The sequence below is a fragment of the Catenuloplanes japonicus genome (assembly GCF_000717135.1).
GTDB classification, from domain to species: Bacteria; Actinomycetota; Actinomycetes; order Mycobacteriales; family Micromonosporaceae; genus Catenuloplanes; species Catenuloplanes japonicus.
On the sequence record NZ_JNXY01000028.1, the window covers coordinates 57,672 to 163,590 of the forward strand.

Genomic DNA, 105,919 nt, shown 5'->3' on the forward strand with positions numbered 1-105,919 from the left:
CGGCTGTCTGGCGAGGCCCCGGCCGGTCCGGAACCGCGGCCGCCCGACGGCGACGAAGGAAGTCCGCAAGGCCCGATCTGTCCACCTACCCATCTTCGCGCGGGCCGGGAAGGGATCACGAGTCCCTCCCCGCCGGCCGGACGAGGTGCCAGCATCGGAGCCGGTCAACCGGAGGGAACACAGTGGTCTACAGGGTCGAGGTACCGGCCGGCATGGTCGGCGGGGACGTGGACGAAGGCTACGGCGCGGTCGCCGACGCCTTCCGCGACAACTTCGCCGTACGCCGCGAGATCGGCGCCGCCTGCGTCGTCTACCACGGTGGACGGAAGGTCGTGGACCTCTGGGGCGGCTACCGGGACGGCGTCCGCCGTCTGCCGTGGGAGGCGGACACGATGGTGCCGGTCTTCTCCACCTCCAAGGGCGTGGCCGCGACCGCGATGGCGGTGCTGCACGCGCGCGGCCTGCTCGACCACGACGAGCGGGTGGCCACCTACTGGCCCGAGTTCGCCGCCGCCGGCAAGGCCGACGTCACGGTCCGCCAGCTGCTCGCGCACCAGGCCGGGCTGGCCGCGATCGACCGGCCACTCACGCTCCGTGACCTGAACGGCTCCCCCGCCCTCGCCGCGGCCCTCGCCGCGCAGCGCCCGGCCTGGGAACCCGGCACCCGGCACGGTTATCACGGCCAATCCCTCGGCTGGTACGAGAGCGAGCTCGTCAGCCGGGTCGACCCCGCCGGACGCCGGATCGGCCGGTTCTTCGCCGAAGAGATCGCGGCGCCGCTCGGCCTGGACTTCCACCTCGGCCTGCCCGCCGGCGCCGACCGCGACCGGATCGCCCGCATCCACGGATTCCGCTCCTGGGAGATGATGCTGCACCTGCGCGCGATGCCGCCGTCGTTCGTCCGCGCGTTCGCGAACCCGCGCAGCCTGTCCGCGCGCGCGTTCGGCAACCCCCCGGAGCTGGGCGCGGTGGAGAACTTCAACCGCCCGGACGTGCAGGCCGCGGAGATCCCGGCGGTGAACGGCGTCGGCCAGGTGCGGTCGATCGCCCGGCTCTACGGCGAGATGGCCACCGGCGGCGCCGCGCTCGGCCTCACCGAAGCCTCGCTGGACGCGTTGCGCAACGCCGCCGAGCCGCCGACGGGAGGGCTGTTCGACGAGGTGCTCCGCGTGGAGACACGCTTCTCCCTGGGGTACATCAAGCCGTTCCCGTCGTTCCGGTTCGGATCCGCGTCGGGCCGGGCGTTCGGCACGATGGGCCTGGGCGGCTCGTTCGCCTTCGCGGACCCGGACACCGGGACAGGCTTCGCCTACGCGATGAACCGCACGGGATTCCGGCTCTGGGACGACCCGCGCGAGGTGGCGCTGCGGGAGGCGATCTTCACGCGGATCCTGGGGGTCTCCGGGCGTGGCGCTACATCGGCTCGAGGCGGGCCAGCCGGAGGTCGCCGGCGAGGTACGGCAGCGCGACCCCGTTGAACCGCGCGACGGCGCTCCGTTCCTGGTGGCGGGCCAGCACGGCACCCGACGCCCAGCGCTCGTAGAAGACGATCTCGCCCGTGCGCGATTCATGCACCTCGTAGATCAGGCATCCGGGCTCCTCGCGTGAGGCCTCGATCAGCTCTTTCAGCGCGGCCCGCACCTCCTCGCGGCCCTTCTCGTCAATCGGCGCCGTGACCAGCAGGGTGACCGGGCCTTCGGCGCGCACGGCGTCCTCGATGCCGTACGCGAAGCTCTCGTCAGACACGTATTACTCCTATGCCGTCGTGGGACTTCGACGCTAGGTCTCCGGGGCGCTCCGGCGATCGATCATCAACGCCAGATCGTGGTATACAGGCGACATGTCCAAGGTCGGTAGCTTCTCGGTCAGCACGGAACCGGCCGATACCGGACAGCCGTCATGGGACCGGTTCCTACAGGGCTGGCAGGCCGAGATCGGCGAACGATTCGCGCTGCCGCACTTCACCCCGGAGACCGCCGACGCCTTCGCCGGCCGAGTGCGCGCCGGCCGGATCCTCGACACCGCGATGGTCGACCTACAGGCCGTGTCGCCGACACGTACCACCGGCGTGAGCGGAGAGACCGACCTCGTCCGCCTGTACGTCGTCGAACGCGGGACCTGGACCCTCGACGATCCACTCGGCCGCGGCGAGCACGCGCTGAACACCGGCGACTTCCTCCTGCACCACGTGCGGGCACAGTCGCACTTCCGTTCCCAGCCGTTCACCGCCGCACGGATCCTCATGTTCCGCGACAGCACCCTCGGGCCGCTGGTGAAACAGGGCGCCCGATTCGGCAACGGCGGCTCGCCGGAGCTACGACTGCTCGTCGCCCACGCCCACCTGATCCAGCACAGCCTGCGGGACCTCAGTGCCGCCGGCGCGCTAGCCGCCCACGCCGCACTGATCGAGCTGATCAAGGGCGTCGCCACACGGCAGCTGGACGCCGCCGAGCCCGCCTTCTCCCCGGCGCTGGTACACCAGGGCCGCCGTCTCGCCGACCGCCGGCTCACCGGCGCCGGGGTGAAGCCGGCGGACATCGCCCGGGAACTGCACGTCTCCCTGCGCACGTTGCAGCGGGCTTTCGCCGGCAGCGGCGAACCCCTGGCCGACTACATCCGCCGCAGGCGGCTCGAACAGGCACGTCTGGATCTGGCGACCGGTCCGGCCGCCTTGAGCGTGACCGAGGTGGCGGCCCGATACCACTTCGCCGACAGCACCCACTTCATCCGCGCCTTCAAACGGCGCTTCGGCATGACGCCGGCCGCATTCGTCCGCTCCCAGCGCCGACCGTAGGAGTCCCCGTCCTCCCTCCCGGGACACTCATTGAGCGCGCCGCCCGGGGCGTGCGGGGAGGGGGTGCGTGTGAGGGGTGGGAGGGCTGCGCTAGGCTGTCTTCACTGCCGCGGGGAGCAATTCCGGCGGCGGGCGGGACGTGGCGCAGTTTGGTAGCGCACTTGACTGGGGGTCAAGGGGTCGTCGGTTCAAATCCGGCCGTCCCGACGTAAAGTCGCAGGTAGAGGCCTGGTTTCTGAAGATCAGAAACTGGGCCTTGATCGTTTGACCGCCGTTTGACCGTGGACTGAGACCTCACCAGCCGCACAATCAGACATGCGTCGTCACCCGTCAGCGGGGATCTTGGCATCGTGATTCAGCTCCGCCTGCCGAGCGCACATCTCGGCGCGACACCACGAACAGTGGGCGTCAGCGGCCTGCTCATCGCGCTCGCGTGCTGGACCGCCGGCATGGCCATCATCCAGCTGTTGCACGACGCGGCCCGGACTCCCGGCGAACAGATGGCGAGCACTCGGCTGTCACGTCGCGTGTTGCTTGCCGCTGCGGGATCGGGCCTGGCCCTCGCCACGGGATTCGGGCTCTACAGCAGCGCCTACATGACCCTCTTCAGAGACACGTTCGCGTGGTGGCCGATCCTTTTCGCCCTGCCGATCGTCATCCTCACCAGCGCGGCCGGGCTGACCATCACCCGGATCACGTCCCAGAACATCCCCTTCTGGGTACGCGACTATCGCACATCCGTCATACCCGCACTCGTCTCCACCGCCGAAATCCTCATCACCGGCGCCGCCACCGAAGGGGCCATACCGGATTTCATCCGGCTCGGGCTGCGTTACGACACCTTCGCGCGCTTCGGCATGCTGGTCCTCGGCATAGGCATCGGGCTCGCCATCACACGCACCCGTCTGAGCCAACTCGTCGTCGCCACCGCGTTCGGTCTGAGCTTTGCGGTCATCTATACCCGGCGAACACTCAACCACTACTCCTGGACCTTCGCCGCGGCCATCATGTGGTGGGTCCTGACCGCCACGCTCCACACCATCCGCAGCGCCTCACCGCGGCTCAACGAACACATGCAACGAATCCTCGGGATGTGACTCACCATCGCCTACAACGATGCAAACCCAACAAATCGGTCGATACCACGGGACCTCCCGCACAACATCCGATCAGTCATTGAGCCGCAGTTTGATCCGCGGCAGTGCCCCGGGTACCCAGAGCTCCACCGCTTGACGGACCAACCAACAATCCAGCGGGCGCGGCCGCCGTTCGAGACACCTCCAGATCGTCCGTGGTGGACACAACTGTTGTCACCAGCTCTCAGCACAGTTCAGGACCACTCGCGCGTGCGAGGGGAGGAGACGGCGGATACTGTGGTCCGTGGCATCCGTTCGCGCGCATCTACGAGAATCATCTCAGCGGGAAGTCAGCCTGCCCCTCGGCGGAGCAGGTCCGCTCGGGATACCCTCGTCCGGAAAGCGTCTGACCGCCGAAGCAAAGTGAACGAAAATCCGCTAATTGATCTATAGCGCCCCAGGTCAAGAAGTCTCTTCCCCGCGCACGCGGGGGTGGTCCCATGGCCGACGGCGCGTCGGGGGCGATCGGTGACTCTTCCCCGCGCACGCGGGGGTGGTCCGCGGAGCAACGCGGCGTCGCAGCCTCCGGGGAGCTCTTCCCCGCGCACGCGGGGGTGGTCCCTTGCGCATGCGCGCCTCCTGCGGTGAGTCGGTCTCTTCCCCGCGCACGCGGGGGTGGTCCCGCGCTCGCGAACGCCTGGGCGCTCTCAATCGTCTCTTCCCCGCGCACGCGGGGGTGGTCCCGAGGCGCAGCGTAAGCCGGTCCTGTTCTCCCGCTCTTCCCCGCGCACGCGGGGGTGGTCCTCCAGCCGTGCCACCCAACCTGCTCGTGCCAGACTCTTCCCCGCGCACGCGGGGGTGGTCCCCATTCCACCGCGCTGCCGCCGAGCCCGATCCCCTCTTCCCCGCGCACGCGGGGGTGGTCCCTGGCGCGGAGGCCGCCGCGTGGACGAACGTGGCTCTTCCCCGCGCACGCGGGGGTGGTCCTGAGCGAGCGCGTGCGGCAGGTGGTTACCTGGGCTCTTCCCCGCGCACGCGGGGGTGGTCCCAAGCCGTAGGACGCGGCCAGCGCCTCAGCACCCTCTTCCCCGCGCACGCGGGGGTGGTCCCTGCCGGGACGTGTCCCGCTGAAGCCGGGCCAGCTCTTCCCCGCGCACGCGGGGGTGGTCCCTCGCTGGGCAGGCTGCCCGGCCCGGACTCCATCTCTTCCCCGCGCACGCGGGGGTGGTCCGCACGCAAAGCCGCCACCACCGACTATCTGAAGCTCTTCCCCGCGCACGCGGGGGTGGTCCCGCGGACGCACGCGCGGGCCTGGACGAGAAGACCTCTTCCCCGCGCACGCGGGGGTGGTCCCAACTCGGGACCCGTCGGGTACGGCGACACCGACTCTTCCCCGCGCACGCGGGGGTGGTCCTGTCGCGGTGGTCGGGGCGCTCGGCCAGCGGACCTCTTCCCCGCGCACGCGGGGGTGGTCCCTCAACGGGTCGAGCTCGCGCGAGGGAGGGCACCTCTTCCCCGCGCACGCGGGGGTGGTCCACCGACTGCTGGAGACCTTGCTCCCGCCACAACCTCTTCCCCGCGCACGCGGGGGTGGTCCCTCGGCCTACCCGGCGCCGAACCGCCGGACATCCTCTTCCCCGCGCACGCGGGGGTGGTCCCGAGATCGTCTCGACGAACACCTACAACCGATGCTCTTCCCCGCGCACGCGGGGGTGGTCCCTCATCGGACGCCCCGTACCGGATCGGCCCGAACTCTTCCCCGCGCACGTGGGGGTGGTCCCCCGGGCGGCGGGGCGGGCACGAAACCGGCCACCTCTTCCCCGCGCACGCGGGGGTGGTCCCGCAATGAGGCCACCCTCCGTAGAGGATGGCCTCTCTTCCCCGCGCACGCGGGGGTGGTCCGCAGTCGCTCGATCGTGATTCTGTCCGTCTGGCCTCTTCCCCGCGCACGCGGGGGTGGTCCGTCTGCCCCTGCTGCACGACAATCAGCCCCTGGCTCTTCCCCGCGCACGCGGGGGTGGTCCCTACCCTGGCTTCGTTCTGCCGTGCCGTCCGGACTCTTCCCCGCGCACGCGGGGGTGGTCCCGGCGTCCGCCAGGTCACGTACGACCCGGTGGCCTCTTCCCCGCGCACGCGGGGGTGGTCCCTTCGTGCGGCCGTACGGGCCCTCCGGCCGGTCCTCTTCCCCGCGCACGCGGGGGTGGTCCCAACGACGCGGCACAGATCGTCGTCGACCGGGCCTCTTCCCCGCGCACGCGGGGGTGGTCCCGTCGGCATCGTCTGCGACGACGACGGCCGCTCCTCTTCCCCGCGCACGCGGGGGTGATCCCGCGCTCACCGTCCTCAACCAACTCGGGACGATCTCTTCCCCGCGCACGCGGGGGTGGCCCCTCCTGGCTGTTCGACCCGGCTAAGGTCCGCGGCTCTTCCCTGCGCACGCGGGGGTGGTCCCGCTCTGCCGAACGCGCGGAGGTTCGACGGGAGCTCTTCCCCGCGCACGCGGGGGTGATCCGACCCGGATCGGGGTCTTGGTCAGCAGCCGCTGCTCTTCCCCGCGCACGTTGGGGGTGGTCCCGGGTGCGGCGGCGCCGACGGGTGGGTCTTGACCTCTTCCCCGCGCAGGCGGGGGTGGCCCGTGCGGCAAGGGCCCGTTCTCGGCCGCGCTGATCTCTTCCCCGCGCACGTGAGGGCTCCCGCTGACGTGATTACCGCCGCGTTCGGTGGCGCCCCTCCCCGCGCACGTGGGTGATTCCTGGAAGCTGGACGAGGTGCCGCGATGATCCGTTCTCCCCGACGCACGCGGGGGTCTCAAGCGCGGAGGAACCTCTTCCCCGCGCACGCGTGGGTGGTCCCATCTCGCGGATCACCACCGGTACGTCGGTGGCGTCTTCCCGCGCACGCGGGGGTGGTCCTGCCAGATCGTCGCGGCCCAGTCCCCGGCGTACCTCTTCCCCGCACGCGGGGGTGGTCCCGCGATCCCGGCGACCGGCTGGACCTCGTTGTGCTCTTCCCCGCGCACGCGGGGGTGGTCCCGGCACACCCCGCCGCAGGCACATCCGCCGCAACTCTTCCCTGCGCACGCGCGGGGGCGGTCCCTGACGCGCAAGGGCATCATGGCCACCGGGCTGCTCTTCCTTGCGCACGCGGGGGTGGTCCGACGGTCTGGTTGATGCTGTTCTGGAGCGCGATCTCTTCCCCGCCTACGCGGGGGTGCTCTGACCGTTGACGTGATACGTCGTGCCGTCCTGATCTCTTCTCCGCGAATGCAGGAGTGGTCAAAACGGCATTCAGCGAGGGCGGTGCCCGTTGGCCTCTGCCCGGTCTCGCGACTCAGGCCAGGAGCGAAGGCTGGTTGGGAGGTCGCCCTTGATCCGCGTGGGGCCGTGGGCTCCTCGCCGGCTCGCGGCCGAGCGCATCGGCGGGCACCGAGAAAATCGGCTTCTTCCACACCGATGAGTTTCGGTAGGCCGCGCGGTCTCACTCATAAAGCCGGCTACCAGGGAGCATCCGTGACGTCGATCAAGCCCATCATCAGCACCCCCGACCTGCCCCGTCTGCGCGCGTTCTACGAGACGGTGCTCGGCGCGACGCAGACTCTCCGCGAACCCGAGGAAGGCCCCGAGTTCTACGTCGAGCTACTGATCGGCGCGACCGCACTCGGGATCGTGCAGGAGAAGGACACCGAGATCGGCACACCGGTACGAATCATCTTCAGCGCCGACGTCGCAGACGTAGACGCGCTGCTCCCGACGGTCGAGACGGCCGGCGGCACGGTGCCCGGACAGGCCAACGACATGCCGTGGGGCCAACGCGTCGCACACGTCCTCGACCCCGACGGGAACATGCTCAACCTGACCACGTGGCTCCGAGGCCACGGCCCATCCTGACCACCTCCACGATCTGCCGACTGACGGATACCGATAGAACACGATTTCCGATCAAACCCCAAGAGCCTGCCGGGGTACGAAAATCAGCATTGGAGACGCCGGAAGCGCTAACCGCTGCCGGTCCGGGTGCAGGTGAGCTGTTCGTGGGGACGCTCGGGGCTGCCGTACCAGAACTCGGCCGACCGGCGCACCGCTTCCGCGCACATCCTCGGCCGAGCAACCGACGACGCTCAGAGCCCTGGGAACGAACGGGCATCAGCGCGAAGTGGTGAGCTGGTGGTTGCCGCGCGCGTCGGCGACGGCGTGTGTGGCTGCAGCGGCCGGCCCGGCGACCGGGAACGGCCCGCGTGAGTGGCGGGTGCGCAGGTTGGCGCGGCGGCCGGGCTACCTCAGCGGCAGGTCGGCGACGGCGATCGCCACCAAGCGTTCGGCCGCGCCGGATTCACCACCGCCGGTGGTGGCAGAGGGGTCGGGTGCCGGGCGGGCCGGTACGATCCCGCTCGGCCACGTCGACTTCACCACAACGGAGGTACGCGTGGGTGAGCACGCAGTCCGCGCCGGCGGGCAACCGCTCTGCGGGGTGACAGGCACCGGGTGGCGGGACGTGCCGGCCGCATGAGCGCCGCGATGATCGAGCTGCGGGACGTGGTCAAGTCCTATCCGGGGGCCGTGGCGCTCGACCGTGTGACGGTCCGCGTCGAGGCGGGTGAGCTGGCCGCGGTCGTCGGCCCGTCCGGGTCCGGGAAGTCCACGATGCTGCACCTGGCCGGCACGCTGGATCGGCCCACCAGCGGCGAGGTGCACGTCGACGGGCAGGAGGTGTCGGCGCTGTCCGACCGGCGGTTGTCCGAGCTGCGTGCCGAGCGGATCGGGTTCGTGTTTCAGCAGTTTCACCTCGCGCCCGACGTGCGCGTGCTGGACAACGTGGCGGACGGCCTGCTCTACGCGGGTGTGCCCCGGCGGCGGCGACGCGAGCGTGCGGCCGAGGCGCTGGACGGTGTGGGTCTCGGGGACCGGTTGACGCATCTGCCGCACGAGTTGTCCGGCGGCGAGCAGCAGCGGGTGGCGATCGCCCGTGCCGTCGTCGGTGAGCCGGCGCTGCTGCTGGCCGACGAGCCGACCGGGAACCTGGACCCCGCGTCCGGCGGGGAGGTGATGCGGCTGTTCCGGCGGCTGCACGAGGCCGGGACCACCGTCGTGATCATCACGCATGACCGGGAGCTGGCCGCCGCATTCCCCCGCGTGATCGCGATGCGCGACGGAAGGATAACCGCATGAGACTGTCCCCGGTGGACGCCGTCCGGGTCGGCGCGGCCGGGATCACCGCCCGGCCGCTGCGCGCGCTCCTGGCCACGGCCGGCATCGCGATCGGGGTCGCCACGATGGTGTCCGTGGTCGGTGTCTCCGCCTCCGGCCGGGCCGGCGTGGATCGGGACCTGGCCACGATCGGCACGAATCTGCTCATCGCCACACCCGGCCGGGCGGCGGGCGGGGAGCCGGCGCGGCTGCCGGCCGGGGTGGTCGAGATCGCCGGCGGGGTCGACGGCGTCACCGCCGCCTCCGCGACCGGGCAGGTGAAGGCGAACGTCTACCGCTCCGAGCAGGCCGGCGAGACCAGCGGCATCGGGGTACTGGCGGCCCGGACCGACCTGCTCGGCCCGGCCGGCGCCACGGTCAACCGCGGCTCCTGGCTGAACGAGGTGACCGGGCGCGACCCCGCGCTCGTGCTCGGCGCGGACGCCGCCCGGCGGCTCGATGTCGACCGCGTCGATCCCGAGGTGCGGCTGTGGCTCGGCGGCCGGTGGTTCGTCGTGGCCGGTGTGCTCGCGCCGGTCCCTCTCGCCCCGGAGCTGGACGCGTCCGCGCTTGTCGGCTGGGACGCCGCGCGGACGCTGCTGGACTTCGACGGCGCCGCCGGCACCGTGTACGTCCGCACGGACCTGGACCGGGTCACCGAGGTGCAGGCGCTGCTGGCCCGCGCGGTCAGCCCGGACCGGCCCGGCGAGGTTCTGGTCGGGCAGCCGCGCGAGGTGCGGCGCTTGCAGGAGCTGCGCGTCCAGGATGTCGCGGACCAGCTGATGAACCAGATGCTGCTCGTGCTCGGCGGGGTCACGCTGCTGGTCGGCGCCGCCGGCGTGGCCAACACGATGGTCGTGTCGGTGCGGGAACGCCGGTCCGAGATCGGGTTGCGGCGCACGCTCGGGGCCACCCGGGCGCAGATCCGCACCCAGTTCCTGACCGAGTCGCTGCTGCTGTCGGCGCTCGGCGGCACGGGCGGAATCGTGCTCGGGGCGGCGGTGACCGGCTGGAACGCCTGGCAGCGTGGATGGCCGCCGGTGGTGCCGGTCTGGGCACCGGTGGCCGGGCTCACGGTCACGGTGCTGATCGGCGGGCTGGCGGGGCTTTATCCGGCGGTCCGCGCCGCACGCCTGCCACCGACGGAGGCCCTGGCGGCACCGTGAGCGCGACGGCCCGGCCTGCCCGCGGCCGGCGTCACGCCGGCTGCGGCACGCAGTGCCTGTTCCGGGGTGGCTCGGCTGCGGCACAGGCCATCGGCGGAGCCGTCCCGGGCGGGATCTCCGTGGCACCCGCCGCGAGCAGGGCTGGTAGACGTCCGGAAGCTCTGCGATCAAGAGCCTCCACGACCTGCCGGCGTACGGTGTGCGGCTGAGGTAGCCGTCAGCCACGCCGTACGATGGCGGCGGTCAGCTTTTCCGGCTCGCTGCCGAGGCGGTGCGGCTGGTCGATCACGAAGCCGCCGATCTCCGGTCGCCACAGCGGGTGCCGGCCGGCGGCGGTGGAGCCCGGTGCCGGCCGGACGACCAGGAAGGGTCGCTGCCCGGGGTGCAACGGCCGCACGTCGGCACCGCCCACGTCGGTCCAGCGCAGCCGGTGGGCGTGGTGGCGGTCCGGCTGGTAGGTCAGTCCCGCGGCGTCGACGGTCAGTCTCGGGTAGGTCTTGGCGGCCGCGCTCAGCAGCGAGACCGCGGCGGCGAGCGCGGCCAGTCCGGTCACGACGGCGGCCACGCCGATCCAGAAGTAGAGCGTCCACAGCTCACCGACGAGGTCCCCGCGCGCGAGGTCGTCGCGGTTGTTGCCCGCGACCCAGACGGCGAGGGTGAGGCCGCCGGGGAATGCGGCGCAGCCGAGAAGCGCCGCCGCGATGCCCGGCAGCCGCAGCCACCAGCGGCGGCGGACGAAGCCGGTGCCGCGTGCGGGACGCCAGTCGAGCCGCCGGGCCAGCAGGACCGTCAGCAGGACGCCCCAGATCCCGGGAAACAGCAGGCTGGGCCCCACGAGTAGATGGTTGACGGCGAGCAGCGGAGACACCACCAACGGCACCGTCAGCAGTACGCCCGGCAGGCTCACGGCCCGCGCCACGTTCACCGGCGCGGGAACGGTGGGCGGGTCCGGTGCCGGCGTGGCGACGGCGGTGTCCGGGGCCTCGATCGCGGGCGTCGTTCCCGCGGGCGCGGCCTTGCCGGGCCGGGAGAGGCTGCCCAGGGCGACGACCAGTTCGGGCTGTTCGAGCACGGTCGGGGCGACGCCGAGCGACCGGTGCAGCAGGCCGGCGACGAGCGGGATGCGGGAGGAGCCGCCGACGAGGTAGATGCCGGCGAGGTCGGCCGGTTGCAGACCGGTGGCGCGCAGCGCGGCCTCGGTGGCGGCGACCGTGCGCTCGAGGAGCGGGCGGGCCAGTTGCTCGAACTGCGCCCGGCCGAGCGGGGCGTCGATGTCGAGCAGCGGCAGATGGACGAAGGTGGTGGCGCTACGGGACAGCAGCTCCTTCGCGGCGCGGATGTCGTCCCACAGGGCACGTCCGGCGCGGCGGTCCTCGGCGCTTCGCGGTGCGGCCAGCCGTGCCCACTCCTGCGGGGCGCGGTCGGCGTAGGTCGCCGCCAGCAGCGCCCAGATGGCGGCGTCGACGTCGAGGCCGCCCGCGTCCGGCAGGCCGTCCTCGGCGAGGATCTCGAAACCGTCCGGGGTGCGGCGCACCACCGACACGTCGAAGGTGCCCGCCCCGAAGTCGTACAACATCATGGGTGTGCCCTCCGGCACTCCCGTGTCACCGCGGGCGGCGAAGTAGGCCGCCGCGGCCACCGGCTCGGCGAGCAGGGCAGGTGTGCCGAGACCTGCCTGGACGGCCGCGGCGACGAGCGTCTCCCGGCGACGGGTCCCCCAGGCCGCGGGGCAGGTCAGCGTGACCGCGTCCGGAACGTCACCGGCGACCCGCACCGCCTCGTCGGCCACCCGCCGGAGCACGGCCGCGAAGAGGTCCGTCACGGGCAGTTCGGCCTCGCCGAGCAGCACGGTGCCGTCATCGACCAACCGCTTGGGGTACGGCTCGAACCCGGCCGGGTTCGTCTTCGCCGCGTGCAGCGCGTCGCGGCCCACCAGCAGCGCGCCGCCCGGCTGAGCGCACACCGCCGACGGCAGCAGCTCCGATCCGTCGAACAGCAGCGGCCGCACCGACCCGTCCGCACGGCCCAGCACCGCCACCGTGTTCGAGCTGCCGAAATCCACTCCCAGCCGCGGTCCTACCAAGCGCATGCGCCCCATCGTAGGTATTTCGCCAAGCCCGGCCGGGCACGGACTCGTCGCCGTCCAAAGACGGTGGCAGGAGAGCGCCGGCTGCGCACCCGCCCCTCATAAGGGCGGCGCGCCCTGCGACTCAGCCCAGTGCGGCCGCGAGGAGCGGCGGCACCGTCTCCAGGGCGTACCTGTAGCCCAGGACCGAGTTGCTCGCGAACGCGGAGGAGATGTCCTTGTTGTCCAGGTAGACGACGTGGCCGGCGCTGACCGACGGTACCGACTGCAGGAGTTTGTCGCCCTTCACCTCGTCGGCGGTGATACCGATCATGGTGATGGTGGTGAGGTCGGCGTCGAGCGTGTTGATCTTCTCGTCGGAGATCTGGATGGAGAAGGTGTCGCCCTTGAGCGCCTCGATCGCCGGCGAGGGGGTGAAGCCCAGTCCGGCGAGGAAGTCGACGCGGCCGCTGCCGCCCACGTACGCGCCCCAGCCCCGGACGGTCCTGGAGCCGGCCGCCACCGTCTTGCCCTTGAACTGCGGGTTCGCGGCCGCGACCGCGGCGAACTGCGCCTCCAGGCCGGACTTGAGCTCGGCGGCCTCGGCCGTCCTGCCCAGCGCCTTGCCGACCATCTCGAGCTGCTGGTCCCAGGTGGTCTTGTACGACTCGCCGCCCGGCGGGATGTCGACGACCGGGACGCCGAGCGCCGCGATCTGGTCGTAGCGGTCCTTCTTGCCGCTGGCCCGGGTGTCCAGGATCAGGTCGGGGTTGAGCGCCGCGATCTTCTCCATGTCCAGCTCCAGGGTGCCGACCATCACCGGCGGCGTCGTGTACTTCCCCTGGTTCCACGGCCCCTGGCCGTCACCGCCGAACGGGATCCAGTCGGCGTCGCCGACGGGCTGCACGCCGAGCGCGAGCGCGACCTCCGCGTCGCTCCAGCCGAGCGTCACGACCCGGGTCGGCTGCTTCTCGATCGTCACGTCGCCGAAGGCGGTGGTGATGGTGACCGGGAACCGGTCACCGGCCGCCGCGGACGAGGACGACGCCGGGTTCTCCTCGTCCGCGCCGGTCGTCGAGCAGGCACCGAGGGCTATGACGGTGGCCGCGGCGGCGACGAACAGCCGACGGCTCCGGGACGGGACAACACGCATGGCGGGCAAACTCCACAACTCGAATGAAGGGTTGCCTTACCTAACAGTCTGCCCGCGTCGCCCTTCAAGCTCGTGGGGCTCACGTCACAACACTCGGTGCGGCGCGGAACAACGCCCGGGAACATCGCCTCGATCGCAGGTGCTGCACCTTTCATGATCGATCGACCGCGCCTCTCCCTGTTGGACCGCGCCCGGACCCGCGCCGGCGAGGCCGAGTCCGAGGCGCTGCGGGGCACGGTCACCCGTGCCGTCCAGGCCGAGCGGCTCGGATACGACCGGTTCTGGGTGGCGGAACACCACGGCGTGCCCGGCGTCGCGGGCGCGGCCCCGGCGGTGCTCCTGGCCGTCATCGCCGGCGCGACGACACGCATCCGGATCGGCTCGGCCGGGGTGATGCTGCCGCACCATCAGCCGCTCGTGGTCGCCGAGCAGTTCGCCACGCTGTCCGCGTTCGCGCCGGGCCGCCTCGACCTGGGGCTCGGCCGCTCCCCCGGCTTCACCGCCCCGGTGCGCAGGGCGTTGCGGCAGACCGACGGCGACTTCCCCGCCGACCTCACCGAGCTGCGCGGCTTCCTCTCCGGCACGGCGGAGATCGCACTGCATCCACAACCCCAAGGGCCGCTCCCGCTGTACGTGCTGGCGACCGGCACCGGGCTCCGGGTCGCCGCCGAGCTGGGCCTGCCGGTGATCGTGGGCGGCCCGCTGCTCGGTGTCGGCGGCGACCCGGAGCCCGGCCTGGCCGCACTCGCCGACTACCGGCGCGCGTTCCGCCCGTCGCCGCAGCAGGCGGTGCCGTGGGTGGCGGTCAGCCTCGACGTCCTGATCGCGGACACCGCGCAGGAGGCCGCCGACCTGCTGCTGCCCGAGGCGTGGGCGATGGCGCAGGCGCGCACGACCGGCGTGTTCCCGCCGCTGGAGCCGGTGCCCACGATCCGGGCCGCCACCCGCACCGCGCGTCAGCAGCAGTATCTGGAGCAGACCGCCGCCGCGGCGATCGCCGGCACCCCCACCACGGTGGAACGCGACCTCGCCGTGCTTCTCGACCGTACCGGCGCCGCCGAACTGGTCGCCTCGAGCAGCACCTTCGACCGGGCCGCCCTGTCCGCCTCGGACACGGCACTGGCCGCCCTGTTCGGCCGGGCGGCGGTCGCGCGGGCGGACCATCGGCCGGTCCCGGCGTAGGACAGGAGAAGCGGCGCTCAGGCGCGGCGCGGCCCTGCCGATGGGAAGGTGTGGTGTCGGGAGGGAACGCGCGGGGGCAGCGGGCGGTGCACGGGGCCGTGGCCGCCGTCGGCGTGCTGGTGGCCGGTTACCTGGTCTTCTACCTCGGTGGGTGGGGGAATGAGGAGAGCCGGCGGTTCGTCACCGATCTGGTGCATATTCCGGTCGGGGTGACGTACACGCTGCTCGGCCTGCGGGTGGCGACCTGTGGCCGGTGCACGCCGCGGGTCCGGCGGGCGTGGTGGTGGATCTCGGCGGCGTTCGCCGTGCGGACGGTCTCGGTGGTGACGTGGTTCGTCGAGGACGCGGTGCTGGGGCTGTTGCGGTATCCGGCGCTCGCCGACTTCGGGTTCATCCTGTTCGTACCGCTGCTGTTCGCGGGGTTGCTGTTGATGCCGGACGCCCGGCGCTCGTGGTCCGATCGGATCAAGCTGATGCTGGACGCGCTCATCGTGAGCGCGGCCGCCGGGATGATCCTGTGGTATCTGCTGCTCGGCCCGATCGTCGTCGCCGAGGGTGTGCCCGCGCTGCAGCTCGCGGTCGCGGCCGCGCTGCCGGTCGGGGACGTGCTGCTGGTGCTGGCGCTGGCCCTGATGCTGCTGGGGCGTTCCGCAGCCTCGGACCCGGCGGTGCGCCCGCTCGCCGGAGCGGTCGTGATGTTCGTCGTCGCCGACGTCGCCTGGGGCTGGCTGCAGTTGCACGCCGGGTCGGCCGGCGGGGCGTGGCCGGGCCTGTTCTGGCTGATCGGCGACTACCTGCTGGTCCTCGCCGCGATGCGTGGCTACCGCCAGGATCCGTCGGTGGCCGCGAGGTCGGGCCGGCCCGGCCGGGTGCTGTGGCTGCCGTACGGCGCGATCGCGCTCAGCTACGGCCTGCTCGGCTATCTCGCCCGTGAGCAGGGCCTGTATCCGCTCGGCGGGATGATCGCCGGGGCGATCGCGCTGACCGGGCTGGTCGTCGCGCGGCAGATGTTCGTGCTGCGGGAGAACCAGAAGCTCGCGGTCACCGACCCGCTGACCGGGATCGGCAACCGCGCCATGATCAACAGGCGGATGGCGGAGATCAGCGCCACCCCACCGCGGGACGGCCGGTGCGCGGCGGTCATGCTCATCGACCTGGACCGGTTCAAGCCGATCAACGACGCGTACGGCCACGACGCGGGCGACGCGGTCCTGGAGGCCGTCGCGGCCGCACTGCGCTCGGTGGTCCGTGGTGACGACAACGTCGGCCGGCTCGGCGGGGACGAGTTCGCCGTCGTCCTGCGTGACCTGCCCGGCCCGGCCGACGCGGCGCGGATCGCGCAGCGCATCGCCGAGGCGCTGCGCACGCCGGTCGTGCACGGCGACCTGGTGCTCGGTATCGAGGCCAGCATCGGCGTCGCGGTCCGGGACGCCGGCAACCCGGCCGACGCGGAGCTGCTCATGCACCAGGCCGACGTGGCCATGTACGCGGCCAAGCGCGCCGGCCGGTCCCGCTGCCAGGTCTACCATCCCGCGCTCGACACCGACGCCCGCGGCGCCGAGCTGCGCCACGCGATCGACGACGGCCAGCTCGTGCTGCACTACCAGCCGGCGGTCGCGCTCGCCGGCGGCGAGATCGTCGCGGTCGAGGCCCTCGTCCGCTGGGAGCACCCGGCGCGTGGCCTGCTCATGCCCGGCACGTTCATCGGGCTGGCGGAGGAGACCGGCGCGGTCGTGCCGCTGGGTGAGTGGGTGCTGCGCGAGGCGTGCCGGCAGGCCGCGGAGTGGCGTGCCCGCATCCCGGGCACGGCCGGCATGCGGCTCAGCGTCAACCTGTCGCCTCAGCAGGTCACGCAGTCGGATCTGACCTCGGTGGTCGCCGGGATCCTGGAGGAGACCGGGTTCCCCGCCGACCGGCTGGTCCTGGAGATCACCGAGAGCGTGATGCTGGCCCCGGACGAGCGGACCGTCGCGCGCCTCGAGGCGCTCCGCGACCGCGGCATCATGATCGCGGTCGACGACTTCGGCACCGGCTACTCGGCGCTGTCCTACCTGCGGACGCTGCCGATCAGCGTGCTGAAGATCGACCGGTCCTTCATCACCGGCATCGTCGACGACGCACAGGCGCGCCAGATCGCCGACGCGGTGGTACGCCTCGGGAGCGCCTTCCGGATGCACGTGGTCGCCGAGGGCATCGAGACGGCCGCGCAGGCGACCGTGCTGGCCGAGATGGGCTGCGCGGTCGGTCAGGGCTACCACTTCCATCGCCCGCTCGCGCCGGACGCGGCCACCGAGGTGTTGCGGGCCGCGGTGCGTACCGGCTGATGGGTGTGATCCACGTGCCGGCACCGGAGGCCGCGGCACAGGCCGCGGCCTCCCCCCGTCGGTCTGGTCGATCAGTAGGCGACGCGGCCGGTGGCCCAGGTCTTGTCGAAGAGCAGGTAGAACTGGGTGTTGTCCCGGACGTCGGTGGCGGCCAGACCCCACGTGCCGGCCGCGATCGACCGCCACGCGTTGCACTGGGTGCCGCCGCTGGTGGGCAGGAAGCAGGTGCGCACCTGGACGTCCTGATCCGGGCGCACGTTGATGTCGTTGCAGTACGCCGTCGTGTATGCCGTACCCCCGTAGGGCCAGTGCCCGTTGGGGTCGAGCGGCTGAATGGGGGCCCAGTTGTCCCGGCAGGCGGGCACCGCGGCGGCGGCCGGAGAGGCCGGCGTGATCATCCAGAAGGCGGACATCGCCGCGACCGCCGTGCCGACGAGCGCGGCCCTCAGCGTCGATCGTGTTCCCATACGTTCCTCCGTATGCGTGATGGGATGGTCCACGACAGTCCACCAGCGCGCGACGTTGTCTTTCAGCCCTCAATGTGATGGACAACGGCCCACCGGATTGTCCACCGGCCCGCGCGGGCGTGGACAACTGACGAGAATCCGTCACCTCGGCTGTCATCCCCGCCCGGATCTCGGATGCTGAATCCGATCGACGGGGGTGATTCGATATGCCGCGACCGGAGCGTGCCCTGGACCCGGCCGGCGGGCCCGTGCAGGCCTTCGCCGCGGAGTTGCGGGACCTGCGGCGATCGGCGGGCAGCCCGACCTATCGCGCGATGGCCGCGAACGCCGGGTGGTCGGTCGCCGCGCTGGCCGCTGCCGCCGCCGGTCACCGGCTGCCCGGACTGCCGGTGACGCTCGGTTTCGTGCGGGCCTGCGACGGCGATCCGGTCGCCTGGGAGCAGCGGTGGCGGCAGGCGTCCGCGGAGTGGGCCGCCGTGCAGGGCAACGGCGGCCGGCCGTCGCACGCCGCGGAGAAGCCGCCGTACCTGGGCCTGGTCAGCTACGGCGTCGCCGACGCGGACTGCTTCTTCGGGCGGCGGCGCATCCTCGACCAGGTGCGGGCGATGGTCGAGACCCACCGGTTCGTCGGCGTCTTCGGCGCGTCCGGCAGCGGCAAGTCCTCGCTGCTGCGAGCGGGCCTGATCCCGGCGACGCCGCGCGCCGTGCTGTTCACCCCCGGTGCCGCGCCGCGTGAGGCGCTGCGCGCGGCCCTGGCGTCCGCGCCGTCGCTCGTGGTCGTCGATCAGTTCGAGGAGCTGTTCACGCTGTGCCCGGACCCGGCGGAGCGGGCCGCGTTCCTCACGGAACTGACCGCGCTGACCGCCCGGGTGGTGATCGGCGTGCGGGCCGACTTCTACGCCCGCTGCGCCGAGCACGGGACGCTGGCCCGGCTGCTCGCCGGCGCGAACCTGCCGGTCGGACCGCTGACCGCCGACGAGCTGCGCGAGGTCGTCGTGGAGCCGGCCCGGCGCCGCGGCCTCAGCGTCGAACGGGCGCTGGTGGCCCGGATCCTGGCCGAGGCCGAGGGCCAGCCGGGCGCGTTGCCGCTGGTGTCGCACGCGCTGCTGGAGACCTGGCGGCACCGGCGCGGGGACGTGCTCACCGTGGCGGGGTACGACGCGGCCGGCGGCATGAGCGGCGCCGTCGCCCAGACCGCGGAGTCGGTCTACCGGAGCCTCACCGAGGACGAGCGGGAGACCGCCCGCGCGGTGCTGGTCCGGCTGGTCACGCTCGGCGACGGCGTCCCGGACACCCGGCGGCGGCCGCCACGCGACGAGCTGGCCCGGCCCGGTGCCGACGCGGTGCTCGACCGGCTGGCGCAGGCCCGGCTCGTGGTGCTCGGTCCGGACACGGTCGAGATCGCGCACGAGGCGCTGATCCGCGCGTGGCCGCGGTTGCACGCCTGGCTGCACACGGACCGGGAGGAGCTGGAACTGCACCGGCGGCTCACCGAGGCCTGCCGGATCTGGCAGGCGCACGACCGCGACAGCGGCGCGCTGTACCGTGGCGCGCCGCTGTCTGCCTGGGACGGCCGGGCCCTCTGGCGGCTCAACGCGGACGAGCGCGCGTTCCTGCTGGCCGGGCGGGAACGCCGGGACCGGGCCGCGACCGCGCGGCGCCGCCGGCTCCGGGCCGTGCTGGCCGGTCTGACCGCCGGGGTCGTCGTGACCAGCCTGCTGGCAGGCCTGGCCACCGTGCAGACCCGGCGGGCGAACGAGCAGCGCGACCTGGCCCGCTCCAACCAGCTCGTGGCCGGCGCCCGCGCGCAGTTGCAGGTGGACCCGGAGGTCGCGTTGCTGCTGGCCGTGGAGGCGTTCGACACCGACGCCACCGCTGACGCGCAGGCGATCCTGCGTCAGGCGGTCGCCGACTCCCGGGTCCGGGCGACCGTCGGCGCGGCCCACGGTCAGGTCGTCGGCGTCGCGTTCAGCCCGGACGGCCGTACGCTCGCCAGCACCGGCGACGACGGCACCGTCCGGCTGTGGCAGCGGGACGGCCCGGACCGTCTGCTCGCCGGCCCGCGCGTGCTCCTCGGGCCCGCGTCGTCCGTGCAGAACCCGGTGTTCAGCCCGGACGGGCGCCGGATCGCGGTCGCCGGGTTCGACGGCCTGATCACGGTGTGGGAGCTGAGCAGCGGCGCCACGTCGGTGCTGCGCGGGCACCGGGACGCGGTGAGCACGATCGCGTTCCATCCGGACGGGCGGCACCTGGCCAGCGCCGGCAACGACGGCACGGTACGGATCTGGGACACGACCGGTCCCGGTCCCGCGCGCGAACTGCCGGTGGAGGGGCCGCCGCTGGGCGTCGCGTTCAGCCCCGACGGCCGGCGGCTCGCGATCAGCGGCCTGGGGCCGATCCGCATCGTGGACGCGGACGGGACCGGCACGCCCGCCGTCCTCACCGGTCACGAGGGCGAGGTCAGGAAGATGTCGTTCAGCCCGGACGGGGAACGGCTGGCCAGCGCCGGCGCCGACGGCACGGTCCGCGTCTGGCCCCTGCACGGCGACGGCGAGCCGGTGGTGCTGCACGGCAACGACTCCGCCGTCGAGACCGTCGTGTTCAGCCCGGACGGCAGCCGGCTGGCCAGCAGTCACAGCGGCAGCAACACGATCCGGGTCTGGAACCCGGCCGTCGAGACGGACCCGGTCGTGCTGCGCGGGCACGACGGCGCGGTGTGGAGCCTCGCGTTCAGCCCCGACGGGCAGCGCCTGGCCAGCGGCAGCGCCGACAACACGGTCCGGATCTGGGATCCGGGGTTCGCCGCAAACCCGGTCGTGCTGCCCGGTCACGAGGGCGCGGCGGCGACCGTCGCGCTCAGCGCCGACGGGCGGCGGATCGTCAGCGGCGGCGTGGACGGTGCCGTCCACCTCCGGCGGGAGCCGTGGGACACCGCCCCGGTCGTCCTGCGAGACGGCGGCGACCAGGTCCGATCGGTCTCGATCACCCCGGACGGCCGCTGGGTGGCCGCCGGCGGCGTGGACGGGACCGTGCGTGTGTGGGACGCGGCGACCGGCGCGGAACGGGCCGTGCTGCGCGGTCATGACGGCACCGTGCCCGGCGTCAGCCTCAGCCCGGACGGGCGGCTCGTGGCCAGCGCCGGCGCGGACGGCACGGTGCGGATCTGGCCGCTCGACGGGACCGAGCCCCTGGTCCTGTACGGCCACGAGGACTTCGTCCGCACCGTCGCGTTCAGCCCGGACGGGCGGACCGTGGCGAGCACCGGCGCGGACGGCACGCTGCGCCTCTGGGCCGTCGACGGGACCGGCATCCCCGTGGCCGTGCCCGAGATGCCGCCGGGCCGCGGCAGCTGGCGGGTCGCGTTCAGCCCGGACGGCACCCGCGTGGCCGTGACCGGTCAGGACGGTGTGGTGCACCTCCGGCGCGCCGACGGCCAGGGGCCACCGGTGTCGTTCCGCGGCCACCGGGACGCGGTGTGGTCCGTCGCGTTCAGCGCCGACGGCCGGCTGCTGGCCACCAGCGGCCAGGACGGCGACGGCGTGCGCATCTGGGACGTGCCGACCGGCCGGGAGATCGTCACCGTACGCGGTCACGGCGCCTCGGCCGAACAGGTGCTGTTCACCCCGGACGGGCACCTGGTCAGCGCGCACGGCGACGGTACCGTGCGCATCTGGCGCTGCCCGACCTGCGGCCCGATCTCCGAGGTCCGGGCGACGGCCGCCGCCCTGATCACCCGCACGCTGACCCCGGAGGAACGCGCTGCGTTCGCCGGCTGAAACGCCTGATCGTGGGCCACCCCCGGGGGCGGTCCACGATCAGGGACGAATCAGTTCTCGATGTCGGAGAACAGTCCCTTGAACGGCACCTGCGATCCGACGAGCGCCCCGAAGAAGGCACCGGCGGCAGGCGTGGTGACCGCGGCGGAGGCGTCCTCGTAGCTGTCGAAGTACAGGTCGAGCGTGCGGTAGGCCGGCGTCGCCGTGCCGTCCTCCTTCGGCCACACCTTGGCCGACTCGAGGCGCTGGAGCTTGGGCAGCGTCGCGGCGTCCGCCTTCACCTTCGCGTAGATCTCCTCGAACGCGGCGGTGTCCTCGGGGTTGTCGATGATCAGCGTGATCTTGGTTGCCATGGTGCTCTCCTCTGAATGAACGGAGTCAGCGAGCCGCTTGCTCGATGATCCTGGTGACGGCGTCGGGACGGCTGAGCATGACCGCGTGCGAGGCGTCGACCTCGGTGACGCGGGCGTGCGCGCGGGCGGACCTGAAGCGCTGGAACTGGGCCGGGTCGAGCAGCACCTCGGTGCCGGCCGGGACCTGGGTGGCGATCAGCGGCGGCGTGGACCGGCCGGCGAGCTCACCGGGGAGTGCTACGCGGCGGCCGGGGCGCCCTTCGCGGCGCGGCCGAGCCGGATCGCGGAGATGAGGAAGAAGATCGCGCCGGGGATGGCGTAGCCGGCGGCCTGGCCGAGGGCCGGGTTCTCGGCGGCGGCGCTGAGGACGAAGCTCGTGCCGGCCAGCACCGAGATGCCGCCGCTGAGGATCATCGGCCACTGCCCGCCCATCTTCCGGCGGGGAATGGCGACGGCCAGCTGGACCGCGCCGGCGATGATCGCCCAGGCGCCCCACACCCGCAGCATGGCCGGGACCCCGGAGAGCGCGCCGACGCCGAGACCGATGGCGGTGAGCGTGCTGATCGCGATGTTGACGTAGAGCAGGACCGGCGAGCTCGTGGTCCGCGACGCGCGCAGGTCGTAGACGGCCGCGCCCACGTCGAACAGCGGATAGAGCACGAACAGCGCCACCGCGAACGGGTTAAGCTCGGCGGCGACGGCCATGGTGAGGACGGCCCAGACGATGGCGAACCCGAACCGGACGAAGTAGAGCCGGCGCAGCCCGGCCGCGGTCTGCGCGATGCCGGGGGTGGTGGTGTCGGTGCTCATGATGACCTCTCAAGAAGGAAGGAACGTTCTGTCTTTCAAAAAAACAAACAAGCCACACCACGGGGGTACGGGGAGAGCGCCGGGCGCCCGCGGCGGAGCGGGCGCCCGTGCGGTCAGCGGCCGTAGGACTCCAGCAGCCGCAGCCAGATCTCGCTCATCGTGGGGTACGACGGCACCGCGTGCCACAGCCGGTCCAGCGGGACCTCGCCGACGATCGCGACCGTCGCCGCGTGGATCAGCTCCGCGACGTCCGGGCCGGCCAGCGTGACGCCGACGATCACCCGGCGGTCCTCGTCCACCACCATCCGGGCCTTGCCCCGGTAGCCGTCCGCATGCAGCGACGACCCCGCGACCGCGCCCAGGTCGTAGTCGACGACCCGGGTCCGCAGACCGGCCGCCTCCGCCGCGGCCGCGGTCAGCCCGACCGAGGCGATCTCCGGCTCGGTGAAGACCACCTGCGGGACCGCGCGCTCGTCCGCGGTCACCGCGTGCCGGCCCCACGGCCCGGCCTGCACCGGCTCGCCCTTGGCCCGCGCCGCGAGCGCGTCGCCGAGCGCCCGCGCCTGGTACTTGCCCTGGTGGGTCAGCAGCACCCGCCGGTTGACGTCACCGGCGGCGTACAGCCAGTCCTCGGCCCCGACGACGCGCAGCTGCTCGTCGACCTCCAGCCACTGTCCCGGCACGAGTCCGGCGTGCTGCGCGCCGATGTCCTGCGTGTTCGGCGTGCGGCCGACGGCGACCAGCACCTCGTCGGCCTCGATCCGCTCGCCGTCGGCGAGCGTGATGTGCACCGTTCCGGTGTCGTCGCGGCGCACCGACGCGGCCTCCGCGCCGAACCGCACCACGACGCCCGCCTCCCGCAGGCCGTCGGTGACCAGCTCACCGGCGAAAGGCTCCGCGGCCGGCAGCACGCGGTCGCGGGCCAGCAGCGTCACGGCGGAGCCCAGCGCGGCGTACGCGGTCGCCATCTCGGTGCCGACCACGCCGGCGCCGATCACCGCGAGCCGGCCGGGCACCGCCTTGGCCGAGGCCGCCTCGCGGCTGCTCCACGGGGCCGCGTCGCGCAGGCCCTCGATGTCCGGCAGCAGCGCGCTGGTGCCGGTCGCCACGACCACCGCGTGCCGGGCGGTCAGCGTCGTGACGACGCCGTCCTCGCCGGTCACCTCGACGACCCGCGGCGCGGCGATCCGGCCCTGACCGCGGTGCAACGCGATGCCGGCCGACTCCAGCCAGCCGACCTGACCGTCGTCCTTCCAGTCCGAGGCGAAGGAGTCGCGGCGCGCCAGCACGGCCGCCACGTCGAGCTCGCCGGTGACCGCCTCCCGGGCACCCGGCAGCCGCCGGACCGCCCGCAGCGCGGCCGTGCTGCGCAGCAGTGCCTTGGTCGGCATGCACGCCCAGTAGGAGCACTCGCCGCCGACCAGCTCCCGCTCCACGATCGCGGCGGTCAGGCCGCCCTGGACGGCACGGTCGGCGACGTTCTCCCCGACCGGGCCGGCGCCGATGACCACCACGTCGTACGTGTTGTCGCTCATGTCTGTGTTCCCTTCGCGGCCCGGGTGGGACGCTTCCATGGACAACGGACGGGCAGCGTCCCCGCTGCAAGACCGAACGTTCTGCCTCACCCACTCTGACACCTCGGGGCGCGCCGCGTCAAGACCGAACGTTCTACCTCTTTCGCGCGCGCATGGCAGACCGAACGTTCTGGCCGCTAGCCTGGGCGGATGACCACCGCAACCGACACCCGGCCCTCGGAGGCCCGGCTACGGCTCCTCGCCACCGCTACCCAGATCTTCTACGCGGAGGGCATCCACTCCGTCGGCGTCGACCGCATCATCGCCGAGGCGAAAATTACCCGGGCCACCTTCTACCGGCATTTTCCCGGCAAGGAAGACCTGGTGCGGACCTATCTGCACTCGATCCACGAGATGGAACGCACCGGCATCGACGCGGCCGTCGCGGCCCACCCGGCACCGGCCGACGCGCTGCTGGCCATCGCGCACGTCATCGCCGGCAACATCGCCTCCCCCGGGTTCCGCGGCTGCGCGTTCCTCAACGCCGCCGCCGAGTACCCCGCGCCGGACAGCCCGGTGCACCGGGAGATCACCGCCCACCGGCAGTGGTTCCTGGACACGCTCACCGCGCTGATGACGCAGACCGGCGGCAACGCCCCCGAACAGGCCGCACGGCACTTCGCCATGCTCCGCGACGGCGCCATGACCGCCGGCTGCCTCACCGACCCCGCACCGGTGGCCGCCACCTTCCTGCACGGCACCGCGGAACTGGTCCGGGCCCGGCGCTCCTGAACGGCGTCGCGCCTGGCGCAACGCCGTTCAGGTCACGCGGTCACAGGCCGTACACGGCGATCCTGCTGCCGTCGGTCAGGTAGATCCGGCCGTTCGTGATGACCGGCGCGGCCGTCACGCCGGTGAACGCGAGCGTGGCGATCGAGGTGCCGTCGACCGGGTTCAGCACGTGCACGCGGTCGCCGGGGACGGTCACGTAGAGCACGCCACCGGCGATGATCGGCTTGAGCGGCGCCGCGGAGAACGACCTCGTCCAGAACACCGGCCGAGCCGTGGTGACGTCGAACGCGCTGACGCCGTGGGTGATGCCGCTGCTCCACGCCGCGTAGGCCCGGGTCGAGGTCATCGTGACGTGCTGTGCCGCGATGTTCGACGCGAGCGGCGTCGCCGCGCCCGTGCTCGCGTCCACGATCTGCACGCCCGCGTTCCAGGCGGTGTAGAACCTGGTGCCTGTGTCGTCCGCCGCCAGGGCCGCATACTCCGGCCCGTCGACGGAGGCGACGACCGCGCCGGTGGCCAGGTCACGGACCTGGGTGCGGTGCTGCCGCGTGGAGCGCAGCAGCAGCCGGCCGTTCGCCACGACCGGCGCGGCCGTGGCGTGCGAGACGTCCTCCCAGACCTTGCCCAGGTCGCTCTGCCGCAGCACCTCCGTGAAGAATCCCCGCTGGCCGCTCCACAGCGTCAGCGCGACGAAGCCCCGGTCGACGGTGATGTCCTGGATCGCGCCGTACGAGATCGGGGCCACCTCGGCGATCTGCGCGCCGGTCGCGGCGCTCAGCGTCACCAGCGACACGTAGCTGCCGTTCGGGGCGCCGGGGATGTTGTCCCAGCCCGCGATCAGCACGTTGTCCCTGAACGCGAGCCGGACGACCGTGTTGTACGTCGGCGGGGTCGCATACGCGTACGCCCAGAGCTGCTCCCCGGTGCTCTCGCTGAACGCGAAGATGCCGCGCTGGTCCGCGGCGAAGATGCGGCCCCCGGCCAGCACCGGCGCGCCGATCTGCGTGCTGCCCGGCCGCACCGACGTCTTCTCGGTCACCCGCCCGACCGTCGAGAGCACGATCGACGTCTCGTGCTGGCTGAAACCGCTGTTGCCCGCGGTGTAGCCGGGCGTGGGCCACCAGCCCTCGGTGGCCGCCCGCGCCGCACCGGGCGTCAGCCCGACGACGGCCACACCCGCGGCCCCGGCCAGCAGCGTCCTTCTCGACACCTGCGTCATAGTCATCTCTCCCCGTGAATATGTTCGGCTCTCCGGGAGGATAGCGGCACCGTACGACTACAAAGGACCGACACCGGTGCCGACCGGCCGCGTGGTGCGGCGACGCCGGTACCGCAGCCACCAGGTCAGCATCAGCAGGCTGACCATCACGTTGAACGCGTGCAGGCCCCAGGCGGGGCCGAACGGCAGGCTGAAGACGTAGAACGAGTAGACGACGTTCCCGACGTTGCTCAGCAGCAGGTTCCCCGGGCTGTACGAGGCCAGATCCTTCGTCCTGGCCGCCTTCACGAGCATCGGCAGATTCGCCGTCACGAAAACGCCGGTCGACAACGTGCCGGCCACCACCGGCCAGTCCATGTTCATCGTGCGCCCTTTCGTCCCACCGGAATCACGCTCTGAAGACGTTCCGAGCCGTGGAAACGTGAGCCGGGAATCAGCGCGGCGCTCGTAGACACCCTGCTCATCGGTGACCGGCATGCCCCATTCGGTGTCGTAATAGCACCGCAGCAGCGGATCGACGGCTGCCCACGCGGGCCGGGCGAGCCCGTCGTCCCCGACGACAACACCCGGGTCGGCGGAGTCCCGTGTGCTCATCCGGGAAGACCGGTCATCCGCATGGTGATGTTGATCCGCCCGTGGTCGAGCCCGCACGCCTCCGGCGCGGTGCCGTCGTGGATCCTCGTCACGCCGTGGTACGCCAGCCTCGACGCGCCACCGAAGACGAACAGGTCACCGGAGGCCAGCACCACGTCGGTGTACGGCTTGCCGCGGCTCTCCGCGTTACCGAACCGGAAGGTGCAGCTGTCCCCGACGGACAGCGACACGACCGGCGCGAGCACACGCTCGTCCCGGTCCTGGTGCATCCCCATGCGCGCCGTCGCGTCGTAGAAGTTGACCAGGGCCGTGTCCGGCGCGTAGGAGCGAACCGCGTCCTCGTCGTAGCCGGTGGCCTGGAGCGCGCGCCGGCCGAGGCGGGTCATCCACTCGGGGAACGGGAGCACGCGGGCGCCGTTCACGTCCGTGGCCTCACGGGTGTACCGGTACGGCTGCCAGTGCCAGCCCAGGCACACGGTCCGCGCCGACATCTCGTGGCCGCGCACCTTCGCCGCGCGGATCGGCACGGGGCCGCCGGCCCACTCACGGAACCGGCCCACGATCCAGGCCTGCTGGGTGAGGGTCAGCCAGTCCGGGACGTGGGTGGCACCGGACGCGACGTCGCGACGCTCACGCTCCGGCGGGAACAACGTGCTCATCGTGCCTGCCCCGCCTTCCACGACCGGTACGCGCCGGCGCAGCAGACGGCGCAAGGGCGATACCCGGCGGCCACGGCGGCCGGCTCGTCGGCGAAGAAGACGCGATGGGTCGCATAGCCGCCGCGGCCGACCGCGCGCAGGGCCGCCGGGCAGTCCAGACGGCCGTAGATCCTGGTGCGGCGGTGGCCGCCCCACCGTCCCTTGACCGGGGACCGGTAGGGGCGGCCGTCGGTACCGATGAGCGTATAGCCGCTCATGCCGCCGCCTCCAGTGCGAGCAGGGCCGTCTTGGCCGGCAGACCGCCGATGTAGCCGCCGAGCGACCCGTCGGTGCGCAGCACGCGATGGCACGGGACCACGATCGGCAGCGGGTTGGTCGCGCAGGCCGTGCCGACCGCGCGGACCGCCTTGGGGTTGCCGACCAGCTCGGCGATCTCCCGGTAGCTGCGTGTCCGGCCGTAGCCGATCTCCGGCAGACGGCGCTGCACCAGCTGCCGGAACCCGCGCGACAGCGACAGGTCGAGCGGCACGTCGAAGGTCTGACGGCGGCGGCCGAAGTACTCGTCGATCTCGCGGGCGGCGACGTCCAGCCGCCTCGGGGCGCGGAGGATGCGCGGGCTGAGCTGCCCGGCGAGGCTCTCCAGCACCCGGTCGTGGTCCTCGCCGGCGTACGCCACCCGCACGAGGCCCTTCGGGGTCTGCGCGAGCAGCAGCTTCCCGACCGGGGAGTCGACGGTGGTGTAGGCGACGTCGATGAGATCGGCCTGCTCCGCGGCCTGTTCGAGACGCCGGTGGAGCCGGTCGAGGGTGCCGGCGTCCACGGGCGTCGACAGCAGGCCGGCCAGGTCGTCATTCATGCGCGTTCTCCTTCCGTGGGCGCGTCCGGATAGGTCGTCCTCAGCTTCTTCAGTCCGTCGGCGGCCGCCCGTCGCGCCGCCTCGACGGTGCCGCCGAGGATCTCCGCGATCTCGGCGTAGGCCAGCCCCGCCACGTACCGGTAGGCGATGGCCTGGCGTTGTTTGCCCGGCAGCGCGCCGACCGCCGACCACAGGTCCGGCTCGCCCGCCCCGGGCTGCCCGAAGCTCGCCGTGGCCTCCGGCAGAGCCTCCACCGGTACGGGCCGGCGTTTGGCCGCCCGCAGGACGTCGATCGCCTTGCGATGCGCGATGGTCACCAGCCAGGCCTCCACGTTCGCGGTCTCCGGGAGGCCGGGATAGGCACGCATCGCGGAGAGGAACGTCTCCGACCAGGCGTCGTCGGCATCGTGCGGGCCGAGAACGACGCGGCAGACGCGCAGCACGGTGGTGCCGTGCTGCGCGACCACTCTTTCAAAAGGCTGTTTCATGTCCGTCCACGGGAAGGCGTGTGTTGTCAGAACAGGCGGCCGGCGCCGGCATGGGCCGGCTCCTCGAGGTCCAGCAGCGCCCGCTTGCGCGTCAGCCCGCCCGCGTACCCCGTCAACGCTCCGTCCGCGCCGACGACGCGATGACACGGCACGAGGATGCACAACGGGTTCGCGCCGACCGCCTGCCCGACCCGGTACGCCAGCCTGCGGTCGCCGAGCCGCTCCGCGATCCGCCCGTAGGTCGTCGTCTCGCCGCGCGGAATGTCACCGACGATCTCCCAGACCGCCCGCTGGAACGCGTCCCCCTCCCCCGCCAGGCGAAGGTCGAACGCCGTGTGCGTGCCGGCCAGATAGTCGTGCAGCTGACGGGCGGCCTCGTCCAGGACCGGGTCGGTGGCCACCTCAGGGCCGAACGTCTCCTGCGCGGGCCGGCGGACGTGGTGCCGGAAGTACAGCCCCACCACCGCCTCACCCCTGGCCACGACGGTGATCGTCCCAAGGTCACTCTCGACCAGCATGTGCCGGGTGCTCATCCGCATCTCCTTCCGTTCTACCCGGTAGACGCCCGGCGCGCGGAAGACGTGAGACGAGCGAACGGCCGACAGTGGTGATCATCGTCTGGTCCGGTGGGTGGGCAGCGGACGGCGCTACGGTGCGCACATGCCTGATCTACCAGCTCTTCGCGCTGTAGCTGCGCCGACGGGGTCCCGCCGAAGAGGCGCCGGCCTGCCGGTGGCCGTCGTCGAAGACGGACGCCGTCGTTGAGGATCGAGCGTCGCGGCCCGGACGGGGGCGCGGGCCGCGACGCTCGATCGTTCCGGGGCGGCCGGGTCAGGCGGCCGCGAGCGGGTTGACCGTGGCCGGGTCCGTGCCGAGCGGCGTGGTGACCTCGGAGGTGCTCGCGTCGAACACGCCGTCGAAGTCGGTGTCCGTGAGCGTCAGGTCGATCTCGCCGTCCGCGTTCTCGTCGAAGCCGATCGAGTCCACGACGTCGTCGCCGTTGGTGTCGTCGATCACGGCCTCGGTGACGCCGTCGCCGTCCGCGTCGACCTCGGCGTGGTCGAGCAGGCCGTCGCCGTTGGTGTCGGTCACGGTGGTGTCGTTGAGGCCGTCGCCGTCGGTGTCGGCCCAGACGGTCTCCGCGATGCCGTCGCCGTCGGCGTCGTTGCCGGACCAGTCGACCGCGCCGTCACCGTCGCTGTCGATGTAGGTGTAGGTCGAGCCGGTGGTGTCGGTGTCGGTCAACGAGGTCTCGGCCGATTCCGGCGCCTGGAAGTAGGAGTCCAGCGTCAGGTCGTAGGGGCGGTCCGCGATGCCGTCCGCCTCCGGGTCGTCGTAGCCGCCCCCGGAGCTGCCCGCGTAACCGGCGCCCTCGTTCGGGTCGTCGTAGCCGCCGCCGGAGCTGCCCGCGTAGCCGGCGCCCTCCTGCTCGTCGACGTCGGAGATTCCGGTGAAGCCGGTGTCGTCGCCGCTCATGTCAGCATCCCTTTCCACGTACGTCGTTGTCTGCCTCCGTAAACCTGCCAGAGCGCCGTACCCGGCGGATCCCGGAAATGTGCCACACCGGACTTAGGGGTGTTCCCGCTGCAAACTGCAGGAAACCGGATTATCCGGCGCCTGATGGCGGCGGCGGTCGACTCCGTATCCTTCACCTCATGCCCTCCGACGAACCCTTCCGCCCGGCCATGCGCGGCCTGCTGACCGAGCGGATCGCGCGGCAGCTGGAGCACGACATCCGCGGGGGTGAGCTGGCCACCGGCGCGAAGCTGGCCAGCGAGCGGGAGCTGGCGCAACGCTTCGGGGCCAGTCGCAACGTGGTGCGGGAGGTGCTGCGGCGGCTGGAGGCGCAGGATCTGATCGACGTGCAGCCGGGCCGCGGGTCGTACGTGACGGCGCAGGGCGGCCGGTCCGTGTTCGGCGCCGCGCGGCCGACCGTGCGCCAGCTGATCGAGGCGCGCATGCCGGTCGAGGTCGAGATCGCGGGGCTGGCGGCGGAGCGCGCGACCGGGGCGCAGATCGCGGCGATCACCGCGGCGCACCTGCGGGTGCTCGACGCACCGGACCCGGCCGTCAAGGCCCGCGCCGACCTGGCGTTCCACGACGCGATCGCGGAGGCGAGCGGCAATCCGGTGCTCCGGGTGATGCTGGGCTCGATCGGCGAGCTGATGTTCGAGATGATGCTGCGGTCGAACTCGGATCCGGCGATCGGCGAGCCCGGCGTGCCGCACCACGCGGAGATCCTGGACGCGATCGTCGCGCACGACGTGCCGCTGGCCAGGTCGCACATGCACGAGCACCTCGCGCTCGGCCTGCGCACCTACGGCCCGGACCTGGACGAGAGCCTGGACGTGATGGCCACCCGGCATCTGGACCGCCTCCTGAAACAGGCCTGAAACAGGTCTTGTGTGCGCCGTCGGGACCTTGCTACGTTCCGACTGGTCCAACTGGTACTACCAGTTGGACCAGGACCCCGACAGCGAGGACGACGATGTCTGACATACAGCTCAACAGGCGCGCGTTCGGGCGGCTGCTGGCCGCCGGGGCGGGTGCGGCGGCGCTGTCCGCGTGCGGGAGCCGGGGCACGCCCGGCCCGGACACGCCGCTGCGCATCTCCGCGATCAACCACGTGTGGTCGCAGGCGGTCCGGCAGCGGCTGCCGGAGTTCGAGGAGACGATCGGGCGGCGGGTCAGCATGCAGCTGCTCACCGCGGACCAGCTCGCCAGCAGCTACAACGTCAAGCTGAACGCATCGGCCACCGACATCGACGTGATGATGGTGCGCGCGCTGCAGGAGCAGCTGCTCTTCGCGCGCAACGGCTGGCTCGCGGACCTGACCGGCCTGGTCGAGGGCGACGCCGCGTTCGACTGGGCGGACTTCCAGGAGGCGCCGCGGGACCGGTCGATCACCCGCGGGAAGGTGCTGAGCGTCCCGGTGGTCACCGAGCGCCCGGCGCTCTACTACCGCAAGGACCTGGTCAGCAGCCCGCCGGCCACGCTCGACGCGCTGCGCGAGGAGGCTTTCCGCCTGACAAGTCGGGATTTATTCGGTTACGTCGGGCGCGGGCAGCGCAGCGGCGCGGTCACCCAGTGGTCGAGCTTCCTCTACTCGTTCGGCGGCGACTTCACCACCGCGGACGGCGGCTCCGGGATCGGCTCGCCGGAGGCCGTCGCGGCGTACCGGTTCTACGGCGAGCTGCTGGACCGGGCCGGGCCGCCCGGCGCGACCAACATGAGCCTGGAACAGGCCATGCCGATCTTCGCGCAGGGCAAGGCCGCGTTCTACATCGACGCGGACGCGATCTACTCCAACTTCCTCGACCCCACGATCTCCACGGTACGGGAGCAGGTCGGCTTCGCGCCGTTCCCGGCCGGACCGGCCGGGTCGAAGCCGCACAACATCCCGTCGTGGAGCGTCGGCATCAACGCGTTCTCGCTGCTGCGCGACGACGCCTGGCGGTTCATCCAGTGGATCTCCGGGCCGCGGATGGTCACCGAGCTGCAGGCCGCCGGCATCCCGGGCGCCCGCGCCTCGGCCTGGGCGGACCCGGCCACGCTCGCCGCGTTCCCGGCGGAGCTGGCCGAGTCGATGCGGATCAACGCGGCGAACGGCATCGGGCACGACCGGCCCGAGGTGATCCAGGTGGGCCGCGCCCGCGACATCGTCGGACGGCCGCTGGTCGCCGGCATCATCGGCCAGGACGTGGCGCCGGTGGCCGCGGAGGCGCACGCCGAGTTCGCCGACTTCCTGGTTCGCGACAACCGTCAGCAGGAGTTCTGATGTCCGGATTCGACCGCTCCCACCGGCGGCTGCGGTGGCTGATGCTCGCGCCGGCGCTCGGCTTCGTCGGGCTGATGATCATTTTCCCGCTGCTGTTCACGCTGCACCTGTCGTTCACCGACGCGTTCGGCGCGGTGAACGCGGGCAAGGGCTACGACGGCGGGCAGAACTACCTGGACGCGCTCGGCGACGGCCGGCGCTTCTGGCCCGCGGTGTGGCGGACCGTGTACTTCACGGTCGGCGCCGTCGTGATCGAGACGATCCTCGGGCTGGCGATCGCGATGCTGCTGCGCAAGCCGTTCCGCGGCATGCGCGTGGTCCGGTCGGTCCTGATGGTGCCGCTGCTGGCCACGCCGGTCGCGATCGGCATCCTGTGGCTGCTCATCCTGGATCCGACGAACGGCATCGCCAACCATCTGCTGGGCGCGCTCGGCGTACCCCCTCAGGAGTTTCTGGGGTCTGTCAGTCAGTCGCTGCCGGTTCTGATGCTGATCGACGTGTGGCAGTGGACGCCGATGATGGCGCTGTTGCTGCTCGCCGGGCTGAGCACGCTGCCCGAGGAGCCCGAGGAGGCGGCCCGGGTGGACGGGGCCACGTCGTGGCAGCGGTTCCGGCACGTGATCCTGCCGGGGCTGTGGACCACGCTGATGACCGCGCTGGTCCTGCGTGCGGTGGACGCGCTGAAGACATTTGACATCCTCTATGCCACCAAGGGGCCGGGCGGCGGCTCGGACTTCGAGGTCGAGACGCTCAACGTGTACGCCTACGGGCTCACGTTCGACTACCAGGAGTACGGGCTGGCCGCGGCCGTGCTGGTGCTGTTCACGCTCTTCATCGTCGGGGTCGTCGTGCTGCTGCGACGCCGTTCCCGGGAGGCCTCCGCATGAACCGAACACTGTGGACGGCGCTGCGCGCGCTGGCCATCACCGTGGTCTGCCTGATCATCGCGATGCCGGTGGTCTGGATGATCGCCGCCGCGTTCAAGACGAACGTGCAGGTCACCGACCCGACCGTGGGGCTGGTCTTCTCCCCCACGCTGGAGAACTTCCGCACCGTGCTCGCGGACGGCGAGATCGTGCGGTCGCTCGGCAACTCCGCGCTGGTCGGCATCGTCTCCACCGTGCTGTCCGCGCTGATCGCGGTGCCGGCGGCCTGGGCGGTCGGACGGTTCCGGATGCACTCCACCGGTTCGCTGGTGCTGGTCGCCCGGATCGTGCCGGCCATCTCGCTGCTGGTGCCGTGGTACTACCTGTTCGCGCAGCTCGGGCTGGTCGGCTCCTACACGGTGCTGGTGCTGAGTCACATGTTCGTGTCCGTACCGCTGATTCTCTGGATCATGATCGGGTTCTTCGAGGGGCTGCCGATCGAGCTGGAGGAGGCCGGGCACGTCGACGGGCTCACCGCGTTCGGCGCGTTCCGCAGGATCGCGCTGCCGCTGGCCGCGCCGGGCACCGCCACCGCGAGCGTGCTGGCGTTCATCTTCTCCTGGAACAACTTCATGTTCGCGCTGATCCTGTCCGACGAGGACACCAAGACCATGCCGGTGACGCTGTTCAACTTCATCTCCTACGCGTCGACGGACTGGGGCGGGCTGATGGCCGCGGCCACGCTGATGACGCTGCCGGTGCTGGTCGCCGCGGTGCTCGGCCAGAAATATCTCGTCGCCGGCCTGACCGCCGGCGCCACCAAGGGTTAAAGGGGCTCTCCGCACATGAAGATCGTCGACGCTCGGGTCATCGTGACCAGCCCGGGGCGCAACTTCGTCACGTTGAAGATCACCACGGACGAGGGTGTGACCGGGCTCGGCGACGCCACGCTCAACGGCCGCGAGCTGTCCGTCGTGTCCTACCTGCGCGACCACGTCGTGCCGCTGCTGATCGGCACCGACCCGCACCGGATCGAGGACACCTGGCAGTCGCTCTACCGCGGCGCCTACTGGCGGCGCGGACCGGTGACGATGGCGGCGATCGCGGCCGTCGACGTCGCGCTCTGGGACATCAAGGCGAAGGTGTGCGGGCTGCCGCTCTACCAGCTGCTCGGCGGCGCGTCCCGGGAGCGGGTCCGCACCTACGGGCACGCGAACGGCCGGGACATCCCGGAGCTGCTCGACTCGGTGCGGGCGCGGCTGGCCGAGGGCTACAAGAGCGTCCGGGTGCAGAGCGGGATCCCCGGATTGGAGACCGTCTACGGCGTGCACTCCGGCACCGCGATCGCCGAGGTCGTCGACGGCCGGCGGGTGGACGCCCGCGTGCGGCCGGTGGTCGAGGACTGGGACACCGGCGCCTACCTGCGGCACCTGCCGACGGTGCTGGAGGCGGTGCGCCACGAGTTCGGCCCGGACCTGCCGCTGCTGCACGACGCGCACCACCGGCTCACGCCGCAGCAGGCCGCCCGGCTCGGCAAGGAGATCGAGCGGTACGACCTGTTCTGGCTGGAGGACTGCACGCCGGCCGAGGACCAGCGCGGGCTGCGGCTGGTCCGGCAGCACACGACCGTACCCCTGGCGATCGGTGAGGTGTTCAACACCGTCTTCGATTACCAGACGCTGATCGACGAGCAGCTCATCGACTACGTGCGATCGGCCGTGACGCACTTCGGCGGCGTGACGCCGATGCGGAAGCTGTTCGACTATGCCGCGACCCGGCAGATCAAGAGCGCGATCCACGGGCCGGAGGACATCTCGCCGGTCGGCATGGCCGCCGCGATCCACCTCGACCTGGCCGTGCACAACTTCGGCATCCAGGAATACTCCGGCCACACGGCGCTGACGAACCAGGTCTTCCGGCATGGGTACGCGTTCGAGGACGGCTACCTGCACCCGGGTTCGGCGCCCGGCCTCGGCGTGGAGCTGGACGAGGAGCTGGCCGCGGCACACCCCTACCAGGCCGCCTACCTGCCGGTGAACCGCCTGCACGACGGCACGGTCCACGACTGGTAGGCCGCGCGCTCACGGCCCGGCGACGTCCCGGTCGCCGGGCCGGTCCTTGCGTTGCGGCGCGCTCGAAGCCCTGACGTCGTGGCCGTGACAGTGAACGAGCAGCTGGTGGTGACGTTGGGCTCAGGGGACGCACCGCCACGCCGAGGGCGGCTATCGCGCGACGGCGTCCGCCGGTGGCAGGAACTCCGGATAGCGGTCGGCGCAGGTCCGGAGCTCCTCGGCGGCCGCGAGACGGGCGAGGTCGTCGAGGGAGGTGTCGAGGTCGTCGTGCGGCTGGTCGAGGGGCTCCACCTGGAGGCGGTCGCACCAGTACCAGCCGGCGACCTCGATCTTGTTGAGCGCGGCGACGTCGTTGATCAGGCTGCCCCGCAGCTCGTCCCAGCCCCACAGCTCGCCGTTGCCGTAGACGGACGGCGTGGAGGCGCCGTCGCGGCAGAGCTTCCAGGCCGTGACACCGTCCTGGAAGTCGTCAGCGGTCAGGTCGCCGCGGCCGGTCTGGGGGTCGGTGAGAATCCAGCGGGAACCGTCCCAGTACTCGACCACCCAGTGGTCGATCCAGCGTTGTGCGTCGAAGTAGCCTGCGAAACCGCACCGGATCCGCGCCGGTGTGCCCGTCGCGCGCAGCAGGGCACAGTGCAGCAGCGCGAAGTGATAGCAGAAGCCGAGCATTCTCTGCGCCATCGGCCGCTCGTGGTCCAGCGGCGCCGGATCGATCCCGGCCACGTTGTCCAGGATCGATGCGGCGCCGACGGTCTCCTTGTGCGACATCCGCTCGGCGGACAACCGCAGGCCCTGCACGGACGCCGTGTAGTCGTGCACCAGCAGCCCGCGCACGATCGCGCCGAGCGCCTCGGGGTCGGCCGGAAGGCCGGGCACCCGGTCGTGATGCCGCCCGAGATCGGAGGTCGGGCTCGGCTGCCGGTAGAAGCCTGCGATGTCACCCATAGGCGGAAAGGGTACAAAATTCGCGGCCGATGGCCTATGCGGTGGTGGCGATGCCGCCGTCCACGGGGATGACGGCACCGGTCAGGTAGGCGCCCGCCCTGCTGGCGAGGAAGACGGCGACACCCGCCATGTCGTCGTCGCGGCCGATGCGGCGCAGCGGGGCCGATGCGGCGATCGCGTCGCCGAGCCGGTCGAGCGTGTCGGCCATCATCGTCGACGGGAACGGGCCCGGCGCCACCGCGTTCACGGTGACGTGCTGCGGTCCGAGTTCCCTGGCGAGGTGTCTGGTGAGCTGGTGCAGTGCGGCCTTGCTGCTGGAGTACGAGTAGTTGGGCCGCGCGGGGATGTGGATGGCGGCGATGCTGCCGATGTTGATGATCCGCGCGGGGTCGTCGGCGGTGCCCGCGCTGCCCAGTGCCGGCAGCAACGCCTGGACCAGCCAGAACGGCGACTTCAGGTTCAGGTCGACGACGGTGTCCCAGGCCTCGTCCGGGAACGTCGCCAGCGGCGCGTCCCACAGCGCGCCCGCGTTGTTGACGAGGATGTCGAGCGGCTCCGCGCCGGCGGTGACGAGCCCGGACAGTCTCCGGCACTCGTCGTGGCGGGACAGGTCGGCGGGGATCGCCCGCACCTCGCCGAACGCGGACAGCTGTTCCCGCGCCCGAGCGCACGAGTCCGCGTTGCGTGAGCTGATGACCACGCGCGCGCCCGCCTGGAGGAGGCCACGCGCGATCATCATCCCGATGCCACCGGTGCCGCCGGTGACGAGCGCGCGCTTTCCACTGAGGTCGAAGCGTTCCGCATGTGTGGTGAAGTGGCTGACTACCACGTGCTGCCTTTCTCGTTGCCGTGCTGTGTCTCCGCCATGACACCCGGGATCGCGGACGGGCGGGAGCTACCGCTCTTCCGGGTAACGGCGGTACCTCCCGGCGCACCGCCGCGCGACCTACGGTGGTGTGGTGACCAACGAGGAGGTACGGGAGTTCCTCAGCACCCGTCGCGCCCGCATCACGCCCCAGCAGGCCGGGCTGCACGCCTTCGGGGCCAACCGGCGCGTGACGGGGTTGCGCCGGGAGGAGGTGGCGCTGCTGGCCGGGATGAGCATCGACTACTACATCCGCCTCGAGCGCGGGAACCTCAGCGGCGTCTCGGACACGGTGCTGGACTCGCTGTCCCGCGCGCTGCAGCTCGACGAGGCCGAGCGGGCCTACCTCTACGACCTGGCCCGCGAGGCGACTCCGTCCGCGCGCCGGCCGCCCGCGGGGACCGGGCGGATCCGGCCGGTGGTGCTGCGGATGCTCGACGCGATGACGGACCTGCCGGCGTACCTCCGTAACGGGCGGTTCGACATCCTCGCCGCCAACGCGCTCGGCCGCGCGCTCTACGCCCCGGTCTACGACTCGCCGCTGTTCGCGCAGCGCGGTCCGGTCAACACCGCGCGGTTCCTGTTCCTCGATCCCGGCTCCGCCGGTTTCTGGCCCGCGTGGGAGAAGGCCGCCAACGACTCGGTCGCCCTGCTGCGCGCCGAGACCGGCCGCTCGCCGCGGGACAGGGGCCTGACGGACCTGATCGGCGAGCTGTGCACGAAGAGCGACGATTTCGCGCGGCGCTGGGCCCGGCACGACGTGCGGTTCCACCACTCCGGCGTGAAGCGGCTGCGCCACCCGCTCGTCGGGGACCTGGCCCTGCCCTACGAAGCCCTCGATCTGCCCGTCGACCCCGGGCTCCGCATCACCGTCTACTCGCCCGAGCCCGGCTCGCCCGCCCGCCAGGCACTCGACCTGCTGGCCAGCTGGGCCGGCTCAGTCCCCGAGCACCTCGTCGATCGCCCGGTCGAAGACGGACGACAGTGACAGCGCGGCGGCGTCGCGGCTCCACACCTCCTGCGCGGACACGAAGCAGGCGAACGCGGCGGCGACGGTAGCCGGCAGGACGACGTCGTCAACGATGGGCGGGTCGCGCAGCAGCGCCGCCACCTCCCGTTGTGCCTCGTGCAGGTGTTGCAGGTATCGGCCCAGCAGGGCCGGGGTGGAGAAGATCGCCTGGTGCAGCGCGCGGGCCGCCTCGCGATCGGGCCGGTCGTCGACGTGCCGGGTCAGCGGCGCGAACGCGGCGCGCAGTGACGCGCGCACCGGTTCGCCCGGAGGCCGCGATCGCACGGTCTCCAGGAGCAGCTCGACGGAGACGGTGAACCGGCTCACGAGGATGTCGTCCTTGGCCGGGAAGTAGCGATACACCGTCCGCATCGACATGCCGCACTCGGCGGCGATGTCGTCGATCGTCGTCGCCTCGTAGCCACGGGCCAGGAACAACCGCTCCGCCGTGTCGGCGATGTCCTCCCGTACGGCGCGACGCTTGCGGTCCTGGAGCCGCCCGGCCGGTGCAGTCATCGGGCCATCATCGCACACCTTGCCAGTAGTGTCACAACGTGTCAGTCTTGGCATGTCGTGCAAGATCGCTTGGTGACGGGAAACGCGATGAAGCTTCTGATCCTCGGTGCGACGGGTGGCACCGGCGCGCTGCTCACGGCGGCGGCCCTGCGGGCGGGGCACGAGGTGACCGCGCTGGTGCGAGACCCGGGCAGGCTCGCCGGTCGGCCCGGTCTGCGGGCCGTCCGCGGTGACGTCCGGGACCCTGGCTCGCTCGCCGCCGCGGCCGACGGGGCCGAGGCGCTCGTCAGCTGCCTCGGCGTCGGCAACACCCGCGACCCGCACGACCTGATCCGCGACACCGCGCGGGCGGTCGTCGCTGCCGCCGCGCGGACCGGCCTGCGGCGCGTCGTGTTCCAGTCCGCACTGGGGGTCGGCGCCTCCTACCCCAGGACGTCCGTCCTGATGCGACTCGGATACCGGCTCGCGCCCGCGGTGTTCCGCGACAAGGCCGCCGGCGAGGATCTGCTCGCCGCCACCGGCCTGGACTGGACCGTGGTGTACCCCGGCATGCTCACCAACGGCCCCCGCACGGGCCGGGTCACCGCGACCGGCCTCGACACGGTCACCCGGCTGCCCGGCCTGCCCCGCATCTCCCGCGCGGACGTGGCCGAGTTCCTCCTCGGCACCGCCACGACCGGCACGTGGAACCGGCAGATCGCGGTCATCACGGCGAAGAGCTGATCGCCCGGCCGGCAAAATCATGCAGCTGGTCGAGCCTGGGGAACAGCGCGAACGCGTCGACGCAGGCCTCGTCGACGCCGGACTCGACGGACCGCTGCAGCCGGTCCGCGTCCGCGTCGGCGGTGGCGCCGGGCCGGAGGTTGATCCGCATCGCCTTCCGCCGCGCGGCACGCGATCGACCACAGGCGGTCGGCGTCATCGGCCAGGGTAGCCACCTGCGACCAGGCGGTCGCCGACCCAGAGCGTGTCGTAGCCGAGGCCTTCGAGTCCGCGGCAGAACGCGCTCAGGCCGATGGCGGGCCCGGCGACGGGAAGGACGACACCGAGCCTCATCGCGAGAGCCTGGCTCCGGGCGTACCGAATGAGGGTGATGGTGTTCATGGGTGTGCTCCCTTGCGACCGCTCCGACCTCACGCCCCGCGAACGGCTCCTCGCCGCCTTCGCGATGCCCGCGTCCACGCCGCTGTGCCCCTACATCGGGGCGGCGGTCGAACTGCACGACCCCGAACACCCCGCGTCCCTGTACGCACGCGAGCACAAGCTGGCCATCGCCGCGCGGCTCACCGAGACCGCACGTGAGGCCGGCGCCACCGACCCGGAGGAGCTGGGTGAGCAGCTGGCGTTGCTCCTCGACGGCGCCGCGGCCCGCACCCGCGTCCTCAACAGCGCGTCCTTCCCCACCGCCGCCGCCATCGCCGCGATCCTCATCGACAACGCCATCCCCGCGCCGATTCCCGGGTAGCCCGCCGGCGGCGACGGCCGCGCCCGCCGGACACCGATGATCGACTGGCCGTGGACACGAACGAGCCGCACCGCCGGAGAGAACTCAGCGCGATTCGACCGGAAGTCCGGGCACCACGGCCGCGCCGAGCAGCGCCGTCACCCGATCCGCGGGCGCCGGGCGGCCGTAGTGCCAGCCCTGGCCCTTGTCGCACCCGAGGTCACGCAGCATGCCGGCCTGCGCGGCGGTCTCGACGCCCTCGGCGACGGTGGCGAGCCCGAGGCTGCGGGCCATGTCCACGATCGCCTTGATCAGCGCCTGCGCCCCCGGCTCACCCGGCGCCGACCGCAGGAACGACCTGTCGATCTTGAGAATGTCGATCGGGAGGTCCCGCAGGTAGGCCAGCGAGGAGTACCCGGTCCCGAAGTCGTCGACCGCCACCCGGACACCGTCGCGGCGCAGCTCACCGAGGTGCGTGATGTCCGGACCGATCAGGACCCCCTCGGTGATCTCCAGGATCAGCGCGGCCGCGGGCAGCCCGGAGTCCAGCAGCGCCCGGCGTACGACGTCGGCGAAGTCCGGTTCGCGGAGCTGGCGCGGTGAGACGTTCACGGTGACGGACGTGCCGTGCCGCCGGTGCCACGGGGCAGCCGCGGTGCAGGCCTCCCGCAGCACCCGCTCCCCCAGCGGCACGATCAGGCCGCTGTCCTCCGCGGCCGGGACGAACGCGTCCGGCGGTATCGGGTCACCGCCCGGCGGGAACCACCTGACCAGGGCCTCCACGGCCTCGACGCGACCGGGTGACAGCGACACGATCGGCTGGTAGTGCACGGTGATCTCGTCGGTGCCGAGCGCCGCCCGCAGGCGGTTCACGGTGGTGACCCGGCGCTGCTGCGCGTCCCGGAGCGTGGCCTCGAACACGACCGCACGGTCCTTGCCCGCGTCCTTCGCCGCGTACAACGCCAGGTCGGCGTCGACCAGCGCCCCCGCCGCGTCCGCGGCCCCGAGGATCGGCCGCACGCCGATACTGCCGGTGACGTGCAGACGGTGTCCCTGTACCTCGATAGGGCTGCGCAGCACCGCCAGCACGCGGTCACAGAGCTCGGTGCCGGCACCGGCGCTCAGGATCGCGAACTCGTCGCCGCCGAGCCGTCCGAGCCAGTCCCGCCCGCCGACGGTGTCGCGCAGCCGGTCGGCCACCGACGACAGCAGGGCGTCGCCAGCCGGATGCCCGAGACTGTCGTTGACGTGCTTGAAATCGTCGAGGTCGAGCACCAGCAGGATGCCGAGGGGAGCGCCGGCGAGCCGCAGCTCCAGGTCCACCCGGTTGGGCAGGCCGGTCAGCTCGTCGCGCAGGGCCAGCCGCACCAACCGGTGCTGCGTGTAGGCCAGTCGCACCACGAGCAGCACACCCACCGCGGCGACGACCGCCATCGGCAGCACGACGTCCAGCGTGTCGAGCTCTCGCCTCCTGATGTCGGTCAGGAACGCCACCGCGGTGACGATCGGGTTGACGACCACCAGCGCCGTGTAGAGCACGCCCGCCCGCCAGCCGGAGGCGGCACGGCCCCGTCCGGGTTCCGGCACGTCGGGATGCATGATCGCGGCGGCCAGCAGCGCGAAGAACAGCACCCAGCCGGCGGCACTGGCGCCGGGCCCCGACCACGTGCCGCCCTGATGCACCGACACGAAGTAGACCGTGTCGGCGATCGACTGGACGACGACGGCGCACAGGACGAGGACGTTGGCGGTCGCGATCCGGTCGAGGACGGCGAACAGCCGCACCACCGCACAGATCAACAGCAGATCCAGCAGTGGGTACGCCAGCGCGGCGTCCGCCGTACCCCAGTTGCCGGGGTCGTTGATCAAAGGGTCGTAGAGCAGGAACCAGCCGAGCAGCACCCCGGTGAAGGTCACCACGCCGGCCTCCGCGATGCCGGCGAGTGCCGAACCCCGGCCGTTGGAGTGGACGCAGATCGCGGACGCGATCAGGCCGTACATGGTGAAGTAGACGGCGTCGATCACCGAGAAGCCGGACGGGGGCGCGCCGATCAGGAAGCAGACCGACCAGGCGGCGCTGCACAGCGCGCCCGCCGCGAGACCGAGCGCGAGCAGCAGCCACGGCAGGGGCCGCCCCGGTCCGCTGCGGGTGCGGACGAACGCCGCACCCGATCCGATCCCGGCCAGCACGGCGTAGGCCGCCTCCTGGGCGGCAGGCGGCAGCCATGCGACGACGGCGGCCAGCGGCAGTCCGCCGATCAGCAGCCATCTCCAGGCGACCTTCACCTCCACCCGCTCCCCTCGGGACGGCACCACACGTGGCCATTGTCCGGGACGAAGGCCGCCGTCCGGGAGCAAACGGCGCGAGACCCGGCGGCAGGTGCGAGCCCCTGACCCCGGGTCCCGCAGGTGACAGCCCGATCCAGGACCATCGGCCCTACTCGATGTCTCCCGATCGTTGGACGCTCGACGTGACGGGCGGGCGCGACGACGGGCGAGGAGACAGGGATGACCGCACTGGAGATCATCGTCGGCACGGACGGTTCACCGGGCGGTGACCGCGCGGTGCGCTGGGCCGCCCGCGAGGCCCGGCTGTCCGGCCGGCCGCTGCGCATCATCACCACGTTCGACTGGAACCGGACGAGCGGCCGGGTCGTCGGCGGCGCCACCGAACGGGAACTCGCGCAGAGCGCCGCCGGCACGGTCCTGGCCGACGCACGCCTGATCGCACACGGCATCGCCCCGGGAACGCCCGTGCACGGCGAGGCCGTGGCCGTCCCGGCGGCATCGGCGCTGATCGAGGCCGGGCGCCGGGCCGGCGTGCTCGTGGTCGGCTGCCGGGGCCGGGGCGGCTTCGCCAGCCTGCTGCTCGGCTCCGTCAGCCAGCACGTCGCGATGCACGCCCGCTGCCCGGTCGCGGTCGTCCGCGGGCCGTCCGACATGCGCGTCGGGCCGGTCGCCACCGGCGTCGACGGCGGCCCGGCCACCGCGGTCACGCTCGCCACGGCCTTCGCCCTGGCCGCCGAGCGGCGGGCCCCGCTGCTCGCGATCCGCGCCTACGCCGAGCCGGGCGGGCTACGGGACGCGGTCCTCGACGCGGCGCTGCACGCCGTGGAGGCCGACCTGGATCGGGAGATCGCGCCGTGGCGGGAGAAGTACCCGGCCGTGCCGGTCGCGACGCGGGTCGTCGCCGGAGACGCCCGATCGGTGCTGCTGGAGGCGTCCCGGCACGCGCAGATCCTGGTGCTCGGCGGCCACTCCGGCCACGGCGGCGTCCTGCCCGGCTTCGTCGCGCTGCGCGCGCTGCACCACGCCGAGTGCCCGGTGGTCGTGGCGCGCGATCCCGGCCACGGAAGCGACTCGTGACCGGAGAACCGCTCCGGTCACCTATCCGATGAAGAACTCGTCCACGTCGGCCGGGTCCAGCGCCGCGAGCACCGACAGCAGCGACCGGGCCTGCTCGGTCACGTGTTCCGGCACCGTTTCCGGCGCCTGGGCGGAAAAGATCTCCAGCTCGCGGATCACCGGGCCGAGATCCTCCGCGTTCAGGATGACGCCGGTCTCGAACAACGGGAGGTATTCCAGCCCCAGCGACAGGGCCAGCGGCAGCCACCACTCGGTGAACGTCCGCTGGCTCGCGACCGGAACGTAGTCCCGGTACGGCAGCGCTGGCGGCGGCGCGGCACCGGCCTTGAGGGTGGTCAGTACAGCGACGCTCACGGCGACCATCGTGCACGCCAGGCGCAGGCCGCGTCGAACTCCGGGTCGAAAGCGGCGAACGTCCCGAGAACCGCACGCGCATCCGCGCACGCCGAGCCGAGCACGTGCCGCCGGCCTAGGGACGCGGCTCCAGCACCACCAGGGCGGTGTCACGGCCGCGCGCGGCCAGGTGCACGTCCACGTCCTCGTAGATGGCGTAGGTCCGGAACGCGGCCATCAGTCGTTCGCGCTCGTCGCCGGTCGCCGCCCGCGCCCGCACCGGCCGCCGTCCGCCGACGAAGGTCGCGGTCGCGTCCGGCCGGGCCTGGAGGTTCAGCCACCACGCCGGGTCCTGCGGCGCGCCGCCGTTCGACGCGATGGTGACCACGTTCGCGCCGTCCTCGATGTAGTTCAGGACGACCGCGCGCGGCTTCCCGGTCTTCCGGCCGACGGTGTGCAGCTGCAGCATCCCGATCTTGCGGCTGTCCGGCGCGGGCTCGGCCAGGCCCATCCGGCCGCCGGAGACGCTCAGCACCGCCCGGTGCGCTTTCCAGAGCCAGCTCATCAGCCAGTACGGCGGTGTCTTCGTTGCCATGGTGGAAGTCAAGCGGACGTCCGGACCGCGCGCCAATGCCGTTTGATCATGGGGGGACCGTCGCCGCGGACATGCCCGGTCACCCTCGATACCCGTCCGCCTGGAGGGCGAACAGCTCGGCATACCGCCCGCCCGCCGCCAGCAGTTCCGCGTCCGTGCCGGATTCGACGATCGCGCCGGCGTCGAGGACGAAGATGCGGTCCGCGTGCCGGACGTTGGCCAGGCGGTGGGTGATCAGGATGGTGGTGGCGCGGCCCTGACGGTCACGGATGGCCTGGAACAGCGCGTTCTCGGCGCGAGGGTCCAGCGCGGAGGACGGCTCGTCCATGATGAGCAGGTCCGCGTCGCGCAGGAAGCCGCGGGCCGCCGTGATGCGCTGCCACTGGCCGCCGGACAGATCCTGGCCGTCGGCGAACGTGCGGTCGAGCAGCGTCTCGTACCCGTGCGGCAGTGCCATGATCATGTCGTGCGCGACCGCGAGCCCGGCCGCGGCCTCGATCTCCGGCCGGGTCGGCGTAGCGATGCCGAGCGCGATGTTGGTCGCGGCGGTGAACGGCCAGCGGTGGTGGTCCTGGGTGACCACGCCGATCCGGGCCCGCACCGCGTCGGTGTCCAACTCGTGCAGATCCCGGCCGTTCCAGGTGATCACGCCGCTGGTGGGGTCGCGCAGCGTGGCGATCAGCGCGGCCAGCGTGGTCTTCCCGGACCCGTTCTCCCCCACGAACGCGACGGTCTGACCGGCGGCGATGTGCAGACTGACCTCGTCGACCGCGGCGCGGGACCGGCCGGGATAGGTGAGCCCGACCCGGTCCAGGCGCAGTTCCCGCAGCGGGCCCGGAAGATCACGATCAACGGCCTTCGAGGGGAGGTACGCCACGGCGCGCCGCATGAAGCCCTCGTACTCGCCGTACAGCTGGCCGTTGGAGTAGATCGCGTCGACCTGGACCGTCGCCGCGGCCAGCGCCCGCTGGGCCGCCTGCACCGCGATCACGCACACCGCGGCGGCGGACAGCGGGATCCGCCCGGCCAGCAGCAGCGCGCCGAGCAGCACGTAGACGCCGCCGGTGGCGACGCCGCCGATCAGCGTGCCGAGCGTGGTCGTGGTGGTGACGCGCCGGGCCAGCGCGATCTGGATCGCCGTCTCCGCGTCCGCGACCCGGTCGTACTGGTCGAGCAGGAACCCGCGCAGGCCGTAGGCGCGCAGCTCCGGCGCGGACACCCGTTCGGCCATCAGCCGTTGCAGCACCGCGGCCCGGCGGCGGCGCACCGATCCGGCCAGGTAGGTGGCGAACCGCTGGTGCCCGGCGCGCAGCGACGCCCACCCGCCGGGCAGCGTGGCCACGGCGAGCGCGGGCAGCAGCAGCGGGTGGATGAGTGTCACCGCGACCGTGACCGCGAGCAGCCCGGCGAGCCCGGCCAGCAGGTTGAGCACGTCGCGGACCAGGTCGATGGCGGCGTCGGTGCCGCGGGAGGCGCGTTCCATGTCGTCGGCGAACGCGTCCGCGTCGAACGCGTCCAGGCGTACCGCGGTGGTGGTCTCGTAGAGGCGGCGCTCGACCAGGCGGCGCACCTGCGGGGAGAGGCCGTTCTGCGCGTACCCGGTGGCGATGCCCAGCCCGGACCGGACCGCCGCCAGCGCCGCCACCAGCAGCAACGCGGGCAGCGCGGCCGTCACCCGGTCCGGCGTCGGCCCGCCCGCGAACAGCTCGACCAGCACGCGCTGCGCGGCCAGCAGCCCGCACGCGGCCAGCGTGCCCGCGCCGACGGTCGCGACCGCCACGATCGTGGTCCGGACCCGGTCGGCGTGCCAGGCGGTGCGCAGCGCGGCGGCGCACAGCCGGGGCAGCTCGGCCAGCACCGCGCGCAGCCCGGCGTCGGCGCGGGCCCGCATCCCGGTCTCCCACCACATGGTCCGGAGCTCCGGCAGGACAGAGTCGCTCATGGATGCGCACCATAACGCCACCGGTTGCGGAAAGCGCGCATGCCGTCACAGAATCGTCGAGCTTGGACACACGTGAGGTGACGGGGATGGTGTGGTTCTTCCGAGCGCTGGGTCCGCCTGTCGTGGAACGCGACGGCACGGTGGTGGATCTGGGCGGTCCGCAACGGGTGATGGCGTTCGGCGTGCTGCTGGCGAACGCGAATCGGGTGGTGTCGGTCGGCGCGCTGGCGGAGAGCCTGTGGGGTACGTCGCCGCCGAGTTCGTACCGGGTGCAGCTGCAGGTGATCGTCTCGGACCTGCGACGGCGGCTGGCCGGGGGCGGTGACCGGGCGCAGGCGCCGATCGTGACCCGCGCGCCCGGCTACCTGCTGCGCGTGCCGGACGGGTCCGCGGACGTGGACCTGTTCCGGACCGAGGTGGTGGCGGCCCGGTCCGCGCGGGCGGCCGGCGACGACGCGACCGTGGTCCGGCTGCTGACGGACGCGCTGGCACGGTGGCGCGGGCCGGCGTTCGACGGGCTGTCCGGGGACGAGATCGCGCCGGTGGCGCTGGCCCTGGACCGGGCGCGGCTGGACGCGACCGAGCTGGACGTGGAGGCGCGGCTGTCCGACGGGCGGCTGGACGGGCTGACCGCGCGGCTGGTGCTGCTGACCGCGGAGCATCCGCTGCACGAGCCGTTCCACCGGCAACTGCTGGAGGTGCACGGGCGGGCCGGGCGGCGGGGTGAGGCGTCCGCGGTGTTCACCGCGCTGCGCCGGCGGATGCGTGCGGAGCTGGGCGCGGAGCCGTCGGCCGCGCTGCGCGACCTGCATCGACGGATCATGAGCGAGGATCCGGGTGCGGCACCGGCGCGGCCGCGCGCGTGGGCGACCGCGTACCGGCAGCTGCCGCCGGATCCGCCCGGTTTCGTCGGCCGCCGCGGTGAGCTGGCGGCGATCCGCGCGGCCCGTGGCGCCGTCGTCGTGCTGGAGGGCATGGCCGGCGTCGGCAAGACCCGGCTGGCCGTGCACGCGGCGCACCTGCTGGCCGCGGACTATCCGGACGGCCAGGTCCACGTCGACCTCGGCGGCTGCTCCGCGCCGAAGGACCCGGCCGACGTCCTGGCACTGCTGCTCGGCCTGTCCGGCGTCCCCGGCCGCGCGATTCCGCCCACGCTCGACGCCCGTGCCGCCGTCTTCCGCGACCGCCTCGCCGGCCGCCGCGTGCTGTTCGTCCTGGACGACGCCGCCGGCGAGGAGCAGCTGCGCCCGCTGCTGCCGGCCGGCCCCGGCTGCCTGGCGATCGTGACCAGCCGCCGCAGCCTCGCGGTCCCGGGCGCGCGGTCACGCGCGGTGCGCCCGTTCCGCCGCACCGAGTCGATCGCGCTGCTCGCAGCACGTGTCGGGGACCGCCGGGTCGCCGGTGAGGCGCGCGCGGCCGGTCGGCTGGCGGCCAGGTGCGGGGACCTGCCGCTGGCGTTGACGCTGGCGGCGGAGCGATTGCGACGGCATCCGCTGTGGACGATCGACGACCTGCTTCGCCGGCTGCCGGACGATCGGACGCTGGACGGGGTCCGGGCCGCGTTCGCCTCCTCCTACCGGGCGCTGCCGCCGGAGCTGCGCCGGCTGTTCGTGCTGCTGAGCCAGCTGCCGGGCACGGACGTGACCGCGGACGCGGTGGCCGCGCACGGCGGCGAGGACGCGCGGGCGGTCGCGGACGGGCTGGAGTCGTTGCTGGACGAGCACCTGGTGGAGCAGCGCGCGCCGGACTCGTACCGGCTGCATGCGCTGGTCAGGGAGCTTTTAGCGAATAGTTAGCGGTCGTTGTTAACGTCCGTCGACAACTGTGACGAGGAGGAGAACCATGCCAGTCGCACTGCAGTCGGCTCTCGAGGAGCTGACCCCGCGCACGTTCGGCGAGCTGATGGGCGAGCCCGAGGTCCCGTTCGACGTCGTTCAGGAGAACCTGGCCTCGGCGGACCGCTGCCCCGCCACCTGCGGTGCCTGCACCCAGGGCACCGAGGACTGCCAGCGTACCGGCCACACGATCTCCTGACGCCGCGATGACGGGCTGGTTGTCCGCGCCGTACGTCCGGGACCTGGTGTCCGGCGCGTACGACCACGAGTTCACCGTCACCGCGACACCGCAGTGGACGCACGTCCGGCGGGCCGTGCAGCTTCCGGACCACGGTTGGAAGCTGCACGTCTCGTCCCGGGCCGCGGACCTGCCGGACCTGGCCGCGGTCCTGGTGCCGTACCTGCTGGCGCAGCGGCACGCGTTCAAGCTCGCACCCGGCGTCGACGCGCTCGCGGTGATGAACCAGGGTTGGGAGATGCCGGCCACGGTCGGCAAGGCGTTCACGATCTACCCCGCGCCGGAACGCGTCCGTGAGCTCGGCCTCGCGCTCGGCGCCCTGCTGCGCGGCCGGACCGGGCCGCGCATCCTCTCCGACCGCCGGGTGGCGCCGGACGCACCGGTCTACTACCGCTACGGCCCGTTCACCCAGCAGTGGTTCCGCGGCGAGCGCGGCATGATGGCCGTGCAGATCCCCGGCCCGGACGGTGCCCGTTTCGACGCGGCCGCGGAGCTGCACTACCGGCAGCCGGAGTGGGTCACCGACCCGTTCGGGCAGGAGGCAGCGGCGCCGGAGCTGCTGGCCGGCCGGTACCGGGTGGAGCGCGGCATCCTGCGCGCCGCACAGGGCGACGTGTTCCGCGGCGTCGACACCGTCACCGGCGACCCGGTGGTGATCAAGCAGGCGCGGCCGTTCGTCGGCGACGCCGGCGACGGCACCGACGCGCGCACCCGGCTGCGCAACGAGCGACGGGTCCTGGCCGCGCTCGGCGGCGTCGACGGCGTGCCGCGATTCCTCGACCACTTCGCGCACGGCGACGACGAGTTCCTGGTCAGCACGGACCTCGGCGACGAGAACCTGCAGGCCCGCATCCTGCTCCGCGGCGGCCTGCGCCTCTCCCCCGCGTTCACCGCGCTGGCCCGCGACCTGGCCCGGATCGTCCTCGCGCTGCACGACCGCGACGTGATCATGCGGGACATCACGCCCCGCAACGTGGTCCTCGCCGGCGACCGGGCCGGCCTGGTCGACTTCGGCATCTCCGCGCTGCACGGGCTGCATCCGCGCGGCGGCACGCCCGGTTTCGCGCCGTCGGCGCAGATGAGCGCGGAGCCGGCCCGCCCGGAGGACGACGCGCACGCGCTCGGCATGACGCTGGCGTTCGCGGCCACCGGACTGCTGCCGGTGCAGGGCGAGACCACGGACGGGCTGGCCGCCGCACGCATGCGCTCCTCGCTGTCGGCGATCCTCGGCGGTTCCGGCACCGTCCTGCACGATCTGATCAGCGGTGACGGCCCGGTCGCGCTCGCGGCGCTGCGCACGCTGGCCGGCGGTGACTTCACGATCAAGATCAGCAGGGGGTACGACGAGAGCCCGTTGCCGCCCGTGGCCGAGCTGCGCCGGCAGGTGCTGCGGATCGTGCTGGACGAGGCGCCGGAACGGGTGCTGCACGCGCCCGCGTCCGCGTTCGCGTCGTTCGACGGCACGCTCTACACCGGCAGCGCCGGGCTGGGCCTGGAGCTGCTGCACCATCGTGCGGCTGCCGGCGTACCCCCGATGCTTGATGATCTTCTGAAGCACGCGTCCGCGGGTGACCGGCGGTCGCCCCGGCCACCGGGCCTGTTCCTCGGCTCCACCGGGACGCTGCTGTTCCGGGCGCGGATGGGTGATCCGGACGCGGTCGCGCCGGCGCGGCCGTTCGCCACCGACGACGCCCACGACGACATCATCACCGGCATCGCCGGCTGCGGCATCGGATATCTGCTGCTCGGCGACGTGGCCGCGGCGCGCGCCTGCGTGGACGCGCTGCTCGCGGCCGGGCCGATGCGGCTGTCCGTCGCCGGCGAGGCCACCCCCAGCACCGACCCGGCGTCGAGCTACTCGCACGGCACCGCGGGCGTGCTGGACCTGCTGCTGCGGTACGCGGAGGTGACCGGCGACCAGGGCGTCCGCGACGAGGCGGCCAAGCGGGCCGGCATGCTCGCGGACACCACCGCGGACCTGATCGTGCGCGCCCAGGGCCCGGATGCGGTGCCGCTCGCGGTCTCCTGGTGCCAGGGCCTGTCCGGCATCGGGCAGGCGCTGCTGCGCGCGTCGGTCGTGCTGGGCGACGACCGATACTCCGGCCTGGCGCTGGAGGCCGCCGAGGTCTGCACGGCGTGGATCCCGCGTATGCAGAACCCGAGCCAGTGCTGCGGCCTGACCGGCGTCGGCAGCTACCTGATCGACTGCGCACGCCACACCGGCAGTGCGTCCTATCTGGACGCGGCGCACGGCGTGGCCCGCCAGCTGCTGCGCCGCAGCCACGGCCCGGACGACGCACCCCGCTTCATCGACCTGCGCCGCCAGGACGCGCCCCTGTCCTGGGCCGCCGGCTACACCGGCATCCTCACCTTCCTCCGCCGCCTCGACGACCCCGCATCGCCCGGCCTGCTCTGACTCACCGCCGGCCCGGCTCGCTCAGCGCGCGGAGGTAGCGGGTCGTCACGTAACGCTGGGCCAGGCGGCCGAACGGGGCGCCGGCCCGGACGATGAGGGAGGCGGGGAGGCTGAACGCGCGGATCCGGAACCGGACCTCGCCGTCGCCGGTCCTGGTGACCACAAAGGACTCCTCGCCGCGCTCCGGGTGGCCGGGCAGCGTCCCGTAGGCGAAGCCGCACCGGCCGGGCTCGTCGACGGTCCAGACCACGCGGCACGGCACCGTGAAACCGACCGGGCCCAGACCGGCCCGCAGGACGACGACCACGCCGGGTGCGGCCCGCCCGCCGGAGTGCAGGACGGACAGGCCGGCCCGCCGGTGCATGCGCCAGTCGAACAGGGCGTCGACGGCGCCGGCGAAGACCTCGGGGCCGGCACCCAGGCTGATCTCGCGGTCCGCGTGGTCGTACCCGGGAGGCAGGGTCGTGTCCCTGGTGGCACCGACCTCGGGATAGGTCAGCGGGGCGTCGGCCAGCGCGGAGAACGCTCGGGCGGGATCGCGGGGCATCGCCTCACGGTAGCGGAGTGCCCGCACACGCTGGCCCGGACGCTTTCCGCCGTGCAGACTGTCCCGGATGAGCCAGCTGGACCTGAGTGACCCGGGTGTCCGTCATCGGCTGCTGGCCGAGGGGCCGGTCGGAGCGTGGGAGACCTTTCCCGGCACGCACACGGCGCTGATGTACGACCTCGTCCGGTTCGGTCCGGACGGCACCGGGGAGATCCGCAGCGAGAGTGTGCTCGGTGGCGAGAGCTTCGCGAACTTCACCTGGTCGGTGCGGCGGTCCGGGCTTCTCGCCTGCATCGTCACGGAGGCCTCGTACCTTCCGGAGACCGACGACGACACGGAACCCGACGAGGTCGAGACGGTCGGCTTCGAGTTCGCGCAACGGCACTCCGACCTCGGCACCTTCTGGGTGATGCGTGACCCGCGGACGGACGGCTTCTGGAACCTCGGCTTCCCGCTGTCGCCACGGACCTCGCGCTGACCTTTCTTGCTCTTGGGTTCCGGGCGGGTGGCTAGGCTCGGCCGTATGTCGAGTTACATGTCCGCCGCGTGGCTGGACCTTGTGCCCGGTGCGGACGCCGAAACGGTGCTGACGCTGTTCCGTGAGCAGTTCGAGGAGGGGTTCGCGACGCAGACGCCGGACGGGACGCGCCTGGAGGTGCACGTGTTCAGCGTCGGCTATGCACGTCTCGGGGCGCTGTGCGCGGAACTGGTCGCGGAGGGCGGGCCGGGGCGGCGGGCGTTCGTCGTGCTGGATCATGACGAGTTCGGCGGGGAGGTGGTGGCGCTGGCCCCGGGCGGGCGCGTCTACCACTTCTACATCTATCCGCGGGACGAGGAGACGGGCGAGGCCTGTACCGACGAGGGCGGGCCGGCGCTGGACGACGTGCCGGCGCTGTCGGCTCCGGAGCCGTCGGACGAGCCGGGTGCGGTCCTGGCCGGTCCGGTGGCGCGGGAGCGGCTCGCGCGCCTCTATGAGGTGCCGCTCGACCGGGTCGAGGAGGCCGACCGGCGCGCGGCGGACGCGCACGAGTCGCTCGGCATCATCGGGGTGCCGTTCGAGCCGTGGCTGGACGCGCTCGGCATCGAGTGGTCGGAGGCTTGATCCGCACTCTTACGATCTTGGGGTGACCGCGTTCGAGGAGCTGTTCAGCCGCCATGTCGCCACCGCCTTCGCGCGTCAGCTCGCGCTCGCGGACCACATCGGGGAGCGCGACTGGCAGATCGACCTGACCGAGGGCGTGGCAACGTTCGGTGACGATCTGCGCTATAGGGTGCAGCTGCTCGGGACCGAGAGCCACCTGGACGACACCTGGCTGTGGGCATGGGCGAACGAGGTCCCGCAGGAGTTGCTCGGGCTGGCCATGTGGATGCGTGAGTACGGCGGCAACAACGCGGTGGCGGAGCTGACCGAGGCCACGTTCGCGCTGGACCGGGCGTCGGGGGTGCAGCTGGCGCTGATCGCGTCGGCGCTGTCGGGGCGGTGCTACTACCGGGGGCCGTACGAGGGCGGGGCGCTCTTCTTCCACCTGGAAGGGCTGCCGGCCGAGATCATCGCGCCGGCGCGGCCGGAGCGGGTGTTCACGGTCGTCGGGCAGGTGCTGCAGGGGTTCCCGGTCGACCATCGGCTGATGGTCACCTCGTTCCTGGCCCAGCAGGGCTGGGAGGTCGAGGACAGCCCGGCGGAGGTCGTCGGCCGGCACGTGAGCGGCACGGACATGCGCGTCACGTTCGACGAGCTCGGCCGGATCACGAACCTCGCCGGCTCCCTCCAGCCGGGCTGAACACTATGCGGTCTGCTGCCGCTCCAGCCAGGAGAGGATCGCCCGGTTGGTCTCCTCCGGCTTCTCCTGCTGGATCCAGTGGCCGCAATCCAGACCGATCACGTCCGCCTCGGGTACGAAGTCAGTCAGCGTCTCCGACCTGGCCACCGTGTCGCGGTCGCCGTAGATCATGAGCGTGGGCCGGCGGATGATCGGGTCCACGTCGGCCAGCAGGTGCCAGTTACGGTCCAGGTTCCGGTACCAGTTGATGCCGCCGGTGAAGCCGGAGGTGGCGAAGGCGTCGACGAAGACGGCCAGGTCGCTGTCGCTCATGATGGGCTCGCCGGGCGGGGCCTCCATCCTGGCCAGGTCGATCATCGTGGTGCCTGGTTGCGGCTCCGTGTCTTTCCGGTACATGTTCCGGAGGAAGCGGGACGGGTTCTCGTCGAAGACGGCGTCCGCGACACCCGGCCGGCGGTTGAAGTGGACGAAGTAGAAGTCGCCGCCGAGCACCGCCTCCATGACCTCGATCCAGGGCTTCTCGCCACGATCGAGGTACGGCAGGCTCAGGTTGATCACGCGGTTGACCCGGCTCGGGTGCAGCAGGGCCAGGCCCCAGACGACGGCCGCGCCCCAGTCATGACCGACGAAGGTGGCATCCTCGTACCCGTAGTGGTCGAGCAGCCCGACGAGGTCACCCGACAGGTGCGCGATGTCGTACGCGGTGACCTCCGACGGGCGGGACGAGTTCCCGTACCCGCGCTGGTTCGGGACGATCACGTGGTAGCCGGCCGCCGCCAGCGCGGGTATCTGGTGACGCCAGGAGAAGGCGTGCTCCGGCCAGCCGTGGCAGAGCACGATGGGGTTCCCCGCGTGCTGCCGGCCGGCTTCGAAGACCTCAAGTTCCACACCGTTGACCGCAATGACGGTGGGCTCGGGAAAGTCGGTTGTCATGAGGGCATCGTGCGGGGCGATACCGGTCACCTCCTGACCGGTTTCCGTGGAACCGTTACCGGGGTGAGAGCCGACCGGTTGATGGCCATCCTTCTTCTGCTGCAACATCGCCAGCAGGTGACCGCGGCGGAGGTCGCCCGGGAGCTGGAGGTCTCCGAGCGCACCGCGCGCCGCGACCTCGACGCCCTGGGCATGGCCGGCGTGCCGGTCTACTCCGTCCAGGGCCGCGGCGGCGGCTGGCGCCTCGTGGGCGGCGCACGCACCGACCTGTCCGGGTTGACCGCCGGTGAGGCTCGTGCGCTGTTCCTGGTCGCGGGCCCGGCCTCGTCCGCGACGCCGGCGGTCAAGGCGGCGCTGCGCAAACTCCTCCACGCCCTGCCGGAACCCTTCCGGGAGCAGGCCGAGGCGGCGGCGTCATCAATAGTCATGGATCCGAGGCGGTGGGGGTCGAGCCGGGGCGAGCCCCGGCTGCCGCGCTTCCTCGACGCGCTGCAGGACGCGGTGATCCGCGGCGTCCAGGTGCGGCTCGGGTACGTCGACCGCGCAGGTGCGGAGACGGAGCGAACGGTGCATCCGCTGGGCATCGTCGCCAAGGGCCCGTCGTGGTACCTCGTCGCAGGCACCGAGGCCGGCCGGCGGACCTTCCGGATCGACCGTGTGACGTCCTGCCTCCCGACCGGCGACCCCGTGGACCGGCCCTCGGACTTCGACCTTGCCGAGAGCTGGCGGGCGATCGCGGACGAGATCGACCGGCGGCGGATGCCGCTTGAGGTCCGGGCGGTGTGCACGCTCGGCGGGATCGGGGTGCTCCGGATCGGGTTCGGCGGGCGGCTCGAGGTGGGGGGTCCTACGGCCGACGGCCGCGTCGAGGTCGTGATCCGCGGCAGCGATGAATATGTGGTCGCGGGCGAGCTGGCCGGGCTGGTCGCGTGGGTCGAGGTGACCGGGCCTCCGGGGGTGCGGGAGCGTCTGGCCGCGATGGGAAAGGCGCTCACCGAGCGGTACGGCTGAGACCGGTACGGACGACGTGCGGCAGCGTGCCTCAACGGCTTTGACGCGGCAGCACGGCTCGTGGATGAGTCTGTGATCGGCGCGCAGATCCGTGCTCCGGAGCCGATCGCTCTTCGCTGTTGTTCAGGAGTCCAGGGCGGTGAGCACGGATTCGAAGTCTCTTTCGCCGGCCCGTGTCTGGGCGCCGGCGGCGAGGGCCGCGCGGGCGAGGCGGGTGGCTGCCGGTTCGGAGCGGTCAGCCCCAGATCTCCTCCGCGGTTTCGGCGATCAGCCGGAGTTTGGCGACCTCTTCGTCGTAGGTGAGCACGTTGCCCTCGACCGTCGAGGAGAAGCCGCATTGCGGGGAGAGACAGATGCGGTCGAGCGGGACGTAGGTGGCGGCCTCGTCGATGCGGCGCTTGAGGGCGTCCTTGGATTCGAGGGCGCCCTTCTTCGTGGTGACCAGGCCGAGCACGACCATCTTTCCGGGCGGTACGAAACGCAGCGGGGCGAAACCGCCTGAGCGTTCGTCGTCGTACTCCAGGAAGAAGCCGTCGACGGCCAGCTCGCTGAACAGGGCTTCGGCGACGAAGTCGTAGCCGCCTTCGGCGGCCCATGAGGAGCGGAAGTTGCCGCGGCACATGTGGGTGGTGACGGCCAGGCCGGCGGGGCGGTCGGCGATCGCGGCGTTGATCTGGCGGATGTAGCGCAGATGCTGGTGTTCGGCGTCGTCGCCGCGATCGTTGAGCAGCCGCCGCTGAGCGGGGTCGTTCAGGTAGGCGAGGCTGGTGTCGTCGAGCTGCAGGTAGCGGCAGCCCAGGCCGGCGACGCGGCGGACCTGTTCGGCGTAGGCGGCACTGAGGTCGGCCCAGAACTGCTCCTCGTCGGGGTAGACCTTCGGGTCGATGGCCGCACGGCCGCCCCGGTAGTGGACCATGCTGGGCGACGGGATGGTCAGCTTGGCGGTGACGCCGTCATCCACCCCGTTCGCCAGGAAGGTGAAATCGTCGCCGAAAATCGTCTCGGCGAGCCGGACCGGGGCGTCGATCGCCAGCGCCGCCGACTCGAAATCGAGCTCGCCCTGATCGTTGCGGAAGTGCACCTGGATCTTCTCATCGGTGGGACGAATGCCCCCTAAACGGTAGATAAAATCCATGTGCCACGAGGTACGCCGGAACTCGCCGTCGGTGGCCGAGCGCAGACCCACGTCGCGCTGCATGCGGATCACGTCGCGAATGGCGTCGTCCTCGATGGCGCGCAGCTCGTCGGCACCGATCTCGCCGGCGGCCTTCCGCTCGCGCGCCGTGAGCAGCGGTCCTGGGCGGAGCAGGCTGCCGACGTGGTCGGCACGGAACGGCGGGGTGTCGCGCAGCGTCATCGTCGATCCTTCCGTAGAATTCACCCTTTTCGATACGCTACCGCTCGCAAGCGGATCAGGCGACGAGCGCCCGCAGGCCGTAGAGGGCGAGGACTCCGGCAAGGATCGAGGCAGCGCAGAGCCCCGGCGCCGGGCCGCCCTGCCATCGCCGGGCGACACCACGCCGCCCACCACTACCGCAGCAGGCCGATGCCGACGAACGCTCGATCAGCGGCAGATCCGGACACGGGCCGGCTGCCAGCCGCGTCTACGGCCGTGGAGCGAATTGCTGCAGCAGAACGCGTTGTTCCGGCTGGACGATCAGAGCTTTGTTGCTCGGTGTCGGGTATATCTCGGCGGCCACCCACTGCGGGGACTTCACGCTCGTGGCAGCACCGATCTTGACGCCGCGCTCGCGTAGTTCGCCGAGCAGGTGCCGAGCGTCGAACAGGTACACCGACTCCAGGCACCACGGCCGGACAGTGCCCCGCGAGTGGGCAGCGGGTCCGGCTGGTCCGGTCAGCACGAGGTAGTAGTCCAGGATCTCGGACCGGGTGACGTCAAGGAGCCCATCCCGCTTGAGATACCACTTCACATTGACCGTACGGCCATGCAGGGGACCGGAGGCGAATCGGCCGTCAAGCGCAGCCGATGCCGCGGAGTCCTCCAACCGGATGTTGAATATGCTCGCGGCGATCCACTCGCCGAGGTGTCCCGCCGTCATCGGACGGCCGGTGATAGCGGCGATCCTGGCATCGATGGCGTTGCGCTCGCGAAGCAGCCCGGCGACCACGCGAAGGTCATTCTGACGCATAGAAGGCAGTCTGCCGCACCATGCCCACCCCTCCCCTCGGCCGACAGCAACCGAGAGAGTCGATCGCACAGATCAAAAGGCATGATCCCGTGTGCTGGACGCCGCATGAGACTGGCGGCAGAAGCGGACGTCGGCGAGCCGAGCAGCGGCGCAGAGCGCGACGACTACACCCGGCGCCGCGCTCGGTCGGCGGCATGGGGGGCGGGGGTCGGTGGTGGTTCGGTCCTCGGATGACGGCTCGGGAAACGCCGCCCTTCAGGACGGCTCGACGCCGTCATCGCTGGTGCTGATTGACGGCATGAGTCAACGTCCGTCATCTCCCGTCCCGTCAGAATGAGATCGCGTCAGGGAGTCGACGGGAACCGCCTTGAGCTCCTCGCCTGACTGCACGTCCCGACCGGATCGACGAGGCAGTGCTACCGCACTATCATCGGCACAGTTCAGCACGTCGCTGCGGCACGCGAGACCACCGAGCGTGAAGGGCCGTTGCTGGTCGGTATGACCGATCGGCGGTATGTGCGCGCAGCCGATCAAGGAACCGGGGCCATCGCGACGTCGTCGAGGTCGCGGGAAAGACGGCGGTCGCCCCCGGGCTCCGACCCTCCTTCAGCCGTGCCGATCCAGGTCGGCGAATCCTGGAGTTTCTGCACCCGGGGCTCGGTAGGTTCGGCTGTGCCACGCTGACCACATCGAGGGCGACTATGACCAGAAGTGACCGCGTGTTCGTGCGCAATATCCTCCTCGAGGCCGGATACCCCGAGGATTGGGTGAGCGCCAAGTCCGGCCCTATCAGCGGAACGTATTACCACCACCGCAGGCCAGGTCCGCCTGCGCCGAAGGACGACAAGGGTATGGCGATCTACGGCCCGGAGGACGTCGCCGGCCTGCTCGAAGTCGCCCGCGACCTGAAGGACGGCAACGGGGGCAGCCTGGAGCGTCCCGCGCCACCGATCTGCGACAACCCGAAGTGTTCGATGTGGAGCCAGCAGCACGGCGGCCCCTGCGACGACTGATCCTATGAACGCAATTCGGTAGGAGCGTGCGCCCGGGCCAGGCCGACGCCGATCATGCCGCGGGACCGCTCTCGGTGGCCAGGGCACCCTCGGCGGCATGTGAGTGCGTTTCTCCGCTTTGCTCCGGCTACATGCGGCACCGGCATTCCGCCGATCTACAGCACACGAGAGGAGAGCGGCCTAGGATTTCCGGCATGCAGGACGAACGTCCTGTACTGCTGACCAGCCAGCCTATGACCGTTGATCGGATGATGTAAGCAGTGAGGATCGATGTCTTCGATTCTTGAAGCCGAAGAGGCCGACATCGGTGTCGCGTATCGGCTGGTGGAGTTGTTCGACGGCGAGGGTGACGAGGCTCTGCCGACTCCGCGCACGGTGGGCCATGCCTGGGTGAGTGCCGGCATCTTGACGGTGCTGCTGGAGTCACCTGAAGACATCAGCCGGCCCCGGGTGCAAGCGTGGGCCGCTGCACGGAGCGTGACGATGGGCGGATGTCGGCGCGCGTCGTAGCGTGCAACCGCGTCTCCGTAATGTAGTTCGACGTGGAAGACGATTGGCATCCGGAGAGTGGACCTCACGGCTTCCTGACCGCCACCGCCCACCAGGCACGCCTTGTACTCGATGCGGACGACGGCTGGCCGACCTACGAGGCAGGTTCCGAGTTCCAACGCTTGGCCGTTACGGCCATGGCCGCGACGCCCAAAGGTGAGTTCCTTGCCGATGTCCCCACCGCTCTCAACTTGATCTGGGGCGCACTTACCGACGAGATGGACGCTCCCGGTAGGGGCTCACCGGAGCAGGACGCTGCTGCCGTCCGACATATGAAGCAGGCCGCAACCGAATGGCTCAAGAGCATGAGTTCCTCGGACGCCCGAGCCGCCTACTGTGACCGCTGGGTACACGATGAATGCGGCTACGAACGAGGATAGCCGGCGCGGCGGGTGCAGCGGGTTGGCGCGCTCTTCTCGGCAGATCCGGATGCCAGTGACGCGCTCGGCGCGCCCGGACTGCGGCAGATCCGGATGGTGCGGCGGCAAATCGGTTGCCGCGCTGTCGATGTGTGGCACCGTGTGAGTCCCGCTCCCCTACCGCGAGGCCACGGTGACGATCTACTTCTACGGCGCCGACGAGGTGCCGTACGGCTGCTTCTCCAACTTCTCCTCGCACGGCTTCGACCTCGACGGGCACCGGTGGCCGACGTCCGAGCACTACTTCCAGGCTCAGAAGTTCGCCGGCACCCGCCACGCCGATCTGATCCGCCGCGCGGCCGGCCCGTTGCGCGCCGCCGAACTGGGCCGCGACCGCTCCCGGCCGCTGCGCCGCGACTGGGAGCGGGTCAAGGACGACGTGATGCGCCGGGCCGTCGCGGCCAAGTTCGCCGCCCACGCCGACATCCGCGTCATCCTGCTGGACACTGGCGACGCCGAGATCGTCGAGGACACCGGCACCGACCACTACTGGGGGCGAGGCCGGACCGGCACCGGCAAGAACATGCTGGGCCGGATCCTGATGCGCACCCGCGACCGCCTACGCGCCGATCGTATCCGGGATGACCGGGGGTCCCAGACCTGGCGCCGCCCGGCCTAAACGTGGCGTTTGCGCAGGTCAGGAACGCTGGCTTCACCTAGCCTGGTGGGGTGGTCGAAGCGGAGGATTATGCGTGGGCGATCAATGCGCACGCGTTGGGTCTCGATTTCTGCCTCAGTTTCGTGAAAGGCCTCGAGCCGGATGAGGCGATCTCGGCAATGGGCGGGACCGACCCGGTACCGATCGTGTCGGTCGAGGCGGCCATCAGCGCATCCGAAGCGGTTGAGGAATGGGTAGACGAAGACGGCGATTCCCATCCGACCGACTTCGCCTTCGTGGCAGTGACCCGGGCCGGCGAGTGGACGATGATCCTCGAACCCAACGGATTCCTCTGTACTGAGGCCCCGGTCGTGCAGGCGCTGTCATCGGCCGGCGAAATGGTGTCGTTCTACTACAACGAGAACACCACCCCACATTTCTCCTGGGCTGTCGGTGGCCGGGTGGTGGTCGGCTTCAATCCAGGGTTCCCGCAGGACCGTTACGGCGACGATCCGGAACGGCTGGACCGGTTGCTGACCGAGGCCGGGTTCGTACTGCACGACGATGACGGTGACGCGCGTTTCCGGGAACGGACGCTCGCGCTCATGGAGCGGATCACCGGGGCGGGCTGGAACGCGGATTTCCTGGAGACGTCGACGTTTCGGTGCGCCGCGGTGGGGGCCGGGGCGGCGGCTCACCCCGCCTACGCCGAGGTACGGGAGGAACTGGCGGCCTTCGCCGAGGACCCCGACGAGTGGGCCGATGACGATTTCGCCGGCTGGAGCGAGTACGGGGTCACCGACCCGCGGATCAAAGCGCTGGGAGCCGCCGGACCGAGGCTGTACGAGGATGACCAGGAGCTGGCGGCGGCGATCGCCTACGCCCCGGCCGAGCTGATCGGCCGGATGGCGCGCTGGGCCTGGGAGAGGCCGCTACGGCTCGCCGGCATCCTCGACGAGCCCTGGTTCGCGCCGATCCGTGACCTCGTACGCCTCGGCCGGCCGGTCCCGCAGGCCGACGTGCGGCTGGTCGAGGAACGGATGGACCCGTACCTGCGGACCGCGTTGCCGGACTGGATTCGCGACGACGAGAACCAGCGGCGTAACGCGGCCGCCTCGCTGGTCGTGCAATGGGACACGGACGGGCCGGTGGCCGACCTGTGCTGGACGCTGGCCAGGGCCGAGGGTGCCGGGGCCGGCACCTGGACCGAGATTCTGATCGCCCTGCGACGCGACTTCCCGGAACTCGGCGACGTGGTGGTCCCGCCACCGCCGCGGCCACCCGTCGCGCGTGCTTCCGCGCGCCGCAAGCGCGAGGCACAACAGCGACAGGACGAGCAACGAAGACATGCGGAACTGGAACGAATGTGGGCCGGCCGGATCCCCGACGACGCACGACTGCGCGAACCCGAGGTGCAGGCACACGCCCTGGGCCTGGTCCCCTACGATCGTGACCTCATCGACCGGATCGCCGACGCGGAGCCGCGGACACAGCGGAGGATGGCTGTCTGGGTCGCCCGCTACTGCTGCACCCGCGCAGAGCTGATCGCCGAGGACTGGCTCGCCGCCGGCATGATCGCTCTCGAACGCGACGAGCCGCCACCACCGTGGTTCGAGGACTTCCATGCGGCCTACGCCCGCCGGCGGGGCGTCCCGCGGGAGAGCATCACCTTCTCCTCGTCCATCAGCGTCGATACCGGCGACAGAGAGCCGCCGAGGATCGACCCCGCCGTCAGCGCGATCCAGGCGGTCTTGATCGCACGCCACCCCGACCCACTGATCGCCGCCATTGACACCCTCCGTAACGCCGTCCAGATCGACCACCCGCCCACGGCCATTGCCGCCTTCCGCACCGCCTTCGACCTGACCTAGACGGGGCAGGTGCGGGCTGTCCAGCAGGCCCAAGCGCTCCCGTCCCGGTGTGAGGCAAGCTGGTCGCATGAACGACGACGGGTGCCTGTTGTGTCGTGCCGGTGATGCGGATGCTCACTTCGGGCGCCGCCGGGTCTGGGAGGACGCGCACTGGCGGCTGTCGGTCGTTCTGCGTGGTGCGGTGCCGGGCTTTGCTCATCTTGAGCCGCACCGCCACATTCCCTTCATCACCGACCTCGACGGGCCGGAGGCGGCGACGCTCGGGCCGGTGCTCGCACGGGCGACCGCGGCCCTGCGCCAGGCCACGGCCGCCGACAAGGTGTACGTCTACGTCTTCGGCGACCGTGTGGAGCACCTGCACCTCAACCTCGCCCCGCACCGGCCCGGCGACGCCCTCGTTGGCGGACCCGGGCTGCTGCACGCGGACGCGGTGCCGGCGGATCCCGCGATCCACCGGGCGGCGGCGGACGCCATCGCGCAGGCACTGAACGCCTCCGCCTAGGGCCGTTATCGGGCCGGGTCGAGGAGGGCGGCGGCGAGCCGGCCGCCGGTGACCGCCGTTCGAACTCGTACAGGTAGGTCCGGCCCCGGTGGGCTGCGGTGAACTGCCGGGCCGGCCATCGGGAGGCGAGGTCGCTCAGCACCCGGATCAGGGTTGCGCCATACCTGGAGCGGCGCGCGGCCCGGCGGGCGGCGCTCGCCCCGCTGGTCGAGCAACGTGCGCGCCGCGCGGGGACGCCGCCGGACCGGCTGGGCGCCGCCGCCTTGGTGGCGGCTCTCACGTGGCCACCGAAGCGTGGATCCGCGAGAACGGCAGCACGCCGCTGCCGGACCTGTACGAGCGTGCGGTCGCCGCGGTCGGAGGCCGATAGCCGGCGCCGGCAAACGTTACCGAGGTGTGAGCAGGCTTTCCGCGAGGGTGTCGATCAGCTCGGGGCCGACGGGGGCATCGATCATCGCGCCGTAGACGATCGGGCCGGTGAGGGCGTCCATCGTGGCGTCGGGGGTGAGGCGGAGCGTGAACGCGCCGGCGGTGAGCATGTCGCGCTCCAGGGTCCGGCGGGGTGCGAGGTATCGCTCGCGCAGGACGGCGGCGGTGCCGGGGCTGTGCTGCGCCTCGGCGAGGAGCGCGAGCAGCACCTTGCCGGCCGGGTCGTCGTCGAGGAAGCGGGCGAAGGCGCGCAGGTAGTCGCGCACCTCGCCGACGGTGGGCTCCCCCTCCGGGACGGGGAAGCGCTTCTCGCTGTCCTCGATGAGCGTGTCGAGCAGGATCTCGACCTTGGACGGCCACCAGCGGTAGATCGTCTGCCGGGCGACGCCGGCCCGGCGGGCGATCGCGTCGACCGTCAGCGCGCCGAAGCCGCGCTCCACGAGGAGGTCGTCGGCGGCGTGCAGGACGGCGATGCGGGCGGCGTCGTCGCGCCGGTTGCCGCGGTGCTGCCTGCTGGGTGGTGAGGTCTCGGCAGGCATGCCCGGAGTGTAGTCAGGCCCGCGATCCTGTCGCAACACCGTGTCTAGACACGACGTCTTGTCTAGACGTAGTGTCTCGGCAGTTGTCCGCTCGTACCCGCCGGGAGCAGCCATGTCCGTCACACCACCACGCACCGCCCTCGTCGTCGGCGCCTCACGCGGGCTCGGCCTCGTGCTGGCCGGCGAACTCGTCCGCCGCGGCTGGACCGTCATCGCCACCGCCCGGCGCGTCGACGGCGCGCTGCCGGCCGCGACCGGCCCCTCCACCGGCGGAAGCCCGCCGCAGACCGGCGAAGGCACACTGCAAGCCGCGGCCGACGCCTCCCACGGCCGCCTGACCGTCGAGTCCCTGGAGATGAACGACCCCGGTCAGCTGTCGGCGCTCCGCGAGCGCCTCGACGAACGCCGCCTCGACCTGCTGTTCGTCAACGCGGCCATCGACCGTGGCGGCGACCTGCCGATCAGCGACGTCCCGACTGCCATGTTCACCGAGGTGATGATCACGAACGCGCTGAGCCCGATGCGCGTCCTCGACGCGCTGCGCGACCTGGTCACGCCCGGCGGCACGGTCGCGGTCATGTCCTCCGACCAGGGCAGCATCTCGCGCAACACCGAGGGCGGGTACGAGCTCTACAAGGCCAGCAAGGCCGCGCTCAACCAGCTGATGCGCAGCTATGCCACCCGCCACTGCGGCGACGGCCACACCAAGCTGCTCATCGACCCCGGCCACAACCGGACCGCGCTGGGCGGCCCGGACGCGCCGCTGGACCCGGCGCAGAGCATCCCGTCCGTGGCCGACGTGCTGGAGACTCACACCGGCGACCTGCGATTCCTGGACCGTCACGGCGACCCGGTCCCGTGGTGACCGCCGGCATGAGGCCGCATCCGGCCTCTATATCGTGAAATTTCGGGCACGGAGTGCCCGTTGATCGAGGCCGGCCCCGGACCTCACGCCGGAAGCTCGTCGGCGTCGGCCGGCATGTCGTGCAGCTCAGGAACCGGAGATCTCCCGCTCCCACAGCCACTCGGTGAGCCCGGCGACGGCCTCGTCCCGCCGGCGCCGGTAGGTGTTGTAGGACAGGTGCAGCGACGCGGCGACGCGTTCCTGCGTGGTGCCGGGGTGCAGGAACGTGCGGGTGATCAGCTCGGCCGCCGCCGGTGGGAGCGCGGCCGTGCCGGCCTCGATCAGGTCGCGGAGCGTACGTCCCTCGTCGCGGCGGAGCAGGCGCGCGCCCTGCAACGGGTTCTCCCGCAGCCGGGCCGGATCGCGCAGGTCACGCAGCGCGGCCCGGACCGCGTCGGTGAACGCGGGCAGGGTCAGCACCACGCCGGTCGTCGGTTCCGCCGTGGGGCGCGTCGGCGTGCCGGACTGGCGGTCGTGCACCAGCGTCAGCCACTCCGCGATGTCCGTGCGCCGCCAGTCGTGGGCGAAGACCGGATAGTGGGTGCCGCCGACGGTGTACCCGGCGCTCGGCGCGTGCCAGAAGTCGAGGTTGTCCATCGTGGGCGCCCACAGCTCGGGGTCGGCGTACGCGCCGATCAGCGTCCACGCCGTACCCCCGAGGGTGATGTTGTCCAGGGTCTGGCAGGCGACGAAGAGCGTGACGGACGGCGACGAGGACTGCCCGTGGTCGCGGTCGAGGAAGAAGCGCCAGGCCCGCACGCGCTCACCGGCGCGCGGGGGCGCCTGCTGCACGTAGTGCCACATGGCGGCGGCGCCGGGATCGCCACCGTCGTCCGGGGTCAGGTCCAGGCACGCGGCGAAGCCCCTGGGCTCGCCGGACGGCGTGCGGAAGACCTGGAACGCCTCGGGTGCGCGGTCCAGCCAGCGGGCGACGTGCCCGGCCTGCTCCTGGCCCTGCCACCGGGCGGTCATCGCGATGATCGGGGCGCGGTCGCCGTCGCGGAGTTCGTCGACGTACGCCTGCATGGTCGGTGCCGGGGTGCGGCACGTGGTGACGCGGGAGCGGGCGCCGGCGACCACGGTGTGGTCGATCACGAGCCGCAGGCGTTCGCGCCGGTCGGCGGTGGCGTGGATGCGGGCCAGCACGGCGGCGTCCAGAGTGCGGCTGAGCCGGGCGTAGTGTGCGGGGTCGCGCCAGCGGTGGTCGGCGTCGAGCGCGTCGCGGACGATGTCGTGCGGGAACAGCCCGTGCGGCCCCTCGGACACGAACGACAGCGTGCGCAGCCAGGCGAACAGCGGCCCGGCCTCGTCACCGGCGACGGATCGCAGCAGGTCCTCGGTGGTGACCGGCAGGTGCGCGCAGACCTCGAGCGCGTCGCGGTGACGCGGGCTGGGCGCCTGGTCGACCAGCAGCGCCAGCAGCGCGCCGACAACATCAGGAAGATCTGCGAGGGTACGGGGATCGCAGCCGCGACGCACGGCGTCGACCAGCAGCGACAGGGTCAGCGGATGGCCGTGGCTGAGCTGCAGCAGCCGGTCCCGCGCGTCCTCGGGCACGTCCTGCAGCGCGAGGTAGTCCCGTCCGGCCCGCGGCGTCAGGTTGCCCAGCTCCCGGGCCCGCAGCAGTTCCCGCCAGGCCGGGTCGGCCCGCCATCTCGGGCCCGGCGCGTGCCGTCCGGCGAGGACGACCAGCGTGTCCGCGGGCAGCGAGGGCAGGTACTGCTCCCGGACCCAGTCGTCGACCGGTGCGAGCAGCTCGTACGTGTCGATCAGCAGCACCGGACGGTCGCCGCCCGGCCGGGGCAGCCCGTCCGGGCCGAGCGTGACGTGCCGGGCGTCGATGCGCAGCACGGTGCGCCCGGCGTCGGTGGCGAGGCGCGCGTACGTGTCCAGCAGTGTGCTCTTGCCGACGCCGCCCGGCCCGTGCAGGAAGATCACGCCGGACGTCGCCAGCGCGTCCCGGAACCGGGTGAGCTCTTCGTCACGGCCGACGAACACGCGCCGCCGTAGTTCGCCCAGCTGCTGGCCCAGGGTCGTCACCACCGGGCAAAGGTAGCCGGGAAGTCCGCAATTTTCCGCATCGTGGGGCACCGGCGCCGCGCCCTACAGTCCGCACATGTCCAAGATCGAACCTTTTCCCATATACATACCCGAGACCGACCTCGCGGAGCTGGAGTACCGCCTCACCCGCGTGCGGCTGCCCGAGCGGGAGACCGACGCGTCGCAGGGCATCGGCCTGGACCGGCTGACGTCGCTGCTGGAGACGTGGCGGCGGCACGACTGGCGGGCGCTGGAGCGCCGCTGGAACGCGATCCCGCACTTCCGCTCGCACGTCGACGGCCTCGACATCGCGTTCTGGCACGTGCGTTCGCCGGAGCCGGGTGCGGTGCCGCTGATCCTGACGCACGGCTGGCCCGGCTCGGTGCTGGAGTTCGAGGATCTCATCGGGCCGCTGACCGACCCGGTCGCGCACGGGGGTTCCGCGACGGACGCGTTCCACGTGGTCGTTCCCGCGCTGCCCGGGTTCGGGTTCAGCGGCCGGCCGGCCGAGCAGGGCTGGAATCCGACCCGGACGGCGCGGGCCTGGGCCGAGATCATGACCGATCTCGGCTACCACCGGTTCGGGGCGCACGGCGGCGACTTCGGCGCGCACGTCAGTACGGAGCTGGCCCTGATCGCACCCGGCCGGGTCGCGGGGCTGCACCTGACCATGCCGCTCGCCTCGCCGTTGCCGGAGGACCTCGCCACCGCGGACGAGACCGAAAAGGCGAAGATCGAGAAGCGTGACCGGTTCGTACGCGGCGGGATGCTGCACGTCATGGTGCAGAGCCTGCGCCCGCAGACGCTCGGGTACGCCCTGGTCGACTCGCCGGTCGGGCTGGCCGCGTGGCTCGGCGAGCGCCTCGACGCGTTCGCCGGCACGCCGGGCGTCAGCCAGGAGCGGCAGGCCGACAACATCGCGCTGTACTGGTTCACCGGCACCGGCGCGTCCACGGCCCGCTGGTACTGGGAGTCCGGGCCACGCTGGGGGCCGCGCGGTGCCGAGGCGCAGAACGCGCAGCCGGTGACCGTGCCGACCGCGTTCACGCTGTTCCCGGACGAGCCGTACCCGGTGGTCCGGCGCTGGGCCGAGCGCCGCTACCGGAACATCGTCGCCTGGGACGAGATGGCCGAGGGCGGTCACTTCCCGGGCTGGGAGCACCCGGGTGTGCTGGTGACCGAGTTACGTGCCGCCTTCCGCCACGTACGCAACCGGAACTGACGGGGGCGCACGTACCTGACGGGGATTGAGCAGTGAATGGGCAGTAGATCGCCGGGCCGGCGACCGACCATCGGTGGGTGCCGTCCACTGTGTCTGATCCGAGGGTGGGCCGGGCCGTCGCCTACATGCGGGCGCGGCTCGGCCATCCTGTCTCCGTGGCCGAGCTCGCCCGGGAGGCGCGGCTCAGCCCGTACCACTTCCTGCGCGTCTTCACGGTCGAGGTCGGCCGTACCCCGCACCGCCACCTCGTCAAGCTGCGCATCGGCGAGGCCAAACGGCTGCTGGCGCAGGACCACACGGTGACCGAGGCGGCCCTGCGCTGCGGTTTCTCCAGCACGGCGCACTTCTCCGCCGTCTTCCTCCGCGAGACCGGGATGCGGCCGTCCCGGTGGGCCGGTTACGGCTTGCGGCCCACCGCGCAGTACACGTCCAGCGGCGCCTGGACGGATCCGGGTGCGGGCCGCCACTGCGAGGTCGGCACCACACCCGGCGCCAGCACCTCGAGGCCCTCGAAGTAGCCGGCGATCTCCTCGGGGCTGCGCAGGTTGTACGGGTGGCCGCTGCGGCTGGCGACCCGCTGGCTCTCCACACTCTGCTCGCTGGTGCTGGTGCCGTCGCTCACCACGAGATAGCTGCCCGACGGCACGGCCGCGAGCAGGCGGGTGACGATCGCGCGGGCCTCCGCGTAGTCGGCGACGTTGCCCAGGATGCCGATCATGGTCAGCGCGACCGGCCGGGAGAAGTCGAGCGTGCGGGCGGCCTCGGCCAGGATCCGCTCCGGGTCCTCCACCCGGGAGTCGACGTACGCGGTCGCGCCCTCCGGCGAGCTCTTCAGCAGCGCACGGGCGTGCGTGAGCACGAGCGGGTCGTTGTCGACGTAGACGATCCGCGAGTCCGGCGCCACGCGCTGCGCGACCTCGTGCGTGTTGTCCGCGGTCGGCAGGCCGGTGCCGATGTCGAGAAACTGCCGGATGCCGACCTCGCCGGCGATGAGCGTGACCGCCTGGATGAGGAACCGCCGCTGGGCGCGGGCGATCTCCGCGATGCCCGGGTTCGCCGTGCGCAGCGCCTCGCCGAGCTGACGGTCGACGGCGAAGTTGTCCTTGCCGCCCAGAAGATAGTTCCACACCCGCGCGCTGCTCGGGCGGGTTACGTCGATCTCGGGATCGGTCATCAGGAGTCCACTTCGGTGAGACGGCCGTGAGACAGCGATCTTAAGCACTGTGCACATCCCACCGCGAGCGACATCGGGTGCGCGATCGGGTGTTCGGCCATCAACCGGACATCGTTCGGTGACGGCTCTCCTCCGGACGGCAGGTGGTGGCGCGTCGTGAGGCGCTCCTGGACACGGCGCAGCAGATCAGGCCGTGATCCACGTTGTCCCGGCGCCCGCGGTGACATCCACCGGCCCGGCCGTCGCCACGGTGCGGGTTCAGGCCGCCGCGCGGATCGTCTCGGACAGCACCGGCCACAGCGCCGGGGCGGCGCCGATGGTCAGCTCGGTGGTGAAGTCCGCGCCGGGGCCGCCGAGGATCACGCCGGCCTCGCGGGCGATCAGCGCGCCGGCCGCGATGTCCCACAGGTTCGTGTCCAGGGCCACGCCGCCGTCGAGGCGGCCGGCCGCCTGGTAGACCAGGTTCAGCGCGGCGGGCAGCCGGCGGAGGTCGCCGGAGTGCGGCAGCAGCTCGCGGATCACGCGGGCGGCGCGCGCCTTCGTCGCCGGGTTCGGCTGGAAGCTGACGCCGATCAGCGCCTCGGCCAGCGGCGGGCCGTCCGGCACCGACAGCGGCACGCCGTCCAGCGTGGCCCCACCACCGTCGACGGCGCTGAACGTCTCGTCCGCGACCGGCTCGTGCACGACCGCGACCCGCGGCGTGTCGCCCTCGTACAGCGCGATGCAGACCGACCACGGGCCGGTACGACTGATGTAGTTGCGGGTGCCGTCGAGCGGGTCGACCACCCACTTCCAGCCGGTCGTACCGTCGCCGCCGTGACCCTCCTCCGCCTGGATCGCGTCGTCCGGCCAGGCCGCGCGGATCGCATCCACGATCAGGCGCTCGCTGGCGATGTCGACGTCGGATACGACGTCGTTGGCGTGCGCCTTGGGCGCGCCGACCCGCAGGGTGTCACGGCGCTCGACCTGCAGCCGGCCGGCGCGGACCGCCAGGCCGGATGCGAGCTCGCGTGCCGCGTGAAGATCCCGGTTCATCATCGTCAGGCTACCGGAGGCCGGGGCCGCGTCTCAGGCCCGGCGACCGAAGCCGGGCCGGTGCGGGCCCGGCCTTGCACAGTCCCAGGATCTCCGGCGCGGCCGCGGCATCCGGACGCCTGGCGGCGGTAGCCGGGCCGCGGCTGATGTGCCGGGCTCAGGTCCGGCGGGCCAGCGCGGTCCGGTTCCGTACCCCCAGCTTGCGGTAGATGTTGACCAGGTGGAACTCGACGGTCTTGACCGAGATGGACAGGCGCGCGGCGACCTCCCGGTTGCTCAGCCCGTCGCCGACCGCGGTCGCCACCCGGCGCTCCGTGCGGGTCAACGGGTCCTCGCCCGGGACGGCCGCCGGCGGGCGTGCCATGTCCGCCTCGACCCTGGCGGCCAGGCCGGCGGCGCCGAGCACGGCATAGCCGGTGTACGCGGTCTCCAGCAGCCGGACCGCGTCGGCGCGGCGGCCCAGGCGGGCGTGCTGCGCGCCGAGCAGCCAGGCCAGGCGGGCCCGGCCGAGACGCTCCAGCGGGCGGGTCAGGCCGGACAGCGCGGACTCGGCCACGGCCATCGCGCCCGGGTCCGCGGGCGCGGCGATCCAGGCCCGCCAGGCGGGCAGCACCGGCGCGCCCGGCCAGCCGACCGGCGGATCCGCGACGCCGTCCAGCAGCGCGGCGGCCCGCTCCCGGTCGCCGCGCAGCGCGTGATGGCCGGCCAGCTCCCAGCGGTGCTCGTAGAGCAGGCCGGAGACGACGCCGACACCGTGACCGACCAGGAACTCCAGCGCGCCCGCCCACGCCTCCACGTCGCCGCGGGCCAGGTGCAGCGCGGCGACACACTCGGCGATGTGCGGGGCGACCCAGGTCGACCCGGCGCGTGCGGCCAGCTCCCGCGCCTCGGACAGGTGCGCGGCCGACGCGGTCAGGTCACCGGCCAGCGCGTGGCACTTGATCAGGAACGACGTCGCCTCGGCCCGCACGTCCAGGTCGGTCGCCAGCGCCCGTGCCCGGATCAGCTCGTCCCGGCCGCTGCGGAGGTCGCCGGCCCACGCGTCGCCGACCCCGAGCATGGTCCGTAGCCGCGCCTCGCGGGCCGGGTCGCCGGTGAGCCGGTCGATCCCGGCCGCGAACCGGGGCCGGGCCTCATGCGGGCGGCGCAGCGTCAGCAGGCAGGTCAGCGCGCACTCCAGGTAGAGCGGATCCTCGTCCAGGCGGTGCGCGGCGACCAGGCGCAGCACCGTCTCCAGGTGCCGGGCCGCGTGCGGGCGGCCGGTCCGGCCGTCCGCGATGCCGGTCAGCGCGTGATGGATCACGGCGATCCGCGGATCGTCGCTCGGTGGGACGCGGGCGGCCAGCGGGGCCAGATCGGCCGGGGCCGCGGTGCGGGAACCGGCCAGGTACCGCGCGAAGACCGCGCGCGCCGCCGCCTCGTTCACGCGGGGAGCGTACCCGGGAAATCCCTGGTTTTGATCGGGGTTGCGCTGCCGGAAGCGTGACAGTGCCGCGCGGGTGGACCTCAACGTTGCCACCGTTGCCGGCATGAGACGAATAGCTGCAGTTCTGGCCGTGCTGACCGTCCTCTTCGGAGCCTCGCCCGCGTCGGCGGCGACCGTGCCGCCGGAGAAACGGCTCCTGCGCCTGTGCGACGGCACGGTCTGCTACCTCGCCTGGCGGGTCGTCGACTCCGACGGCGACGGCGTCTGCGACGCGGACGAGATCGTCGCCGGGACCAACCCGCACGACGCCACCTCCGCACCCGGCCTGCCCGTCGTCGCCGAACTGCTGCACGGGCGCGGACTGCCGTCGTTCGAGCAGGGGTACGGCGCGTTCCTGTTCCTGCCCGGCGGCGTGATCGCCGACCGGGCCACGCTCGGCGCGTCCACGCACGGCGTGTTCCCGCCGGACAATCGCAAGGACACGCTCACCCGGCTGGGCGTCTCCGCCGACCTGATCGCCACGTTCGGCATCTCGCTCGAACGCGGTGACGGGTTCACGCTCGGCGCCACCCGGAAGTCCGGGCTCCAGCTCGGACGGTGGGACGGCGGCCGGGTCAGCGCCGGACGGGCCACCGTGCACGGCGGCGGCGTCAAGGATGCCACGCGCCACTCCGACGGGTCGACGACCACCACCTACCGGGACGGGTCGACGGCGACGACGTTCCCGTTCAAGAACGGCCACCGCACCGAGCACCGGGACCCGGACGGCGAGCTGACCGGCTCCCGCAGCCAGGAAAACCTGACCCGGGTCGTGGACGGCATGCGGATCGACAACGACCACGAGGAGGTCTTCGACGACCGGGGCAACCTGGTCGAGGAGACGGACTCCGAGACGCACTGGGTCCCCGGCGGTGCCAACAAGTACTTCGTGACCACGGAGTACGTCCGCGACGAGGACGGCACCGTCACCGGCACGATCGTCACCGAGGGCAACACGTTCTACGGCAACGACGGGACGGTCTCCACCGGGCAGACCACGGCCGAGTGCGACGCGGGCGGGGAGAACTGCCAGAACGAGCACAGCACGTACGAGGAAGAGCGCTATCTGGATCCGGACCAGGCGTACTCGACGATGGTCACGCAGGAGGCGGTCGACGGGGTGCTGCGGACCCGGGGTGCGGCGATCAACGTGGTGCCGGGGTGGACACCGACCGGCGACCGCGACCCCTCGCTCCCGGATCCGGCCGTCATCATGCTTGTCGACGACACGACCGCCGACCTGCACATCCTCGGGGAACCGGATCGCCTGACCACGGCCCAGCCGGAAACCCGGCCCGACCTGCCCTCGCCGACGCTGCCGCACGACCTGCCGCCGACGGGTGGGTGTGGCGGGTTGTGCTGACGTCGTCATACGAACGGATGACCTGGCTGTTCACTGTTCACTGACGCGAGGGGCCGGGCGGGCGGGCGAATCTGGTCCTATGAAAGAGACACCGATGAAGTACGCGTCCTGGATCGTCAGAGTGGGCGGCAACCTCGTGGACGGGCTGGCCGTCGTGCCGCTGCTCGTGGCCACCGACGTCAGCGGTCTGCCGGTCGGGGTCAGCGTGGTGCTGGGTGCGGCCGGGGTCGCGCTGACGGTCTACAGCCGCTGGTACCTGGCGGGGAGGACAGGGCAGAGCTGGGGGCGCAGGGTGGTCGGCGTCTACCTGGTCGACGACAGGACGGGGCAGCCCGTGGGAGTGGGCAGGGCGGCGCTGCGCGACGTGGCGCACCTGCTCGACAGCCTGGTGCTCTACCTGGGGTGGCTGCTGCCGGTGGTGACCGCGAAGCGGCAGACGATCGCGGACATGGTCTGCCGGACGGTCGTGGTCCGGGAGGCGCTGGTCGAGGCGCCGGTGGCGGGGTGAACCGGGTGCTGGTCCCGCCCGGGTGCCTTTCGTCAGGCGAGCCGTCCGAGGTGTCGATGGCATAGGTGCGAGGCAGGGGGCGGGTTGCGGTATCAGAAATTCAATGCCGAGATCGCTCCGGGCATCTACGAGGTTCCCGCCCCCTGTAACCGCGCTGTCCCACCTGGGGTAGCTCCGACCGGCCAACTGCGACGTAACGTAACAGCCGGGTACGACAAACTCCCTGACTTGCGTGCCGCCGGCGCCCTCACCTGCCGAGAAGAGAGCGGCGCATCGACACCGACACTAGAAAGGAATCCCAGCCAACACCGTTAGTCGGACGAACTCGATTGGTGTCTCACCAGTGTTGTAGTCGCCGCCGAGGTTATGGGCGATGGGAAGCCAGTCCGGCAGCCACATCCAGGAGCAGGGAGAGCCGGCGGGTTCGGCGCTCCGCTGGGACAACTCGGGCTCATCGGGACGAAAGTTCAGCATAGTATGATAGCGGGTCAGGGCAGCGCTGGTAGAAAGCGGCGTCCACACGACCGGTATGAGCGAGATGGCAGCGCCGTTCTCGTCGGTCCCGTCGGCGAGCCGCCACCATGCTCGTTGATCAGTTGGCAGTGATTTTCCTACGGCCTTCTCGATGGCATCGAGCCGCTCCTCGGCAGCAGGACCCTGCAAACTCGCGAGATCGACCGGACAGTTCACCGCGAGCCAGTCAACGATCATGTGCCACGAAAGATCAACGTCGAGCGGTTGTTCCATGCAGCCAGCATGCCCGAACTGGCGACCCTCGGACGCAAAGACAGCGGGATCGCACCAACGCGGAACAGTAACGCGTTCGGATTAGGGCAACCGCCTGTAATGGCACGCCCGCTCGTAGCATCCGCAACGCCGGCTGGAGATCGGCGCAAGCTACTCAAGGGATAGCAGTCTGAGTTTCCCTTGCTCATGCTGGATGGAGCAATCTTGCGAAGCGTGTCGGAAAACAGGCGACATCAGTCGGCTGCGACTGCGCACGTGACGGGCGAGTGCCTAAATGGCGCGCCGGGAAATAAAATAGGCCGTTGGGAGAGAATCTCGTGACCGACGATGTCGACGCCGGCCTACCCCGGATTCGGGTGCTTGTCCTCGGTGCCTCAGGGTCCGGCAAGACCGTGTATCTGGCCAGTCTCGGCCGGCGGCTGGGGGTGCAGGACCCAAAGATCGGATTCTATCTACGCTCCCCGCTGACACAAGCCGGCCGGCTGCGCGACGTCTACTCGCAGGTGGCCAACCCGAGCCGGCCGTGGCCGTCGCCGAACAAGGTGGCCGACGGGGAGGTCTTCAGCTTCACGTGTGCCATCCAGCACGAGGGCGCAAACCGGCCGGTGTTCACCATCGACTACCAGGACTACGCCGGTGAACTCATTTCGGCCGACGGCGGCGCCTCCGAGGCCACGGCCGAGTTCGACGCCGACATCGAGCGAGCGCACGTGCTGCTGTGCCTTCTCGACGGCCAGCGCGTGATGGAGTTCCTGGCCGGCGAATACGACGGGCGCCGCTACCTCGAGGAGACGATGCAGCCGGCGTACCAGAAGCTCCAGGAACACGCGACCGGTAAGCCGATGCACTTTGTTCTGACCAAATGGGACCTGGTTGCCGCCGACTGCGCCGATGAGCCGGACCAGCAGAGCGCGAGGCTGGCGCTGGTGGCCGACCGGCTGCGCCAGATCCCGGAGATTCACCAGTTGGCAGCCGGCCACACGGCGCCCGTGCGGCTCATCCCGATCAGCGCCGTTGGGTTCGGGTTCGCGCGGCTGGAGGACGGCAGGGGCGCTGTGAAAATCCCCGGTCGATCGGCCTATCCGGTGGACGTGGAGATTCCGCTCACGGCGATCATGCCGGACCTGCTCGACCAGGCGCTGGCGGCGTTTCAGGAGAGGGCCGGCCAACGCATCGCAGCGCTGTCCCCGGGCGCCGTGCAGCAGTGGGCCGAGCGGATCGCTTGGAAGGCCGGTGAGTCCCGTGCCGGCATCACGGCGGTCGCCACCGGCCTGGTCGAACGGCTGAGCGGCCGGCCGGCCGGCGCCGCGACCAGGATCGCGGTGGACGGCGTGGTGCAGCAGGTGATCGACGCGCTGATGCGCGCCCCGAGCCGCCGCGGGAAAGCGATCGACGACATCCACGGAACCCTCGACGACGCGGAGCAGTTTCGGAAGCTGGCGATCGAACGCCTTCGTGGCTCGATGAAGGACTACGAGGGCCGGATGCCGGCCAGCGTGCTGCGGTCGGTGGGGTAGCCCATGTGGCCTTTCCTCGTCGCCCGCGGCAGGTCCCACGGTCAGCGGACGCTGCTCTGCCCAGATTTCCTGATGGAACAACGGATGTTGCTGCGCGATCGGATTCCGTCAGCCGACGAGCGGATCAGGACGCTCGAATTGAGCCTGCACGGCACCGACTCGGTCACCGTATACCTCAGCGAGGTCCAGGCGCCCGGCCAAGTCATCGACCAATACGGCCGGGAGCTGACCATCTCCTACGGCGTGATCGACCTCGGTGATCGCGACCGCCCAGAAGACCTGAACACCTTGATGGCGGCCGCGCTCGACCGGGCCAGCACGGTATACCGGGAGTTCCTGGCCGACGAGGACAACTTCGAGACCCGCCCGTCCGATCCGCTGCTCGATGTCGTGCCGGCCACGGCTCCTTCGCCGGTACGGTCGCAGTTGCCCGAACCGCGGCCGGCCGAGACCGGGCCGCCGATGCCGATGCTGCTGCGGATGCTCGTGCTTGCCGCGCTCGGCGTACTGGCGGTCGTGGTGATCCTGATGTGGCTCTACCTACGGGCGCTCCGCAGTTGACCCGTCCAACGTGCACCGGCGCCTTCATGGCATCCGGCTGATGACGGATCTGCTCGACCCGCCGGAAGACCTGATCATGGACTATGAGGTCTTCGAGGAGCTGTTCGCCGCGGACTGGAATCGTGTCTTCGTCGCCGCACGACACCCTGACCCGCGGGTGCGCCGATTCGCGGCACCCTACGCCTGGCGCGACGATCTACGGCTACTGCTGAGTGACCCTGACCCGCGCGTGGCGGTAGCCGCAGCCGTAGCAGTCGCCGAACGCGAGCGGCTCATGGAACCAGCCGATCTGCCGCAGCACCACTGCCATGCCTTCTGGTGGGTGCTGCAGCGGCGACTGTCCTCAGCCCTCGCTGAACAGGTTGTCGCGTCCGACGATCTCAACGCTGTCAGATCGGTCGCCGTGAACGCCACCACCCCGCCCCACCTCATCCAGATCCTCTCGCAGCATCCGCACACCAAGATCCGGGCAAGGGATCGCCGGCCGGGTGGACCTGACCGCTGAGCAAGTCGCCACCCTGGCCACAGACCCCGCACCGGCCGTCCGTACCGTGGTCGCCACCCGCATCGGACTCACCATCGAGCAGATAGCGGCCTTGACCGCCCCTTACTCGTACACCAGCGCCGCTCGGAAAATGGCGGCCACCGTCGACCAATCTGGGCTGTCGGGAACCGGCTCCTTCAGAACGTTCGAGAAGAAGCCGTCCATGGACTCTGTCCACCGGCCCGCTGCGTCGATGAAGGCGTCCGTGGATGGGTTCTCGGTCGAAAGATCGCCTACCCGAAGCCGGGATGCCAGACTCACCAAATAGCGGGCGAGATCCTCGCGACTCTCTACGGCTGCTATCTCGGGATCCTGCCAGTTCACGACGCGCACCTTACCCGAGCGCGCTCAGCCCGGCGTCCGGATCTGCCGCAGATAGCGCTCAGGTGACGAGGTGTGCGGAATGCGGGTCAGCGTGCGGGTTGAGGTGGGCGCGGCGCTGCGGGAGGGTTTGTGCTCTCGGGCCGTTGTAGCGTGCTGTGGTGAAGTACACCGTCTCGATTGAGATTGCGCTGCCGCTGGGGCAGGCGGTGCGGCTGCTGGCGGATCCGGCACAGCTGCCGATGTGGTTGCGTGGGCTCGTGTCGCACGAGCCGGTCAGCGGCGCGCATGGGCAGGTCGGGACGGTGTCGCGGGTGGTGCTGGAGATGGGCGGGCAGCGGTTCGAGTGTACGGAGACCGTCACCCGGCTGGAGCCGGCGGACCTGCGCGACATCCCGGCGGGCGCGGTCGTGCACTACGAGCGTGAGATCGTCGGCGGCGGCATGTGGAGTGCCGCGCGTGAACGGCTGAGCGAGGCGGGTCCGGGCCTGACGCTCTGGCAGAGCGAGAACGAGTACCGGTTCAGCGGCCTGCCGATGCGACTGGTGGCGCTCCTGATGCCCGGCACCTTCCGCAAGCAGTCGCGGCAGCACATGCAAGACTTCAAAGCCTTCGCCGAGCATGGCCGGGACGTCCGCGACGTACCGGCGTGATCGTTGATCGGGGTCCGGTGCCGCGCTGCCGTCGATGACCGCGGAGAGGTCCGCGCTCGCTACCCCGACCTTCCGGGCAAGGACGGTCCGCGGGTGCGCAACCGCGGTCCGACGCCGGCCGGCGCTGCGACAGCAGGTGCCCCAACCGCACGCCGATAGCCCTCATGGCGCGGGACTCTACCCACAGAGTTCTTCGCGCTGTCTGCCGCCGGGATTGGCGGGCTACCGGCGTCGCTGCTCTGCGGTGACGTGATCGGTTATGCGGTAGATGAAGCGGCCGACCGTCGCGGAGTCGATCTCCACCGGGTCCGGGTCGTAGGTCGGCCGTGCCGTGGGGGACATCGTGTCTGTCTCCACCCAGTCCAACGAGGCCATGAAGGTCTCTTCGCGTTCGGATCCGCGGGCGTCGGTCCATGTTCTGAGGACCGTCGACGGCTCGCCGTGGACGTCCTCGGGTCGGATGATGCCGAAGTAGCGGTACGTGACGGGGTGCAGCGTGACGTCCGGGGCGATGTGATGGATGTCGGCCAGGGCGGTTCCGGTGCGCCACACGTGTGCGACTCGGGCCACCTCGGCCAGGTCCCACGCGCTCCCGGCCATGCGGTGGTCGGCGTGGCATCCGTCGATCCGCCATCCCCGCTGGTTCCAGTAGGCGGCGACCTGCAGACTCTCCCGCTTCCGGATCCTGCTGCGGACGGTGAGGCCGTACTCCGGGACGACCGTGCCGTAGAAGCGACCGAGTGGCTTGAGGGAGGTGCGTGGGAGATCGAGGCCCTGGGCCTTCGCGGCGGCACGCACGGCCTCGCTGAGGCTGCCGAGAGCGATGACATCCGGATACAGGGGATCCGGGTTCGGGTAGATGCCGGGGTCCGGCTCGAGGACTATCGGTCGCTTTCGCTTCGACATCTGCACCCCCGGTGGCGTTCGTCCGGCACCGCAGCCGTGCATCACGGGCTGCCCTCTCAACGTATCCCGTGCGGTCGATGGGCACCGAGTGAGTTCTGAGGCCGACTTCACCGCGAGGTGGCGGCACTGCTCGGCTTCGGGCGCTGCTACGGGGCGAACCTGGACGCTTTGTGGGCAGCACCGACGTCGAGCGGCCGGTCCATCTCTTGTGGACGGATCCATGATGGGCGCAAAGCTACCCGCTCGGCGGGGCGGATCGAGCCGAGCGTCGGGTGGAGGACGTCGTCCCGAATTCACGGGGTGTTCCTCCGGTGTGGTGACGTGGCGGGCAGCCGGACCGTGAAGACGCTGCCTGCGCCGGGTGTGCTGACGGCGGTGAGGTCGCCGCCGTGGGCCTGGGTGAGGCGGCGGGCGATGGACAGGCCGAGTCCGCTGCCGCCGGTGGATCGGGCGCGGGACGGGTCGGCACGCCAGAACCGGTCGAAGACGTGCGGCAGGTCGTGCGCGGCGATGCCGACGCCGGTGTCCTCGACCGCGATGACCAGATCAACGTCCAGGATCATCGCGTGTACGGTGACGCGGCCGCCGGCCGGCGTGTGCCGGACCGCGTTCGAGACCAGGTTGCCGACGATCTGGCGCAGGCGGGCCGGGTCGACGTCCGCCTCCAGGTCCGCGTCCGCGTGCAGCGTGAGTGTGACGCCGGGCCCGCGGTGCGCGTCCACGACCTGACGCAGCAGGTCCGCGACGTAGCAGCGGGACGGTGCCAGCCGCAGCGTGCCCGAGTCCGCGGCCGCCAGGTCCCGCAGGTCGTCGACCATGTGCTGGAGCAGCACGGTCTCCTCCAGCAGCAGGTCCAGCAGTTCCTGGTCGAGGTCGGCCAGCCCGTCCTGGCCGGCGGTCAGCCAGTTGCGGATGTTGGTCAGCGGGCTGCGCAGCTCGTGCGCGATGTCGTCGACCATGGTCCGGCGCTGCTGCTCGCTGTGTTCGCGGCGGGCGGAGAGCGCGTTGAACGCGCCGGCCAGCCGGCCGATCTCGTCGTTGCGGTGGACGGTGACCGCGACCGGCCCGTCCGCGGAGCCCTCGGCGGCGGCGGTGAGCGCGCGGAGCGGCCGGACCAGGCGGGTGCCGACGATGACGGTGCTGCCGATCGCGAGGAGCAGGACCGCGCCGGTGACGCCCGCGATCCGCAGCGTGCTGGACGGGGAGAGGTCGAAGACCGGGAGCGGCTGCCGGTCGGGGCTGCCGATCCACAGGGTCGCGGGCTCGGCCACGTACGGGCGCAGTTGTTCGCGCCGGGCCTCGTCGACGCAGGCCTGCATCTCGGCGGTTCGCGGGTCGCCGGTGTCGCGGTCGTAGTCCCAGGTGAACATCGGGTCGACGATCTTCACCGAGGGCAGGCGCGCGTCGCGGGTGCACGCGTTGGCGAGCCGCGTCAGGTCGCGCAGCGCGTCGGCCTCCGTGCGGGTCAGCTCACCTTCCGGGAAGCCGCAGTCCGCCTGCGGGGGCGGGTTCGTCCGGTCGAGGTGCACCACGGCCCGGCCGGTCGGCGACTCGGTGACCGAGGCGCGCAGCCCTTGGTCGCGCAGGCAGGCGAGGCGCTGCTCGGCGGCGGCGTGCTGGGCGGCGCGTTCGTCCTCGGCCAGCCGGTACGGCCCGGCCGCCCGCGCGTCGATCACGCCCGCGCTCGCGGTGTGCAGCGGGTCGACGATCGTGCCGGGCCCGTCCACCGGCCGGCCTGCGATCGGCACGCCGGAGCGGGTGGCCAGGCCGATGCGCCGCCCGGTCTCGTCCGCGAGCGCCCGTACGGTCAGGTCGACGCCGTCCCAGCCGGGGTGGGTGGCCGCGTACCCGAGCAGCGTGTCGAAGATCTTCGAGTCGGCGGCGAGCGTCGCGCCGCTCTCCTGCTGGACCGCGCGGGTGGCGGTGGTGGCGGCCAGCCAGGCGGCGGCCGCGACGGACGCGACCACGATGAGGATGGAGGAGGCCAGCAGCCGGACCATGAGGCTGCGGTGCGGCGGGACGCCGGTCATCCGGCGACCAGTTTGTAGCCGACGCCGTGCACGGTCCGCAGGTAGGCCGGGCCGATCTTGCGGCGCAGGTTCATCACGTGCATGTCGATGCCGCGGTCGGTGGCGTTGCGGTCCAGCGTGCTGAGCCGGTCGAGGAGCTGGCGGCGGGTGAAGACCCGGCCGGGTTCGGCGGCCATCGCGGCCAGGACGGTGAACTCCCCGCGCGTGCACGGGACGTCGGCGCCGTCGAGGCTGACCGTGTGCCCGCCGCGGTCGACCGCGAGCCCGCCGACGCGCAGCACGTCGTCCGAGGGCGGCCGGGGTGTGCTGCGGCGCAGCAGCGCGCGGACGCGGGCGACGAGTTCCCGCGGGTCGTACGGCTTGGTGAGGTAGTCGTCCGCGCCGAGTTCCAGGCCGGCCACCCGGTCGTCCGCGCTGGAGCGTGCGGTGAGCATCAGGATCGGCAGGTCGTGGTCGACGCGGAGCACGCGGCACACGTCCCGGCCGTCGACCCGCGGGAGCATCAGGTCCAGCACCAGCAGGTCGGGCGGGTTCCGGCGGACGGTGTCGATCGCGGCGCGGCCGTCGCCGACCACGACCGGGTCGTACCCGGCCGATCGCAGGTAGCGGCGGACGATCTCGGCCTGCCGGGGGTCGTCCTCGGCGATCAGGATCGTGGCGGGCACCGCTCGACTCTAGAGCCTGTCTCGCGAATCCCGGGAAACCTGACAACTCCCTTACATTCGCTCGACGTGGCGGCGACGAACGCCCGGCACGGTGATCGTCATGAAGTTCCTTCGATGGGCGGTCGCGCTCTGCCTGGTCGGCGGCGGCGGGGCCGCGGCGGTGTGGTGGGCCGGCGCGCCGGACGACGAGACGGCCGCGGCCGACGCACCCCCGGCCGGGACGGTCGCGGTCGCACGCACCGACCTCACCACGGCGCGGACCCAGCCGGGCACGCTCGGATACGGCACCCCGCGGCAGGTCAAGGGCGGTGCGGGCGCGGTCACCTGGCTGCCGGCGGTCGGCGGCGTCGCGGAGCGCGGCCGGACGCTCTACCGGGTCGACGACACCCCGGTGATCGTCCTCTACGGCGGCACGCCGCTGTTCCGGACGCTCGGCACCGCGAACCAGGTCGGCCGCGACGTGCGGGTGGTGATCGACAACCTGCGGGCGATGAACTACGCCGTGGGCCTGCAACCGGCGGTCGGCCGGGCGGTCACCGAGCCGGGCACGACCGCGCCGGTGCCGGTGCAGCGCGACGACGGCGTGCTGACCCCGGCCGTGCTCGACGCGATCAAGCGCTGGCAGGCCGATTCCGGGCTGCCGCCGACCGGCACGATCGACCCGGCGCACATCCTGGTGCTGCCGGGCCCTGCCCGGGTCAGCGAGCTCGCGGCGCAGCTCGGGGACCCGGCCGCGGACGGCGTGCTGACGCTGACCGGCGACGAGAAGGTGATCACCGTGCCGGTGAACGTCACCGACCTGGGCACGATCAAGGAGGGTGCCGCGGCCGAGGTGGAGCTGCCCGGCGGCGCGCGCACGCCGGGCACGGTCCGCACGATCAGCCGGGACGCCACGGCGCCGGACGGCGCGACCGCGACCACGGCCGCGCAGGTCGTGGTGACCGTCGCGGTGAACGACAGGAAGGCGGTCCAGGATCTGGAGTCCGGGCCGGTCCAGGTGTCGTTCGCCGGGCAGACCCGGGAGGACGTGCTGGCCGTGCCGGTCGCGGCGCTGCTCGCGCTGCGCGAGGGCGGATACGCGGTGCAGGTCGCCGGCGGCCCGCTGATCGCGGTGCGGACCGGCATGTTCGCCATGGGGATGGTGGAGATCAGCGGCGACGGTCTCGCCGAGGGCGTCAGCGTGGTGACCGTCTCATGACGACCGTGCTGTCCGTCGAGGACGTCAGCCGCGTCTACGGCACGGTGACCGCGCTCGACCGGGTGTCGCTGACCGTGGAGGCAGGCGAGCTGCTGGCCATCGTCGGCCAGTCCGGTTCCGGGAAATCCACACTGCTGCACATCATCGGTACGCTGGACCGGCCCACGTCCGGGACCGTGCACGTCGGCGGTCACGACGTCAGCCGGCTCTCCGACCGGCAGCTGTCCGCGCTGCGCGGGCGCACGCTCGGCTTCGTCTTCCAGCAGTTCCATCTCACCGACGGCTTCACCGCGGTGGAGAACGTGAGCACCGGCCTGCTGTACGCGGGCGTGCCCCGGCGGAAGCGGCGGGCGGCCGCGTGCGAGGCACTGGATCGGGTCGGGCTCGCGCACCGGCGCGACCACCGGCCGCACGAGCTGTCCGGCGGTGAGCGGCAGCGGGTCGCGATCGCCCGCGCGCTGGTCACCCGCCCGTCGCTGGTGCTGGCGGACGAGCCGACCGGTGCGCTGGACACCGCGAACGGGCAGGCCGTGCTGGACCTGCTGGTCGCGCTGCACCGGGACGGGACCACGATCGCGGTGATCACCCACGACCGGGACATCGCGGCCGCGCTGCCGCGCCGGGTCGAGCTGCGCGACGGCCGGATCGTGGCGGACACCGGGGCGCCACGATGATCGAGACGAGCCGGCTGTCCCCCGGCGATCTGCTGCGCCTCGGGCTGGTCGGGCTGCGGGTACGCCGGATGCGTGCCGTGCTGTCCGCGCTCGGCATCTCGATCGGCATCGCCACGATGGTCGTGGTGATGAGCATCCCGGCGTCGAGCGAGCGGGCGCTGCTCGCCGAGCTGGACCGGCTCGGCACGAACCTGCTGCAGGCCAGCGCCGTCCCGAACCAGGACCCGCCGGTGCTGCTGCCGGAGCAGGCCACCGAGATGGCGCTGCGGATCGGGCCGGTGACCGAGGCCGGCGCGGTCGCGAACACGCACGTCACCATCGCCCGCAACGACCGCACGGACGCGTCCGCCGCGACCGCGGTCCTGGCCGTCCAGCCGCAGCTGCTGGCGCTGCTGCACGGCACGGTCCGGCACGGCGCCTGGTTCGGCCCGGCCACCGAGCGGTTCCCGTCCGTGGTCCTCGGCGCGGAGGCCGCCGGCCGGCTCGGGTTCGAGGATCTGCGCGGCGGCGACCAGCTCTACATCGGACGGCGGTGGTTCACGCTGACCGGCATCCTCGACCCGATCCCGCTGGCGCCGGAGATCGACCGGGCCGCGCTGGTCGGCTGGCCGGCGGCGCGCGGCGAGCTCGGGTTCGACGGTCACCCGACCGTCGTCTACGTCCGCAGCCACGACGCGTCCGTGGAGGCGGTCCGCGACGTGCTGCCCGCGACCGTCAACCCGGAGGGGCCGGGCAAGGTCCGCGTCACCCGGCCGTCGGACGCGCTGGCCGCGAAGCGCACCACCGAGACGCACCTGAACGCGCTGTTCCTCGGCCTGGCCGGGGTGGCGCTGCTGGTCGGCGGCATCGGCGTGGCCAACACCATGGTCATCTCGGTGCTGGAACGGCGCCGGGAGATCGGGCTGCGCCGGGCGCTCGGCGCGCACCGCGGCCAGATCCGCACCCAGTTCCTCGCCGAGTCGGTCGCGCTGTCGCTGCTCGGCGGCGTGGCCGGGACCGCGCTCGGCGTCGCCGGGTCGGTCGGATACGCGCTGCACCAGGGGTGGCCGCCGGTCGTCCCGGTTGCCGCGCTCGCGGCCGGCGTCGGCGGGGCGCTGCTGGTCGGCGTCGTGGCCGGCGTCTATCCGTCGATGCGGGCCGCGCGGCTCACCCCCACCGAAGCACTCGCCACCACCTGATGAAAGGCGCTGTCACCATGCCGAAACGTACCCTCGTCGCCCTGGGTGTGCTCCTGCTCCTGTCCGCCTGCGGCGGCACCGATCCGGACGCCGCACCGGAGGTGGCGACGCTGACCACGCCGGACGCGGCCGTGTCCGCGACGCCGGTGTCCGGGGCCCCGGTGGTCCGCCCGGACACCACCTGGGACGAGCAGCGCGTCATGCAGCAGCCGTTCATGACCTGCGTGCGGGACAAGGGGCTGCCGGTCGTCACGGACGAGAAGGGGCTGCTGGACCTGGCGCCGCCGGACGGGCGGCGGCTGGCGTTCTCCGACCCCGCGTACGGGGACTGCCAGAAGCTGTGGCCGGTGCTGTCCCCGGAGCTGGACGAGGACAAGAACCCGTACTGGGCCGACGACGACGAGAACTACCACAAGTGCCTGGTCGCGGGCGGCAAGCCGCTGGTCAAGGTGGACGGTCAGTGGCGTCCCGGGCCCGGCTTCGACACGTGGGAGCCGGACGAGGCGATGGAGATGGAGTGCCAGGCCGCCGCGTTCGACGGCAAGAAGGGCTAGGGGTCGGGGCGGATCGTCAGGTCTCCGTGGGTGCCGGTCACGGAGACCTCGTCCGAGGCGTACAGGTCGAGCGCGATCTCCGGCGGGACCTCGATGTCGTACGACACCTCGCAGTTGATGATGATCTGCACGTCGCGGTCGGGGCGGCTGCACCGGGTCCGGATGGTCAGCTTCGTGCCCGGCTGTTCCTCCTGGATCCACGGCTCGTCCAGCGTCCACTCGGTGTACCGGTGGAGGATCACGTCGGGGCCGCCGGCGCGGATCCGCAGCTCGCCGTGGCGGTTGTCGACGATCAGGAGTCGTACCCCCGGAAAGACCGTGGTGATCTCGGCGCTGCGCGCGGTCACGGCGGCCGCGGCCATCACGCCACCGCTCGCCGGCCGCCACCGCTGCCTGGGGGAAGCAGGCGGGTGGCGCGTCTCGCTGTAGTCCGTCGCCCTACCCAGCTGTCGGGCCGGCCGTCGTCCGGCCGGAGCACGTGGATCGGGCGGGACTACAGCCGGCCTCAGCCGGGCTACAGCCGGACGATCGCCGGACTTAAAGTGATGTAGTCAACATGTGCGTCATTCCGGTTCTTCTCAACCCCGGGGGTACGCACATGAGGTTGGTCCGCGCGGGCATCGCGCTCGGGTCGGTTCTCGCAACATTCCTGGTCGCCACGCCGGCGTCCGCGGCGGGGCCGGTCGGGCAGGGGTTCACCATCACCCCGGCCGACCTCGCCTACATCCTTCAGCAGATCAAGATCGCTGAGGCGCACGTGGCCGGCACGACCAGCGAGACCGGGCCGTGCGGCGCGCTGCTGGCCCAGCTGGGCAGCCCGCTGGTGTCGAAGGGGCTGCGCACCGTCGACGGCTCGTGCACGAACCTGGTCGCCGGGCGGGAGAGCTACGGCGCGGCCGACCGCTCGTTCCCCCGGCTGGCCGGCGCGGACTTCCGGACGGCCGAGCGGGCCCCGGCGAACATGTTCGGGCCGGGCAGCCCGGCGATGAACACGACGTACACGGACACCCGGACCGGGAACGTGGTCGTCGACAGCCAGCCGCGGCTGATCAGCAACCTGATCGCGGACCAGACCGCGCACAACCCGGCCGCGGTCGCCGCCGCCGGGCAGCCGGTCCGCAGCCAGACCGGCGGGCCGGTCACGCCCGGAATCGACGGCAGCACGCTGTTCATCCCGAACGTCACCACGGACATCGGGCTGTCCGCGCCGTACAACTCCTGGTTCACGCTGTTCGGGCAGTTCTTCGACCACGGCATCGACCAGACCGTCAAGGGCGGTGGCACCGTGATCGTGCCGCTGCGCGCGGACGACCCGCTGATCGCCGGCCCGGACCGGATCGCCAGCACCTCGGACGATCCCCGGCCCGGCGACGCCCGCTACGTGCCGCCGAGCATGCGGTTCATGGCGCTGACCCGCGCCGCGAACCAGCCCGGACCGGACGGCCGTCTCGGCACCGCCGACGACGTGCAGGACGCGAGGAACACCGACACGCCGTACGTCGACAACTCCCAGACGTACGCCTCGCACGCGGCGCACCAGGTGTTCCTCCGCGAGTACGCGCGGGACGCCGCCGGACGGCCGCGGTCCACCGGCAACCTGCTCACCGGCGCCGGCGGCCATGGCCTGCCGACCTGGGCCGACACCAAGCGCCAGGCCCGTGACCTGCTCGGGCTCGCGCTCACGGACGCGGACGTGCTGAACGTGCCGCAGATCCTCACCGACCCCTACGGCCGGTTCGTGCCCGGCCCGGCGCACGGCCTGCCGCAGTACGTCACCGCGTCCGGGCTCGTCGAGGGCGATCTGGCGCGGCCGGTGGCCGTACCCGCGGACGTGGTGTATTTCGACACGCCGTTCCTGACCGACATCGCCCATCACGCGGACCCGTCGCCGGTCGACCACGACCACAACCCGGCCACGCCGCCGGTCGCACCACGCCCGGACGCGGACACGGTCGCCAGCTCGGACTTCGCGGCGCAGCCGGCCGGCACCTACGACGACGAGATGCTGGCCGCGCACTACATCGCCGGGGACGGCCGGGTCAACGAGAACATCGGGCTGACCGCGGTGCACCAGATCTTCCACGGCGAGCACAACCGCCTGGTCACCGACATCGAGCGGGTGCTGACCGCGGACGGGACCGCACTGTCGGAGTGGCGGCTGGCCGACGGGTCGTGGAACGGCGAGCGGATCTTCCAGGCCGCCCGGTTCGTCGACGAGATGGAGTACCAGCACCTGGTGTTCGAGGAGTTCGCGCGCAAGGTCCAGCCGGCGCTGAACCCGTTCCAGCCGTTCGCGTTCACCCAGACTGACCTGGACCCGGCCGTGTCCGCCGAGTTCGCGCACGCGGTCTACCGGTTCGGGCACTCGATGCTGAACGAGACGATCGCCCGGACCCGCGCGGACGGCACCGACGACTCGATCTCGCTGCTCGACGGGTTCCTCAACCCGCCCGCGTTCACCCGCGACGGCACGCTCACGCCGGCCGCGGCGGCCGGGGAGATCATCACCGGCATGACCGGGCAGACCGGCAACGAGCTGGACGAGTTCATGACCGAGACGCTGCGCGACAACCTGCTCGGGCTGCCGATGGACCTGGCCTCGCTCAACATCGCCCGCGGCCGCTCCGAGGGCATCCCGCGGCTGAACCCGTTCCGCCGCGGCGTCCAGCTCGCCCCCTACACCTCGTGGATCGACTTCGGCGAGCACCTCAAGCACCCCGAATCTTTGATCAACTTCGTGGCCGCGTACGGCCGCCACCCCAGCATCACGGCCGCGACCACGGTCGACGGCAAGCGCGCGGCGGCCCGCCTGCTGATCGAGACCACCACGGTCGAGGACGGCGCCGCGTTCCTCAACGCCACCGACGGCTGGACCACCGCCACCAGCGGGCTCGACGACGTCGACCTGTGGATCGGCGGGCTCGCCGAGGTCACCGACCCGTTCGGCGGCCTGCTCGGCGAGACGTTCAACTACGTCTTCGAGAACCAGCTGCTGCGCCTGCAGAACGGCGACCGCTACTACTACCTCGCCCGTACGCCCGGCATGAACCTGCGCACCCAGCTGGAGGGCAACACGTTCGCGGAACTGATCGGCCGCAACGCCGACGTCCCCGGGCTGCGGGCCGACGTGTTCTCCACTGCCGACTGCACGTTCGACCTGACGCGCCTCAACGGCACACCCCAAGGCTTTCAGCGGTACGGCAACAGCGTGCCCGACGACCCGGCCACCGCCTGCGACGAGCGCGCGCTGCTGATCCGCCTGCCCGACGGCACAATCCGCTACCGCGCCCGCAACACCGTCGACCGGCCCGGCATCAACGCCCAGTCCGTCTACCGCGGCACCGACGGCCTGGACCGGGTCGTGGCCGGCAACGACAACGACACCATCTGGGGCGGCCCCGCCGACGACGTGCTCGAGGGCGGCGCCGGCAACGACGTGGCGCTCGGCGGCGACGGCAACGACATCATCACCGACCTCGGCGGCGACGACATGCCGCGCGGCGGCCCCGGCAACGACGCGATCAACGCCGGCCCCGGGCTCGACATCGTCAACGGCGGCGTCGGCGACGACGTCCTCGACGGCGGCGCCCAGGCCGACGACGTCTTCTCCGGTGAGGGCGACGACAAGGTTCTCGGCGGGGACGGCGACGACAGCGTCTGGGGCGACGCCGGCGACGACTGGCTGGAGGGCGGCGACGGCAACGACCTGCTCCAGGGCGACAGCGGCAACCTGTTCTTCCTCGACGACGCCAACCGCCCCGGCCACGACGTGTTCATCGGCGGCGGCGGGGACGACGACTACGACATGGAGGGCGGCGACGACATCGGCGTCCAGGGCCCCGGCATCGAGAAGAACGCCGGCGGCTCCGGGTACGACTGGTCGATCGCCGGCGACGAGCGCATCGACGCCGACCTGGCGCTGCCGCTCAACCCGCTGGACACGCTGACCGTCGGCGTCCGCGACCGCTACAACGAGGTCGAGGCGCTCTCCGGCGGCGACCACGACGACGTGCTGCGCGGCGACGACCGGGTCCCCTACCAGGTCGGCGGCGCCGGGTTCATCGGCTGCGACGCGCTCGACGCGGCCGGCCTCGCCCGCATCGCCGGCCTCGACGAGATCGTGACCGTGCTGCCCACGCCCGTCGACCTGGTCGCCAACGCGTCGGGACGGCCGTGCGACCTGCACGGCACGGTCTGGGGCGGCGGCAACCTCCTGCTCGGCGGCGGCGGGAACGACGTCATCGAGGGCCGCGGCGGCGACGACATCATCGACGGCGACCGGTACCTGCGGGTGCGCCTGTCGGTGAACGGCCGGATCGTGAGCTCGCTGGCCGTGCTGCAGGCGGACGTGTTCGCGGGGCGCATCGACCCGGCTGACATCCGCATCGTCCGGGAGATCGTGACCGGCGCGGCCGGCGACGACACCGCGGTCTTCTCCGGTTTCCGCGGCGAGTACACGATCACGCCGATCGGCGGCGGCCTGCTCGTCTCCGGCCCGGACGGCAACGACACGGTCCGCAACGTCGAGCAGCTGCGGTTCGCGGACGGGACGATCCCGGCACCGGTGCTCGACAGCGGGCTCGGCGATCTGAGCGTCGCGGCCGTGGCCGGGGACGGGCAGGCGACGGTCACGCTGACCGTGCCGGCGACCGTGGACGGGCTCGAGGTCACCGGCCTCACGCTGGAGATGCTCGCGGACGGCGAGGTGACCGAGACCGCGCTTCCGTCGGGTACGCGGGCGACCGTGGTCACCGGGCTGGTCAACGGCGTCGCGGTGACGTTCCGGGTCCGGGCTGTCACGGCGGCCGGACCGGGCGGGTGGAGCGACGCGTCGTCGCCGGTCACGCCGGCCGTGTCGGCCGCAGAGGGCGACGACCCGGCGGAGAACGGCGAGGGCGACGGCGACGAGGGCGACGGCGACGAGACGGACGAGAACGACGAGACGGACGGGGACGAGGGCGCCGGTGGCGATCCGGGGACGGACGTGCCGGTCACGCCGATCCCGGACCCGGATCCGGTCGTCGACCTGCCGGCGCCGACCCCGGCCACGACCCCGGTCGTTCCCACGCCGACTCCGGTCGTGGTGGTGCCCACGCCGGTCGTCCCGACCCCGATCGTCGTGGTGCCGACCCCGATCGTCGTGGTGCCGACGCCGATCGTCGTGGTGCCGCACCCCGGGCCGGTCGACCCGGGCCCGATGCCCGGCACCGCCCCGAACCCGGTGCCGGTTCCGGCGCCGACGAGCGCACCCGCACCCGTTCCGGCGCCCGCGCCGGCTCCGGCTCCCACGCGGCCCGGCGCTGACCTCCGTACCCCCGGATCGCCTGCTCTCAAGACGGTCGCGGCGGGCAACGGAAGGATCGTGGTCCGGTGGGCCACGCCCACCGACAACGGCGGCGCGCCGGTGCTCGGCTACGAGATCACCGCCCTCACCACGCGGGGCACGGTCGCCGCGCGGGTCCGGGTCGGCGCCGTCACCCAGGCCACCGTCACCGGACTGGGCAACGGCACCACCTACCGCATCCGCATCCGTGCCCTCAACGTTGCGGGCAGCGGAGCCTGGTCGGCACCGTCCGGCCCGGTCGTGCCGCGCACCGTCCCGGCGGCCCCGGCCACCGTGGCCGTCACGCCCGGCCCGAAGGGCGGCGCCACCACCGCCACCGTGCGCTGGGCTCCCGGCGCCACCGGCGGCGCGCCGCTCACCGGCTACCGGGTGACGGTCCAGCGCCTCACCCCGGGCGGCGCCCCGGCCGGGACCGCGACGGTGTTCGTCACCGCCGCCGACGCCCGGACGTTCACCTTCACCGCCCGCGGCGTCAAGGCCGGAACCCGCTACCGGTTCACGGTCCAGCAGGTCACCGCCGCCGGAACCGGCCCCGGCCGCACGGCCGCCGGCACGGTCCGCTGACGGACACGGCCCCGGGACCTCGTGTCCCGGGGCCTCAGTCCCGCGCGTGACGGGCGTACTTCGCACGGAACTTCTGGACCCGCCCCTCGGTGTCCATCAGACGCTGCCGCCCGGTCCAGAACGGGTGACTGGCAGACGAGATCTCCACATCGATGACGGGGTACGTGTTGCCGTCCTCCCAGACGATCGTCGTGCTGCTGGTCCCGGTGGACCTGGTGAGAAAGCTGAATCCGGCCGCCTTGTCGCGGTAGACGACGGGCCGGTACTCGGGGTGGATGCCACGCTTCATGCGAATCATGCTCCTTCGGGATCGGCGAGCGGGAAGCTGCCGGCGAACGGGTCGGGATAGGTGCGCCACACGTCCTCGCCGTCGGCGAGTTCGGCGTCGGTGAGCAGGCAGGACCGCAGCGTGCGGCGGACCCGGGCGGCGTCGGGGTCGATGCCGATCAGGACGAGGTGCTGGCCGCGGTCGCCGTAGTAGGGGTCCCAGTCCAGGGCGGCGGCGATCCGTCGCTGGTCGGAGGCGTCGTCCCAGTATTCGTCCGGGGTGGCGGCCAGCCAGCGGCCGAGGCTGCCGAGCCCGAGGCCGCCGCCGGCGAAGTCCCAGGCCACGACCGTCTCGGGCTGGCTGGCGAGCCAGAGGTGGCCGCGGGAGCGCAGCATCTCCTCGTTGACGTCGTCGAGCGCGTCCGCGAGCCGTTGCGGGTGGAACGGGCGCCGGGACCGGAACGTGACCGAGACGACGTCGCACTCGTGCGTGCCCTCGAAGGCGCCGAGCGGGTACCCCTCGATCCCGCGGGCGAGCACACCCGGTGTCTCCGGCCGGTGCCGGCGGGTCCGGAGCAACCGTCCGCCCAGGCCGGTTGCGTCGACGGGGTCGTCGCCGCCGACGTGCACGTGGGCGGCCCACGGTGCCAGGCGTTGCAGCAGTGTGCGGGCCTGGGCGGTGTCGAACGCGCCCGCCTCGCAGTCGCCCCAGGACACGACCGTGTCCGCGTACTCGACCTGCCGCACGATCACGTCCGCGAGCGCCCGGTCGTCGTCCTCGGCCGCGTGTATCCCGAGCGTGACCAGGTCGTCGGCGCTGGCCAGCCCGGCCAGGAGGTTGTCGGTGTCGACGACGGTGACGAACGAGTCGATGCGGAGCAGGTCCGCGAGCGGCGTGCAGGCGTCCGCGACCGCCTCGGGCTCCACGATGTCCGGCAGCATCAGCAGCAGGTCGCGGTCCGGGGCGTCGGCGGCGAGCCGGGCCAGCGTGGGCAGCACGTCCTCGCGCAGCGTGCAGGACAGGCAGCCGTGCCGCAGCCGCACGGTCACGTCCTCCAGCACGTCGCGGCCGGTGCGCACGATGCGGCGGACGCGTCCGTCGCGCAGGTCCGTGAGGTCGTGCCGGATCAGCCGCAGTGCCGGCTCCGCGGCCAGCAGCGTGCGGGCGACCGCGTAGGTGGCCGGTTGCCAGAACCCGGACAGCACGGTCAGCGCGGGCCGGCGCGCGGTGTCCCGGACGGAAGCCGAGGTGCCGGTGGTGGGCGAGGACATGACCCTCCCTTCGTTATTGGAAACGGTTGTCATTATAGTGTGGCGCATCCGACCACAGAGAGGCCGACCCCGTGTCCAGACGATGTGACGTCACCGGCGCCAAGCCGGGCTACGGCAACGCCGTGTCCCACTCCCACCGGCGCACCCGCCGCCGCTGGGAACCCAACCTGCAGAAACACCGCTTCTGGATTCCGTCGGAGCGCCGCTGGATCACGCTGCGGCTGACCGCGAAGGCGCTGCGGACCGTCGACCGCCACGGCATCGAGGCCGTCGCCGCCCGGCTGCGGGCCCGCTGATGGCCAGGCAGACCGACGTCCGTCCAGTGATCAAAATCAGGAGCACCGCGGGTACGGGGTACACGTACGTGACCCGCAAGAACCGCCGCAACGACCCAGACCGGCTGGTGCTGCGCAAATACGACCCGATCGCGCGCCGGCACGTCGACTTCCGCGAGGAGCGCTGATGGCGAAGAAGAGCGCGATCAACCGGCAGCAGCGGCGTGCGGAGCTGGTGCTACGGCACGCGGCCCGGCGCGCCGCCCTCAAGGCCGCGATCGCCCACCCCGGCACCGACCCGCAGGCCCGCGCGGACGCGGTGCGCGCACTGTCCCGCCTGCCGCGCGACTCCAGCCCGTCCCGGCTGCGCTCCCGCGACCAGGTCGACGGCCGCCCCCGCGGCGTGCTGACCCGGTTCGGCCTGTCCCGGGTCCGCTTCCGCGAGATGGCCCTGCGCGGCGAACTCCCGGGAATCCGCAAGGCCTCCTGGTAGCCGGACGGCAATCGGGGGCGAAGGCCGCGCAGCGACCTGCCCGCGTTCCGCCGATGTCACGCGTGCGGCGATCGGGGCGTCAGCGGAACACGCCCTCGGGGTCGATCCGCGCGCGCAACGCGGTCAGCCGCGTGCCCGTGGCGCCCGGATAGATCGTGTCGAACGGGTGCTCGGTCGTGAGGTTCGCATAGGAGCCGGACGTGTGCGGCCGCACCCGCTCCCACGCCGATCGCAGCCCGGCCGGACCGGCCGGCGCCATCACCGACGCCACGGCGAGCACCTCCGCGCCGCGGTGCGCGAACGCGGTGGCGCCGGCCGGCACGTCGTGCACGGCGCCACCGACCGAGCGCAGCTGGATCAGCGGCCCGCCGGGCGCGGCGGAGGCGGCCATGACCGCACCGGCCGACGCGTCGGTCAACGTGCCCAGGAAGCCGTTGACCGTGCTGAACTCCGCCATCGCCGCGTGGTGGCGCGACGGCGGCAGCAGGCCGGCGTACGGCAGGATCCGCATCTCGGCCCGGAGCACGGACCGGCCGCTTGCCAGCGCGGTGAACAGCCGCCGCGCCCGCGACAGGTCGCCGGTCGCGGCGACGGCCTCCAGCCGGCCGACGGAACGGTCACCCTGCCGGATCACGGTCAGCGTGCTGGACAGCTCCCGCGGGGCCGCGCTCTGGGCCGCCGACCACCGCCGCAGCACGACGCCGCGACGATCCAGGCCGAGCAGGAACATGGCGTGCACGACGTCCCGTACCGCCGCGGCCTCGATCAGGAATTCGGTGACGATGCCGAGGGAGCCGCCCGCGCCGCGGACTCCCCAGAACAGGTCCGGATCCGTGGTCTCGTCGGCCCAGGTGGCGGTGCCGTCGGCCAGCACGATCCGGACGCCGCGGACGCTGTCGATCGTCAGACCGCGGGAACGGATCAGCCAGCCGACGCCGCCGGCGGTGGCCAGCCCGCCGACGCCCACGCCGCCGTGGTCGCCGGAGGAGATGGCCAGCCCGTGCGGTGCTAGCGTGGCGGCGACGTCGGCCCATCGGGCGCCGGGGCCGACCCGGACCAGCCTCCGGTCGGCGACCGTGACGGCGGCCAGGCGGGACAGGTCGACGAGGACGCCGCCGTTGTTGGTCGAGCCGCGGCCGTGACCTCCGCTGCGTACCGATATCGGCAGGTTCTTGGTGCGGGCCCAGGTGAGCGCGGTGGCGACCTCGTCGGTGGTGCCGGGCAGCAGCACGACCGCGGGCGCGCCCCGGGCCGCGTAGGTGGAGCGCAACGCGGCGTACCGCGGATCGCCGGGCAGGACGGCGAGGTCGCGCAGCGCGGGGTGGAGGGCAGGATCGCTCATGGCGCCAGCGTGGGCCGGGCCGGGCCGCGCGGCGACCACGCCATTAGCCGCTTACCGATGATTAGCCGCTCACCACGGCGTTGGCCGGGGACCGGGTCGTGCAGAAGCCTTGTGTCAGTTGGTTCCGGCTGAGGAAAGAGGCCCGTCATGCCCCAGATCGATCGCACCAGACTGCTCACCACGGACGACCATGTGCTGATCCTTCTCGACCATCAGTACATGCAGGTCGTGACCGTCACCTCGCACGACCCCGGCCAGGTCGTCGACAACACGCTGGCCGTCGCGAAGACCGCCAAGCTGGCCGGGGTCCCCGTCCTGCTCAGCACCGGGCTGGCCGCGCGGCAGCCGCTGATCTCACAGCTGGCCGAGCTGTTCCCGGACCAGAAGCCGATCGACCGGGTCACCATGAGCGGCTGGGAGGACGAGGCGTTCGTACGCTGGGTGGCGGACAGCGGCAGGCGGCGCATCGTCGTCGCCGGGCTCTCCACCGAGGTGTGCCTGCAGCTCACGGTCCTGCCGGCGCTCGCCGACGGCTACGAGGTGTTCATCCTGACCGACTCGTCGGGCTCGTCGACCCGGGAGGCGCACGACATGGCCGTGCAGCGGATGACCGCGGCCGGCGCGCAGCCGCTGACCACGTGGGCGTACACCGGGGAGCTGGTGCGCACCTACGCCAACCCGCTGATGGCGGCGGCCGGCGGCAAGGTGATGACCGAGCACGGCGGCCTCAGCGGCATCGCGTTGCAGTGGACGGCGGCGATGGCGAAGGCCTGATCGGGCCGCCGATCGACGGGTGGACGGGACGGCCGGGCAGCGTGCCCGGCCGTCCCGGAGGGCGTGGTCAGCCGGCGCTGCAGGAGACGATCTGCGGGCGGGCGCTGCTGTTGCCGTTCGTCATGGTGGTGAAGCCGAACGTGTTGCCGCTGCCGTTGGAGCGCATCGTCATCCTGTTGCCACTGCTGTCCCAGGTGGGGCTGCCGTTCCAGGTCGAGGAGATCTTCTGCGGCGAGGTGATCGCCACGACCACGCTCCAGGTGCCGGCGCCGGCCACGTCGACCGAGGTGTTGTACCGGTCGCCCCACACCGTGCCCGGCGTGATCGAAGCGGTGCAGGAGCCGCTCGGCGGCGGGGTCGTGGTGGGCGGCGGTGTGGTGGGGGTGCCGGTCGGCTGCGAGGTGCCGTTGTTGAGCGCGGTGAGGACCGCGTCGTACGCCGACTTCTTCTGGCCGCTGCCGTTGAACAGGAGGGGGCTCTCGCCGGAGCGCCACGAGTCGGAGTCGCGGATGCCCCACACGGTGATGCCCTTGCAGCGGGCGACCGCGAGGCAGTCGTTGGTCACGTTGCGGTAGGCGTCCACCGGCGCGTTGCGGATGTCCAGCTCGGTGATGTGCACGTCGACGCCGAGCGCGGCGAAGCTGGACAGCGTGGTCCGGTAGTTGCCCGGATAGTTCGACCCGCCGGTGAAGTGCGACTGCAGGCCGACGCAGTCGATCGGCACGCCGCGCGATGTGAAGTCCTGCACCATGCGGTAGACGCCCTGGGTCTTCGCGTCGGTCCAGTTGTCGATGTTGTAATCGTTGTAACAGAGCTGCGCGTTCGGGTCGGCGGCGTCCGCGGCCCGGAACGCGGCCTCGATCCAGTCGTTGCCGGTGCGCTGCAGGTTGGAGTCGCGCCGGCCGCCGCCGCTGCCGTCCGCGAACGCCTCGTTCACCACGTCCCACCAGGTGACCTGGCCGCGGAAGTGGGTGGCGACCTGGGTGACGTGGTTGAGCATGGCGTTGCGCAGCGTGCTGCCGGACATGTTCTGCATCCAGCCCGGCTGCTGCGAGTGCCAGGCGAGCGTATGGCCGCGCACCTGCATGCCGTTGGACCGGGCGTGCGAGACAATGCGGTCGGCGTTGCCGTAGCTGAACTGGTTCTGATTCGGCTCGGTCGCGTCGATCTTCATCTCGTTCTCGGGCGTGACCTGGTTGAACTCGCGGTTCAGGATGGTCGTGTAGGCGGAGTCGCTCAGCCGGCTCGCCGCGACCGCGGTGCCGAAGAACCGGCCCTTCTCCGCCGCCGACGCCCCGAGCGTGGTGCCGGCCTGTGCCGCGGTGGTGAGGCCGACCACCAGGACGGCGGTGAGCAGGCCGGCAGCTCCGGCCAGGACCGCGCGGCGGGGCGCGGCCCGTCTTCCAGCGTTGACAGTCACGTATGGCTTCCTCTCTGTCCGTGGAGCGGGCCGACCGTGGAGAACGACGCCACAGGGCGTGCGGCGGCAAGGTCACCCCGGCGCTCAGGTTACGAAAATGTTCCGGGATATCCAAGCCTGACGATATTATTCGATCTCGATTTAACTCCTCTACCGGCTAGATATCTGCAGCTCAAATGGACATAAAGGCCAAGATTGATACCAAACAAATTCAGAGAGTGATCGAAACTTTCGGTACTTCTATAGTCCCGTCTTGCGCGATCAGCATGAAATGGTGGACGGAAATGTGTTATGACCACCGCCTGACGCGACAGCCGGCACGGACTCCCGCACGGGCGCCGCACGCGCCGGCGCGACACGGCCCGTCGGCCGCGCGCACCCACTCCCGTACCGTCGCCGCAATCGAATCGATTTTCTTCGATCTTTGGAGGCGGTCGGCCGCACGGCTACCGTGAGGCCATGATCATGGCCGGACCGGCCCCGCACGGCACGGCCGAGGGCGACTCCACCGAGGCCGGTGGCGCCGCGGCGATGCAAACCCTGCTTGACCGCCACCCGGACCTCGACGGCGTCTCCGCGGCCGGCGACAACATGACGGCGGGCGCGCTGCACGCCCTGCGCGAGGCCGGCCGGGCCGTACCCGCCGATGTGGCGGTGGTGGGTTTCGACGGCCTCCGCATCGCCGCCCGGACCCGATCCGCCGGGAGGTCAGGGTCCCGAAGCCGCCGCTGTCCGGCATCTCGGGGCGTGGAGTACCTCCGGACCTCGGCGGCGACAGCTCAGTGCAGCGCGAGCAGGTTCTCCGCCGTCTCGACGATGGTGTCCTCGATGGGGCGGGGCTTCCAGCCGAGCACCCGTTCGGCCTTCGCGGACGTCGCGTCCAGGTCGCGGCCCAGCAGCGCGCGCAGCGAGCGCATCTCCGGGTTGACCTTGGCCATCCCGCGCGCGACGAGCAGCGGCATCTCCCGCGTCGGCACCTTCGCGGCCCGCTCGCCCAGCCGCTCCCGTAGGATCGTCGCGACGTCGCGCAGCCACAGGCTGTGGCAGGAGGTCGCGATGAAGCGCTCGCCCGCGGCGGCCGGTGCGGTCATCGCCAGCAGGTGCAGGGCCGCTACGTCGCGGACGTCGACGTAGCCGGTGGCGAACGGCAGCAGGACCGGCATCTCGCCACGGAGCATGCGGGTGATGAAGTTGAGTGACGGCGAGTAGTCCGGCCCGAGGACCGGGCCGAGGACCGCGGTCGGGTTGACGGTGGCCAGTTCAAGACCGCCGTCGGCCACGAAGTCCCAGGCGGCGCGCTCGGCGAGCGTCTTGGACTTCTGGTAGGGCGCGATGTCCGCCTCGACGTCGGTCCAGTCCTGTTCGGTGAACGGGGTGTCGCGGGGTGCGTGGCCGTACGCGACCGCGCCGATCGCGGAGGTCATCACGACCCGCCGCACTCCCCCGTCGCGGGCCGCGCGCAGCACCCGGAGCGTGCCGTCGATGGCCGGCCGGACCATTTCGTCGTCGTCGCGCGGCACGTGGGTCATGGTGGGCGACGCGACGTGCAGCACGGCCTCGCAGCCGGCGGCGGCCTCCTGCCAGCCGTCGTCGCTGGTCAGGTCCGCGGTCACCACGCGCAGTGGCGCGTCCGGGTCGGCGCCGCCGCGTCGCAGCAGGGCCCGCAGCTGTGGTTCGCGGGCCGGGTCGCGCACGGTGGTGCGCACCGAGTGCCCGGCGTCGAGCAGCGCCAGCGTGCACCAGCTGCCGATGTATCCGGATCCGCCGGTGACGAGTACGTCGGTCATGGTGACCTCCTTGGAGTGGTGACTCCACGGTAGTGGAGACCTCTCCACTTGTCCACGATTATCTGGAGACATCTCCAGATCGGCCCGCGAGACCGTCCAGGACCAGCGCCAGCAGGGGCTGCGTGCGATCCGGCGCGGCCCGCCACAACGCGCCCGTCAGCTGCAGGAAGTCGCCGGGAACGGCGTCGGCGCGGATGCTGCCGTCGCGCTTGCCGGCCTCGAACAGCGTGTCGATGGCCGCGATCACCGGGCCGTACGACTGCTCCGCCATCGACCGGTGCACGTCCGGGCTGAGCGCGGCGCCGAGCGCGTGCTTGCGGCGCATGGCGGTCACCAGGTCGGTCGTCCAGCGGCGCAGCGCCTCGACCGGCGTCAGCGTCTCCAGCAGGCCGGAGACCGCGCCGGTGAGCAGCGCGAGTTCGTCGCGGTAGATGTCGAGGATGAGCGCCTCACGGGACGGGAAGTTGCGGTAGAGCGTGCCGGGGCCGACGCCGGCCCGCTGCGCGATCTGGTTCATCGAGGCGTCGTCGTTCTCGGCGAAGGCCTCGCGGGCCGCCGCCAGGATCCGCTCGCGATTCTCCCGGGCGTCTGCGCGAACCATGTCTCTCCTCGTCGTCGGCGTACCGGACACCTCTCCGCAACGCTACCCGGTGACTAATACTCAGATCATCTGTATATTCGCGGGCATGGTGCCACCTTGGTCGCTGCGGATGCTCGTGCGCGCGTACCCGCCGGGAGCACGCCGCGCGGAGCTGCTGGACACGATGCTGCTGGCCGCGCACGCCGAGTCCCGGACCCGCCCCACCCTGCGCGAGATCGCCGACATCCTGCGCCGCGCACCCCGTGCCCGCCTGGGCCGGCCGGGCAGTCGCGGAGTCGTACCCCTGGCGGTGGTGGTGGCTCTGCTCTTCGGCGTCCTCGGCGTGACGGTGGCGGCCCGGCTCGGCGACACCACGCACCGGCCGCTGCCCGGTGACGCGGAGATGGCCGCGATCGTCGCGCTGGCCGCGCCCGGCATCCCGCTGGCCCTGGACCAGCGGCATGACGATCTGCACCTCAACGGCAACGGCGAGCTGACGTACGGCCAGGTCGCCTACCGCGCGGACCAGATCGGCCGGGTCGGCGAGCCGGCCGGCTTCACCGCCGCCGCGGCGGCACGTCTGAGCGCGGCCGGCTGGCGGGCGGGTCCGCCGGACGGCGGAGACGGCATCCTGACCGTCGACCGGGACGGCCTGGTCCTGACGCTGCAGGCCTTCGACGCCGGCGAGGCGTCGGCCGAGCGCAGCCACGTGTGGCTCACCGTGCGCCGGGCCGAGGCCCCGGGCCTGCTCACCAGGATCGCCGCCGGTGGCGTGGCCGGACTGCTGATCGGCTGGCTCCTCGCCGGCTGGGCGAGCCGCCGCACCGAGGCCCGCCCGGTCGTCAGCGCGACGCTGACGCTGCTCGTCGGCGCGACCGCGTTCCTCGCGCTGCCGCTGATCATCTATTCGGCATTCCAGATCAAGGACATCGCACGGTACGGGTACGCGACGGACGAAGGCCCGTTCTGGAGCTGGACCACGCTGTTCGAGGAGAACTTCCTCGCGGCCGCCCCTGCCCTGCTGACCGCGGTCGCGGCGCTGCTCGTCGTCCTGTTCACCCGTCCCGGCGGCCCGGCCGTCCCCGCGCGGGTGCGCCGGATCCCGGCCGCGGTCATCCCGGCGGTGGCGCTCGGCGTGCCGGTGTATCTCGCGCTGCTGACCGTGACCGGCCTGTGGCTACCGTTCGCGACCGCGCTGGCCGGCGTGGTGCTCCTGCTCGTCGTCCTCACCCGGCGCGCGCCCGGCTCGTGAGTGGACGCGCCTCAGCCGTTTCTTAACCGGCCTCCTCGACCGTGAGGTGGTGACCGGGGCAGCCGGTCACCACCCGCAACGATCGAGGGAGAACACCATGAACTGGTGCGGACTGCTGCACGGCATCGGATCGGTGGCCAAGGTCGTCCTGCCACTGGTCGTCGACGTGTGCACCGGGCGGAGGAAGGCCGGGGCCCGCCGGCGTCCGGGACCGCCCCGCCTGTCTCGTGCGCGGCGGCTGGCCGCACAGCTCCGGCAGCGGCGGTCCTCCGGCGGCGGGCCGCGCCGCCGGCTCACCGGTCACGGCGACGTGGCGCATCGCCGAGACCGGTCCGTTTCGTCGCTATAGGACGATTTTACGATAGATTCACCCTGTGCTGATCGCCGCGACGTTGCCGCTCGTGCCGATCGCGGCCGGAGCCCTGTGGTTCTGGCGGGCCTACGTCCGGATGACGGTGACCGAGCTGCGGCCGGGCGTCTTCGCCGCGCTGGGCGGCGGCGGCAACACGCTGATCGTGGCCGGCCGCGAGCAGGCCGTGCTGGTCGACACGAAGTTCGGACCCGGGGCGGTGGCGCTGCACCGATGGGTCGACCGGCGGCTGGGGCTGCCGGTGCGGGCCGTGGTGAACACGCACTTCCACTACGACCACACGCAGGGCAACGCGCGGTACCCCGGGGCGGAGGTCTGGGCGCACACGGCCGTCCCGGACCTGATGCGCGAACGGGACGGCGCCTGGTGGCGGGACAGGCAGGGCGCGCTGCCCACCCGGCTGGTGACGGCGGCCGCCGAGCTCGACGTCGACGGCACCACGCTGCAGCTGCGCCATCCCGGCGTCGCGCACACCCACGGCGACCTGTACGTCCACATCGACGGCGCCCCGGAGATCGTGGCCACCGGCGACCTGCTCTTCCACGCCCACTATCCGTTCCTGGACACCGGTCCGGGCGGCGCGGCGCCGGCGGCGTGGATCGAGGCGTTGCGGCGGCTGGCCCGCGACCATCCGGATGCGATCTTCGTGCCCGGTCACGGCCCGCTCGCCGTCGCGGCGGACCTGCACCGCTACGCGGACTATCTCGAACGTCTGCACACCGCCGCGGAGCACGCGCACGCGTCGCGCACCGGACGAGCCGAATTCCTCCGCCGGTACGCCGTGCGCGTCCCCGATCGGTCGATCCTGCCGTCGGTGCACGGTCCCGGGCTGCGCTGGGCGACGTCGAGGACGAGCGCCGGCTGGGTGTACGACCTGGCCGGCCGGCGGATCCGGAGCGGAGCATGACGGACGCGGATCCCGCCCTGCCGGTGCGGGCGACGGTCGACGTGCGGATCCCGGTCGCCGAGTTCTGGGACGTCTTTCGGCAGGCCCGCCTGTGGCCGCGGTGGAACAGCTGCTTCCACCTGGTCGGCAACCGGGACCTGACGGCGGGCCGGCGGCTGTTCTGGACGTTCCGGCCGATCCGGCCCGGCTACCTCTACCGGATGCCGGCCGTCGCGGACATCGTCGAGGTGGCCGCGCCGTACCGCGTCGCCTGGCATGTCACGGCGCTGCCGGGCTTCTTCGCCCGGCACGTCTACACGCTGGAGGATCTCGGCGACGGAGTGACCCGGTTCGGCTCGTGGGAGACCGCGAGCGGGCCGGCGTACCGTGCCGCCCGTCGCTTCTGGGTCGCGCACTTCGAGTTCGTCCGCGACCGGTCGATGGCCGGCGCCGTCCTGCTCGAACAGCACTACCGGGAGACAGGCCGGCTGACCGCGGCCGGCCTGTCCCGGGCGTCGCTCAGGCGTTCTCCTCCAGGTGCCGGAGGATGAACGGGTAGACGTCCCGGACCGCGTCCCGGCCGAAGATGCAGTCGATGTGGCCGTATCCGGGGATCACGTGCCGGCGGTAGAGGTGGCCGCCGTTGCGGTCGCGCAGCGCGGTGAACGACCGCGTGGTGCCCTGCGGCGTGAAGCACGAGCTCTCGGCGCCGTGCAGGAACGTGATCGGCAGCGCCAGCCGGTCGAGGTGCGGCAGGTAGCGGTCACTGCCGTCGGCGGCGCGCAGCCCGCCCTTGCGGACCATCAGCGCCAGATGTTCCAGGTAGCCGATGCCGGCGACGCCGAACAGCTCGTGCAGGTGGTCGTGCGTGGCGCGGCTGAGCTGGTCGTGCTCGTAGAGCCGGGAGTACATGAACGTGATCCGGTGGCAGGCGGCGCTGCGGCACTCCTCCTCGGCCGGGTCCGGGAAGAGGTCGAGGAACCGGTCGTAGAGGCGGCTTGACCAGTCCCCGCCGGCCGCGGCGTACGCGGACAGCGACTCCACGCCGAGCGCGTCGAGCAGGCTGGGCAGGTACAGCGCCGACTTGAGCCGGGTCATGACCGGCGGGTTCATGTGCGTGGCGACCTGCGAGGCGAGAATCGACCGGACGCCCTGCAGACCGTCGAGCATGGACATGAACAGCGTGGTCGAGCCGAAGCAGTGGACAACGGCCTGGACGTCGGCGTGGCCGGTGACGGCACGGACGGTGTCCACCGCGGCGGGGTAGTCGTACCGCGCCACGTCATCGGCGTTGTACCGGAGCCCGGCCGTGGGCAGTGCCGTGCTCGCCCGGTAGTCGAGCAGCCAGACGTCGTACCCGTGCGCGTAGAGGTATTCGACCAGGTTCGTGTCGATCGTGTCGGTGGAGAAGATCTCGCTGGACACGCCGAGCCCGTGCGCGAGCAGCACCGGTCCCTTGTCGCCGCCGCGGTACCGGGTCAGCCGCAGCGTCACACCGTCCGCGGTGACGAACGGGTGGACCTCGGGTGCGGCGACGCGCAGCCTCCGTCGCCGCCGGGCGGGCGCGTCCGCGTCGAACCAGCGCAGCGGCGCGACCACGCCGCCGTACACGTCGAACAGCTGCCCGGCGAAGAACCGGCCGAAGCGGGCGACGGCCGCCAGCCGCTGTCCGAGGCTCGCCGCGTTGGTGGCGTTGATCGTGCCGAGCTGGGTCCGCAGGTCGCCGGGCGTGATCCGGGCCGTGCCGGTGGCGACGACCGGCCCGCCCCCGTCGCCGGCCCGGACCGTGACCGGCAGCGTCATGGTGTCGGTCAGCAGGTCGAACCCGGGATCGTCCCGGACGGTCTTGTGCCCGGTCAGCAGGAACGTGCGGCCGTCGGCGCTGCGCAGCGGCATGACGTAGGCCATCCGCCGGGTGCGGGGGTCGTCCGGGTCGTCGTCGAGGATCCGGAACGTGCCGTCCACCACGGTCATCGGCGCGCCGGCCAGCGCCGGGAGCTCGACGGTGCCGAACAGCCGGGCGGTGTGGTCCGGCATGGTGATCAGCCGGTCCAGGTCGTCCGCGGCGATCGTCACGGTGAACGAGAACGGCGAGCCGTCGGCCAGCCGCCCGCGCATCCGCTCGGTGAACTCGATCCCGACCGGCCGCCTCGGCGCCGGCGCCACCGGAAGCGGCCGGGGCCTCGGCCGGTCGTCGACGGTCCAGCCGCGGTCCGCGGCCATCAGCCGCACGCAGCGTTCGGCCAGGGCGGAGATGGTCAGCAGCGGGTTGACGCCGAGCGGGCGGGGCACCACCGCGCCGTCGCAGACGTAGAGGTTCTCGTACACCTCCGTGCCGGCCGGCCCGGTGAACACCTGTCCCCGGTCGTTGACCACGCCACCGGCGGCGTCGTCGGCCATGACACAGCCGCCGAGCGGGTGGACCGTGATCTGCCGGCTGCCCAGCGGGTTCGTCCGGTAGGTGCCGCCGAGCGGCTCGGTGATCGCCTGCAGCGTCTCCGCGATCTCGGCATACACCTTCTGGTCGCCGGCGCCGGGCCAGTCGACCCGGAGCCGGTCGCCGGTCAGCACCAGCCGGCCGTCGCCGCTGTCGTGCGCCATCACCAGGTAGGTCTGCGTGTTCTGCAGCGCTTCGGAACCCTCGATCAGCGACTGCACGGCCTGCTCCGCATCGCCGCCGGTCGCGGCCAGCACCGTGGACAACAACCGGCCCACCGCACCGGGTACGGCCCCCTCCTCGACGATGAGGCCGCGCTCCGGGTCGGGATCGCCGCGCAGGTCGATCACGGAGGTGATACACGGGCCGACCGGCGTCCGCTCGCCGGCCGGGCGCTCGCCCCACCCGACGCCGTCCACCCGCCGGTCCGTGTCGTAGCCGAACGCGAGCACGTCGCCGTTGCCGGTGAACCGGGTGCCGACCGTGCCAGACATCGGCAGCCCGTGCTCCCGGGACCGCAGCAGGATCTCGGTGGAGCCGAGCGTGCCGGCGGCGAGCACGACGATGCCGGCCCGGACGATCATCGGGGGCGCGTCGAAGTCCTCCCGCCCCGTGTCGAGCCGCTGGTAGTGGACCAGCCATTCGCCGTCACGCCGTGCGAGCCACTGCACGCCGATCTCCGTGAAGATCTGCGCCCCATGGGTGTACGCGTCCGGCAGGTAATTCATCAGGACGGTGTTCTTCGCCCCGTAGTTGCAGCCCGACGCGCAGTCCCCGCACATCGTGCAGGCCTCCTGGGTGACACCGGCCGCGTTGACCCTCCGGTCGAAGGTGACCGCGATCGGCGCCCGGTAGAAGTCGCCGTTCACCGCGGACGCGGCCTCGCGCATCGCCGCGAGCTTCGGCAGCCGGGCCAGCGCGTCCGGGACCGGCGTCGGCTGCAGCATCCGTTCCGCCTGCGTGAACCCGTCCTCGACCAGCGTCCCCAGGTCTGCGCGCAGACCGGTGGGCCAGCGCGGGTCGTCGAACAGCCGCGGGTCCGGGCGCAGCGCGACGGCGGCGTTCAGCAGCGACGTCCCGCCGAGACCGCAGCCGACGAAGACGTTCATGTCGTCGTTGACCCGCAGGTCGTACAGGGCGGTGCGCGGTCCCACCCGGCGGCCGGGCAGATCGGCCTGGAACGCGCCGCGGGCCTCGGCCAGCGTGTCCGGGAACTCCCCGGGCCGGATCTCGCGCCCGCGCTCCAGCAGGCAGACGTCACGGCCGGCGCGGGCCAGCCGGGACGCGGTGATCGCCCCGCCGTACCCGGACCCGACGACGATCACCTCATAGCGGTCGCGCAACGAGCTGAGCGGACTGGACAACTGGCCGATCATGGCGGCCTCCTGGTTCTGTGGTCGGAGTCGTTCGTGCTGCTGTGCTACTCGGGCAGGGCCGCGGCGCGGACCGCCATCGCCTCTTTCCGCAGGCGGCAGAGCGGCCTGGTGAGGCGGGACATCGTGTAGACCGGGGCGGGCGGGGTGTCGCTGAACCGGGCCGTCGGGCGGCCGGGCCACTGGAAGTAGCCCCAGAACGCGGTCGCGGCCAGCCCGAAGATCAGGAAGAAGCCCAGCGCGCGCAGCCACTGGTCCTCCGCCGGCGCCACGCCGTCGACCTCGGCGCGGCACTGGATCACGTACCAGAAGAACAGGCCGGAGGCGACCTGCAGCGGCAGCCAGGAGAGCAGGCGCCAGCCGGCCAGCGTGAAGCCGTCCAGGAACCGCATCGGGATCAGCGTGAAGACCAGGCTCTCGGCCCCGATCACCACGATCCAGTACGCCACCGCGTCGATCAGCACCGTGAGCAGGCCCGCGTGCCCCGCGTGCGCGGTGTGCCAGTTCACGCTGAAGCCGAGCCAGCCGAGCGCGATCAGCACGGACAGGCCGGCCACGCTCCACAGCACGCCGCGCGCCTTCTGCGGCTCGGTCGGGCCGGGCTTCTTCGACGCCAGGACGAACATGAGGAACAGGCCGTACGCGTAGGCGGGGTTGAGCCCGCAGAGCTGGGAGAAGACGGCGCAGAGGACGCCCGCCGCCAGGCCGAGCGGCGGGACGTAGAGGGAGGCCTTGCCGCGGATCCGGCGCAGGTAGAGCTCGCCCGGGACGCTGTAGGCGGCCGTGACCAGCGGGACGGCGACGAGCAGCGCGGCGAGATGTAGCTTCCAGTTGCCGGCCGGCAGGTTCTCGGCCGGGCCCTCGCCCCTGCTGGAGAGGAACGCGGCGCCGACCGCGATCACGGTCAGCAGCACGGCCTGGAGCCAGGCCGGGAGACGGTAGCGCCGCTTGACACCGACCGCGCGCAGCGCCTGGTGGATCTCCTCGCGGCGGTCCTCATAGGTCTTGTTGAACACGTCGGCCGGGAAGCCGACCAGGAACAGCAGCAGGACGGTGAGCGCCGCGACCAGCAGCAGCTGCTGAATGTCGAGCGAGAAATCACCCATCCTGGGCAGGAACCAGCCGGCCCGGATCGGGGTGACACCGGACTGATCCGCCGAGGGCGGCGAGGGCTCGGGGGCGGGCGGGGAG

General features: G+C 72.1%; 103 protein-coding genes, 1 tRNA gene, 2 pseudogenes and 1 CRISPR repeat array (1 of these 107 running past the window's edge). Of the genes and pseudogenes, 56 read left to right on the top strand and 50 right to left on the bottom strand.

The window, feature by feature from the left end; all coding sequences use genetic code 11:
- Window positions 1-85: the start of a helix-turn-helix transcriptional regulator gene (locus OP04_RS33860; protein ID WP_033344007.1), read on the bottom strand. The gene continues 725 nt to the left of window position 1, outside the view; the window shows 85 of its 810 coding nt (coding positions 1-85); it begins with the start codon at window positions 83-85; its stop codon lies off the left edge, out of view.
- A gap of 97 nt (window positions 86-182) precedes the next feature.
- Here OP04_RS33860 and OP04_RS33865 point away from each other — a divergent pair, with 97 nt between their 5' ends.
- Entirely contained in the window at window positions 183-1,478 is a 1,296-nt protein-coding gene (locus OP04_RS33865) for a serine hydrolase domain-containing protein (protein WP_085066984.1), read from the top strand.
- Here OP04_RS33865 and OP04_RS50380 read toward each other — a convergent pair.
- The gene (locus tag OP04_RS50380; protein ID WP_051799502.1) at window positions 1,414-1,746 is read right to left on the bottom strand and encodes a putative quinol monooxygenase; all 333 of its coding nucleotides are present in this window, start codon (window positions 1,744-1,746) and stop codon (window positions 1,414-1,416) included. The genes OP04_RS33865 and OP04_RS50380 overlap by 65 nt on opposite strands.
- A 94-nt stretch (window positions 1,747-1,840) precedes the next feature.
- On the opposite strand from OP04_RS50380, the gene OP04_RS54935 reads away from it, so the two are divergent.
- The 3 genes from OP04_RS54935 to OP04_RS33885 all read left to right on the top strand — a co-directional run bounded on the left by OP04_RS54935 (window position 1,841) and on the right by OP04_RS33885 (window position 3,891).
- Window positions 1,841-2,794: a helix-turn-helix transcriptional regulator gene (locus tag OP04_RS54935; protein WP_033344008.1), complete on the top strand. Its 954-nt coding sequence runs from the start codon at window positions 1,841-1,843 to the stop codon at window positions 2,792-2,794.
- 133 nt (window positions 2,795-2,927) lie between these two features.
- Window positions 2,928-3,001, top strand: a tRNA-Pro gene (locus OP04_RS33880).
- A 143-nt stretch (window positions 3,002-3,144) separates the two neighbouring features.
- A complete protein-coding gene (locus OP04_RS33885; RefSeq protein WP_157240730.1) occupies window positions 3,145-3,891 on the top strand; it encodes a hypothetical protein in 747 nt (248 codons plus the stop codon).
- A 450-nt stretch (window positions 3,892-4,341) separates the two neighbouring features.
- Window positions 4,342-6,382: direct repeats of the CRISPR family, unit length 28 nt; unit sequence CTCTTCCCCGCGCACGCGGGGGTGGTCC.
- Between the two features lie 351 nt (window positions 6,383-6,733).
- Here the strand turns inward: OP04_RS33885 and OP04_RS53830 are convergent.
- Window positions 6,734-6,889: a hypothetical protein gene (locus OP04_RS53830; RefSeq protein WP_157240732.1), complete on the bottom strand. Its 156-nt coding sequence runs from the start codon at window positions 6,887-6,889 to the stop codon at window positions 6,734-6,736.
- 490 nt (window positions 6,890-7,379) lie between these two features.
- On the opposite strand from OP04_RS53830, the gene OP04_RS33890 reads away from it, so the two are divergent.
- The 3 genes from OP04_RS33890 to OP04_RS33900 all read left to right on the top strand — a co-directional run bounded on the left by OP04_RS33890 (window position 7,380) and on the right by OP04_RS33900 (window position 10,219).
- Window positions 7,380-7,757, top strand: a complete 378-nt coding sequence (locus OP04_RS33890) for a VOC family protein (RefSeq protein ID WP_033344010.1) — start codon at window positions 7,380-7,382, stop codon at window positions 7,755-7,757.
- A gap of 627 nt (window positions 7,758-8,384) precedes the next feature.
- Window positions 8,385-9,035 (top strand): ABC transporter ATP-binding protein, encoded by a 651-nt coding sequence (locus tag OP04_RS33895; RefSeq protein ID WP_198154071.1) that lies wholly within the window; start codon window positions 8,385-8,387, stop codon window positions 9,033-9,035.
- Window positions 9,032-10,219, top strand: a complete 1,188-nt coding sequence (locus tag OP04_RS33900) for an ABC transporter permease (RefSeq protein ID WP_033344012.1) — start codon at window positions 9,032-9,034, stop codon at window positions 10,217-10,219. Before OP04_RS33895 ends, OP04_RS33900 begins: the two co-directional genes overlap by 4 nt.
- A 217-nt stretch (window positions 10,220-10,436) precedes the next feature.
- On the opposite strand, the gene OP04_RS53835 is transcribed toward OP04_RS33900, so the two are convergent.
- Both OP04_RS53835 and OP04_RS33910 read right to left on the bottom strand, forming a co-directional pair.
- Window positions 10,437-12,308 carry an Hsp70 family protein gene (locus OP04_RS53835; RefSeq protein WP_232323839.1) on the bottom strand — a complete coding sequence of 624 codons (1,872 nt, stop codon included), beginning with the start codon at window positions 12,306-12,308 and terminating at the stop codon, window positions 10,437-10,439.
- Window positions 12,309-12,429: 121 nt separating this feature from the next.
- On the bottom strand, window positions 12,430-13,437 hold the full coding sequence (locus OP04_RS33910) for an ABC transporter substrate-binding protein (RefSeq protein WP_033344013.1): 1,008 nt from the start codon (window positions 13,435-13,437) through the stop codon (window positions 12,430-12,432).
- Window positions 13,438-13,590: 153 nt separating this feature from the next.
- On the opposite strand from OP04_RS33910, the gene OP04_RS33915 reads away from it, so the two are divergent.
- Together OP04_RS33915 and OP04_RS50395 are read left to right on the top strand one after the other, a co-directional pair.
- The gene (locus tag OP04_RS33915) at window positions 13,591-14,619 is read left to right on the top strand and encodes an MsnO8 family LLM class oxidoreductase (protein ID WP_033344014.1); all 1,029 of its coding nucleotides are present in this window, start codon (window positions 13,591-13,593) and stop codon (window positions 14,617-14,619) included.
- Window positions 14,620-14,705: 86 nt separating this feature from the next.
- The gene (locus OP04_RS50395; protein ID WP_051799504.1) at window positions 14,706-16,943 is read left to right on the top strand and encodes a putative bifunctional diguanylate cyclase/phosphodiesterase; all 2,238 of its coding nucleotides are present in this window, start codon (window positions 14,706-14,708) and stop codon (window positions 16,941-16,943) included.
- 71 nt (window positions 16,944-17,014) lie between these two features.
- On the opposite strand, the gene OP04_RS50400 is transcribed toward OP04_RS50395, so the two are convergent.
- A complete protein-coding gene (locus tag OP04_RS50400; RefSeq protein ID WP_051799505.1) occupies window positions 17,015-17,410 on the bottom strand; it encodes a hypothetical protein in 396 nt (131 codons plus the stop codon).
- Between the two features lie 206 nt (window positions 17,411-17,616).
- Between OP04_RS50400 and OP04_RS33930 the strand changes: the two genes are divergently transcribed.
- Window positions 17,617-21,186 carry an nSTAND1 domain-containing NTPase gene (locus OP04_RS33930; protein ID WP_051799506.1) on the top strand — a complete coding sequence of 1,190 codons (3,570 nt, stop codon included), beginning with the start codon at window positions 17,617-17,619 and terminating at the stop codon, window positions 21,184-21,186.
- Window positions 21,187-21,236: 50 nt separating this feature from the next.
- Here OP04_RS33930 and OP04_RS33935 read toward each other — a convergent pair whose 3' ends face one another.
- The 4 genes from OP04_RS33935 to OP04_RS33945 all read right to left on the bottom strand — a co-directional run bounded on the left by OP04_RS33935 (window position 21,237) and on the right by OP04_RS33945 (window position 23,884).
- Window positions 21,237-21,539 carry an EthD domain-containing protein gene (locus OP04_RS33935; RefSeq protein ID WP_033344015.1) on the bottom strand — a complete coding sequence of 101 codons (303 nt, stop codon included), beginning with the start codon at window positions 21,537-21,539 and terminating at the stop codon, window positions 21,237-21,239.
- Between the two features lie 25 nt (window positions 21,540-21,564).
- Window positions 21,565-21,705: a hypothetical protein gene (locus OP04_RS53840; protein WP_198154064.1), complete on the bottom strand. Its 141-nt coding sequence runs from the start codon at window positions 21,703-21,705 to the stop codon at window positions 21,565-21,567.
- A 71-nt stretch (window positions 21,706-21,776) separates the two neighbouring features.
- Entirely contained in the window at window positions 21,777-22,349 is a 573-nt protein-coding gene (locus tag OP04_RS33940; protein WP_033344016.1) for a hypothetical protein, read from the bottom strand.
- A gap of 113 nt (window positions 22,350-22,462) precedes the next feature.
- A complete protein-coding gene (locus tag OP04_RS33945) occupies window positions 22,463-23,884 on the bottom strand; it encodes a dihydrolipoyl dehydrogenase family protein (protein WP_033344017.1) in 1,422 nt (473 codons plus the stop codon).
- Between the two features lie 189 nt (window positions 23,885-24,073).
- On the opposite strand from OP04_RS33945, the gene OP04_RS33950 reads away from it, so the two are divergent.
- Window positions 24,074-24,655, top strand: a complete 582-nt coding sequence (locus OP04_RS33950) for a TetR/AcrR family transcriptional regulator (RefSeq protein WP_033344018.1) — start codon at window positions 24,074-24,076, stop codon at window positions 24,653-24,655.
- Window positions 24,656-24,695: 40 nt separating this feature from the next.
- On the opposite strand, the gene OP04_RS33955 is transcribed toward OP04_RS33950, so the two are convergent.
- The 8 genes from OP04_RS33955 to OP04_RS50405 form a co-directional block, all read right to left on the bottom strand.
- Entirely contained in the window at window positions 24,696-25,874 is a 1,179-nt protein-coding gene (locus OP04_RS33955; RefSeq protein WP_033344019.1) for an outer membrane protein assembly factor BamB family protein, read from the bottom strand.
- 57 nt (window positions 25,875-25,931) lie between these two features.
- A complete protein-coding gene (locus OP04_RS54940) occupies window positions 25,932-26,468 on the bottom strand; it encodes a hypothetical protein (protein WP_198154065.1) in 537 nt (178 codons plus the stop codon).
- Window positions 26,465-27,127, bottom strand: coding sequence for an alpha-ketoglutarate-dependent dioxygenase AlkB family protein (locus OP04_RS33965; protein WP_033344020.1), 663 nt, complete (start codon window positions 27,125-27,127; stop codon window positions 26,465-26,467). The genes OP04_RS54940 and OP04_RS33965 overlap by 4 nt, the downstream gene beginning before the upstream one ends.
- A complete protein-coding gene (locus OP04_RS33970) occupies window positions 27,124-27,384 on the bottom strand; it encodes an Ada metal-binding domain-containing protein (RefSeq protein ID WP_033344021.1) in 261 nt (86 codons plus the stop codon). The genes OP04_RS33965 and OP04_RS33970 overlap by 4 nt, the downstream gene beginning before the upstream one ends.
- Entirely contained in the window at window positions 27,381-27,983 is a 603-nt protein-coding gene (locus OP04_RS33975) for a methylated-DNA--[protein]-cysteine S-methyltransferase (protein WP_051799508.1), read from the bottom strand. Before OP04_RS33975 ends, OP04_RS33970 begins: the two co-directional genes overlap by 4 nt.
- Window positions 27,980-28,471 (bottom strand): RNA polymerase sigma factor, encoded by a 492-nt coding sequence (locus tag OP04_RS33980; RefSeq protein ID WP_033344022.1) that lies wholly within the window; start codon window positions 28,469-28,471, stop codon window positions 27,980-27,982. The genes OP04_RS33975 and OP04_RS33980 overlap by 4 nt, the downstream gene beginning before the upstream one ends.
- 26 nt (window positions 28,472-28,497) lie before the next feature.
- Entirely contained in the window at window positions 28,498-29,004 is a 507-nt protein-coding gene (locus OP04_RS33985; RefSeq protein ID WP_033344023.1) for a methylated-DNA--[protein]-cysteine S-methyltransferase, read from the bottom strand.
- A gap of 298 nt (window positions 29,005-29,302) precedes the next feature.
- Window positions 29,303-29,947: a hypothetical protein gene (locus tag OP04_RS50405; RefSeq protein ID WP_051799509.1), complete on the bottom strand. Its 645-nt coding sequence runs from the start codon at window positions 29,945-29,947 to the stop codon at window positions 29,303-29,305.
- A 179-nt stretch (window positions 29,948-30,126) separates the two neighbouring features.
- Here OP04_RS50405 and OP04_RS33995 point away from each other — a divergent pair, with 179 nt between their 5' ends.
- The 5 genes from OP04_RS33995 (at window position 30,127) to manD (ending at window position 35,187) form a co-directional block, all read left to right on the top strand.
- Entirely contained in the window at window positions 30,127-30,864 is a 738-nt protein-coding gene (locus tag OP04_RS33995) for a FadR/GntR family transcriptional regulator (RefSeq protein WP_085066985.1), read from the top strand.
- A gap of 95 nt (window positions 30,865-30,959) precedes the next feature.
- Window positions 30,960-32,249: an ABC transporter substrate-binding protein gene (locus OP04_RS34000; RefSeq protein ID WP_033344024.1), complete on the top strand. Its 1,290-nt coding sequence runs from the start codon at window positions 30,960-30,962 to the stop codon at window positions 32,247-32,249.
- Entirely contained in the window at window positions 32,249-33,136 is an 888-nt protein-coding gene (locus OP04_RS34005; protein ID WP_051799510.1) for a carbohydrate ABC transporter permease, read from the top strand. Before OP04_RS34000 ends, OP04_RS34005 begins: the two co-directional genes overlap by 1 nt.
- Window positions 33,133-33,945, top strand: a complete 813-nt coding sequence (locus OP04_RS34010; protein WP_033344025.1) for a carbohydrate ABC transporter permease — start codon at window positions 33,133-33,135, stop codon at window positions 33,943-33,945. The genes OP04_RS34005 and OP04_RS34010 overlap by 4 nt, the downstream gene beginning before the upstream one ends.
- A gap of 15 nt (window positions 33,946-33,960) precedes the next feature.
- Window positions 33,961-35,187, top strand: a complete 1,227-nt coding sequence (gene manD, locus OP04_RS34015; protein WP_033344026.1) for a D-mannonate dehydratase ManD — start codon at window positions 33,961-33,963, stop codon at window positions 35,185-35,187.
- A 150-nt stretch (window positions 35,188-35,337) separates the two neighbouring features.
- On the opposite strand, the gene OP04_RS34020 is transcribed toward manD, so the two are convergent.
- Together OP04_RS34020 and OP04_RS34025 are read right to left on the bottom strand one after the other, a co-directional pair.
- Window positions 35,338-36,132: a transglutaminase-like domain-containing protein gene (locus OP04_RS34020; RefSeq protein WP_051799511.1), complete on the bottom strand. Its 795-nt coding sequence runs from the start codon at window positions 36,130-36,132 to the stop codon at window positions 35,338-35,340.
- Window positions 36,133-36,166: 34 nt separating this feature from the next.
- Window positions 36,167-36,961, bottom strand: a complete 795-nt coding sequence (locus OP04_RS34025; RefSeq protein ID WP_033344027.1) for an SDR family oxidoreductase — start codon at window positions 36,959-36,961, stop codon at window positions 36,167-36,169.
- Between the two features lie 130 nt (window positions 36,962-37,091).
- On the opposite strand from OP04_RS34025, the gene OP04_RS34030 reads away from it, so the two are divergent.
- On the top strand, window positions 37,092-37,985 hold the full coding sequence (locus OP04_RS34030; RefSeq protein WP_332309700.1) for a helix-turn-helix transcriptional regulator: 894 nt from the start codon (window positions 37,092-37,094) through the stop codon (window positions 37,983-37,985).
- Here the strand turns inward: OP04_RS34030 and OP04_RS50410 are convergent.
- Window positions 37,935-38,522 (bottom strand): TetR/AcrR family transcriptional regulator, encoded by a 588-nt coding sequence (locus OP04_RS50410; protein WP_051799512.1) that lies wholly within the window; start codon window positions 38,520-38,522, stop codon window positions 37,935-37,937. The genes OP04_RS34030 and OP04_RS50410 overlap by 51 nt on opposite strands.
- Window positions 38,523-38,609: 87 nt before the next feature.
- Here OP04_RS50410 and OP04_RS34040 point away from each other — a divergent pair, with 87 nt between their 5' ends.
- Window positions 38,610-39,245, top strand: coding sequence for an NAD(P)-dependent oxidoreductase (locus tag OP04_RS34040; RefSeq protein WP_033344029.1), 636 nt, complete (start codon window positions 38,610-38,612; stop codon window positions 39,243-39,245).
- Here the strand turns inward: OP04_RS34040 and OP04_RS53845 are convergent.
- Window positions 39,229-39,396, bottom strand: a complete 168-nt coding sequence (locus OP04_RS53845; RefSeq protein ID WP_157240738.1) for a hypothetical protein — start codon at window positions 39,394-39,396, stop codon at window positions 39,229-39,231. The two genes, OP04_RS34040 and OP04_RS53845, sit on opposite strands and share 17 nt — an antisense overlap.
- A 44-nt stretch (window positions 39,397-39,440) precedes the next feature.
- Window positions 39,441-39,626, bottom strand: a complete 186-nt coding sequence (locus tag OP04_RS54945) for a hypothetical protein (RefSeq protein ID WP_198154066.1) — start codon at window positions 39,624-39,626, stop codon at window positions 39,441-39,443.
- Here OP04_RS54945 and OP04_RS34045 point away from each other — a divergent pair.
- On the top strand, window positions 39,625-39,987 hold the full coding sequence (locus OP04_RS34045) for a hypothetical protein (RefSeq protein ID WP_198154067.1): 363 nt from the start codon (window positions 39,625-39,627) through the stop codon (window positions 39,985-39,987). The genes OP04_RS54945 and OP04_RS34045 overlap by 2 nt on opposite strands.
- 84 nt (window positions 39,988-40,071) lie before the next feature.
- Here the strand turns inward: OP04_RS34045 and OP04_RS50415 are convergent, their stop codons facing one another.
- A complete protein-coding gene (locus OP04_RS50415) occupies window positions 40,072-42,282 on the bottom strand; it encodes a putative bifunctional diguanylate cyclase/phosphodiesterase (protein ID WP_157240740.1) in 2,211 nt (736 codons plus the stop codon).
- Window positions 42,283-42,474: 192 nt separating this feature from the next.
- On the opposite strand from OP04_RS50415, the gene OP04_RS34055 reads away from it, so the two are divergent.
- A complete protein-coding gene (locus OP04_RS34055; RefSeq protein WP_033344030.1) occupies window positions 42,475-43,332 on the top strand; it encodes a universal stress protein in 858 nt (285 codons plus the stop codon).
- 21 nt (window positions 43,333-43,353) lie between these two features.
- Here the strand turns inward: OP04_RS34055 and OP04_RS34060 are convergent, their stop codons facing one another.
- The 3 genes from OP04_RS34060 to OP04_RS34070 all read right to left on the bottom strand — a co-directional run bounded on the left by OP04_RS34060 (window position 43,354) and on the right by OP04_RS34070 (window position 46,202).
- Window positions 43,354-43,686: a hypothetical protein gene (locus tag OP04_RS34060; RefSeq protein WP_033344098.1), complete on the bottom strand. Its 333-nt coding sequence runs from the start codon at window positions 43,684-43,686 to the stop codon at window positions 43,354-43,356.
- A 115-nt stretch (window positions 43,687-43,801) separates the two neighbouring features.
- Window positions 43,802-44,260: a nitroreductase family deazaflavin-dependent oxidoreductase gene (locus OP04_RS34065; protein WP_033344031.1), complete on the bottom strand. Its 459-nt coding sequence runs from the start codon at window positions 44,258-44,260 to the stop codon at window positions 43,802-43,804.
- 79 nt (window positions 44,261-44,339) lie between these two features.
- Complete coding sequence (locus tag OP04_RS34070) at window positions 44,340-46,202, bottom strand: ABC transporter ATP-binding protein (RefSeq protein WP_085066987.1); 1,863 nt, start codon at window positions 46,200-46,202, stop codon at window positions 44,340-44,342.
- A gap of 86 nt (window positions 46,203-46,288) precedes the next feature.
- Here OP04_RS34070 and OP04_RS34075 point away from each other — a divergent pair, with 86 nt between their 5' ends.
- From OP04_RS34075 to lanL, 3 genes are read left to right on the top strand one after another with little or no spacing between them, the layout of a single operon-like run.
- A complete protein-coding gene (locus OP04_RS34075) occupies window positions 46,289-47,998 on the top strand; it encodes an AfsR/SARP family transcriptional regulator (protein ID WP_051799516.1) in 1,710 nt (569 codons plus the stop codon).
- 46 nt (window positions 47,999-48,044) lie between these two features.
- Window positions 48,045-48,236 (top strand): hypothetical protein, encoded by a 192-nt coding sequence (locus OP04_RS34080; RefSeq protein WP_033344032.1) that lies wholly within the window; start codon window positions 48,045-48,047, stop codon window positions 48,234-48,236.
- 7 nt (window positions 48,237-48,243) lie between these two features.
- Window positions 48,244-50,691 (top strand): class IV lanthionine synthetase LanL, encoded by a 2,448-nt coding sequence (lanL, locus tag OP04_RS34085; protein WP_051799517.1) that lies wholly within the window; start codon window positions 48,244-48,246, stop codon window positions 50,689-50,691.
- A 1-nt stretch (window position 50,692) separates the two neighbouring features.
- Here lanL and OP04_RS34090 read toward each other — a convergent pair whose 3' ends face one another.
- A complete protein-coding gene (locus tag OP04_RS34090) occupies window positions 50,693-51,238 on the bottom strand; it encodes a DUF1990 family protein (protein ID WP_085066997.1) in 546 nt (181 codons plus the stop codon).
- A 67-nt stretch (window positions 51,239-51,305) separates the two neighbouring features.
- Between OP04_RS34090 and OP04_RS34095 the strand changes: the two genes are divergently transcribed.
- From OP04_RS34095 to OP04_RS34105, 3 genes are read left to right on the top strand one after another with little or no spacing between them, the layout of a single operon-like run.
- A complete protein-coding gene (locus OP04_RS34095) occupies window positions 51,306-51,716 on the top strand; it encodes a hypothetical protein (RefSeq protein ID WP_033344033.1) in 411 nt (136 codons plus the stop codon).
- Window positions 51,717-51,761: 45 nt separating this feature from the next.
- Window positions 51,762-52,340 (top strand): hypothetical protein, encoded by a 579-nt coding sequence (locus tag OP04_RS34100; protein WP_157240742.1) that lies wholly within the window; start codon window positions 51,762-51,764, stop codon window positions 52,338-52,340.
- A gap of 22 nt (window positions 52,341-52,362) precedes the next feature.
- Window positions 52,363-53,019 carry a DUF6882 domain-containing protein gene (locus tag OP04_RS34105; protein WP_033344035.1) on the top strand — a complete coding sequence of 219 codons (657 nt, stop codon included), beginning with the start codon at window positions 52,363-52,365 and terminating at the stop codon, window positions 53,017-53,019.
- Between the two features lie 3 nt (window positions 53,020-53,022).
- On the opposite strand, the gene OP04_RS34110 is transcribed toward OP04_RS34105, so the two are convergent.
- On the bottom strand, window positions 53,023-53,952 hold the full coding sequence (locus OP04_RS34110) for an alpha/beta fold hydrolase (RefSeq protein ID WP_033344036.1): 930 nt from the start codon (window positions 53,950-53,952) through the stop codon (window positions 53,023-53,025).
- An 81-nt stretch (window positions 53,953-54,033) separates the two neighbouring features.
- Between OP04_RS34110 and OP04_RS34115 the strand changes: the two genes are divergently transcribed.
- Entirely contained in the window at window positions 54,034-54,963 is a 930-nt protein-coding gene (locus OP04_RS34115; protein ID WP_232323840.1) for a helix-turn-helix transcriptional regulator, read from the top strand.
- A 235-nt stretch (window positions 54,964-55,198) separates the two neighbouring features.
- Here the strand turns inward: OP04_RS34115 and OP04_RS34120 are convergent, their stop codons facing one another.
- Both OP04_RS34120 and OP04_RS34125 read right to left on the bottom strand, forming a co-directional pair.
- Complete coding sequence (locus OP04_RS34120; protein WP_033344038.1) at window positions 55,199-56,320, bottom strand: 5-methyltetrahydropteroyltriglutamate--homocysteine S-methyltransferase; 1,122 nt, start codon at window positions 56,318-56,320, stop codon at window positions 55,199-55,201.
- Between the two features lie 247 nt (window positions 56,321-56,567).
- A complete protein-coding gene (locus OP04_RS34125) occupies window positions 56,568-57,113 on the bottom strand; it encodes a hypothetical protein (RefSeq protein ID WP_033344039.1) in 546 nt (181 codons plus the stop codon).
- 701 nt (window positions 57,114-57,814) lie between these two features.
- Here OP04_RS34125 and OP04_RS53855 point away from each other — a divergent pair.
- From OP04_RS53855 to OP04_RS34145, 6 genes are all read left to right on the top strand, one after another.
- The gene (locus tag OP04_RS53855; RefSeq protein ID WP_157240744.1) at window positions 57,815-58,126 is read left to right on the top strand and encodes a hypothetical protein; all 312 of its coding nucleotides are present in this window, start codon (window positions 57,815-57,817) and stop codon (window positions 58,124-58,126) included.
- A gap of 270 nt (window positions 58,127-58,396) precedes the next feature.
- Window positions 58,397-58,636 (top strand): hypothetical protein, encoded by a 240-nt coding sequence (locus tag OP04_RS34130; RefSeq protein ID WP_033344040.1) that lies wholly within the window; start codon window positions 58,397-58,399, stop codon window positions 58,634-58,636.
- Between the two features lie 32 nt (window positions 58,637-58,668).
- Window positions 58,669-59,055, top strand: a complete 387-nt coding sequence (locus tag OP04_RS53860) for a hypothetical protein (protein ID WP_157240746.1) — start codon at window positions 58,669-58,671, stop codon at window positions 59,053-59,055.
- A gap of 172 nt (window positions 59,056-59,227) precedes the next feature.
- Window positions 59,228-59,713 (top strand): NADAR family protein, encoded by a 486-nt coding sequence (locus OP04_RS34135; RefSeq protein ID WP_051799518.1) that lies wholly within the window; start codon window positions 59,228-59,230, stop codon window positions 59,711-59,713.
- A 50-nt stretch (window positions 59,714-59,763) separates the two neighbouring features.
- Entirely contained in the window at window positions 59,764-61,563 is a 1,800-nt protein-coding gene (locus OP04_RS50420) for a DUF6461 domain-containing protein (protein WP_157240748.1), read from the top strand.
- Between the two features lie 67 nt (window positions 61,564-61,630).
- Window positions 61,631-62,065, top strand: a complete 435-nt coding sequence (locus OP04_RS34145; protein ID WP_051799520.1) for an HIT family protein — start codon at window positions 61,631-61,633, stop codon at window positions 62,063-62,065.
- Between the two features lie 386 nt (window positions 62,066-62,451).
- Here the strand turns inward: OP04_RS34145 and OP04_RS34150 are convergent, their stop codons facing one another.
- Window positions 62,452-63,033: a TetR/AcrR family transcriptional regulator gene (locus tag OP04_RS34150; protein WP_033344041.1), complete on the bottom strand. Its 582-nt coding sequence runs from the start codon at window positions 63,031-63,033 to the stop codon at window positions 62,452-62,454.
- A gap of 112 nt (window positions 63,034-63,145) precedes the next feature.
- Between OP04_RS34150 and OP04_RS34155 the strand changes: the two genes are divergently transcribed.
- Window positions 63,146-63,898: an SDR family NAD(P)-dependent oxidoreductase gene (locus OP04_RS34155; RefSeq protein ID WP_033344042.1), complete on the top strand. Its 753-nt coding sequence runs from the start codon at window positions 63,146-63,148 to the stop codon at window positions 63,896-63,898.
- A 126-nt stretch (window positions 63,899-64,024) separates the two neighbouring features.
- Here the strand turns inward: OP04_RS34155 and OP04_RS34160 are convergent, their stop codons facing one another.
- The gene (locus tag OP04_RS34160; RefSeq protein WP_033344043.1) at window positions 64,025-65,980 is read right to left on the bottom strand and encodes an ATP-binding protein; all 1,956 of its coding nucleotides are present in this window, start codon (window positions 65,978-65,980) and stop codon (window positions 64,025-64,027) included.
- A gap of 73 nt (window positions 65,981-66,053) precedes the next feature.
- Here OP04_RS34160 and OP04_RS34165 point away from each other — a divergent pair, with 73 nt between their 5' ends.
- Window positions 66,054-67,199, top strand: coding sequence for an epoxide hydrolase family protein (locus tag OP04_RS34165; RefSeq protein WP_033344044.1), 1,146 nt, complete (start codon window positions 66,054-66,056; stop codon window positions 67,197-67,199).
- 125 nt (window positions 67,200-67,324) lie between these two features.
- Window positions 67,325-67,579, top strand: a pseudogene (locus tag OP04_RS55960) (helix-turn-helix domain-containing protein); the annotation flags it as partial.
- A gap of 17 nt (window positions 67,580-67,596) precedes the next feature.
- Here the strand turns inward: OP04_RS55960 and OP04_RS34170 are convergent.
- The 3 genes from OP04_RS34170 to OP04_RS56570 all read right to left on the bottom strand — a co-directional run bounded on the left by OP04_RS34170 (window position 67,597) and on the right by OP04_RS56570 (window position 70,834).
- The gene (locus tag OP04_RS34170; protein ID WP_051799521.1) at window positions 67,597-68,373 is read right to left on the bottom strand and encodes an SAM-dependent methyltransferase; all 777 of its coding nucleotides are present in this window, start codon (window positions 68,371-68,373) and stop codon (window positions 67,597-67,599) included.
- Window positions 68,374-68,631: 258 nt separating this feature from the next.
- Window positions 68,632-69,408 (bottom strand): inositol monophosphatase family protein, encoded by a 777-nt coding sequence (locus tag OP04_RS34175; protein ID WP_033344045.1) that lies wholly within the window; start codon window positions 69,406-69,408, stop codon window positions 68,632-68,634.
- A gap of 157 nt (window positions 69,409-69,565) precedes the next feature.
- The gene (locus OP04_RS56570; protein ID WP_033344046.1) at window positions 69,566-70,834 is read right to left on the bottom strand and encodes a helix-turn-helix domain-containing protein; all 1,269 of its coding nucleotides are present in this window, start codon (window positions 70,832-70,834) and stop codon (window positions 69,566-69,568) included.
- Window positions 70,835-70,937: 103 nt separating this feature from the next.
- On the opposite strand from OP04_RS56570, the gene OP04_RS34190 reads away from it, so the two are divergent.
- Window positions 70,938-72,236 (top strand): thrombospondin type 3 repeat-containing protein, encoded by a 1,299-nt coding sequence (locus OP04_RS34190; RefSeq protein ID WP_157240752.1) that lies wholly within the window; start codon window positions 70,938-70,940, stop codon window positions 72,234-72,236.
- A 94-nt stretch (window positions 72,237-72,330) separates the two neighbouring features.
- Window positions 72,331-72,744: an RDD family protein gene (locus OP04_RS34195; protein ID WP_051799523.1), complete on the top strand. Its 414-nt coding sequence runs from the start codon at window positions 72,331-72,333 to the stop codon at window positions 72,742-72,744.
- A gap of 285 nt (window positions 72,745-73,029) precedes the next feature.
- Here the strand turns inward: OP04_RS34195 and OP04_RS53865 are convergent, their stop codons facing one another.
- Window positions 73,030-73,491: an SMI1/KNR4 family protein gene (locus OP04_RS53865; RefSeq protein ID WP_157240754.1), complete on the bottom strand. Its 462-nt coding sequence runs from the start codon at window positions 73,489-73,491 to the stop codon at window positions 73,030-73,032.
- 317 nt (window positions 73,492-73,808) lie between these two features.
- Between OP04_RS53865 and OP04_RS34200 the strand changes: the two genes are divergently transcribed.
- The 3 genes from OP04_RS34200 to OP04_RS48695 all read left to right on the top strand — a co-directional run bounded on the left by OP04_RS34200 (window position 73,809) and on the right by OP04_RS48695 (window position 76,074).
- Window positions 73,809-75,008, top strand: a complete 1,200-nt coding sequence (locus OP04_RS34200; protein WP_157240756.1) for a hypothetical protein — start codon at window positions 73,809-73,811, stop codon at window positions 75,006-75,008.
- 84 nt (window positions 75,009-75,092) lie between these two features.
- Window positions 75,093-75,569, top strand: coding sequence for a hypothetical protein (locus OP04_RS34205; RefSeq protein WP_033344050.1), 477 nt, complete (start codon window positions 75,093-75,095; stop codon window positions 75,567-75,569).
- Window positions 75,570-75,609: 40 nt separating this feature from the next.
- Window positions 75,610-76,074: a hypothetical protein gene (locus tag OP04_RS48695; RefSeq protein ID WP_051799524.1), complete on the top strand. Its 465-nt coding sequence runs from the start codon at window positions 75,610-75,612 to the stop codon at window positions 76,072-76,074.
- Between the two features lie 102 nt (window positions 76,075-76,176).
- Here OP04_RS48695 and OP04_RS52290 read toward each other — a convergent pair whose 3' ends face one another.
- Window positions 76,177-76,437: a DUF7660 family protein gene (locus OP04_RS52290; protein WP_085066998.1), complete on the bottom strand. Its 261-nt coding sequence runs from the start codon at window positions 76,435-76,437 to the stop codon at window positions 76,177-76,179.
- A gap of 158 nt (window positions 76,438-76,595) precedes the next feature.
- Between OP04_RS52290 and OP04_RS34215 the strand changes: the two genes are divergently transcribed.
- Window positions 76,596-77,087 (top strand): SRPBCC family protein, encoded by a 492-nt coding sequence (locus OP04_RS34215; protein WP_033344108.1) that lies wholly within the window; start codon window positions 76,596-76,598, stop codon window positions 77,085-77,087.
- 222 nt (window positions 77,088-77,309) lie between these two features.
- Here the strand turns inward: OP04_RS34215 and OP04_RS34220 are convergent, their stop codons facing one another.
- The 3 genes from OP04_RS34220 to OP04_RS34230 all read right to left on the bottom strand — a co-directional run bounded on the left by OP04_RS34220 (window position 77,310) and on the right by OP04_RS34230 (window position 80,688).
- Window positions 77,310-77,993: a hypothetical protein gene (locus OP04_RS34220; protein WP_157240758.1), complete on the bottom strand. Its 684-nt coding sequence runs from the start codon at window positions 77,991-77,993 to the stop codon at window positions 77,310-77,312.
- A 293-nt stretch (window positions 77,994-78,286) separates the two neighbouring features.
- Entirely contained in the window at window positions 78,287-80,023 is a 1,737-nt protein-coding gene (locus OP04_RS34225) for a sensor histidine kinase (protein ID WP_033344052.1), read from the bottom strand.
- Window positions 80,020-80,688: a response regulator transcription factor gene (locus OP04_RS34230; protein ID WP_033344053.1), complete on the bottom strand. Its 669-nt coding sequence runs from the start codon at window positions 80,686-80,688 to the stop codon at window positions 80,020-80,022. Before OP04_RS34230 ends, OP04_RS34225 begins: the two co-directional genes overlap by 4 nt.
- A 100-nt stretch (window positions 80,689-80,788) precedes the next feature.
- On the opposite strand from OP04_RS34230, the gene OP04_RS34235 reads away from it, so the two are divergent.
- From OP04_RS34235 to OP04_RS34250, 4 genes are read left to right on the top strand one after another with little or no spacing between them, the layout of a single operon-like run.
- Window positions 80,789-81,886 carry an HlyD family efflux transporter periplasmic adaptor subunit gene (locus OP04_RS34235; RefSeq protein WP_033344109.1) on the top strand — a complete coding sequence of 366 codons (1,098 nt, stop codon included), beginning with the start codon at window positions 80,789-80,791 and terminating at the stop codon, window positions 81,884-81,886.
- Window positions 81,883-82,560, top strand: coding sequence for an ABC transporter ATP-binding protein (locus OP04_RS34240; RefSeq protein WP_033344054.1), 678 nt, complete (start codon window positions 81,883-81,885; stop codon window positions 82,558-82,560). Before OP04_RS34235 ends, OP04_RS34240 begins: the two co-directional genes overlap by 4 nt.
- Window positions 82,557-83,738, top strand: coding sequence for an ABC transporter permease (locus OP04_RS34245; RefSeq protein WP_033344055.1), 1,182 nt, complete (start codon window positions 82,557-82,559; stop codon window positions 83,736-83,738). Before OP04_RS34240 ends, OP04_RS34245 begins: the two co-directional genes overlap by 4 nt.
- 17 nt (window positions 83,739-83,755) lie before the next feature.
- Window positions 83,756-84,292, top strand: coding sequence for a hypothetical protein (locus tag OP04_RS34250; protein ID WP_033344056.1), 537 nt, complete (start codon window positions 83,756-83,758; stop codon window positions 84,290-84,292).
- Here the strand turns inward: OP04_RS34250 and OP04_RS34255 are convergent.
- Entirely contained in the window at window positions 84,289-84,654 is a 366-nt protein-coding gene (locus tag OP04_RS34255; protein ID WP_033344057.1) for a hypothetical protein, read from the bottom strand. The genes OP04_RS34250 and OP04_RS34255 overlap by 4 nt on opposite strands.
- 236 nt (window positions 84,655-84,890) lie before the next feature.
- Here OP04_RS34255 and OP04_RS34260 point away from each other — a divergent pair, with 236 nt between their 5' ends.
- Complete coding sequence (locus OP04_RS34260) at window positions 84,891-90,200, top strand: peroxidase family protein (RefSeq protein WP_198154068.1); 5,310 nt, start codon at window positions 84,891-84,893, stop codon at window positions 90,198-90,200.
- A 34-nt stretch (window positions 90,201-90,234) separates the two neighbouring features.
- On the opposite strand, the gene OP04_RS34265 is transcribed toward OP04_RS34260, so the two are convergent.
- Complete coding sequence (locus OP04_RS34265; RefSeq protein ID WP_033344058.1) at window positions 90,235-90,489, bottom strand: type B 50S ribosomal protein L31; 255 nt, start codon at window positions 90,487-90,489, stop codon at window positions 90,235-90,237.
- Window positions 90,490-90,494: 5 nt separating this feature from the next.
- Window positions 90,495-91,739 (bottom strand): CobW family GTP-binding protein, encoded by a 1,245-nt coding sequence (locus OP04_RS34270; protein ID WP_033344059.1) that lies wholly within the window; start codon window positions 91,737-91,739, stop codon window positions 90,495-90,497.
- Window positions 91,740-91,810: 71 nt separating this feature from the next.
- Here OP04_RS34270 and rpmB point away from each other — a divergent pair, with 71 nt between their 5' ends.
- Genes rpmB through rpsN form a run of 3 tightly spaced genes read left to right on the top strand, consistent with a single transcriptional unit; the run spans window position 91,811 to window position 92,507 of the window.
- A complete protein-coding gene (gene rpmB, locus OP04_RS34275) occupies window positions 91,811-92,035 on the top strand; it encodes a 50S ribosomal protein L28 (RefSeq protein ID WP_033344060.1) in 225 nt (74 codons plus the stop codon).
- Window positions 92,035-92,202 (top strand): 50S ribosomal protein L33, encoded by a 168-nt coding sequence (gene rpmG / locus OP04_RS34280; protein WP_033344061.1) that lies wholly within the window; start codon window positions 92,035-92,037, stop codon window positions 92,200-92,202. The genes rpmB and rpmG overlap by 1 nt, the downstream gene beginning before the upstream one ends.
- Window positions 92,202-92,507: a 30S ribosomal protein S14 gene (gene rpsN, locus OP04_RS34285; protein ID WP_033344062.1), complete on the top strand. Its 306-nt coding sequence runs from the start codon at window positions 92,202-92,204 to the stop codon at window positions 92,505-92,507. The genes rpmG and rpsN overlap by 1 nt, the downstream gene beginning before the upstream one ends.
- A 79-nt stretch (window positions 92,508-92,586) precedes the next feature.
- Here the strand turns inward: rpsN and OP04_RS34290 are convergent, their stop codons facing one another.
- Entirely contained in the window at window positions 92,587-93,849 is a 1,263-nt protein-coding gene (locus OP04_RS34290; RefSeq protein WP_157240760.1) for an FAD-binding oxidoreductase, read from the bottom strand.
- A 147-nt stretch (window positions 93,850-93,996) separates the two neighbouring features.
- Between OP04_RS34290 and OP04_RS34295 the strand changes: the two genes are divergently transcribed.
- Window positions 93,997-94,623, top strand: coding sequence for an isochorismatase family protein (locus OP04_RS34295; protein WP_033344063.1), 627 nt, complete (start codon window positions 93,997-93,999; stop codon window positions 94,621-94,623).
- Between the two features lie 67 nt (window positions 94,624-94,690).
- On the opposite strand, the gene OP04_RS34300 is transcribed toward OP04_RS34295, so the two are convergent.
- Window positions 94,691-96,043 carry an endo-1,4-beta-xylanase gene (locus OP04_RS34300; protein ID WP_033344064.1) on the bottom strand — a complete coding sequence of 451 codons (1,353 nt, stop codon included), beginning with the start codon at window positions 96,041-96,043 and terminating at the stop codon, window positions 94,691-94,693.
- A 420-nt stretch (window positions 96,044-96,463) separates the two neighbouring features.
- On the opposite strand from OP04_RS34300, the pseudogene OP04_RS56575 reads away from it, so the two are divergent.
- Window positions 96,464-96,721 (top strand): annotated as a pseudogene (locus OP04_RS56575) (substrate-binding domain-containing protein); the annotation flags it as partial.
- Window positions 96,722-96,822: 101 nt separating this feature from the next.
- On the opposite strand, the gene OP04_RS34305 reads toward OP04_RS56575, so the two are convergent.
- Window positions 96,823-97,830 carry an SDR family oxidoreductase gene (locus OP04_RS34305; RefSeq protein ID WP_033344065.1) on the bottom strand — a complete coding sequence of 336 codons (1,008 nt, stop codon included), beginning with the start codon at window positions 97,828-97,830 and terminating at the stop codon, window positions 96,823-96,825.
- 58 nt (window positions 97,831-97,888) lie between these two features.
- The gene (locus OP04_RS34310; protein ID WP_033344066.1) at window positions 97,889-98,431 is read right to left on the bottom strand and encodes a TetR/AcrR family transcriptional regulator; all 543 of its coding nucleotides are present in this window, start codon (window positions 98,429-98,431) and stop codon (window positions 97,889-97,891) included.
- Window positions 98,432-98,516: 85 nt separating this feature from the next.
- Here OP04_RS34310 and OP04_RS34315 point away from each other — a divergent pair, with 85 nt between their 5' ends.
- The 4 genes from OP04_RS34315 (at window position 98,517) to OP04_RS34330 (ending at window position 101,469) form a co-directional block, all read left to right on the top strand.
- A complete protein-coding gene (locus OP04_RS34315; protein ID WP_157240762.1) occupies window positions 98,517-99,662 on the top strand; it encodes a hypothetical protein in 1,146 nt (381 codons plus the stop codon).
- 97 nt (window positions 99,663-99,759) lie between these two features.
- A complete protein-coding gene (locus OP04_RS34320) occupies window positions 99,760-100,011 on the top strand; it encodes a hypothetical protein (RefSeq protein WP_033344068.1) in 252 nt (83 codons plus the stop codon).
- A 25-nt stretch (window positions 100,012-100,036) separates the two neighbouring features.
- The gene (locus tag OP04_RS34325) at window positions 100,037-100,939 is read left to right on the top strand and encodes an MBL fold metallo-hydrolase (RefSeq protein WP_033344069.1); all 903 of its coding nucleotides are present in this window, start codon (window positions 100,037-100,039) and stop codon (window positions 100,937-100,939) included.
- Window positions 100,936-101,469 (top strand): SRPBCC family protein, encoded by a 534-nt coding sequence (locus tag OP04_RS34330; RefSeq protein WP_033344070.1) that lies wholly within the window; start codon window positions 100,936-100,938, stop codon window positions 101,467-101,469. Before OP04_RS34325 ends, OP04_RS34330 begins: the two co-directional genes overlap by 4 nt.
- Here the strand turns inward: OP04_RS34330 and OP04_RS34335 are convergent.
- Both OP04_RS34335 and OP04_RS34340 read right to left on the bottom strand, forming a co-directional pair.
- Complete coding sequence (locus OP04_RS34335) at window positions 101,438-104,731, bottom strand: alpha/beta fold hydrolase (RefSeq protein ID WP_198154069.1); 3,294 nt, start codon at window positions 104,729-104,731, stop codon at window positions 101,438-101,440. The two genes, OP04_RS34330 and OP04_RS34335, sit on opposite strands and share 32 nt — an antisense overlap.
- A 44-nt stretch (window positions 104,732-104,775) precedes the next feature.
- Window positions 104,776-105,919, bottom strand: a 1,144-nt coding sequence (locus OP04_RS34340; protein ID WP_232323841.1) for an FGLLP motif-containing membrane protein, incomplete at its 5' end; no start/stop codon positions are given.

Excerpts from the sequence above, each read along its gene's own strand:
- OP04_RS33970 (WP_033344021.1), bottom strand. The coding sequence starts at position 27,384 with ATGAGCGGCTATACGCTCATCGGTACCGACGGCCGCCCCTACCGGTCC.
- OP04_RS34310 (WP_033344066.1), bottom strand. The coding sequence starts at position 98,431 with ATGGTTCGCGCAGACGCCCGGGAGAATCGCGAGCGGATCCTGGCGGCG.
- OP04_RS34110 (WP_033344036.1), bottom strand. The coding sequence starts at position 53,952 with ATGACAACCGACTTTCCCGAGCCCACCGTCATTGCGGTCAACGGTGTG.
- OP04_RS33985 (WP_033344023.1), bottom strand. The coding sequence starts at position 29,004 with ATGAGCACCCGGCACATGCTGGTCGAGAGTGACCTTGGGACGATCACC.
- OP04_RS34070 (WP_085066987.1), bottom strand. The coding sequence starts at position 46,202 with ATGAGCGACTCTGTCCTGCCGGAGCTCCGGACCATGTGGTGGGAGACC.
- OP04_RS53835 (WP_232323839.1), bottom strand. The coding sequence starts at position 12,308 with ATGCGCTTGGTAGGACCGCGGCTGGGAGTGGATTTCGGCAGCTCGAAC.
- OP04_RS33935 (WP_033344015.1), bottom strand. The coding sequence starts at position 21,539 with ATGGCAACCAAGATCACGCTGATCATCGACAACCCCGAGGACACCGCC.
- rpsN (WP_033344062.1), top strand. The coding sequence starts at position 92,202 with ATGGCGAAGAAGAGCGCGATCAACCGGCAGCAGCGGCGTGCGGAGCTG.
- OP04_RS34205 (WP_033344050.1), top strand. The coding sequence starts at position 75,093 with ATGTTGCTGCGCGATCGGATTCCGTCAGCCGACGAGCGGATCAGGACG.
- manD (WP_033344026.1), top strand. The coding sequence starts at position 33,961 with ATGAAGATCGTCGACGCTCGGGTCATCGTGACCAGCCCGGGGCGCAAC.
- OP04_RS33975 (WP_051799508.1), bottom strand. The coding sequence starts at position 27,983 with ATGAATGACGACCTGGCCGGCCTGCTGTCGACGCCCGTGGACGCCGGC.
- rpmG (WP_033344061.1), top strand. The coding sequence starts at position 92,035 with ATGGCCAGGCAGACCGACGTCCGTCCAGTGATCAAAATCAGGAGCACC.
- OP04_RS54945 (WP_198154066.1), bottom strand. The coding sequence starts at position 39,626 with ATGAACACCATCACCCTCATTCGGTACGCCCGGAGCCAGGCTCTCGCG.
- OP04_RS34315 (WP_157240762.1), top strand. The coding sequence starts at position 98,517 with ATGGTGCCACCTTGGTCGCTGCGGATGCTCGTGCGCGCGTACCCGCCG.
- OP04_RS34225 (WP_033344052.1), bottom strand. The coding sequence starts at position 80,023 with ATGACCGGCGTCCCGCCGCACCGCAGCCTCATGGTCCGGCTGCTGGCC.
- OP04_RS34130 (WP_033344040.1), top strand. The coding sequence starts at position 58,397 with ATGTCTTCGATTCTTGAAGCCGAAGAGGCCGACATCGGTGTCGCGTAT.
- OP04_RS53855 (WP_157240744.1), top strand. The coding sequence starts at position 57,815 with ATGACCAGAAGTGACCGCGTGTTCGTGCGCAATATCCTCCTCGAGGCC.
- OP04_RS34155 (WP_033344042.1), top strand. The coding sequence starts at position 63,146 with ATGTCCGTCACACCACCACGCACCGCCCTCGTCGTCGGCGCCTCACGC.
- OP04_RS33940 (WP_033344016.1), bottom strand. The coding sequence starts at position 22,349 with ATGAGCACCGACACCACCACCCCCGGCATCGCGCAGACCGCGGCCGGG.
- OP04_RS34145 (WP_051799520.1), top strand. The coding sequence starts at position 61,631 with ATGAACGACGACGGGTGCCTGTTGTGTCGTGCCGGTGATGCGGATGCT.
- OP04_RS34075 (WP_051799516.1), top strand. The coding sequence starts at position 46,289 with ATGGTGTGGTTCTTCCGAGCGCTGGGTCCGCCTGTCGTGGAACGCGAC.
- OP04_RS33995 (WP_085066985.1), top strand. The coding sequence starts at position 30,127 with ATGCCCTCCGACGAACCCTTCCGCCCGGCCATGCGCGGCCTGCTGACC.
- OP04_RS54940 (WP_198154065.1), bottom strand. The coding sequence starts at position 26,468 with ATGAGCACACGGGACTCCGCCGACCCGGGTGTTGTCGTCGGGGACGAC.
- OP04_RS34120 (WP_033344038.1), bottom strand. The coding sequence starts at position 56,320 with ATGACGCTGCGCGACACCCCGCCGTTCCGTGCCGACCACGTCGGCAGC.
- OP04_RS33895 (WP_198154071.1), top strand. The coding sequence starts at position 8,385 with ATGATCGAGCTGCGGGACGTGGTCAAGTCCTATCCGGGGGCCGTGGCG.
- OP04_RS33950 (WP_033344018.1), top strand. The coding sequence starts at position 24,074 with ATGACCACCGCAACCGACACCCGGCCCTCGGAGGCCCGGCTACGGCTC.
- OP04_RS34065 (WP_033344031.1), bottom strand. The coding sequence starts at position 44,260 with ATGGCAACGAAGACACCGCCGTACTGGCTGATGAGCTGGCTCTGGAAA.
- OP04_RS34150 (WP_033344041.1), bottom strand. The coding sequence starts at position 63,033 with ATGCCTGCCGAGACCTCACCACCCAGCAGGCAGCACCGCGGCAACCGG.
- OP04_RS34020 (WP_051799511.1), bottom strand. The coding sequence starts at position 36,132 with ATGGGTGACATCGCAGGCTTCTACCGGCAGCCGAGCCCGACCTCCGAT.
- OP04_RS34250 (WP_033344056.1), top strand. The coding sequence starts at position 83,756 with ATGCCGAAACGTACCCTCGTCGCCCTGGGTGTGCTCCTGCTCCTGTCC.
- OP04_RS34320 (WP_033344068.1), top strand. The coding sequence starts at position 99,760 with ATGAACTGGTGCGGACTGCTGCACGGCATCGGATCGGTGGCCAAGGTC.
- OP04_RS53845 (WP_157240738.1), bottom strand. The coding sequence starts at position 39,396 with ATGCGGATCAACCTCCGGCCCGGCGCCACCGCCGACGCGGACGCGGAC.
- OP04_RS34055 (WP_033344030.1), top strand. The coding sequence starts at position 42,475 with ATGACCGCACTGGAGATCATCGTCGGCACGGACGGTTCACCGGGCGGT.
- OP04_RS34265 (WP_033344058.1), bottom strand. The coding sequence starts at position 90,489 with ATGAAGCGTGGCATCCACCCCGAGTACCGGCCCGTCGTCTACCGCGAC.
- OP04_RS33910 (WP_033344013.1), bottom strand. The coding sequence starts at position 13,437 with ATGCGTGTTGTCCCGTCCCGGAGCCGTCGGCTGTTCGTCGCCGCCGCG.
- OP04_RS34000 (WP_033344024.1), top strand. The coding sequence starts at position 30,960 with ATGTCTGACATACAGCTCAACAGGCGCGCGTTCGGGCGGCTGCTGGCC.
- OP04_RS54935 (WP_033344008.1), top strand. The coding sequence starts at position 1,841 with ATGTCCAAGGTCGGTAGCTTCTCGGTCAGCACGGAACCGGCCGATACC.
- OP04_RS34080 (WP_033344032.1), top strand. The coding sequence starts at position 48,045 with ATGCCAGTCGCACTGCAGTCGGCTCTCGAGGAGCTGACCCCGCGCACG.
- OP04_RS34005 (WP_051799510.1), top strand. The coding sequence starts at position 32,249 with ATGTCCGGATTCGACCGCTCCCACCGGCGGCTGCGGTGGCTGATGCTC.
- lanL (WP_051799517.1), top strand. The coding sequence starts at position 48,244 with ATGACGGGCTGGTTGTCCGCGCCGTACGTCCGGGACCTGGTGTCCGGC.
- OP04_RS34125 (WP_033344039.1), bottom strand. The coding sequence starts at position 57,113 with ATGCGTCAGAATGACCTTCGCGTGGTCGCCGGGCTGCTTCGCGAGCGC.
- OP04_RS34170 (WP_051799521.1), bottom strand. The coding sequence starts at position 68,373 with ATGACCGATCCCGAGATCGACGTAACCCGCCCGAGCAGCGCGCGGGTG.
- OP04_RS34040 (WP_033344029.1), top strand. The coding sequence starts at position 38,610 with ATGAAGCTTCTGATCCTCGGTGCGACGGGTGGCACCGGCGCGCTGCTC.
- OP04_RS48695 (WP_051799524.1), top strand. The coding sequence starts at position 75,610 with ATGACGGATCTGCTCGACCCGCCGGAAGACCTGATCATGGACTATGAG.
- OP04_RS53865 (WP_157240754.1), bottom strand. The coding sequence starts at position 73,491 with ATGGAACAACCGCTCGACGTTGATCTTTCGTGGCACATGATCGTTGAC.
- OP04_RS34235 (WP_033344109.1), top strand. The coding sequence starts at position 80,789 with ATGAAGTTCCTTCGATGGGCGGTCGCGCTCTGCCTGGTCGGCGGCGGC.
- OP04_RS34335 (WP_198154069.1), bottom strand. The coding sequence starts at position 104,731 with ATGATCGGCCAGTTGTCCAGTCCGCTCAGCTCGTTGCGCGACCGCTAT.
- OP04_RS33965 (WP_033344020.1), bottom strand. The coding sequence starts at position 27,127 with ATGAGCACGTTGTTCCCGCCGGAGCGTGAGCGTCGCGACGTCGCGTCC.
- OP04_RS34190 (WP_157240752.1), top strand. The coding sequence starts at position 70,938 with ATGAGACGAATAGCTGCAGTTCTGGCCGTGCTGACCGTCCTCTTCGGA.
- OP04_RS34240 (WP_033344054.1), top strand. The coding sequence starts at position 81,883 with ATGACGACCGTGCTGTCCGTCGAGGACGTCAGCCGCGTCTACGGCACG.
- OP04_RS34045 (WP_198154067.1), top strand. The coding sequence starts at position 39,625 with ATGGGTGTGCTCCCTTGCGACCGCTCCGACCTCACGCCCCGCGAACGG.
- OP04_RS34260 (WP_198154068.1), top strand. The coding sequence starts at position 84,891 with ATGAGGTTGGTCCGCGCGGGCATCGCGCTCGGGTCGGTTCTCGCAACA.
- OP04_RS34330 (WP_033344070.1), top strand. The coding sequence starts at position 100,936 with ATGACGGACGCGGATCCCGCCCTGCCGGTGCGGGCGACGGTCGACGTG.
- OP04_RS50410 (WP_051799512.1), bottom strand. The coding sequence starts at position 38,522 with ATGACTGCACCGGCCGGGCGGCTCCAGGACCGCAAGCGTCGCGCCGTA.
- OP04_RS33945 (WP_033344017.1), bottom strand. The coding sequence starts at position 23,884 with ATGAGCGACAACACGTACGACGTGGTGGTCATCGGCGCCGGCCCGGTC.
- OP04_RS33955 (WP_033344019.1), bottom strand. The coding sequence starts at position 25,874 with ATGACGCAGGTGTCGAGAAGGACGCTGCTGGCCGGGGCCGCGGGTGTG.
- OP04_RS33900 (WP_033344012.1), top strand. The coding sequence starts at position 9,032 with ATGAGACTGTCCCCGGTGGACGCCGTCCGGGTCGGCGCGGCCGGGATC.
- OP04_RS34245 (WP_033344055.1), top strand. The coding sequence starts at position 82,557 with ATGATCGAGACGAGCCGGCTGTCCCCCGGCGATCTGCTGCGCCTCGGG.
- OP04_RS34305 (WP_033344065.1), bottom strand. The coding sequence starts at position 97,830 with ATGACCGACGTACTCGTCACCGGCGGATCCGGATACATCGGCAGCTGG.
- OP04_RS34270 (WP_033344059.1), bottom strand. The coding sequence starts at position 91,739 with ATGTCCTCGCCCACCACCGGCACCTCGGCTTCCGTCCGGGACACCGCG.
- OP04_RS34165 (WP_033344044.1), top strand. The coding sequence starts at position 66,054 with ATGTCCAAGATCGAACCTTTTCCCATATACATACCCGAGACCGACCTC.
- OP04_RS34220 (WP_157240758.1), bottom strand. The coding sequence starts at position 77,993 with ATGTCGAAGCGAAAGCGACCGATAGTCCTCGAGCCGGACCCCGGCATC.
- OP04_RS50405 (WP_051799509.1), bottom strand. The coding sequence starts at position 29,947 with ATGAGCGGCGACGACACCGGCTTCACCGGAATCTCCGACGTCGACGAG.
- OP04_RS50400 (WP_051799505.1), bottom strand. The coding sequence starts at position 17,410 with ATGGGAACACGATCGACGCTGAGGGCCGCGCTCGTCGGCACGGCGGTC.
- OP04_RS33980 (WP_033344022.1), bottom strand. The coding sequence starts at position 28,471 with ATGAAACAGCCTTTTGAAAGAGTGGTCGCGCAGCACGGCACCACCGTG.
- OP04_RS34290 (WP_157240760.1), bottom strand. The coding sequence starts at position 93,849 with ATGAGCGATCCTGCCCTCCACCCCGCGCTGCGCGACCTCGCCGTCCTG.
- OP04_RS34255 (WP_033344057.1), bottom strand. The coding sequence starts at position 84,654 with ATGGCCGCGGCCGCCGTGACCGCGCGCAGCGCCGAGATCACCACGGTC.
- OP04_RS34100 (WP_157240742.1), top strand. The coding sequence starts at position 51,762 with ATGTCGAGTTACATGTCCGCCGCGTGGCTGGACCTTGTGCCCGGTGCG.
- OP04_RS34095 (WP_033344033.1), top strand. The coding sequence starts at position 51,306 with ATGAGCCAGCTGGACCTGAGTGACCCGGGTGTCCGTCATCGGCTGCTG.
- OP04_RS34295 (WP_033344063.1), top strand. The coding sequence starts at position 93,997 with ATGCCCCAGATCGATCGCACCAGACTGCTCACCACGGACGACCATGTG.
- OP04_RS34010 (WP_033344025.1), top strand. The coding sequence starts at position 33,133 with ATGAACCGAACACTGTGGACGGCGCTGCGCGCGCTGGCCATCACCGTG.
- OP04_RS34175 (WP_033344045.1), bottom strand. The coding sequence starts at position 69,408 with ATGAACCGGGATCTTCACGCGGCACGCGAGCTCGCATCCGGCCTGGCG.
- OP04_RS34090 (WP_085066997.1), bottom strand. The coding sequence starts at position 51,238 with ATGCCCCGCGATCCCGCCCGAGCGTTCTCCGCGCTGGCCGACGCCCCG.
- OP04_RS34195 (WP_051799523.1), top strand. The coding sequence starts at position 72,331 with ATGAAGTACGCGTCCTGGATCGTCAGAGTGGGCGGCAACCTCGTGGAC.
- OP04_RS33915 (WP_033344014.1), top strand. The coding sequence starts at position 13,591 with ATGATCGATCGACCGCGCCTCTCCCTGTTGGACCGCGCCCGGACCCGC.
- OP04_RS33930 (WP_051799506.1), top strand. The coding sequence starts at position 17,617 with ATGCCGCGACCGGAGCGTGCCCTGGACCCGGCCGGCGGGCCCGTGCAG.
- OP04_RS34115 (WP_232323840.1), top strand. The coding sequence starts at position 54,034 with ATGGCCATCCTTCTTCTGCTGCAACATCGCCAGCAGGTGACCGCGGCG.